Annotated in this window: 84 protein-coding genes, 5 tRNA genes and 2 pseudogenes (1 of these 91 cut by a window edge); 60 read left to right on the top strand and 31 right to left on the bottom strand. The window is 26.2% G+C overall.

The features are described 5' to 3' along the window. The first annotated feature begins 627 nt into the window (after nucleotides 1–627). The 11 genes from HL033_RS03820 to HL033_RS03870 all read left to right on the top strand — a co-directional run bounded on the left by HL033_RS03820 (nucleotide 628) and on the right by HL033_RS03870 (nucleotide 20,900). Nucleotides 628–1,938, top strand: a complete 1,311-nt coding sequence (locus HL033_RS03820; RefSeq protein WP_218193968.1) for a hypothetical protein — start codon at nucleotides 628–630, stop codon at nucleotides 1,936–1,938. Nucleotides 1,939–2,535: 597 nt separating this feature from the next. Then, nucleotides 2,536–3,420, top strand: a complete 885-nt coding sequence (lipA, locus tag HL033_RS03825) for a lipoyl synthase (RefSeq protein ID WP_218193969.1) — start codon at nucleotides 2,536–2,538, stop codon at nucleotides 3,418–3,420. 5 nt (nucleotides 3,421–3,425) lie between these two features. Then, a tRNA-Arg gene (locus HL033_RS03830) sits at nucleotides 3,426–3,499 on the top strand. A gap of 1,310 nt (nucleotides 3,500–4,809) precedes the next feature. Next, entirely contained in the window at nucleotides 4,810–5,424 is a 615-nt protein-coding gene (locus tag HL033_RS03835) for a superoxide dismutase (RefSeq protein ID WP_218193970.1), read from the top strand. A gap of 112 nt (nucleotides 5,425–5,536) precedes the next feature. Next, entirely contained in the window at nucleotides 5,537–5,830 is a 294-nt protein-coding gene (locus HL033_RS03840; protein WP_218193971.1) for a type IV secretion system protein VirB3, read from the top strand. Next, on the top strand, nucleotides 5,830–8,235 hold the full coding sequence (locus tag HL033_RS03845) for a VirB4 family type IV secretion/conjugal transfer ATPase (protein ID WP_218193972.1): 2,406 nt from the start codon (nucleotides 5,830–5,832) through the stop codon (nucleotides 8,233–8,235). The genes HL033_RS03840 and HL033_RS03845 overlap by 1 nt, the downstream gene beginning before the upstream one ends. Nucleotides 8,236–8,355: 120 nt before the next feature. Further along, nucleotides 8,356–10,806 (top strand): TrbL/VirB6 family protein, encoded by a 2,451-nt coding sequence (locus HL033_RS03850; RefSeq protein WP_218193973.1) that lies wholly within the window; start codon nucleotides 8,356–8,358, stop codon nucleotides 10,804–10,806. Between the two features lie 168 nt (nucleotides 10,807–10,974). Continuing rightward, nucleotides 10,975–13,653 carry a TrbL/VirB6 family protein gene (locus tag HL033_RS03855; protein ID WP_218193974.1) on the top strand — a complete coding sequence of 893 codons (2,679 nt, stop codon included), beginning with the start codon at nucleotides 10,975–10,977 and terminating at the stop codon, nucleotides 13,651–13,653. Between the two features lie 14 nt (nucleotides 13,654–13,667). Continuing rightward, nucleotides 13,668–17,039 (top strand): TrbL/VirB6 family protein, encoded by a 3,372-nt coding sequence (locus HL033_RS03860; RefSeq protein WP_218193975.1) that lies wholly within the window; start codon nucleotides 13,668–13,670, stop codon nucleotides 17,037–17,039. A gap of 22 nt (nucleotides 17,040–17,061) precedes the next feature. Further along, complete coding sequence (locus HL033_RS03865; protein ID WP_218193976.1) at nucleotides 17,062–20,433, top strand: TrbL/VirB6 family protein; 3,372 nt, start codon at nucleotides 17,062–17,064, stop codon at nucleotides 20,431–20,433. After that, entirely contained in the window at nucleotides 20,400–20,900 is a 501-nt protein-coding gene (locus HL033_RS03870) for a hypothetical protein (RefSeq protein WP_218193977.1), read from the top strand. Before HL033_RS03865 ends, HL033_RS03870 begins: the two co-directional genes overlap by 34 nt. 17 nt (nucleotides 20,901–20,917) lie before the next feature. On the opposite strand, the gene HL033_RS03875 is transcribed toward HL033_RS03870, so the two are convergent. After that, a complete protein-coding gene (locus HL033_RS03875) occupies nucleotides 20,918–21,517 on the bottom strand; it encodes a DUF2460 domain-containing protein (protein ID WP_218193978.1) in 600 nt (199 codons plus the stop codon). Between the two features lie 297 nt (nucleotides 21,518–21,814). Here HL033_RS03875 and HL033_RS03880 point away from each other — a divergent pair, with 297 nt between their 5' ends. Next, entirely contained in the window at nucleotides 21,815–23,239 is a 1,425-nt protein-coding gene (locus HL033_RS03880) for a UDP-N-acetylmuramoyl-tripeptide--D-alanyl-D-alanine ligase (RefSeq protein WP_218193979.1), read from the top strand. Nucleotides 23,240–23,892: 653 nt separating this feature from the next. On the opposite strand, the gene dut is transcribed toward HL033_RS03880, so the two are convergent. The 3 genes from dut to carA form a co-directional block, all read right to left on the bottom strand. Then, complete coding sequence (gene dut, locus HL033_RS03885; RefSeq protein ID WP_246575366.1) at nucleotides 23,893–24,345, bottom strand: dUTP diphosphatase; 453 nt, start codon at nucleotides 24,343–24,345, stop codon at nucleotides 23,893–23,895. A 773-nt stretch (nucleotides 24,346–25,118) separates the two neighbouring features. Then, entirely contained in the window at nucleotides 25,119–26,030 is a 912-nt protein-coding gene (gene ispH / locus HL033_RS03890) for a 4-hydroxy-3-methylbut-2-enyl diphosphate reductase (RefSeq protein ID WP_218193980.1), read from the bottom strand. 821 nt (nucleotides 26,031–26,851) lie between these two features. Further along, nucleotides 26,852–27,982, bottom strand: coding sequence for a glutamine-hydrolyzing carbamoyl-phosphate synthase small subunit (gene carA, locus HL033_RS03895; RefSeq protein ID WP_410522097.1), 1,131 nt, complete (start codon nucleotides 27,980–27,982; stop codon nucleotides 26,852–26,854). A gap of 536 nt (nucleotides 27,983–28,518) precedes the next feature. Here carA and der point away from each other — a divergent pair. Beyond that, entirely contained in the window at nucleotides 28,519–29,835 is a 1,317-nt protein-coding gene (gene der, locus HL033_RS03900) for a ribosome biogenesis GTPase Der (protein ID WP_218193981.1), read from the top strand. 526 nt (nucleotides 29,836–30,361) lie between these two features. After that, nucleotides 30,362–30,724 (top strand): annotated as a pseudogene (locus HL033_RS03905) (carbamoyl-phosphate synthase domain-containing protein); the annotation flags it as partial. Nucleotides 30,725–30,763: 39 nt separating this feature from the next. Here the strand turns inward: HL033_RS03905 and gpmI are convergent. Next, nucleotides 30,764–32,269 carry a 2,3-bisphosphoglycerate-independent phosphoglycerate mutase gene (gene gpmI, locus HL033_RS03910; RefSeq protein WP_218193982.1) on the bottom strand — a complete coding sequence of 502 codons (1,506 nt, stop codon included), beginning with the start codon at nucleotides 32,267–32,269 and terminating at the stop codon, nucleotides 30,764–30,766. A 397-nt stretch (nucleotides 32,270–32,666) separates the two neighbouring features. Further along, nucleotides 32,667–32,798: a metallopeptidase TldD-related protein gene (locus HL033_RS04575; RefSeq protein WP_410522112.1), complete on the bottom strand. Its 132-nt coding sequence runs from the start codon at nucleotides 32,796–32,798 to the stop codon at nucleotides 32,667–32,669. A 106-nt stretch (nucleotides 32,799–32,904) separates the two neighbouring features. Between HL033_RS04575 and HL033_RS03915 the strand changes: the two genes are divergently transcribed. The 19 genes from HL033_RS03915 to HL033_RS04005 all read left to right on the top strand — a co-directional run bounded on the left by HL033_RS03915 (nucleotide 32,905) and on the right by HL033_RS04005 (nucleotide 57,214). Further along, on the top strand, nucleotides 32,905–34,071 hold the full coding sequence (locus HL033_RS03915; RefSeq protein ID WP_218193983.1) for a PQQ-binding-like beta-propeller repeat protein: 1,167 nt from the start codon (nucleotides 32,905–32,907) through the stop codon (nucleotides 34,069–34,071). Between the two features lie 13 nt (nucleotides 34,072–34,084). Next, nucleotides 34,085–35,494 carry a dihydrolipoyl dehydrogenase gene (lpdA, locus tag HL033_RS03920; RefSeq protein WP_218193984.1) on the top strand — a complete coding sequence of 470 codons (1,410 nt, stop codon included), beginning with the start codon at nucleotides 34,085–34,087 and terminating at the stop codon, nucleotides 35,492–35,494. Nucleotides 35,495–36,116: 622 nt separating this feature from the next. Further along, entirely contained in the window at nucleotides 36,117–37,136 is a 1,020-nt protein-coding gene (locus HL033_RS03925; protein ID WP_218193985.1) for an efflux RND transporter periplasmic adaptor subunit, read from the top strand. Between the two features lie 214 nt (nucleotides 37,137–37,350). Continuing rightward, complete coding sequence (infA, locus tag HL033_RS03930; protein WP_218193986.1) at nucleotides 37,351–37,596, top strand: translation initiation factor IF-1; 246 nt, start codon at nucleotides 37,351–37,353, stop codon at nucleotides 37,594–37,596. Between the two features lie 9 nt (nucleotides 37,597–37,605). Then, on the top strand, nucleotides 37,606–38,196 hold the full coding sequence (locus HL033_RS03935; protein WP_218193987.1) for a Maf family nucleotide pyrophosphatase: 591 nt from the start codon (nucleotides 37,606–37,608) through the stop codon (nucleotides 38,194–38,196). A gap of 289 nt (nucleotides 38,197–38,485) precedes the next feature. After that, nucleotides 38,486–39,343, top strand: coding sequence for a 30S ribosomal protein S2 (rpsB, locus tag HL033_RS03940; RefSeq protein WP_218193988.1), 858 nt, complete (start codon nucleotides 38,486–38,488; stop codon nucleotides 39,341–39,343). A gap of 8 nt (nucleotides 39,344–39,351) precedes the next feature. Next, nucleotides 39,352–40,218: a translation elongation factor Ts gene (gene tsf / locus HL033_RS03945; RefSeq protein ID WP_218193989.1), complete on the top strand. Its 867-nt coding sequence runs from the start codon at nucleotides 39,352–39,354 to the stop codon at nucleotides 40,216–40,218. A 38-nt stretch (nucleotides 40,219–40,256) separates the two neighbouring features. Next, a complete protein-coding gene (locus tag HL033_RS03950) occupies nucleotides 40,257–40,619 on the top strand; it encodes an Mth938-like domain-containing protein (protein ID WP_218193990.1) in 363 nt (120 codons plus the stop codon). 6 nt (nucleotides 40,620–40,625) lie between these two features. Then, a complete protein-coding gene (locus HL033_RS03955) occupies nucleotides 40,626–41,426 on the top strand; it encodes a metal ABC transporter permease (RefSeq protein WP_218193991.1) in 801 nt (266 codons plus the stop codon). Nucleotides 41,427–41,781: 355 nt separating this feature from the next. After that, complete coding sequence (locus tag HL033_RS03960; RefSeq protein WP_218193992.1) at nucleotides 41,782–42,543, top strand: hypothetical protein; 762 nt, start codon at nucleotides 41,782–41,784, stop codon at nucleotides 42,541–42,543. A 351-nt stretch (nucleotides 42,544–42,894) separates the two neighbouring features. Beyond that, on the top strand, nucleotides 42,895–44,070 hold the full coding sequence (locus HL033_RS03965; RefSeq protein ID WP_218193993.1) for a S41 family peptidase: 1,176 nt from the start codon (nucleotides 42,895–42,897) through the stop codon (nucleotides 44,068–44,070). Nucleotides 44,071–44,262: 192 nt separating this feature from the next. Next, a complete protein-coding gene (petA, locus tag HL033_RS03970) occupies nucleotides 44,263–44,823 on the top strand; it encodes a ubiquinol-cytochrome c reductase iron-sulfur subunit (RefSeq protein ID WP_218193994.1) in 561 nt (186 codons plus the stop codon). 14 nt (nucleotides 44,824–44,837) lie between these two features. Further along, entirely contained in the window at nucleotides 44,838–46,067 is a 1,230-nt protein-coding gene (locus tag HL033_RS03975; RefSeq protein WP_218193995.1) for a cytochrome b, read from the top strand. Continuing rightward, nucleotides 46,067–46,819 (top strand): cytochrome c1, encoded by a 753-nt coding sequence (locus HL033_RS03980; protein WP_218193996.1) that lies wholly within the window; start codon nucleotides 46,067–46,069, stop codon nucleotides 46,817–46,819. Before HL033_RS03975 ends, HL033_RS03980 begins: the two co-directional genes overlap by 1 nt. Before the next feature lie 344 nt (nucleotides 46,820–47,163). After that, nucleotides 47,164–48,654, top strand: coding sequence for a hypothetical protein (locus tag HL033_RS03985; RefSeq protein ID WP_218193997.1), 1,491 nt, complete (start codon nucleotides 47,164–47,166; stop codon nucleotides 48,652–48,654). Nucleotides 48,655–48,752: 98 nt separating this feature from the next. Next, entirely contained in the window at nucleotides 48,753–50,282 is a 1,530-nt protein-coding gene (locus HL033_RS03990; protein WP_218193998.1) for a hypothetical protein, read from the top strand. Between the two features lie 498 nt (nucleotides 50,283–50,780). Beyond that, a complete protein-coding gene (locus HL033_RS03995) occupies nucleotides 50,781–52,358 on the top strand; it encodes a porin (RefSeq protein WP_218193999.1) in 1,578 nt (525 codons plus the stop codon). A gap of 616 nt (nucleotides 52,359–52,974) precedes the next feature. Next, entirely contained in the window at nucleotides 52,975–54,558 is a 1,584-nt protein-coding gene (locus HL033_RS04000; RefSeq protein WP_218194000.1) for a hypothetical protein, read from the top strand. A 931-nt stretch (nucleotides 54,559–55,489) separates the two neighbouring features. Further along, nucleotides 55,490–57,214 carry a porin gene (locus HL033_RS04005; protein ID WP_218194001.1) on the top strand — a complete coding sequence of 575 codons (1,725 nt, stop codon included), beginning with the start codon at nucleotides 55,490–55,492 and terminating at the stop codon, nucleotides 57,212–57,214. Here HL033_RS04005 and HL033_RS04580 read toward each other — a convergent pair. The 4 genes from HL033_RS04580 to HL033_RS04025 form a co-directional block, all read right to left on the bottom strand. Beyond that, nucleotides 57,211–57,537, bottom strand: coding sequence for an NAD-glutamate dehydrogenase domain-containing protein (locus HL033_RS04580; protein ID WP_218194528.1), 327 nt, complete (start codon nucleotides 57,535–57,537; stop codon nucleotides 57,211–57,213). The genes HL033_RS04005 and HL033_RS04580 overlap by 4 nt on opposite strands. Before the next feature lie 704 nt (nucleotides 57,538–58,241). Further along, nucleotides 58,242–59,270 (bottom strand): hypothetical protein, encoded by a 1,029-nt coding sequence (locus HL033_RS04015; protein WP_218194002.1) that lies wholly within the window; start codon nucleotides 59,268–59,270, stop codon nucleotides 58,242–58,244. A 1,249-nt stretch (nucleotides 59,271–60,519) separates the two neighbouring features. Continuing rightward, nucleotides 60,520–61,917: a glutamate--tRNA ligase gene (gene gltX, locus HL033_RS04020; RefSeq protein WP_218194003.1), complete on the bottom strand. Its 1,398-nt coding sequence runs from the start codon at nucleotides 61,915–61,917 to the stop codon at nucleotides 60,520–60,522. Between the two features lie 561 nt (nucleotides 61,918–62,478). After that, nucleotides 62,479–62,549: transfer RNA gene (locus tag HL033_RS04025), tRNA-Thr, on the bottom strand. A gap of 132 nt (nucleotides 62,550–62,681) precedes the next feature. On the opposite strand from HL033_RS04025, the gene mutM reads away from it, so the two are divergent. Continuing rightward, the gene (mutM, locus tag HL033_RS04030) at nucleotides 62,682–63,488 is read left to right on the top strand and encodes a bifunctional DNA-formamidopyrimidine glycosylase/DNA-(apurinic or apyrimidinic site) lyase (protein WP_218194004.1); all 807 of its coding nucleotides are present in this window, start codon (nucleotides 62,682–62,684) and stop codon (nucleotides 63,486–63,488) included. A gap of 588 nt (nucleotides 63,489–64,076) precedes the next feature. Next, entirely contained in the window at nucleotides 64,077–65,609 is a 1,533-nt protein-coding gene (locus HL033_RS04035; protein ID WP_218194005.1) for an acyl-CoA carboxylase subunit beta, read from the top strand. 593 nt (nucleotides 65,610–66,202) lie between these two features. On the opposite strand, the gene prfA is transcribed toward HL033_RS04035, so the two are convergent. Then, nucleotides 66,203–67,288, bottom strand: coding sequence for a peptide chain release factor 1 (gene prfA, locus HL033_RS04040; protein WP_218194006.1), 1,086 nt, complete (start codon nucleotides 67,286–67,288; stop codon nucleotides 66,203–66,205). Nucleotides 67,289–67,425: 137 nt separating this feature from the next. On the opposite strand from prfA, the gene yihA reads away from it, so the two are divergent. The 4 genes from yihA (at nucleotide 67,426) to murB (ending at nucleotide 71,644) form a co-directional block, all read left to right on the top strand. After that, nucleotides 67,426–68,004 (top strand): ribosome biogenesis GTP-binding protein YihA/YsxC, encoded by a 579-nt coding sequence (yihA, locus tag HL033_RS04045; RefSeq protein ID WP_218194529.1) that lies wholly within the window; start codon nucleotides 67,426–67,428, stop codon nucleotides 68,002–68,004. Nucleotides 68,005–68,062: 58 nt separating this feature from the next. Further along, the gene (gene argB / locus HL033_RS04050; RefSeq protein WP_218194007.1) at nucleotides 68,063–69,034 is read left to right on the top strand and encodes an acetylglutamate kinase; all 972 of its coding nucleotides are present in this window, start codon (nucleotides 68,063–68,065) and stop codon (nucleotides 69,032–69,034) included. Nucleotides 69,035–69,569: 535 nt separating this feature from the next. After that, nucleotides 69,570–70,457, top strand: coding sequence for a hydroxymethylbilane synthase (hemC, locus tag HL033_RS04055; RefSeq protein WP_218194008.1), 888 nt, complete (start codon nucleotides 69,570–69,572; stop codon nucleotides 70,455–70,457). Nucleotides 70,458–70,765: 308 nt separating this feature from the next. Then, nucleotides 70,766–71,644 carry a UDP-N-acetylmuramate dehydrogenase gene (gene murB, locus HL033_RS04060; RefSeq protein ID WP_218194009.1) on the top strand — a complete coding sequence of 293 codons (879 nt, stop codon included), beginning with the start codon at nucleotides 70,766–70,768 and terminating at the stop codon, nucleotides 71,642–71,644. Between the two features lie 853 nt (nucleotides 71,645–72,497). Here the strand turns inward: murB and mgtE are convergent. Further along, on the bottom strand, nucleotides 72,498–73,844 hold the full coding sequence (gene mgtE / locus HL033_RS04065) for a magnesium transporter (RefSeq protein WP_218194010.1): 1,347 nt from the start codon (nucleotides 73,842–73,844) through the stop codon (nucleotides 72,498–72,500). Between the two features lie 540 nt (nucleotides 73,845–74,384). Here mgtE and HL033_RS04070 point away from each other — a divergent pair. The 8 genes from HL033_RS04070 (at nucleotide 74,385) to HL033_RS04105 (ending at nucleotide 79,901) form a co-directional block, all read left to right on the top strand. Further along, nucleotides 74,385–74,470: transfer RNA gene (locus tag HL033_RS04070), tRNA-Leu, on the top strand. 110 nt (nucleotides 74,471–74,580) lie between these two features. Beyond that, nucleotides 74,581–76,044, top strand: coding sequence for a F0F1 ATP synthase subunit beta (atpD, locus tag HL033_RS04075; protein ID WP_218194011.1), 1,464 nt, complete (start codon nucleotides 74,581–74,583; stop codon nucleotides 76,042–76,044). Nucleotides 76,045–76,057: 13 nt separating this feature from the next. Continuing rightward, on the top strand, nucleotides 76,058–76,465 hold the full coding sequence (locus HL033_RS04080) for a hypothetical protein (RefSeq protein WP_218194012.1): 408 nt from the start codon (nucleotides 76,058–76,060) through the stop codon (nucleotides 76,463–76,465). Then, the gene (gene fsa, locus HL033_RS04085; protein ID WP_218194013.1) at nucleotides 76,449–77,114 is read left to right on the top strand and encodes a fructose-6-phosphate aldolase; all 666 of its coding nucleotides are present in this window, start codon (nucleotides 76,449–76,451) and stop codon (nucleotides 77,112–77,114) included. Before HL033_RS04080 ends, fsa begins: the two co-directional genes overlap by 17 nt. A gap of 487 nt (nucleotides 77,115–77,601) precedes the next feature. Next, nucleotides 77,602–77,877 (top strand): DUF2312 domain-containing protein, encoded by a 276-nt coding sequence (locus tag HL033_RS04090; protein WP_218194014.1) that lies wholly within the window; start codon nucleotides 77,602–77,604, stop codon nucleotides 77,875–77,877. Then, nucleotides 77,870–78,436, top strand: a complete 567-nt coding sequence (locus tag HL033_RS04095) for a UbiX family flavin prenyltransferase (RefSeq protein WP_218194015.1) — start codon at nucleotides 77,870–77,872, stop codon at nucleotides 78,434–78,436. Before HL033_RS04090 ends, HL033_RS04095 begins: the two co-directional genes overlap by 8 nt. Before the next feature lie 129 nt (nucleotides 78,437–78,565). After that, nucleotides 78,566–78,639, top strand: a tRNA-Met gene (locus tag HL033_RS04100). Nucleotides 78,640–79,730: 1,091 nt separating this feature from the next. Further along, nucleotides 79,731–79,901, top strand: a complete 171-nt coding sequence (locus HL033_RS04105) for a hypothetical protein (RefSeq protein ID WP_218194016.1) — start codon at nucleotides 79,731–79,733, stop codon at nucleotides 79,899–79,901. A 280-nt stretch (nucleotides 79,902–80,181) separates the two neighbouring features. Here the strand turns inward: HL033_RS04105 and HL033_RS04110 are convergent, their stop codons facing one another. From HL033_RS04110 to HL033_RS04150, 9 genes are all read right to left on the bottom strand, one after another. Continuing rightward, nucleotides 80,182–80,589 (bottom strand): cytochrome c-type biogenesis protein, encoded by a 408-nt coding sequence (locus HL033_RS04110; protein ID WP_218194017.1) that lies wholly within the window; start codon nucleotides 80,587–80,589, stop codon nucleotides 80,182–80,184. Nucleotides 80,590–81,065: 476 nt separating this feature from the next. Beyond that, nucleotides 81,066–82,118 (bottom strand): hypothetical protein, encoded by a 1,053-nt coding sequence (locus HL033_RS04115; RefSeq protein WP_218194018.1) that lies wholly within the window; start codon nucleotides 82,116–82,118, stop codon nucleotides 81,066–81,068. A gap of 759 nt (nucleotides 82,119–82,877) precedes the next feature. Next, entirely contained in the window at nucleotides 82,878–83,231 is a 354-nt protein-coding gene (locus HL033_RS04120; protein WP_218194019.1) for a ferredoxin family 2Fe-2S iron-sulfur cluster binding protein, read from the bottom strand. Nucleotides 83,232–83,248: 17 nt separating this feature from the next. Next, nucleotides 83,249–85,078, bottom strand: a complete 1,830-nt coding sequence (gene hscA / locus HL033_RS04125; protein ID WP_218194020.1) for a Fe-S protein assembly chaperone HscA — start codon at nucleotides 85,076–85,078, stop codon at nucleotides 83,249–83,251. Beyond that, on the bottom strand, nucleotides 85,065–85,532 hold the full coding sequence (hscB, locus tag HL033_RS04130; RefSeq protein ID WP_246575239.1) for a Fe-S protein assembly co-chaperone HscB: 468 nt from the start codon (nucleotides 85,530–85,532) through the stop codon (nucleotides 85,065–85,067). Before hscB ends, hscA begins: the two co-directional genes overlap by 14 nt. Continuing rightward, the gene (locus HL033_RS04135) at nucleotides 85,489–85,884 is read right to left on the bottom strand and encodes a HesB/IscA family protein (protein ID WP_218194021.1); all 396 of its coding nucleotides are present in this window, start codon (nucleotides 85,882–85,884) and stop codon (nucleotides 85,489–85,491) included. Before HL033_RS04135 ends, hscB begins: the two co-directional genes overlap by 44 nt. Nucleotides 85,885–85,892: 8 nt before the next feature. Further along, a complete protein-coding gene (gene iscU / locus HL033_RS04140; RefSeq protein WP_218194022.1) occupies nucleotides 85,893–86,315 on the bottom strand; it encodes a Fe-S cluster assembly scaffold IscU in 423 nt (140 codons plus the stop codon). Nucleotides 86,316–86,382: 67 nt separating this feature from the next. Beyond that, entirely contained in the window at nucleotides 86,383–87,621 is a 1,239-nt protein-coding gene (locus HL033_RS04145; protein ID WP_410522113.1) for an IscS subfamily cysteine desulfurase, read from the bottom strand. A gap of 38 nt (nucleotides 87,622–87,659) precedes the next feature. Beyond that, nucleotides 87,660–89,207, bottom strand: a complete 1,548-nt coding sequence (locus HL033_RS04150) for an aminotransferase class V-fold PLP-dependent enzyme (RefSeq protein WP_218194024.1) — start codon at nucleotides 89,205–89,207, stop codon at nucleotides 87,660–87,662. 159 nt (nucleotides 89,208–89,366) lie between these two features. Between HL033_RS04150 and HL033_RS04155 the strand changes: the two genes are divergently transcribed. From HL033_RS04155 to HL033_RS04165, 3 genes are all read left to right on the top strand, one after another. After that, on the top strand, nucleotides 89,367–90,083 hold the full coding sequence (locus tag HL033_RS04155; RefSeq protein ID WP_218194025.1) for an alpha/beta hydrolase: 717 nt from the start codon (nucleotides 89,367–89,369) through the stop codon (nucleotides 90,081–90,083). Between the two features lie 200 nt (nucleotides 90,084–90,283). Continuing rightward, a complete protein-coding gene (locus HL033_RS04160; protein ID WP_218194026.1) occupies nucleotides 90,284–91,828 on the top strand; it encodes a lysine--tRNA ligase in 1,545 nt (514 codons plus the stop codon). An 82-nt stretch (nucleotides 91,829–91,910) separates the two neighbouring features. Then, complete coding sequence (locus HL033_RS04165) at nucleotides 91,911–92,288, top strand: outer membrane protein assembly factor BamE (RefSeq protein ID WP_218194027.1); 378 nt, start codon at nucleotides 91,911–91,913, stop codon at nucleotides 92,286–92,288. A gap of 948 nt (nucleotides 92,289–93,236) precedes the next feature. On the opposite strand, the gene truA is transcribed toward HL033_RS04165, so the two are convergent. Further along, nucleotides 93,237–93,974 carry a tRNA pseudouridine(38-40) synthase TruA gene (gene truA / locus HL033_RS04170; protein ID WP_218194028.1) on the bottom strand — a complete coding sequence of 246 codons (738 nt, stop codon included), beginning with the start codon at nucleotides 93,972–93,974 and terminating at the stop codon, nucleotides 93,237–93,239. A gap of 1 nt (nucleotide 93,975) precedes the next feature. Further along, the gene (locus tag HL033_RS04175; protein ID WP_218194029.1) at nucleotides 93,976–94,872 is read right to left on the bottom strand and encodes an aspartate carbamoyltransferase catalytic subunit; all 897 of its coding nucleotides are present in this window, start codon (nucleotides 94,870–94,872) and stop codon (nucleotides 93,976–93,978) included. A 1,186-nt stretch (nucleotides 94,873–96,058) separates the two neighbouring features. Between HL033_RS04175 and gyrB the strand changes: the two genes are divergently transcribed. From gyrB to dnaQ, 7 genes and pseudogenes are all read left to right on the top strand, one after another. Next, nucleotides 96,059–98,467 carry a DNA topoisomerase (ATP-hydrolyzing) subunit B gene (gyrB, locus tag HL033_RS04180; RefSeq protein ID WP_218194030.1) on the top strand — a complete coding sequence of 803 codons (2,409 nt, stop codon included), beginning with the start codon at nucleotides 96,059–96,061 and terminating at the stop codon, nucleotides 98,465–98,467. Between the two features lie 227 nt (nucleotides 98,468–98,694). Further along, a complete protein-coding gene (locus HL033_RS04185; RefSeq protein WP_218194031.1) occupies nucleotides 98,695–98,910 on the top strand; it encodes a hypothetical protein in 216 nt (71 codons plus the stop codon). Between the two features lie 12 nt (nucleotides 98,911–98,922). After that, on the top strand, nucleotides 98,923–100,974 hold the full coding sequence (gene nuoG, locus HL033_RS04190; RefSeq protein ID WP_218194032.1) for an NADH-quinone oxidoreductase subunit NuoG: 2,052 nt from the start codon (nucleotides 98,923–98,925) through the stop codon (nucleotides 100,972–100,974). 6 nt (nucleotides 100,975–100,980) lie between these two features. Continuing rightward, nucleotides 100,981–102,051, top strand: a complete 1,071-nt coding sequence (gene nuoH / locus HL033_RS04195; protein ID WP_218194033.1) for an NADH-quinone oxidoreductase subunit NuoH — start codon at nucleotides 100,981–100,983, stop codon at nucleotides 102,049–102,051. Between the two features lie 68 nt (nucleotides 102,052–102,119). After that, nucleotides 102,120–102,623: pseudogene (locus HL033_RS04200) on the top strand (NADH-quinone oxidoreductase subunit D-related protein); the annotation flags it as partial. Further along, the gene (gene nuoE / locus HL033_RS04205; protein WP_218194531.1) at nucleotides 102,623–103,141 is read left to right on the top strand and encodes an NADH-quinone oxidoreductase subunit NuoE; all 519 of its coding nucleotides are present in this window, start codon (nucleotides 102,623–102,625) and stop codon (nucleotides 103,139–103,141) included. The pseudogene HL033_RS04200 and the gene nuoE, both read left to right, overlap by 1 nt. After that, on the top strand, nucleotides 103,131–103,814 hold the full coding sequence (gene dnaQ / locus HL033_RS04210; protein ID WP_218194034.1) for a DNA polymerase III subunit epsilon: 684 nt from the start codon (nucleotides 103,131–103,133) through the stop codon (nucleotides 103,812–103,814). Before nuoE ends, dnaQ begins: the two co-directional genes overlap by 11 nt. Before the next feature lie 390 nt (nucleotides 103,815–104,204). Here the strand turns inward: dnaQ and thiL are convergent, their stop codons facing one another. Next, entirely contained in the window at nucleotides 104,205–105,164 is a 960-nt protein-coding gene (gene thiL / locus HL033_RS04215) for a thiamine-phosphate kinase (RefSeq protein WP_218194035.1), read from the bottom strand. A gap of 59 nt (nucleotides 105,165–105,223) precedes the next feature. Here thiL and HL033_RS04220 point away from each other — a divergent pair, with 59 nt between their 5' ends. Further along, complete coding sequence (locus HL033_RS04220; protein ID WP_218194036.1) at nucleotides 105,224–106,042, top strand: YihY/virulence factor BrkB family protein; 819 nt, start codon at nucleotides 105,224–105,226, stop codon at nucleotides 106,040–106,042. 1,134 nt (nucleotides 106,043–107,176) lie between these two features. Here the strand turns inward: HL033_RS04220 and HL033_RS04225 are convergent. From HL033_RS04225 to HL033_RS04240, 4 genes are all read right to left on the bottom strand, one after another. Beyond that, nucleotides 107,177–107,530 (bottom strand): ferredoxin family 2Fe-2S iron-sulfur cluster binding protein, encoded by a 354-nt coding sequence (locus HL033_RS04225; protein ID WP_218194019.1) that lies wholly within the window; start codon nucleotides 107,528–107,530, stop codon nucleotides 107,177–107,179. A 17-nt stretch (nucleotides 107,531–107,547) separates the two neighbouring features. Continuing rightward, complete coding sequence (locus tag HL033_RS04230; RefSeq protein WP_246575258.1) at nucleotides 107,548–108,465, bottom strand: Hsp70 family protein; 918 nt, start codon at nucleotides 108,463–108,465, stop codon at nucleotides 107,548–107,550. A 106-nt stretch (nucleotides 108,466–108,571) separates the two neighbouring features. Next, the gene (locus tag HL033_RS04235; protein ID WP_218194037.1) at nucleotides 108,572–110,071 is read right to left on the bottom strand and encodes a YifB family Mg chelatase-like AAA ATPase; all 1,500 of its coding nucleotides are present in this window, start codon (nucleotides 110,069–110,071) and stop codon (nucleotides 108,572–108,574) included. Between the two features lie 870 nt (nucleotides 110,072–110,941). Next, nucleotides 110,942–111,529, bottom strand: a complete 588-nt coding sequence (locus tag HL033_RS04240; protein WP_218194533.1) for an RlmE family RNA methyltransferase — start codon at nucleotides 111,527–111,529, stop codon at nucleotides 110,942–110,944. A gap of 211 nt (nucleotides 111,530–111,740) precedes the next feature. Here HL033_RS04240 and HL033_RS04245 point away from each other — a divergent pair. Next, a tRNA-Pro gene (locus HL033_RS04245) sits at nucleotides 111,741–111,817 on the top strand. Nucleotides 111,818–112,479: 662 nt separating this feature from the next. Here HL033_RS04245 and HL033_RS04250 read toward each other — a convergent pair. From HL033_RS04250 to HL033_RS04260, 3 genes are all read right to left on the bottom strand, one after another. Further along, the gene (locus HL033_RS04250; RefSeq protein ID WP_218194038.1) at nucleotides 112,480–113,037 is read right to left on the bottom strand and encodes a hypothetical protein; all 558 of its coding nucleotides are present in this window, start codon (nucleotides 113,035–113,037) and stop codon (nucleotides 112,480–112,482) included. Nucleotides 113,038–113,130: 93 nt separating this feature from the next. Next, nucleotides 113,131–113,847: a DNA repair protein RecO gene (gene recO, locus HL033_RS04255; RefSeq protein WP_218194039.1), complete on the bottom strand. Its 717-nt coding sequence runs from the start codon at nucleotides 113,845–113,847 to the stop codon at nucleotides 113,131–113,133. A 40-nt stretch (nucleotides 113,848–113,887) separates the two neighbouring features. Then, nucleotides 113,888–114,313 (bottom strand): hypothetical protein, encoded by a 426-nt coding sequence (locus HL033_RS04260; RefSeq protein ID WP_218194040.1) that lies wholly within the window; start codon nucleotides 114,311–114,313, stop codon nucleotides 113,888–113,890. A gap of 72 nt (nucleotides 114,314–114,385) precedes the next feature. Between HL033_RS04260 and argS the strand changes: the two genes are divergently transcribed. Then, nucleotides 114,386–115,343: the 5' portion of an arginine--tRNA ligase gene (argS, locus tag HL033_RS04265; RefSeq protein WP_218194041.1), read on the top strand. Its footprint extends 773 nt past the window's final position; the window shows 958 of its 1,731 coding nt (coding positions 1–958); its start codon is at nucleotides 114,386–114,388; its stop codon lies off the right edge, out of view.

Consider the following 115,343-nt stretch of genomic DNA (forward strand, 5'->3'; position numbering starts at 1 on the left):
ATAAAATACATAATTTATATTTAATATGAATTTGATTAAAAAAATTTTGTGATATATTAGTTGTTATCTGATACAGAAATATTCTCATATATTTCAATGTTAATGACTATTTATTATAGGTGTTCAATTAGTAATTTATACAAGAAGCTTGTATTATTTTAGTATTATGTACAATTTTTATTGTAAAAAGTATTAATGTAATAAATTTAAAAATTATTTATATAAAAATTCTATAATTTGCTTTGCTATAAAAGTAAACTTAAGCTATATCTTATAGAGTTAATATAAGAAATTTTTAACCTATTTAATATTAGTATTTAAATGTTTATAAAAAGAGAATCTTGTAAGTTCTTATAAGTTAATATGAATTAGTAAAACATTTTTTTTACTATTAATAAGTATTACAAGTTATATCGATATATGATAAATAACAATTTTTTAATAAAATTATAATTTATAGTTAATTATGCATTCTATTATTAGCTTACCATAATTAATATAGGGATATGGGATACATTTAATATAAAGTTTATGTATTAAATTTTTTAATATAACATAACTTTTAATTTACTATATTTATAAATTTATTGTCTTTATTATAACTAGTTAATTATTGAGTATAAGCTAATGATTAAGAATATAGAAATCAATAGTAACACTAAAGAGAGTGATTTTAAATTTTTAGATGAAATGATGTTAAAGAATTTACAACCTAATAACGATGAAAATAATGATAGTTATAAAGCATTAGGTAAAATTAGATTAGAAGATTTACAACTGCAAGAATGTATTTCAGAACTTGAAAAGAAAATTAAAGAACTTGCACAAGAAAAAAATAAGTTTGTATTTCAAGAACATGAAAATGATGTAAAACCAGAAGATAAGTATCAAAATGACCAGAATTTAAAATTAGAAGAGCTTATTGTAGATCAAGAGCAGCAAGTTAAAAAATCTATAATACAAAAAATATTGGATTTTTTAGAGGAATTTTATCTTGAGATTGATAATGTAAATGTAAATAACATAGAATTTTTTAGATTTAAAAAAAAACAAAGCTTTATAGAATCCATGATTTCTTTTTTGAAAAAGTGTTTGCTCCAAGGGAATGCAATTAATATCAAACAATTATTGGAACAGCAAATTAGAGAATTAGAATTAGAATTAGATAAAGAATTAAATCCTGCATTACATAAGTTAATACAAGAAAGATTATTATTATTACGTCAAATTCATATGATAGGATTAAAATCTGGACTAAATGCAGATACTTTTTTAAAATTTTTATTAATTTCTAGTATTTCTAATCTTGCTATTGATGTACAAAAACAACTAATATACGATAAAGAAGATAAAAATTTTTCTCAAGATCATATTTCAAGAAATGAAAAAAGTAATGTTCATAATCGTGAAAAAGTAAGTCATGCAAGTGATAACCATTATGAATATAGTATATCAAATATTTCTATTATTAACAATGATATACCAGGAGTTTATATAGGAAAGATTAATGTAATATCTTATAAAAAAAATGATTATTTTTTAAATCATTCTTTACATAGTGAAAATGTGTTGCAATTTCAAGAAATTACTGTGCAAAAATTTATAAAACAAGTATTGGATTTTTTTGCAATAAAATTACAAACAATAGCTGACATGCTTTACTTGAATCATCCTTTAGGTGATGTAAAAATAGCAAAGGCATCACACAATATTTATGATAATAAGGTATCGTGTAATATTTTGCATAGTGATTATATTGTGCATAATAATTATCTTTATGATATGAATAAATATCATGTAAATTATAATAATAATAAGGATGTAAATCATACTAGCAGCGCACATATGCATGGTTGTACATGCTGTAGTTTATTAGAGGAAGTAAGAATTGATTGTGTACAAATACAAGCGAATCAAAAAAATGTAGTTGTGATGTGATATTAAAAAATTTAATTTTTTCTTTATAAATTAATTTTAATGTATAATGCAAATATTTGCATTATTATCTTTCTTTAGAAAGAAGTAATAATAGCTATAGATAGATGTCTATAAATAAGTTGTTAATAAATTTTTCCTATGGTTTATAGGTCATTGGTTGATTATACAATATTTGGATACATTAGTAATTTAGCTGCAGTGCTATCTATTTGCGTATTGTACATATTAGCTTAATATTGTTTACTTTATGTTATTACATATCTGTTTATATTTTTACTGTTAATAATTGGCACTATTAATGTTTTTTGATTATGTTAAGCTAGGTACATTACATTCAAGTTAATCGAATGTATAAATTAAATTTACACTAACCGATAAAACCATATATTTAATTAATAAGTTGATCAACTGTAACGTAAATCTTTGTAAGATATTATATATTTGTTTGAAAAAACTTTAATGTATATAACTTTTGACTAAAAAAAATTGTTCATTATACAAATTATGATGCTTTGAGTAATGATGGGGATAAGGTATTATAATTGACAAATATTGTTATATTAGCTAATTTGTTATTACGATGTAACAGTTAAATACATGAAAAGTAAACCTGATTGGTTAAAGGTAAAAATGCCTCAAGGTGAGGTTTTTTATAGAACTAGTAATTTAATGAAACTTTATAAACTTAATACAGTATGTGAGGAAGCTGCTTGTCCAAATATTGGTGAATGTTGGAATAAACGTCATGCTACAGTTATGATTTTAGGATCCGTATGTACTAGAGCATGTGCATTCTGTAATGTTACAACAGGCATTCCTGATAAGTTAGATATTCATGAACCTGAAAGATTGGCTGCTGCTATTAGTGTGCTTAATCTTAAACATATTGTTATTACATCTGTTGACAGAGATGATCTTCCTGATGGAGGTGCTGAACATTTTGTTAAGTGTATAGATGAAATAAGGAAAAGAGATAGTAATATTACAATAGAAATTTTAACTCCGGATTTTTTAAATAAACCACATGCAATAAATATTATTGCTTCATCTTTGCCTGACGTATACAATCATAATATAGAGACAGTGCCCAGGTTATATGCTAAAGTTAGGCCTAGGGCTAGATATTTTCACTCTTTACATTTGCTCAAAATGATAAAAGAAAAAAATCCTACGATATTTACCAAATCTGGATTAATGGTAGGATTAGGAGAGTTAAAAGAAGAGGTATATCAAGTAATGGATGATCTCAGAGCAGCTAATGTTGATTTTATTACTATTGGTCAGTATTTACAACCCACGGAAAAGCATATAAAGGTAGATCGTTATGTTACACCTCAAGAATTTGATCATTATAAGTATATGGCTTATGCTAAGGGATTCTCAATGGTTGCTTCAAGCCCATTAACTAGGTCATCTTATCATGCTGAGGAAGATTTTGAACAATTAAGAAAGAATAGAATGAGAATAGATAGTAGTATATAACATTTGCACTTATAGCTCAGGTGGATAGAGCATTACTTTCCGGAAGTAAAAGTCGCAGGTTCAAGTCCTGCTAAGTGCACTTTCAGTATAAGCGTGTTTTTATTAGTATTTTTTTTATATAATGAGATTCTGTAAATAGAATGAATTTATACAAGTCTCAATAAAAAGTTACATTTAACTATAATCATTATAATAAGTCTATACACTTTAGAAAAAAATATGTTAAACACTTTTTACTTAAAAAAGCTTAATTATTAAAAATATAAATATGACAATCTTCGGTAAATTTTTTTAATCAAATTCATATTAAATATAAATTATGTATTTTATTACATTACTTTTGAATAAAAAACACAATATTCTAACGTATATGTTTATGTAAATATCATTAAAAGAGATCTTTAAAAATTTAATTTTTATAATTTATTTAGCATTAATAATATAATATTATGTTGTATTAACAATGCCTTATAGTAATGAATATATTACTCTTTACAAGTTCAGGAATATAATTAAAAAGTAATAATAAGAAATATAATAGTCAATCTATTATAATAAGCTTCAAGGAACTCCTTAATGATGTCAAATTAGAAGATAAATATCAAAATGATTAGAATTTAAAATTTAAAAAAATAAATACTTAGTCTAATTGCTACGCAATAGATCTCTTGATCTGTCTCTTAATCTGTAATTATTTAACACATATAACTTTAAAAACCTCTAATAACATATAATTGGACTTCTAAATATATTGCTTTAAATGACATGATTGAGTACTTAATATATGTGTGTATGTGCGTTATTTTACAGTATTATATAAAATTACTTTAAGAGATAGTATTTATACTATTAATATTGATTTATTACTAATAAAATACTATATCGTAAAAGTAATTCTGTAAATTATATAATGGTTAATGGAGGCATGTAGTAATATAATATGTTTTATGTAATGTTATTATATACAATTATAGCTAATATGTTTATAACGTTGTTATTTTATAGTTAATTAAGTATATTTGTATTACCTAATAATGAATAATAAAGTAGCAATGTAATATTGGGTTGACTAATTGAGTATAGTGATCTTTATTGTTGTGTTTGCTGGTTTAATTAGTAAATACTTTTGTTAATGTGTTTAAGAGAACAATATAAATTAGTGGTAAGAGTATGACTTACTCTGTAATGTATTAACATTTTTGTCCATTGTTTAAGTATTATATGATATGTTACTTATATGTTCATATTTTGTTATTGTGTGAATAACATTGATATTTAATTTAGGATATATAGTTAAAATTGTAGTCTATATAGTAAAATTACTAGTAATGATTACATGTACTTAATTTTTATGTATTATTCACATAATGTTTTTTAGGAGGATTTTCAATGTTTAACTTAATGCCATTGCCTTATGATAATTTAGAGCCATATATTAGCGCTAAAATTTTAGATTATCACTATAATAAGCATCATAAAGGATATGTAAATAACTTGAATAAGTTAGTGCAAGGTACAGAATTTCAAGATTTATCAAACGTAGATTTAGAAAATATTATAAAGCGCTCTTATAATAATGGTGCTAAAGCAATATTTAATAATGCCGGCCAGGTATGGAACCATGATTTTTACTGGCAATCTATGAAAAAAAATGGTGGAGGAAATCCAGAAGGACAATTGGCAGATAAAATTAGTGCTGATTTTGGTAGTATTGAAGAATTTATAAATATTTTTTCTGCAAGTGGACAAAGTCAGTTTGGTAGTGGTTGGACATGGCTAATATATGATATAAGTGATGATAAATTAAAGGTTATAAGTACTTCTAATGCTGATTCTCCATTATTATATGATAATCAATATCCGCTCATTACTATGGATGTGTGGGAACATGCTTATTACTTAGATTATTTTAATGTTCGTGCAAATTATATAGAAGTATTTTTAAAAAATCTTGTTAATTGGGAGTTTGCTTTGCAAAGGTTACAAAATTATCCAAGTAAATAATATATGTAATATTTTAATTATTGCATATAGTATTGTCTAAAAAATTAATGTTTTGATAATTTTTTTTTGTTAGGGTAGAAGAATTGTAGATGCTATAAGTTAGGGTATGTTTATGTCTGGTGGTGTGAAAGCTGATCAATTGTTTAAAGGATTAACTAGACCAACAATGCTTTTCGGGGTAAGTTATACATTTGCTATATTAAATTTTATGATTTGTATCATGATATTTATGTATAGTAATGATTTTAGAGTTCTTTTAATATTAGGTCCTGGTATACATGGTATAGGATATTTAGCCTCAGCAAAAGATCCTTTATTTCTGGATTTATTTATAATAAAAATGCAGAAATGTAGTAAGTGTCTTAATCGTTTTTATCATAATGCAAATTCTTATGATGTAATGTAATGTTGAAGTTGGGTGCAGTAACAACAAGAAAAAAAAAAGTTATATCAAGAGAGTATCACGCATCTAATTTTATTCCTTACTTAGAGTATTGGAATGATACTACCTTAATGATGAAAGATGGATCAATGTTGAAAGTGATCAAATTGTCAGGTTATGCTTTTGAAACTGCTGATGATGAAGATTTATCAATTCAAAATTCGATTCGTAATCAAATGCTAAGGAGTATATCATCATCATCTTTTGGGTTGTATTTTCATATAATTAGAAGAAGAAAAAGTGCGTTTATAGAAGAATTTGCAAAAAGTAAATTTTCTAATAGTTTTGCCAATTATGTTAATGTAAAATGGAAAGAAAAGCACTCTACTAGACAATCTTTTACTAATGATTTGTATATTACAATAATTAGAGAAGTTGGAAAGAAGGGGACAGAATTTATATCCAATTTATTACAAAAATTTGGTAAAGTAGGTGGGTCACAAGAAAATTGGGAGCATGATTTACGTGCTATTTATGAGGATTTGGATGAAGTTACAAATAGAATTGTAACTAGTTTGCGTAATTATTTACCCAAGGTATTAGGCATAAGAGAAAATTCTATGGGTGCATTTTCAGAAATAGCAGAATTTCTATTGCAGATTATAAATTGTGGTACTATAAACAATGTTTCTGCTGTAGCAACTGATATTTCAAGATATTTGCCTATGCATAGGTTATATTTTGGGCATAAAATAATACAAATTGTTACGCATAATGAATCAAAATATGCAGGGTTGATTAGCTTAAAAGAATATGGTCAAACTACTTCAGCTGGTATGTTAGATGCATTTTTACAATTACCTTACGAATTTATTATAACGCAATCTTTTCAGTTTACAAATAGACAAAGCGCAATTACTAAAATGCAGATTCAACAAAATCGTATGATACAAGCTGCAGATAAGGCGGTGTCTCAAGTTATGGAAATCACTCAGGCTTTAGATGATGCAATGAGTGGAAGAATAGCTTTTGGATTACATCATTTAACAGTTTTATGTATAGAGAGAAATGTAAAAAATCTTGAAAATGCGCTTTCGTTAGTAGAATCTGAATTATTAAATTGTGGTGTCTATCCTGTTAGGGAAAAAGTAAATTTAGAACCAGCATTTTGGGCGCAGTTGCCTGGTAATTTTGGATATGTAGTTCGTAAGGCAGTTATTAGTACGTTAAATATGGCTGGGTTTGCATCTCAACATAATTATCCTACTGGTCAAAAGTTTAATAATCATTGGGGAGAAGCAGTTACTGTATTTGATACAACTTCTGGAACTCCATTTTTCTTTAATTTTCATATTCGTGATGTTGGCCATACTGCGATTATTGGTCCTACTGGTGGTGGTAAAACAGTATTAATGAATTTTTTATGTACTCAAGCAATGAAATTTTCTCCGAGGATTTTCTTTTTTGATAAAGATCGCGGTGCTGAAATTTTTATTAGAGCATTAAATGGAGTATATTCAGTAATAGAACCAAGGAGTCATACAGGATTTAATCCTTTACAAATGGATGATACACCAGATAATAGAACTTTCTTAATGGAATGGATAAAATCTTTAGTTTCTATATTTATTGATAAATTTACTTCTGAAGATATGGAACGCATTAATGATGCTATTGAAGGAAATTTTAGATTAAAAAAAGAAGATAGAATATTAAGGAATTTGATTCCTTTTTTGGGATTAGAAGGTCCTGACACTTTATCAGGATGTATATCAATGTGGCATACAGATGGTTCTCATGCAGCAATTTTTGATAATTCTGAAGATTTAGTAGATTTTACTAAATCGAGAGTTTTTGGATTTGAAATGGGTAATTTATTGAAGGATCCGGTTGCCCTTGCTCCAGTGCTTTTGTATTTATTTCATAGAATTAGTATTTCTTTAGATGGTACTCCATCTATGATAATTTTAGATGAAGCATGGGCTTTAATTGACAATGATGTATTTGCTCCTAAGATTAAAGATTGGTTGAAGGTATTAAGAAAATTAAATACCTTTGTTATATTTGCTACTCAGAGTGTAGAGGATGCAAGCAAAAGTTCAATCAGTGATACTTTAGTTCAGCAGACAGCAACTCAGATTTTTTTACCGAATTTGAAAGCTACAAGTGCTTATAGAGATGTTTTTATGCTAACTGAAAGAGAATATACATTAATAAAACATACAGATCCTAGTACAAGATTTTTTTTAGTAAAGCAAGGGATTAGTGCAGTTGTTGCAAGAATAAATTTAAAAGGATATGAAGATATAGTTAGTGTTTTATCTGGAAGAGCAGAAACTGTATTAATTTTGCATGATATTATACGAGAAGTTGGTGATGATCCTAATGTTTGGTTACCTATTTTTTATGAGAAGGTTAAAAATGTTTAAGATCATAGAAGATAATATGTTGGGTTTGAGTGTGAATAACATTAGTAGCATATATAATAAATCACGAAATAATGCATGCATTATTAAAAAATTCATCTATTTTGTATAAGAAGGTTAATAATGTTTAAAATTTTGCAATTAACTGGATTATATATAATGATGATAATCATTATAAGTCAATATGCTGTTGCTAATGTGACAGATAGTAAAGAAGTAATATATAGAGATACATTGGCAAGCAATCCATATTGTGGAGGTAGTCACGCTATTTCAAAATATTCTGGATATGCTACTGGAGCTTCTATTCTTAGTGGTGTTCTTGGTGGCGTTATTGTTGGTAAAATGTTATCAATTACAGGTGCATCAATAATGGCTACAGGAATTGGAGCTGCTATTGGTGCGAAAATGCTTTCTGCAGGAAAGCTATTAATTGGAGTTAGTACTATAACTATGGTTACTGCATTAGCATCTCAAACGTCCTATTTTGTTTGTAATTGGAGTTTTGTACGTCATCCGGTACTAAGATTTGAAGAAGGAGATGCTGACGGGAGCCCTGGAAAATATAAGGAATGTGCTGATCCTGTAGTTGATGGACATCCAGTATCATATAATACTAATTGTGACAAAGAATTCCGTACTAGAGACGAATACTTACAATGTATTGCTCCAGGAAAGAGTATAGAAGAGGGATTAAGACAAGAACCAATGTGTCCAAGTAGGAAGTTTAAACAAATAGATAAATATTATTGGCCAAAAAATCGGGTATCCAGTTCTCCTTATATAGAAGTTTGTTATCGATTGCCAATTGGTAGATTGGGAGTAGGATATTTCAATTCAAGTGATGTTATTAATGATTTAAAAGTACTTAATAATCATGCTTATTTAAGAGAATTAGATTATGGTAGTTATGAAGTACAAAAAGCAAAACTTATTATGGGGTCTAGTATCGAATGTGCAACATTAAAATCAGGTGAAGAAGCAGTATTAAATACTATTACTTTTAGAGCTATGGATAAAGATGATAAAATTTGTGTTTATGGTGTAAAAGCTTCAGGTATGCCGTTGATACCACAGGTGGAAATTGGTTGTCATATGCGTCCTAATTCTCCTCCAGCACCAATGTGTGAGTTTTCAAAACCTAAATTTAATGCTGATAAAAAGATTATAGGGTATGATAATTCAGGATGCTATAGTTGTTATATGGCAGATGTTTGTCGTGGTAGGGCTAGTATTATATCTAAGTCTCCATTTCCTGTAACATCTGTAATTGTGAATTGTATTAAAGAATCATTGGATAATATCTTATTAGGAAGATGTGCTACCACTATGGCATCTAGTAATGCTGTTGTATCTAATAATAGTACTAAAGTTGGATTTTTAAAAGTTGCTCAGAATAAGTTAAAAAAAGCAGTAATGGCAGCATTGGTATTAGCATTAATTTTATTTGCAATAAAGGCATCTTTAGGTGGATTACAAAGTCCTGCTGAATTGTATATGTTATGTATTAAATTTGCGCTTGTAATTTATTTTACTCAAAGCGATGCTATGTCGCATTATTATAATGAATTAGTGAAGCTTTCTATTGGATTATCAGATATTGTATTACAAGCTGGAGGTAATCCTACAATATGTAATTATGATCAATCAGAGTATCCTAATGACTTTAAGTATCTTGTTCCATGGGATAGATTAGATTGTAGAATGATGTTTTATTTTGGCAGTCAACTTAATGGTGGTTCAGGTACTGGTCTTGTTTTAACGTTATTATTATCTGCAGGAATGTTAATTGTAGCAGCATTAATAAATGCAAAAATAATTATATCTGTGATGGCATTTTTTGCAATTATGATGATAATATTTATTGTAATATGGGCAATATATATATTTTTATTGTCATTGATAGCGTTAACAATCTTAATACTAATTTCTCCTTTAATGATTCCAATGACTTTATTTCAAGTAACAAAGGGATTTTTTGATGGATGGGCAAGGCAATTAATGGTGTATACACTATATCCTGTGATATTATTTGCATTTTTATCATTAGTATTTACTGTTTTTGATAACTTATATTTTGAAGACCTAAAATTTACAAGATATAATGTTAAGGTTCAAGATTTATATAAAATTAATTTCAAATTACAAGATCCTGATGCTTGTAGCGAAGAAAAAAATGACACTAATTTATCGTGTATATTATCTGGTATGAAATTTACTACACGTCCTTTGGTTTTTGGTATGGATGTTAATGCTCCGGATATTCTTGGTAGTACAAAAATGATATGGACTAAAATAGGAATGTTTGTGCTTGTAGGATTTTTATTTTACCATTTCTTATCATCTATATCTTATATTGCGGCAGAACTTGCAGGAGATCCAAGAGCAGGAATTGTTGGTGCTTCTGCAAGTCCAAAAGAGATGTTAAGTAAAGCTGCTGCTCCAATTAAAGCTATCAGTAACATGGCATCTAATGCTCAGATGAATGCTTTTAATAAAATTGGCAATGCTATAAAGCAAAGAGCGAAAGGTGTGCCGTCAGAAGGTGAGGATAAGGTGTCAGGTGGTAAGTAAGATATGTATTATTTATGGTGTTAATTAATATTATTAAATTAGTAGTTAAATGTATTTATTAAATTATTTATTTAAAATCTAATAGTTTAGTATTGTGATTAGTAATTTGTTATATCATAGAGGTATAATAATTATTATTATGTATATAAGGCATTAAGAGCTGGTGTTATGCTAAAAATTGCTGTATTGATATTTATTTTTTTACTTTCAGGATGCGGGTATCATGGTTGTGTATCGCAAAATGATGTGTTTTTTGATATTGTCAAAACTATCATTCCTACGAAGTTAAGACAAGATGATAGTAAGCAGTCAATTTTATGGGTAAAATCAGATGCTGTTCTTACTAAAGGATCTAATATTGAATTAAGGATTAGTCATGTTGGATTAGATTTTTGTAAAGATAATTCTATTGATGTAAAGGTTGTGCCTGATTATAAAAGTAATAATAGTGAAATTGTTATACCTATAGATTTTCCATATAATGTAATGCGAGGGGAAAAAATTAATTTTTACTTAAAACCTAGTATTGCTGGAGATATTACAAAAGAAATATGTGAAAGTGGTTGCGATGACAAAATATGTGTTATCGATGAAGAATTATGTAAAGAGAAAAGAATTGATACAAAATATTCTGTAAATGTTAATGCAGAAAATGGGGTATTTTCTAATATGTTATATCCTGTTAATGATCAAGGAGTTGCTTTGCCATATTGGATAGATAATTATCCAGTATATACTATATTTGATGGTATGAGTGATAATATTAAAATAGGTAGTGATAATTCACGCAATGATAGTTTATTAAAAGATGATTTATGGTATATATGTGCTTCTAAAGAAAATATATCTAAAGAAATAGAAAGATTAAATAATTTATCCAATGGAATTGGTAATAAAGTAGTGAGAGATGCTAAAAGTTTTGTAGAAGAACACTATAAATTGATATTTAATAAATACAGAAAAATATATACTGCATATTCTGTTAATGAGATGTGTGGAAATATATATTCTTTATTTTCTGATATAGTAAATAAGTACTACTTTATTACTTTAATGTCTAATACAGTACAAGATAATATTAGTAGATTTGATGTTTTGCCACTTGTAAAATTAAAGGTAAATGGTAAAGTTATTCATAATAATAAGCATTTTGACTCTAAAATTGTTACAAAATTTCCGAATATTAAAGAGTATTTACTAATTAATTATAGCTACGAATTTGTAGATGATATCATTTTTTATGATGTCAATTACGATATGTTAACACCAAAATTGAAAAGCTTGAATACAATTTCTTTGGTAGTAGATAATCAGTATCAATTTAATGGAGAGAATAAAAAATTGGGGGGATCATATGATCTTAAAATTGTCAAAGATTGCAGTGCTCATATAGAAAATAGTTTATATTATGTTATCTCTAAAGATATACCTAATATTTATCCTGGAGATCAGGGTAGTACAAAATTAGATTTTCTGCATAGTAATATTATTAATATTCCTATAGATCGACCAGGAGATTTATATTATGCGGTAAGGGATAATGGTGATGGATACCATAATAATACTGGATATTTTGAAATTAAAGCTGTTATTCCTAAGACAATTCCAAAAATTATTTCGTATGTTATTAATTGGGTAAAAGATCAGGTTTATATGGCATTATATTCTACTGATAAACATAATGCTAATAGTACAATACGAATTATATATGATAATATTACTAGTAATGGCTCATTTATAAAGACAGTAAACGCATTACTAACATTATATTTATTAATAAGTGTTCTGTTTTTCTTTATAGGATTTTCTAGGCTTTCATTATTTGATATTGTAGTTTCAGTAATAAAAATAAGTATAGTAATTTATGTACTTCGTCCTGAGAGTTGGGTCTTCTTTAAAGATCATTTATTTGACTTATTTATTAATGCCCCTATCGAATTAATTAGAATTTTTACAGGAAATGCAGGTGGAGATTTTGAATTTTTAGATAGTTTATTATATAGGTTTGCATTTAGTCAAACGTGGATGCAAATATTTTCATTGTTATTTGCAGGTCCAGTGGGATGGTTATCGGTGTTTTTAATCTTATGGGGATTAATTACGTTAATGTGGTGTATATTGATATCAGTTATTACGTACTTAATTTCTATTTTAAGCATAGGTTTATTATTATGTATAGCACCTTTTTTTATTATTTGTATTTTGTTTAGACGTACTAAAGCAATTTTTGATGCTTGGATTAAAGCATTATTACAAACTTCTGTGCAGCCTATTATAATATTTGCTTCTCTAGCATTATTAGTACAGGCAATACATAGTATTGTATATAACATGCTCAATTTTCAGGTTTGTGATGCATGTGTATTTAATGTTACGTTGACTCATGGAGTAACTTTTTGTTTGCTTGAGTTTTTATTACCAATTGGATTTTCTCCAGTATCTAGTTTTAGTGAAAATATTAGAGATGCTGTAAATAATGATAGTGTATTGTTTATAGGAATACCATCTGCATTAAATAATATTATAATGTTTGTAATATTTTCACATGCAATGAAGAGTTTTATTAGTATTGCTGGTGAAATGTGTACTTCTATTTTTGGATCATTTGCAAATTTATCGTCAGTGGCTGATGTAGCAACGGAAAGCTTTTTAAGTTCTTTCGGTGGAGGTAGGACATACGGTATGAATATAGATAGATATAAAATGAGTCGTGAAATGTATAATAGAGGAAATGATGGTAATCGTGATGATGGTGCTTTTTCACAATTATCTCCAGTTTCTAGAAATATTAAAAGACCAAATTCAGCTATACAGATACCTGAAAAGCCTCCATCCAGCTTTAATTAATAGGTAAAATTATTATGCAAAAAATAATATTATTATTATTAATTTTATTATTAACTGGTTGCGGAGTAAATTGTATAGAGAAAGGCCAAGGATTTAGTAGTAGCTCTATTGAAGTAAAAGTTTATGTTCCACCTAAGGGTGCAGACAGACATAACGCTGCTACTTATTGGGTGAATACAGGTAAAAAGGTATCTGCTTCAGATAAAATTGTACTTAATGTTATGAATACAATAAATTTGTGTCCTTATGATACACATGAAGCAAAAAAAGTTGATTTTTCGGTATACAAAACAGCACAACCGAATGCAATAACTAGTATTAATACTTCTGAAGGTGATTATTTAAGATTTTCTTTAGGAAGCACAGATATAGAAATTAAAGAATGTAGCAAGGAATGGCTAGATAGTAGAAAAATAATATATTACTCTGACGATGAATTTTTTCAAGATCAAGAATGTAAAACCCCCATTCTAGCTAAAGATATATGCAATAATGGAATATCAAAACCTTATTTTATAAAAGTTGAAGGCGAGTGTCAAGTTATTAATACTACTATACCACGCTTAAAGGGTACAACAATAAAAATATATTCAGACAATAGAATATTAAACGCAAGTAATAGTAATAAATATGCTAATTTTTATATTGACAATGGATCTGGTAATAAATTAAGCCCTACCATAAATGGTGACAATATGAAGATAAAGCGATATCCAAATTGGATAATCAGTAAATATGCATATGATGCACGTTCCTTTTCTACTAAAAAACCGCCATTAAGTGAATTAAAAAAAAGCTGTAATCTTTTAAAAGGGAAATATCATGAATTTATGATGAAAAATTATAATACATATGAAAGTGTGTTTTCCCAGAGTTCATCCAAAGACAAATCATCAATGGGAATAGTTGATGATTATGATTACGTAAAAAAATATGATCAAGCGATTAACAAAATTACTACTAATAATGGATTGATGAAATTATCTTCTGAGCGTACTGGTAATTCTGTTATTGATGATACTGATTATCAAACAATTATAAATATTATGAATAATTATACAGGTTATGATATTAATTGTAATTGTGACATGATATGTAAGTTATCAGATTCGTTGGCAGATGATTGTGTTAAGTCTTTTGTAAAGATAGTTAAAGATAAAGTTATATGTCCTACTACTGAGGAAGATATTATAAGTAATTTTGATGAAAATAGTGCTACAGGTCATTTTGATATAAATGATAGCTATGAAATTCTTGAAGGATTAAAGGTAAGAGTTACAGGAGATGCACAACCTTTATCATTGTTTCAAGATACTAAAATAAGAGATGCTAGCTTAAAATTAAATACTAATATTAAAGTAGATACCATTCTACCTTACTATCTTCATGCTAATATGTGGGTTTCTCGTAACTCATTAGCTGATATGGCAATAGGTAATTATACAGTATTTTGGAATAGAATATGTACTGTTGAGTCTGGCAAAAAATTATTTATGTATATAGGAGATACTCCTCCTAAATACTTTCCTGGATTATCTTATGGTAATGAAAAACATTTTGAGTTAGATACGAACAAAACAATTACTCAGGGTATATATGAGATTAACGTTGATAATCCGCCAGAATCAGGAACTGTTTATTTAGGTGTACAAATTGATGATTTTTATGATGATCAATTTCGCGAGCCAAAATATCTTGAAGATAATTATTATTCAGTAAGACTATTTTTTTCTACATGGGAACCACATTTATCAAATTTATTTTCTAAAATCAAAGGAGCACTTTTATACATATTATATGGTGTGGATGGTAATAATATTGATGATATACCTTTAGCAATACAAAATGCTAAAAAACTGAATAAATTTGGAGCGATTCAGCATATTTATAGTCACCATACACAATCTGGATCTTTATGGGGAGCAGTTCAGGCGTTAATTACATTATATATAATGTTTTCAGTTTTTGGTTATCTTATAGGTGTAATAAGAATTACTAAATATGATTTAGTTATTAGAATAACAAAAATGGTTGTGATTCTAGCATTATTTTCTCAGAATAGTTGGGAATTTTTTAGTGAGCATTTTTTTACATTATTTATTACAGGTGTTGTAGATATTATAGGAGCATTTAATGGTTATTTAGATGGAGATAGCTCATTTAAATTTCTTGATTCAACGATGGGGGTGTTATTAACAGGTGAAACTTGGTTGAGATTTTTATCATTAATTGTTGCTGGTCCTGTAGGATGGATGATATTCATTTGTATTGTATGGGCGTGTGTTTCATTTTTTATATGCATCATCGAAGCAATGATAATGTATTTATTTTCTATTGTTGCTATTGCATTTTTAATTACATTAGCTCCGTTGTTTTTTACTTTTCTCTTATTTCAGTTTACTAAGACTCTTTTTGATGCTTGGATAAAAATGTTAGTTAACTTTTCTTTGCAACCTATAATTTTATTTGCTGCTTTAGCGTTTTTAAATCAAGTATTGTTAACAAGTTTATATAAAATTACTGATTTTTCTGCATGTAATAAGTGTTTTTATGGCATTAAATTTACTGTAGAAGATGATCAAGCTCCTACAGATTTATGTTTATTGTCTTTTATGTTGCCTGTTGGTTATTCTAATGACTTATCTATTAATGAAAGAATAAGAGAAGATCAATCTAAAAGCAATATAGGATTTATGGGACTTCCATTTGAGCTTGTTTCAGTGTTAATTTTTGTGATTATTGGAAACGCTATGAGAACTTTTGGAAGATTATCAGAAGCTATGGCACATTCAATCTCTGGTAGTATTTCTGGAATTAGTACTAGTGCTCATTGGGCTGCTCAGTCTTTATTGTCTATAGTAGGGTTAGATCAAGAAACGCAAAATGTTATTCGATCAGCTCGTTCTATGGTTAATAGTAATGTTGGTGCAAATTTTGATATAAGAAGTAAAAGTGGTGATAAATCTTCGTCACCAGATGATGATAATAAATCTACAAGTGATTCAAAGAATAAAGATTCTACATCTGATGAGGATGTATTAACTAGTGGTACAAGGAGAGATTCTGTAGGATCTGATGAGGATGTATTAACTAGTGGTACAAGGAGAGATTCTGTAGAGTCTGATGATGATACATTAACTAGTGGTACAAGGAGAGATTCTGTAGGAAGTGAAAATACAGGATCTATTGATGATAACGGAGATGTTATAACGCGTGATTCGATAAATAACAATGATGAATGCAGTATTAAGAAAGAATTATTCAAAGAAGATAATAATAATTTAAGTGAATTAATTAATGATTATGAAGTTGAATTAAAGAGTTTATCACGAAGTGATGATGTTAATGGGATTATAGCCGATACTGATAAAGATGATAAGGCTTAACACTGAAAGGGTTGATTATTTTATGATAAGTACTTTGAATATTAATTTTAAATTTATTGTTTTAAATTTAATATTATTATGCTTAATATTGCCATCATGTTCAACTAATGAAGCAACTGCACGTCGATGTGTTGCTGCTGATAATTTTTCTGATCAATCTCTTACAGTTTCTGCTTATTATTCTCCTAACGATGATATAAATTTTAAAGCTAATAATGGTTATTCAAGTAAAAAAATATCTAGAGCAAATAGGGAGCAAGTAGTTAGATGGCAAGATACAGGATTTGTTACAGATGGTAAAACGATTGTATTAAAGACATCAGGTATGTGGACTGCATGGGAAAAAGATAATAAAAAATTTACTCCTATACAAAATACAGCAATAGGTATGTCAGAGATTAATAAAGATGATCCAATATATAATACGATTACTCCTATTGATAGAATATGCGGCCCATATTATTCTATCGAAAAGAAACTTTTTGGTGGTAGTTGTACAATAACGTGTGAAACATTTGATATTAAGAAAACAGATAAGTTATCAGCAACATATGGGGCTCCTTGCTGGTTTAAGGATGGATATGGAGCATTTTTACTTTTAAAGAGGGATTATGATCCAGATCCTAATGAAAATCTTGCTATTATGCAGTATCCCATATCTCCAATAATTCATATAGGATATCAGGCATCAGATGTTGGAGGTGTAGGAAGTTACTCATCTGATGATAAAGGTATATTAGATAGTCAATGTAATAAAATAAAATTAGAGAAGGGATGGAAAATATATGCCAAAATAATGGATACTTACTATCATGACAATGCAGGTGGATATGAGATAAATTTTATTAGTGGTGTTAAAAAAGCAAAAGTTTGGTCAATATTTGAAGGTATACGTAAAAATGTAAGATTACAATTAGATAAAGCAGGAGAACAAATATTTAAGAGGATAATCAATAATAAGGTTTTTAAAAACTTAGTTTTTAGTGTGTTAACATTATTTTTGGTGTTTTCAGCTTTAGCTTATATTTTTGGGATGGTACAAAGCCCTTTTCCTGATTTAATTGTAAGAATATTAAAAGTATCATTAGTAATATTATTAATTTCTCCTAATAGTTGGGATTTTTTTTATAATCATTTACTGGCTTTTTTCCTAAAAGGTGTAGATGAAATTATTGCGATTATTAATAGCTATTCAGTAAGTTATAGAGAAGATGCACCATTTGCATTTATTGATGAAATGATTAGAGATAAGATTTTTTCTGAAGTTGTCTGGACAGTGAAGGTTAGAGCATTAATTCTAGCAAATTTTGTCTCTATATTTTTTGTAATAATTATCATAATCTCTGTAATTTTTTATATTTTTTTATGTATGTATGCCTTTGTTATTTACATGACAGCATTTGTTGGCATTACATTTTTGGTGGGGTTAATGCCAATTTTATTTATAGGAATTCTTTTTTCTCAATTAAAAAGTCTTTTTGATGGATGGTTGACTCAATGTATAAGCTTTGCATTACAATCAATATTAATGTTTACCTTAATTGCGATGTTTGGTGCATTGATTATGAATTATTATTATCGCATTTTTGGATTTACAGCTTGTTATAATGAATGGTTAGTTTTTAGAATATGCTTTGGCAAGGAAGGAAAATGTATATTTGATAATCACTACTTTACTTGGACTCCTGGTCAAAAATATGATAAATATATAATAGGATTTCCGCGTTCTTCTGAAAGTTCGCAAACTAGTGTTAGTAAAGATGAGGAACAACATTATAATTTTAGTAGTGGCTCACGATATATATTTACAGGTGGTGGATCAGTTATTAGGGTACCTCCTGATTATAAAACAACAGATTTTCGATATATAGATTATCCTTTTTTTAATCCTGATACTGAGAGCAAAGGTGTTGCTGGTGGGGTTATAGTTGGTGAAAATAGTATTTTTGCAGGATTATCACAGCTTATTAATTCGTTAGTTGTTGCAACAAGTAATTACTCAATAGCTAGGTTATTAGCTTCTATAGAGAATGAACTTACTAACTTAGTAAGTAAAAAAGCAATTAGTAGTGATAGTAAAGATAAATTTTCAGCAATGTTGATTTCACAGAAAAATAGCGGGAAAATTGATAAGAATATTCTAATAGATTATTTAATTTCTAATATTATAGGAAGTAATGCTATTGCACCTACACCTCAGGAAGAACTCGATAAGCAATATGATTATAATATTATAAAAAACATACAAAGTGGCTATTTATTGGTATGGTCTGAGATATTTGGTCTTCTGATAGTATCGTTTTTAATATGGCAAATGCGTGCTTTTGTTCAAAGCTTGGCTGTTTCTTTGTCAGGTGGTAGCATGATGTCTCAGACAATAGCTGGAATGTATGATGGTGGTTTTGTAAAGATTTTTTCAGGTATTCCAGTTATTGGGACAGTAATTGGTAAAATTGACCAAGGTATTGATCAATTTAGAATTATGGCAAGGATGAAAATAACTGGCCAAATTAGTGAAACATTTAGCAAAATACCATTTATGATAAAGTATGGGTTACGTGGAACGATTAATAGAATACCTATTATGGAGAAACTTGGAGTTGGTGATGCAGCATCGAATGCTATTGATTTGGTTGGTAAAGCAGTTAAAACTACAAAAAATGTAGGTGAATTTTTGACTTCTGAATCACGTTTAAAATTTGAACCTTCAAGGATCAATTATATGCGTGCATTTATTGGTGCTCATATTGGACTTTCGCCGTTACAGGCAATGAGATATTTAGGCGTGCATACTGTAGAGAAATTGGTTGGATATAGAGAAGGTAGCTTAAAATATAATATTATTGAAGATCGTAAAGCATTTTTAGATAATTTAAAAACCATCACAATGGGAGCACCAAGATATCAGCCTAGTCCTTATATTCCAGAAAAAAAACCAGACAATGAAGAATCTTCACTAGACAATGAAAAATCTTCACCAGACAATGAAAAATCTTCTTCTAAACGAGAAAGAGATGAAGGAGTTAATAACTTTGTTGATGAACACGGTAATATATCGCTTAATGATAGTAATGTGAAAGATGCTTGTAAAGGATTGTCTGAGTTAAAAAAAATGTTGAATAGTGCTACAGATCTTGATGCTAGAAATCGTATACAGAGTGATATAGATAAATTAGAAGCAGCATTACGTGATAAATTAGGAGATGATTTTGATCAAGTAATTCGTGAATATGAAAGTGATAATGACAATGGTGATATTAATTATCATGATATTAGAGATGAGATTCAACAGGTAGTAGAGCGAGATGAAGTAGGTGGTAGATTACATGGTGAAGAAGATGTTGTTAGTGGAATAATACATTGCATCAGGAAGAAGATGTTGTTCATGGTGTAACTAGTGCTGCTGTACAGGAGTCAAATTTAATAAGAGATGATGAAGGGTCAAGAGGTCAGAAGGATATTAGTACTAAAGAAACATTAGGAGATAAAAACAATCTTACTTTTATGAAAAATAATGATAAAATATACAATATTTCAGAAAAACAAAATAATTTACAACTTGATGAAAAATTAAATATGCTTAATAATGAAATATACAATATTTCAGAAAAACAAAATAATTTACAACTTGATGAAAAATTAAATATGCTTCAAGATGTAAATATTAATAAAAATAAGAAAAATCGGGAAAAGAGTAATAAAGATTACATACAAGATCAGATTATGATGATTAATAAAAAGATAGAGCGCTTAAAGCAGAATAAAGAAAGTATTGTAGACCGTAATAAGTTAAATCTTATAGAAGAAGAAATAAATAAGCTATTGCAAGAAATACATTTATTATTAAATGGTGATTTATAAGATTGATTTACTAAAAATTATAATTTAACTTCTATTAACGGTATGTTATTACAGCTATAACTTTGATGATTATCAACAGAGCATGGTAAGTAATCAGTGTCAAATCTTACAGGTACATCGAATTCGTACTCAGCGTAAATATGGGATTTGTCGTTTGGTGGAATTAAGAATTTTACTTGACCATTATAGTAATTTATTGTGTATTGATCTTTTTGTAAAATATTATTAACAGTGATTTTTATTGTATTAATAATAGGTTTACTGATAATACGTGTGTATGAATTGGTTTCTATTGTATAAGTTTTTATTAGCTGAAAATTTGTTTGTATACCATTGCCTATACCTATATATTGGTTAATACCTTGATAATCTGCCCAGTCTTTAAATCTAAATGCTATAGCTTTACCTTTATGGGCATAAAAAAATTCAATCAAATTTAATAATTGCGAATTTGATTTTACACCATATACAATATTATATTTGTTTCGTGGATAAGATCTGTTTATTTTTCTTTGTTCGTATCCGTTGTAATATTCTATTATGCTTGTTGAAAATTCTGGTCCTCCAATAGAGCCATAAGATATATCGTCTGGAAATCTTGCTTCGTTAAATAACATTTTGAATATGAATTATAAATTATATAATGATTTTATATGATTTTTAGTGTGAATGTAATCAATAAAAATATGTTATATATGACTGTTATAAGACAATTCAAGTTGATAAAATAGTGATAGTAAGGAAGATTTTTTAATTTGTAGTGAATTTATTAATATTTTTTTTATAACACTAATAGTTATACTCTATACTACTAAGTTTTTAAAAAGTTTATATATTTTATTATACGTGTATTAGAGATATAAAAAATATATACTATTATATATTAAACTTTGTTTTAATAGGTTAGCATATTTATGTTTTATTGGGATTCTCAGAATATTGTAAATATAATTGGTGGAAAAGCCATAGGTAATAAGTGGATTTGTTATGGGAAAATTTCTATTGATACGAGAACGTTAAATTCTGGAGATATTTTTGTTGCTATAAAAGGTAAAAATTTTGATGGTCATGACTTTATTGATGAAGCTTTTCGCAAAGGTGCTGTTGCAGCAATTGTAGACTATAGGTATACAATATATACTAATTACTCATTAATAGTAGTACATAATGTATTAAATGCCTTACAAAGTATGGCATCTTTTTATTTAAAATATTTAAATGCTAAGGTCATAGCAATTACTGGAAGTATTGGTAAGACTACAATGAAGTGTATGTTGCAACAAGTATTATCACATTATGGTAATGTTTATAGTGATAAAGGTAATTTTAATAACCATATAGGCATGCCGTTATGTGCATTAAATGCTCCTTATAATAGTAAATTTGTTATTTTAGAAATGGGCATGAGTAATTTTGGAGAAATTGCTTTACTATCTAAAATTGCAAGTCCTGATGTTTCAATTATTACACATATTACACCTGCACATTTAGCGTCTTTTTCTTCTTTAGAAGATATTGCAGTTGCAAAATCTGAAATATTTTATCATATGAAAGACAATGGTATTGTTATTTTAAATTATGATAATAGTTATTATAATAAATTGTTTAATACGGCAATACAGTGTTGTAAAAATTTTAATATAATAAGTTTTGGTAAAAACAAAAACGCAAATATTTTTTTATATACAATTGAAGATTATAGTAATGGACTGAAAGAAGTTATTGTTAATTGCAAAGGTAATATAATTAAGTGCCTTATACAGGAGTCTATGTTGCGTTTTATATATTTAATATTAGCAGTAGTTGCAGTAATTGATGGTTTAAAATTAAATTTTGATGGAATATATAGTGCACTGAAAAATTTTCTTCCTATAAATGGAAGAGGAAAAATAAATTATCTTAATTTGCAAGGTAAAAGCTTTATTTTAATAGATGATTCGTATAATGCAAGTCCTGTATCTATGATTACGGCATTACAAGATTTGCATAGGTTATACCATGATGGTATTACTGGCAAAATTGCAATTTTAGGTGATATGCTGGAACTAGGTGATCATAGCATAATGTATCATAAGAAGTTAATAGATTTTATTGTTCAAGGTAAAATTAGTATTGTTTATACGGTTGGTATACATATGAAAAGTTTATACGATATTTTACCTGCAAATATTAAAGGTGAACACTTTCAAGATTATAAAGCACTTATGAGTAAAATATTACTTATTATTGATGAAGGTTATGTTGTGTTAATTAAAGGATCTGCAGCAACAAAATTGTCTATAGTTGTTCAGTATTTACTTAAAATTTCAAGTGTATTTAATTATACTAAAAGTTTATAATAATAGCTTATGGTTATTATTTTAGAGTAAGGTTAGCTAATTATATATATTTTTAATAACTCTGATGTGAATTTAGGCAATATTGTTTATATTAAGTTTAAAAAAGTTGCTAGCATGTGTCATTTTTAAATAAGGTGTATAGGCTAATATGTTTTTTAATTTTAATGTATCTTTATAAGTTTTATTTATAGAACATTATTTTTTTATACAATATAATCTAATAATTTTTTAAATTACAGTTTATCTACATTATTTGTGTATACGATATATAATATTTTTATTATGCAGTTATAATATATATTGTATATTAATGTTATTTATTTGAACAATTACAAGGAATTTATTTTTAATAATAATCTTGCTGGTAACTTATTAAATAATTTTTTCATTTTACAATAGTTTAATTGTAATAGTAAATTTAATGATTGTGATTAGCATAATTTTTAATTGGATGTTGCAAATTATTTTTTAAACAATATTTTTGAAAAAATATATAGTTATGTTTATAACACTATATTCCTATAATATAAAATTATTAATTTTACGTGTTAATTCCCTTAAAGATAGTTAAATAAGATATTACTATGTAGTAATGTATGATTAAATTAGCTACCTTACAATTAAAGTATTTTATAGTTTTATATCTATAAAAGTTATATGCCTGTGGAGCCAAATCCGTTACTGCCACGAGTAGTATTGCTGTTAAAGCTATCAACTTGTTCCCAAGTGACATGCATAACAGGGGATATTACCATTTGTGCAATCTTATCACCATAATTTATTGTATATGATGAATCACCGAGATTAATTAAAAGAACCATTATTTCACCGCGATAGTCTGCATCTATTGTACCTGGTGAATTTAAAACAGTGATGCCAAATTTTAATGATAGTCCTGATCTTGGTCTAATTTGTGCCTCGTATCCACTAGGTATTTCTATCACTATTCCCGTACTTATGCATGCTCTTTGCCCTGGGATAAGTGTTACAGGATGATTAATTGCTGCATATAAATCAACACCAGCACTATAACTTGTTGCATATGAAGGAAGAGGTAAAGTACAGTTACTATTTAGCTTTATAATATTTATTTTGATATTATTAATAAGGATACCATTATTAAGTTAATATATTACTACATATAAAATGTTTAGCATATTTAGTCAATAAAGTTTATTACTATAAAAAATATTAGTTAATAATATATGTTATTTATAAAGTACTATTTACTTATATAGCATGTTCAATAACTAGGGGTGGTTAGTTTATATTTAATAAATAATTATTTTGAAGAGGGTGATGAATTTGATAGTAGTGATTATAAATAATGTTGCAATATAAATATAGGGGGTGGTACTAGTTTTTTTAATGAAAAAATATTTTTTAGAAATATTTATCATGAATATATTTGTAATGATAAGATAATAGTAGACATATAAGTACATGACTTGAAGTTATTTTTAGTAGTATGGTCATATAAGTGGTAAATGTTTTTTATTTGTAGTTCAGATAATTGTTTTTATAAAATAATAAAAAGTTAGGGTTAGTATTTTTTTTGTATTACTCATACATAAGGATTCTTAATTATATGAGGATAGATATTGTTTCGGAATGTTATATATTAATTAATATGTATGCTTAAAGTATGAATGTACTAAATATGATAATTTGTGAGTAGATAATTTATCCAAATCTCTTATTGATTGAAATGTGCTTAATTATAGTTAATATTAGCAATAATTATTATTTATATATTAGAAGTTATTCAATTACTTGATTTTAAAAATTATGATACAGTTTTGAAATGTGGCTAAATTAAGTATTATGAAGTGAGGTATATATTCTCTTAGATAAAATTTGATATAAATCAATTATTAAATTAAGAATAAGCTGTAAAATGTATATTTTTTGGTAATTTAAAATTTAACTTAAGGTAATTAATCACTTGTTTAATAAGAATATCTGGCGCAGAAGCTCCAGCAGTAATGCCAACTTTATTGACTTGTTGAAACCAATTTATATTTATATTATTATATGAGTCTATTAAAAATGATTTTACGTTGTAGGATTTTGCTAAATCTAATAGACGATTTGAATTTGAGCTATTGTTACTGCCTATTATTAACATAAGATCAACATTGCAAGATAAATACTTTACAGAGTTTTGTCTATTTTGGGTAGCATAGCATATATCCTTTAAGTCTTGTCCTTTAATGTCTGGAAATTTCTGCTTTAGTGTCTCAATTATATGTTTAGTATCATCTATACTGAGAGTTGTTTGTGTTACATATGCAATTTTATCGTTATTTTTTATCTGTATATTATGTACATCCTGAACATTTTGTACTATTGTTACAGGATTATTTATTTGTCCTCTAGTACCTTCAACTTCACGATGACCTTTATGTCCTATTAATATGATTTTATAGCCTTCTTTATCATATTTTTGTACTTCTAAGTGTACTTTTGTTACTAAAGGGCAAGTTGCATCGATAACATGAATTTTTCTTTTTTGAGTTTCCTCTGTTATTTGTTTAGAAACTCCGTGAGCACTGAAAATTAATATAGAATCTGGACTAGCTTGCTCTACTTTATTAATGAATATTACACCTTGTTGTTTGAAATTACTTACTATAAAAGAATTGTGTACAATTTCATGTAAGACATAAATTTTTTTTTTGTTTTTGTAATGATGGATAATTAACTCAACTATTTCAATAGCTCTCCTTACACCAGCACAAAATCCCATAGGTTGAGCTAATATTATCTCCAAGTTCTTTTTATTATTCATGATATTTAAAACCCACTGATAACACTTGAGTATTAATAATAATGTACTTTAAAAAGAATTTAATGATGTTATAATAATTGAAAATAATATTCAAGTTATTTGTACTAAAAGCTATGATAACGAAGAATTATCTGATGATTTTAAAAGGATAATCCTAATCAAATCTATTTCTGCTAATATGTAATATTATTAGTAGTTGCTTTTGTGTAAATAAATATCTGGTATAGTTATTTTATAATAAATGGATAATTATTTTGTAATAAATGTATTAAGCAATAACTTTTCTAAGTTAGTAGTTATTCTCTATTAATGCAATTTCTTTTGATCAATTAATATATGTTACCATTTTATTAGTGTTTAACTATAGTATACTAGTTAATTTATTTATTAATTACTGTAAAACTAAGTATATAATTGCTATTACTAAATTTGTTAGTATTATATATTTTTTACATTGGGAGATATAGGTAAGTTTTTACTTTATGCTATTATTTTAATTATAAAAATAACAAATTAACTTTTATAGAACTTCGATAGAAAAGGAATAGGTTGTTTTATAGACATATAGTTTAATATTTAAAAGTATATCTTCAATAAGTAGACCATATAGCTTATAATAAATAAGCAAAGATAATTTGAAGTTTAGTATATATTGACAGCATGGGAGCTGGTACTACATTCATTATGTAGTTATGTTGTAATGTACCGTAGGTAATTGAGGTATTTAATAGACATTTTAATGTGTATTGAAATAGTTAATGATAAATAATAATAGAATACTTATAGATTTGTTAATTCTTATGTGAGAGCAGTTGAGTTAACTATGTGTTTATGGTTCTAAGTTTGCTTGTATGATTATTTTTTAACAAGTTTATAAATTTATTAAAAATATAATATGAATCATGTGGACCTGGTGCACCTTCAGGATGGTATTGTACTGAGAAAATGGGATGATCAGTAAATTTGATTCCTGCTATTGTTTGATCAAATAATGAAACGTGTGTAATTTGTATATTTTTTGGAAGGGTTGTTTTATCAATAGTAAATCCATGATTTTGACTTGTAATTTCAATACGATCATCTTCTATGTTATAAATTGGATGATTACTTCCTCTATGTCCATATAGCATTTTTATTGTTTTTGCTCCTGCAGTTATAGCAAGTAATTGATGTCCTAGACATATTCCTAGAATTGGTATATTAGACTTTATTAAAATATTAATTTGCTTGATAATATCTTGTGGAATATCAGCGGGATCTCCTGGACCATTAGATATGACAATACCTTGAGGAGATGATAATAATACTTTATTGACGAAATTTCCTATTGCAGGTATTACTTGTAATTTACAATTTAATTCTTCTAAGTGTGATAATATCTTGTTTTTTATGCCAAAATCTACTAACGATACATTATATAAATTCTGTTCACTTGTTGATTTATTATAATTACTGTAAACGGAAGATTCCGCTATAGGATTAGCAATATAATTTTGTGCAGTTTGTTGTAATTTTGTTATATTTAGGGATTTTATATCATCAAAGTGGTGTATTATTCCATTTTGTGATCCGTGTTTTCGTATGTGTATAGTTAAGGCTCTAGTATCTACACCAGATATACCGGTAAAATTATTAATTTGCATCCATGAGTTTAAATTCATATAAGATAACACATGAGAATGTTCTGATATTTCTCTTACAATAATTCCTTTTGCTAATATTGTATTATGTTCATTATCTATATGATTGATACCTACGTTACCAATATGTGGGAATGTAAATATAATAATTTGATTTGCAAATGATGGATCAGTGATTGTATGTTGATAACCAGTCATACCAGTAGTGAAGCATATTTCTCCAATAGCATCATTTTTTGATCCTATTGATTGTCCACAAAAATATTTGCCATCAGATAATACTAAAATGGCATTACAGTGATTTTGCATCATATACACATAATTTACATTTTGATATAAGAATTATAATAATATGAAAGCTATTATATTTCTATAGATTAGTAAAGGATAGTAACAATAATATTTCATATTCAATAAATTTATTCTGACTTATAATGCACTAATTTATCAATCACCTAAATGAAAATATATAAAAAATAAATATAATATATCTTTTGATCTTATATATGAGAACAAAGTAAGTAATATTAGCTTGAATTAACAAAATAATTTGTGAATTAAAAATAATGTATTGTGTTATACATTGCTTATTATAAGCTATAGTTAAAAAAATTAATCTATAATAGTAATGAACAGGTTTACATATATTATTATTTCATATAAACTTTAAATTTAAATATCGTTAGTTCAATAATATATATTTAGTACTTAATTAATTAAAGAAATTATGAAAGCTAATGTGTATATAATTATTACTTCCTAAGCTATATTTGTCATAAAAGAATGAGTTTATGTAACTTAAAGTAATATTTTAATATAATCATATTTATTAATATATGTAATCATTGATGTTAGAAGTAGCAATTATTGGGTTACCAAATGCCGGTAAGTCAACTTTATTTAATAGATTAATTGGTAAAAGGCTTGCTATAGTTAGTGATATTCCAAATGTAACAAGGGATAGAAGAGAAAGCTATGTTAATTTATGTGGGTTAAAATTTAAAATTATTGATACAGGAGGTATTGATAATAGTGTTAAATTGTCGTATTTAATTATTGAACAAGTTAAATTAGCAATAAAGTCTGCTAATGTTATATTTTTTGTTGTTGATGCTAAGGAAAATTGTAATAACAAAGTTACAAATTTGGCGAAGTGGTTGCGAAAATTAACAAATAAACCAATAATACTTATTGCTAATAAATGTGAAAGTGATAAAAAGTGTTATCCGGTAGATTACTTAGAATATTTTAATTTTATTGGTCCAGTATACATATCAGCTGAACATAATTTAGGTATGGCAGATTTATATGATGCCTTAACATCAGTATGCAAAGAAAGTGATTTTGAAAAAGAAAGAGTTCAAGCTATAAAAGTTTCTATAGTTGGCCAACCAAATGTTGGTAAATCAACTTTAATAAATACTCTTCTAAATGATAACAGACTGATTACAGATAGTGAAGCAGGAACTACTCGTGATGCTATAGATGTAACTTATTATTATAAAGGAAAAAAATTTATATTAGTTGATACAGCTGGTATGCGTAAAAAATCAAAAGTAGTCGAAAGTATAGAAACTTTTTCTAATAGATCATCTATATCATCAATTGTGAAATCAGATATTATTATTCTAATAGTTGATTTTATTCTAGGAATTAGTCAACAAGATTTAGCTATTGCAGAAATTGCTATACAAAAAGGCAAACCACTTATTATAGCATTAAATAAATTGGATTTAATTGATGTGCCAATTGAAAAAGAGAAATTAAGGGATATTATTCAGCAAAATAATAAAATTGATTTTAAAGTTCCAATTATAGAAATTTCTGCTCTTAAAAATGTTAATTGTAATAAAGTACTTGATAAATGTTTAGAAATTTATGATGTTATTAATAAACGTGTTAGTACTTCAGAACTTAATAGATGGTTATCTTTAACAGTAAGTCATCATTCTCCACCTTTACACAATGGGAAAAAAGTTAAATTAAAATATATTACACAAATTAGTGTTATGCCATTAGTATTTATAATATTGACAAATGTAGAAGAAGTTGATGCAACTTATCAAAAATATTTAAAAAATAGCTTGACGAAGTCTTTTTTTTATGAGGTACCTATAAAAATTTTTTTAAAAAAAAATCATAATCCATATATTAATAATAAATAATCCAACAAATGTATATCAACATTTTTATTTATTGATACTGTGAGTATGTATAAAAAATCAAAAGTAGTTAAAAATATAGAAACTTTTTCTAATAAATCAATTGTAAAATCATAATCTTTCAATTGTATTATAAAATGAATAAATGCATATTATCCATTAGTTTATTATATAAAAATATATTATTTATAAATCATAAATAAGCATATTAATATATTTTTTGCAGTAGGGGATAAAATTATAGCTTATAATAAGCAATGTATAACACAATACATTATTTTTAATTCACAAATTATTTTGTTAATTCAAGCTAATATTACTTACTTTGTTCTCATATATAAGATCAAAAGATATATTATATTTATTTTTTATATATTTTCATTTAGGTGATTGATAAATTAGTGCATTATAAGTCAGAATAAATTTATTGAATATGAAATATTATTGTTACTATCCTTTACTAATCTATAGAAATATAATAGCTTTCATATTATTATAATTCTTATATCAAAATGTAAATTATGTGTATATGATGCAAAATCACTGTAATGCCATTTTAGTATTATCTGATGGCAAATATTTTTGTGGACAATCAATAGGATCAAAAAATGATGCTATTGGAGAAATATGCTTCACTACTGGTATGACTGGTTATCAACATACAATCACTGATCCATCATTTGCAAATCAAATTATTATATTTACATTCCCACATATTGGTAACGTAGGTATCAATCATATAGATAATGAACATAATACAATATTAGCAAAAGGAATTATTGTAAGAGAAATATCAGAACATTCTCATGTGTTATCTTATATGAATTTAAACTCATGGATGCAAATTAATAATTTTACCGGTATATCTGGTGTAGATACTAGAGCCTTAACTATATAACTTTATTAATTTTATTATATTGATGTATTAAATTTACATTTTCTGTATTAATGATTCTCCTGTCATTTCTATTGGTTGTTTAATTTGTAATAATTCTAATATTGTAGGAGATACATCACACAATCTGCCATTTTTTAAGGTAATTTTTTTATTGTAATTACATATTATGAATGGAACACTATTAGTAGTATGTGCTGTATATGGCATTTTGTTTGCAGAATCAAACATCTCTTCTGCATTTCCATGATCAGCAGTAATGACTAATATGTAGTTATTTTTTTTAATAGATTTTAGTATTTTACCTAAACATATATCAATAGTAGCAATTGCTTTTCTTGTTGCTTCAATATTTCCTGTATGTCCTACCATATCTGCATTTGCATAATTTACTATAATAAGAGAATATTTTTTTAGGTTAATACTACTTATTAAATGATCTGTTACTTCATATGCTGACATTTCAGGTTTTAGGTCATAAGTTAATACTTTTGGTGATGGAATAATAATTCTTTCTTCATTTTTAAAAAGCTCTTCTCTACCACCATTGAAAAAGAAAGTAACATGTGCAAATTTTTCAGTTTCAGCGAGCCTTAGCTGAAATAAGTTATGATTTGATATTATTTCTCCTAGGGTATTTTGTATATTGTGTTTAGGGAATAAGCAAGGAATGTTGATATTTTTTGAGTACTGTATCATGCCTAAAATATTGCTTATGTGAATATGCTTAGAAGGCTTGATATGGTTTGTGATCATATTGATTATTTGTATGATTCTGTCGCTACGAAAATTTGTTATTAATATACCATCATCGGGATTAAGACCACAGTAGTTACTGATTATAGATGGTGGTATAAATTCATCAGTGATTCCGGATGCATAGTAACTATTTATTGCTAATATTGCATCATTATATTTCTCCCCTTGTGAGAAAGCTATAGCATTATAAGCCTTTTCAGTTCTATCTAGGCGATTATCTCTGTCCATTGCATAATAACGACCACTAATAGTTGCAATGTATACATTATTATATTGGCGAATATGCTCATTTAATATATTAATGTACTTCTTTGCTGAAGATGGAAGTGTATCTCTACCATCGAGAAATGCATGTATAAATACTTTTATGTGTGATGTTGCAAGTACTGTTATAAGGGTTAGCATATGACTTTGTAAAGAGTGTACTCCACCATCGGATAGTAATCCAATAATATGGCAAGCGCTTTTTTTACTTTTAATTTTATTTATAAATGACAATAAGTTGCTATTTTGCTGAATATTATGTATTTCAGTATTAATTCTGTGTAAATCTTGTAAAATAATTCTACCACTTCCTAAATTAATATGTCCAACTTCTGAATTTCCAATTTGACCTTCTGGCAAGCCTACATCTACACCGCTTGTTATTAAATTACTTCTTGGATATTGTGAAATAATATTATTCCAAAAAGGCTTATAAGTAGTACCAATAGCATCGTATTTGTTATTATTTCCATTACCCCAGCCATCTAATATACATAAAACTACACTATTACTTACCATACACTTAATTTGAGTATATCTTTGTTTATTACTTATATCATGTAGGATTGTAGAGTAAATAATTTTTATTATTTACTATGTTATTACTTAAGTGTGCTACTTTATATTGATAAATTAATTCAATATAATACTATTATATTAGGTGTGTTTTATGTGCTAAAAGAAATTATTAGTATCTAATAGCTTATGAATAATTTTTAGCATATAGCAACAATATATTGATAATTTATAATGACATTTTACTAAGTAACCATTTTATTATTTCATATAAATAATTATAAAATTCAATGCATATAGATTATAAGGATATTTTATATATAACATAAGTTTTTAAGCTAGGTTTGTTTAGATTTATTTAAAGTGTTGTATATTACAATATATGCCATATTAAAGTGTGTTACTTAAATTTTTCAGCAATAGTAATCTCATGTACTGGATATATAATTTTGCCATTTTTTATTATAAATCCAAAAGTATCTAGGTGATAAGTTCTTGTTGTTAAATTAATAGCAAAGCTTTTTTGTTTAATTAATTAGTTGATTTATTCAAATAAGTTAGTTAATTATTATGAGTTGAGTTTTGTTGTAGTAAAGATGCGGTTTGTAGTAATATTTTTTATTTTTTTATGTTTTCTGTTGAATGATGTACTTTGTGCTGACATTAATAAAGCGGATTTATTATTGCAGCCTAAAAAAGATGTTTTGATAAATAAGCATGCTGAATATTTAAATTCTGGAGTAGATTTTAGTAAAATAAAAACATTTTTATTAGATGGTAAACAAGTTGCCTCTAGTATTATCATTGATAATGGAATTATTATTTTAAATGATTCAGGTGAGTTATATTATATAAATGATCAAAATCCAAAGGATATCCTCTGGCATTTAAGTTTAACAAATGCTCCTAAAATATATAGCGGTGGGCTAGCATATTCCTTTAATAAGTTATTATATACCAAGGGTGTTATATTATGCATAGTAGATAATGTTTTATATGGCATAGATGTAAGCCATTCAAATATAATATGGAAGCAAGTTTTGAGAAATATTGTTGATGGTAATCCTGTAATAATTAATGATGGCAAGAATGTTGCTGTGCTGACTGCAGATAATTATTTATTTGTTTTTAATATTAATGATGGGAAGTTGTTATGGTCTTATCAAGGTGTGTCATCGGATATTAAAAAGATGAGTTCATTATCTCCAGCTTTTAATGTTAAAAATAATATTTTAACATTATTGCTGCCGAATGGTAATGTAGTAGCTTTAAATTCTTATAATGGAAGTAAAATATGGGATTTGGTGTTAAGTAAAAATAATTTGAGTATTGTTGATAGTATCTCAATTACACCAGTGACTAGCGAAGATGAGCTTTTAATTGTAAATCATGATCAAGATTTAGTGGATATCAATGTACTTTCTGGACAAATTAATTGGGTAGAAAAACTTAATGTTAAGGTTGTTTCTCCAATAATTAATGAGAATGTTTTTATTATCACTAATGATGATGTATTGATTGCATTTAATATTAAGAATAAAGCTATTATGTGGAAATGCAATTTATTAAATAAAATACAAAAGAATATTGGTATTACAAAAAGAAATAAATGGTTTCCGCCTATTTTAGCAAGCGATAGTATATGGGTATTAAATGATAATGGATTTTTGTTGAAAATTAATTCTATATCAGGAGTTATAGAAAAAATTAATAATGTTCCGAGATCATCTTATCATATGCCAATGATTGACAATTTATCAATGTATTTTATAACAAAAGAGCAAAAATTAGCTGTTATTTCTTAGTAGTGGTATAACAATGGAAAAATATGATGTTATTATAGTAGGTGGTGGACCAGGTGGTTATAAATGTGCAATTCGTGCATCGCAATTAGGATTAAAAGTTGCATGCATAGATAAAAATCATTTACTAGGAGGTACGTGCTTAAGAGTTGGATGTATACCATCAAAAGCATTACTAGATTTCTCTTATAAATATTATAGTGCTAAACATCATTTATCAGAATTTGGGGTAGTTGTTGATAATGTAAAATTTGATTTACATAAAGCAGTTGAAATTAAAGATCGAGCAATTCAAGATTTAAGTAGAGGGATTGAGTTTTTATTTTCTCATAATAAAATTAAGAGATTTTATGGTACTGCTAAGATAGTACCGACATCATCAGGTAATTTTACTATAAAAATAATTAATGAAGAAGGTGGTTTAGAAGAAGTTTTATCCAAGAATGTAGTAATTGCTACAGGGTCTTATCCTTCTACTTTGCCTAATATTAATATTGATGAAGAAAATATTATATCTTCTAATTCTGCATTAAGTATAAATAAGTTACCGAAAAGATTGGCAGTTATAGGAGGGGGAGTTATAGGTATTGAGATGTCATCAGTATGGAATAGATTAGGTACTGAGGTAACGGTTATTGAATATACAAATCAAATTATTGCTAGTATGGATAGTGATATTAGTAAGGGTTTAATGAATAGCTTAAAGAAGTCAGGAATAAATTTTTGTATGTCATCTAAGGTAATATCTGTAAATTATAAGAATAATTGTCTTATTGTAGAGTATGAATCTTTAACAGATAATAAAGTGAATATTTTAGAAGTTGATAAGGTACTTGTTGCTGTTGGAAGACAGCCCTATACTGAAAATTTAATAGATGAGGGTATTATAGCAAAAAATGATAAAGGGTTTATTATAGTCAATGATAGGTTTGAAACTAATATTGAAGGAATATTCGCTATAGGAGATGTGATTGGTGGGTTAATGCTTGCTCATAAAGCAGAAAAAGAGGGACATGTTGTTGCAGAGTTAATAGCAGGACATCATTCTTATGTAGATTATGATGTTATACCTAATGTAGTATATACGCATCCTGCTGCTGCATCTTTAGGTAAAACAGAAGATTATCTCAAGAGTATAAATTATGATTATAATGTTGGAAAGAGTAATTTTTCAGCTAATGGAAGAGCAAGGATTACTGGTGAGGATGAGGGATTTGTTAAGGTTTTAACTTGTAAAAAAACAGATACTATTATAGGTGTACATATTTTGGGAACGTATGCTGATACTATGATTAATGAAGCAGTTGTTGCTATGACTTATAAAGCATCATCTGAGGATATTTATCATATTTGTCATTCTCATCCAGATGTTAATGAAGTATTTAAAGATGCTTGTGAGGTAGCATTTTTAAAGTATAAAAAGTAAAAGTATTCTACTTTTAGAATTTTGCATATAAGTGAATATATGTATTTTAAATAACTAATCTTGATATGTAATAAAAGTAAAAAGTTATAAGTTAAAAATAACATGTCCTAATTATAATAATATTTTATATTAAGATTTAGTAGTTACGGTTATGTGTGATTAGTATTTTAAAAAATAATGATGTATAACTACTGATTTTAACGTTAAATTCTAATGTAATATATAAAAAATGATGTGATATTTAAATATTAAAGTTATATTTTTAATGTATTGATAAAATATTTGTATTTAAATTTTTATACTACTAATTTTAGAAAATATATTTTAAATGTTATATGAGTATTTTTGATGTTATACATGTGAGCTATAATTTATATCTTTAATATAAATTAATATTACTAATTTTTTTATAAAAGCTTTTTTTAAAGTGTGCTTATATAATATGTATAAATGTTTAAATCATTTTTTAAAATTGCAATTTACTATGTATTAGTAATATTTAATTGAATTTGTAATAAATTGTTAATATTCTCATATGGAAAATAAGCTTTAAATATAATTATATGAAACAGGTATGAGTATCTTCAGGTATGTATTAAAATTAAAATTGCAATATAAGATTGTGTTATTACTGCTAGTATCAAGCTTTTGTTGGATTTGTAGTGGGTTGTTATTTCATAAAAAACCTGAAATAATGGATATTGACAATAGTACTCCTTCTGTACGTGTACAAAAAAATTATTCCCAAAATAAAATAGTATATCGTTCTGTTGTTGGTGAAGTTGATGCATTGCAATTTGCGGAAATTGTTTCAGAAGTTAGTGGAAAAGTAACAGATCTTTTTATTAATAATGGAGATGTGGTTAATAAGGATACAGTAATATTAAAAATAGAAGAAAATGATAAAGCAGAGCAGCTAAAACAAGCGCAAGCTATCTTAAAGCAGAGACAACTTGAATATGAAGCTATAAAATCATTATATAAAAAAGGCTATAAATCAGAAATGCAGAGTAGTGCATCTTTTAGTGCTCTTCAATCAGCTTATGCAGATGTAAAAAAAGCATATATTAATTTTGATAATACGAGAATAAAAGCCCCTTTTGCAGGCTATGTAGATAAGATTAATATTAAAGTTGGAAATTTTGTTAAATTAGGACAGGTAATTGCAAAGGTAGTTAATTTTCATCAATTTAAAATCATAATCAATGTTTCTATTAGGGATGTAGAAAGGGTGCAGCTTAATTCACAATCTAATGTGATATTAAGTAATGGGAAAGTATTAAAAGGAATAGTTAGTTTTATTAGTAGAATTGCAAATCCACAAACTAAAACTTATACTATTGAAGTAACAGTGAAGAATGATAAAAATTATTTTGTTACACAAGGAATGATATCTAATGTTGAGTTGCCTGTAGGACAATTTAAAGCTCATAAGGTTTCATCATCTTTATTAAGTTTGAACGATATAGGAGAAATAGGATTAAAAGTTGTTAATGATGATGGAAGAGTTGAATTTATTGCAGTTGAGATTATTGATGATGATTCAAATGGTAATGTATGGGTTACAAATCTTCCTGAAGTAATAAATCTAATTACTTTAGGGCATGAATATTTAAAAGTTGGTACAAAGTGTATATTATAGTACGGTGCTGTTATTAATAATTTAAAGGTTTTTTTATTTACTAACTTTAGGATACAAGTATGCGTTATCAATTTCTATTGGGAAGTGGATTTGTTAGGATTTACAAAAGATAATTTAGTATTGCATATTTATAAGTGTAAAACAAAATTATAAACTATATTGCAGTTTTATAAATTATGTTATACAATAAAGTATTAACTTTTTTGATAAAATAGTGGCGGTAAAAGAAGGGATTATAGAAGTTGAAGGTATAGTGGTTAAATTATTGCGTGATGCAACTTTTATAGTAAAATTAAGTGATGGAAATGAGATTATAGCCCATGCTTCTGGTAAGATACGTAAAAGTAAAATACGTATTTTAATGCATGATAAGGTATTAATGGAAGTAAGTTCATACGGTATTGATAAAAGTGGTGTAGGTAAGGGTCGGATTACTAGAAGGCTTAAGGTTATAGATTAAGCATTGCAAATGATAAAAATTAAAGATTTAATATTAGCATCTTCATCACGTCAGCGTATAGATTTATTAGAGCAAATAGGTGTATTGCCTGAAGAGGTTGTATTTTCAGAAATTGATGAATCTTATAATGATAAAGAGCTTCCTAAGGATTATTCTATTCGTATTGTAAAAAGTAAGGTTGAAAAAGTTAAATTCATGCATCCAAATAAATTTATATTAGGTGCAGATACTGTAGTTTGTTGTGGTAGAAGGATATTATTAAAAGCAAAAAATCAAGAACAAGCAATTCAATATATGAAGCTATTGTCTGGTCGTAGACATCGTGTATATACTGCAATTTGTCTATATACACCTGAGAATAAATTTCATGTAAAAAGTGTAATGACAGTTGTAAAATTTAAACGTTTGTCTGAAAAAGAAATAGATTATTATATTAATCTTAAACAATGGTATGAAAAAGCTGGGGGATATAGTATACAAGGTTATGCAAGTGCTTTTATTGTATGGATTAAAGGTTCTTATTCTTCAGTTGTAGGTCTTCCTTTACATGAAACTTACTGTCTTTTAAGTAGCTACTTTGATTTTAAATGTAATTCTTAATTACTATGATATAAGTAAGTGACATTATGTATAAAGCATGAAGTGCTTTGATTGTAAGTGAATTCTTTGCTGTTAAATTAATAATTTTATATAACACTACTTGATTGTTTATGTAATAGTTATTTTTTATTTAAAATGTTGATAACAAAAATATTCCTTGCTAGTATATATTAGCATTTATAGTTCTATATTTTATAGCTGTAATGCTAATTCGCACATAGCTGTAATAATAGTCTTGTTTAAAGTGTAGCTATGGGGGTTTAACTATTATTAAAAGGGAGAGTACTAAATGGCTGATTTACCAGATTTTACTATACAAGATTTGATAAATGCTGGGGTTCATTTTGGACATAAAACGGGGCGTTGGAATCCAAATATGGCACCTTATATATATGGTGTACATAAATATAAAGATATTCATATAATTGATTTGCAAAAGACTATGGTGCTGTTTAAGAAAGCACTTGAAGTATTATATGATGTTGTGTTAAAAAGAGGGAGAGTGTTATTTGTTGGTACGAAAGTTCAAGCTTCAAATATTCTTGCTGAAGAGGCTGTGCGTTGTGGGCAGTATTATGTTAATAATAGGTGGTTAGGTGGTATGCTAACTAATTGGGAAACTGTGTCTTCATCAATTAAGAAAATAGTTAATTATGATCAATTGCTTAGTAATCAGGATAATAAATTTACAAAAAAAGAAATTTTGCTTTTTGAAAAAGAGAAGGCTAAATTACTTAGATCTTTAGGTGGAATTCGTGAAATGGGTGGTCTACCCCATATTTTATTTATTATTGATACTAATAAAGAGCATATAGCAATTAAAGAAGCAAATAAGTTAAATATTCCTATAGTGGCAGTTTTAGATACGAATTCTGATCCTAGAAATATAGATTATCCAGTTCCTGGTAATGATGATGCTGTACGATCTATAGATTTTTTCTGTAGGATTGTTTCTGATACAATATTAAGGGCTATACATTCTGATTTGATTAATTCAGGAGTAAATGTTGATGATGTAAGGGATTTTTCTGTAGAAAAAAGAGATACTTTGTTAAAGGGCAGACTTAAATCTAATAGAAGTTCTAATATCAACAAAAGCAGTGAAAATTTAGAATTAGAAGATACAAAAAATGATGTAAAAGAATAGGTGAAGTTATGAAGATAAGTATTGATATTATTAAAAAATTACGTAGCATTACAGATGCAGGGTTGGGAGATTGTAAGGAAGCTTTAACTGCTTGTTCAGGTGATATAGAAAAAGCTAAAAATTACTTAAGAGAAAAAGGAGTACTAAAAGCGTATAAAAAATCTCAAAGAGATGTTAATGATGGGTTAGTTGCAATTAATATCAATGATAAGCAAGCTTCTATAATACAATTGAATTCAGAAACAGATTTTGTTGCACGTAATAAAAAATTTCAAGATTTAGCATTAAAACTTGTTGAGCTAGTAAGTCACTATGGAGTAGAAGAAGTAGAGGAATTTCTGAGTTATAATTATGATAGTAATATTAGTATTAAATCAGAAATTATGAATAATATATCTGTTATTGGTGAAAATATTAACTTAAGTAAAATAGGTTATTTAAATGTAGAAAAAGGAGTTATAGGTAGTTATGTTCATAATTGTGTAATGGATAATATTGGTAAAGCTGCAGCAATTGTAGCTTTAAGTTCAGATGCAGATGAGCTACAACTTAAGGATCTTGCTAAAAATATAGCTATGCATATTGTTGCAGCAAAGCCAGATGCTCTATCTATTGAGCTGTTAGATAAAGAAGTTATTGATCAGGAATATGATATAATTACTAAACAAGTAAATGTACTTGGTAAATCGGAGAATGTGGTAAAAAAGATAATTGAAGGTAGAATGCAAAAGTTTTTTGAAGAAATAGTGTTATTAGAGCAGGTATTTATAATGGATGGAAAAACTAAAATTTCTGATCTTATAAGGAACAAGGAGTTAGAGTTAAAATGTAGTATTAATATATTAGGATATAGGTTCTTTTCTATTGTTAAATAAATTTAACGTTGGTGTAATTGAAAAAAAAGGTTATATATATGGATATTACGCCTGTTATTCCTTTAAATATTAATTTAATTAATAGTTTTTCTCAGGGTAAATTTGTAATTGCTGGTAAAGTTTATTATGGTTCTTGTGTTGTTTTTCAAAATGAAGTTGTTCTCATGCAAGAATTAAATTTTGCTAATATAGGAAGGGTAATAAGCAGTTTAGATAATAGTTTTCAAGTGATATTAGTTGGGACAGGGAAAGAATGTATTTTTTTACCTAAAGAATTACACGATCATTTTTGTAGTCTTGGGCTAAATGTTGAATATATGTCTACGCCAGCTGCATGTCGTACATATAATGTTTTATTATATGATGATAGAAAAGTTTGCACGGTATTAATGGCGTTATAAATTATTATGCTAGAGACTATATCTGAAAGATTCTTTATTAATGCACTTGTAGCAATGTTTATTATTAGCATTGTTACTGGGCCTTTAGGATCTTGTATGATTTGGCATAGATTTTCTTATTTAGGTGATAGTATTGCTCATTCATCTTTTTTAGGAATAGCTTTAGCAACTATATTTCAAATAAATATGTTAGTGAGTATTTTAGTTATAGCAGTAGTGTTAGCTATTTTAATATCTCTTAATTTTGAAAAAATATATTCTACTGACACAATGCTAAATATTATTACAAATGTCATAATGTCAATAGGTATAGTATTGTTATCATTTGTATCTTTTGTGAATAGTGATATTATTCACTCATTATTTGGTGATATATTAATGGTTAGTAATAATGATCTTATTAAGATGCTTATTACTGCTATTGTAGTGATATTTGTAGTGATATATAGGTGGAAAAATTGGCTTTTTGTATCTGTTAGTCAAGATTTATCGATGTCTAGTGGAATAAATGTAAATGCTGTTAGATTAGAATTTTTAATAATATTATCAGTATTTATTGCATTTTATACTCAATTAGTTGGAATATTACTCATTACTGCATTTTTAGTTATTCCAGCTGCTGGGGCAAGATTAATCACATCAACGCCTATGCAAATGATGGTAGCTGCTACAGTAATTTCTGTTATATCAGGAACAGGAGGGTTGTTATTATCTGTAATATTTGATATTTTTCCTGGACCTTTAATTATTATACTATCTTTTTTATTATTGCTAATAATGTATTTTATTAGAAGAAAGATAAAATAACTTAAAAATGAGTATTAAGTGATGTAGTATTCATTAAGAAAGGCAGCTTGTTTTAATCAATGCATGAAACTAGTAGTTAATTTTTTATGATTATATAAACAATTTTGTAGTGCAGTGAACGAATTTATTTTAAATTTTTTGTTATTTATTAAATATTTCAATTAGATAAAATTATTAATACAAAAATATAAATGTCTAGTCTAATGTTATTTTATATATAAAAGTTATGTAGTATAAAATACGAATTTTCAATTATGTTGAAGTGCTAGTAGAAAATTTGCCAATTTTAATATAAAGCTTGCATTAGTGTTTTGTCAGTATAGTATGAGATACATTTAAATTTTATATCAGATATATGAAAAATTTTTTGTGTAATCAATTTACAAGGTTATTTTTTTATATAATGACAGGGATATTGTTGTATTTTTTTTATAATGTGAAATATTATGAAATTACTATAATAGGTATATTGTTAGGTATAGTAATTATTATTTTAGGATGTTATGCAAGGTGGCGTTACAATGTAATACAAAAAAATAAGAATAAATGTCAAAATGTTCTTTCTGAAATTAGGAGTATGGAGTTAAAGATTTACTTAGTAAAATCTCGAATAAAAGATTATTTCACATTTTTTTCTTATTTGTATAACAATATTAATATCAATGATATATTGCATGTTAAACAAAAGTATACATTATATAAGAATAAAAAATTTAAACCATGCAAACAAATGATTACTATAATAATTATATTATTAATAGTAATATTTAAGTATTTCATAGATAATAATATATTAAAAAGCTATACAAGAGAGTTATCTATCATTTATAGTATTTTGTTTATAATGTATTTCATTGTAGGATTAAATGAACTAATTTTTATTGTAAATAATATTTCACTAGATAATTCAAAAGAAAATAAAAAATATTCTCATCAATATAAATTACTACATAAACAATTATTGACATTAGAAAAAGAGTATCAAATATTAATATATAATATAGAATGCTATAATCAGGATTTTAATATTTATAAAGATCAAATAATATATAAGTCAGATAGTGAAAAGGATCAAATAAAACAAAAGTATTTTTTAGAAAAGAGAAGTGATAGATAATAACTTTATATTTATTATATGATAAATTTTGAATAATGTTTTTATTTTAATAAATTAAAGATTTATATATCTTATACTGATTATGTGAATAATATGAAAAATATGGTTAATAAAAGTTATATGTTATAACAATAAAAGAATTGACTTAACTAATTGTGACTTGGATAGTTAATATGTTGGAATTGCTAAAATAATAAATTTACAAATAAAAATAGTGTATTTATATATGTGATATGGTTTAGAAGTTAGCGATGTTTCTTAATAATAGAGAATTAATTATTATCTAATGGTTACACTGAAGTATTTTTATTTTTAGTAATGTACTGTGGATTATAGAGGTAAAATATTACTATGATAAAAAAGGCTTTTATTATTTTTATAATATGTTATGTTGCTTGGCAACCTTTAAATGCTATTTCAATAGATTTAGATAATAATGATTTTGATTGTGTATTAATTGATGAAATAGCTTCAAAAATTAAAGAAAAATCAATTAAAAATGTCAATAATAAGGTTTTACTTGAATATGCTATTAATGGTATGTTATCTAATTTAGATCCATATTCTAAGTATTTAAATGCCGAAGAATTTTCTGAAATGCAAATATATACCAGGGGTGAATTTGGAGGTATAGGAATTGAAATAGCTAAAGATGATAATGGAATAAAAGTAGTTTCTGTTCAAGATAATACTCCAGCTTCTTATTTTAATATTAATATTGATGATAATATCATATTGGTTAATGGTGAAGATACTAATCAAATGTCATTACAGGAAGTGATGAAAAAAATTAGAGGACGTATTGGCACTTATGTTAATTTAAGAATTAAAAAAAAACATCATAAAGTAGTTAATGTATCTATTAAAAGGACGTTAATTAAAATACGTTCTGTGACTACAAGTGTTATTAATAATATAGCTTATATAAAAATTTCTTGTTTTGATGAAAATGTTGCAGATACTGTAATACGGTATTGGAATTCTATAGATAAGAATAATATAAAAGGTATACTATTAGATTTACGTAATAATCCTGGTGGACTTTTAAGTCAAGCAATAATAATATGTGATTATTTTTTAAATCAAGGAAAAATTGTGTCAGTTCGCGGACGTGAAGATACTAATGGAAGATGTTATTATGCTCATAGAGGTGGTATTTTTGAAAAATTTCCTGCAGTTGTGTTAATAAATGAAAATTCAGCTTCTGCTTCAGAAATTATTGCTGGAGCTCTACAGGATCATAAAAAAGCAATTATTGTTGGAAAAAGATCATTTGGCAAAGGTTCCGTGCAAACAGTTATTCCTATTAAAGGTGGTGGTGCAATTTGTATAACAAATGCATTATATTACACACCTCTTAATCATGCAATTCAAGGTCATGGTATTATTCCTGATATATATATTAATGATGTGATTAAAAAAAATGTAAGCGTAGTTGATCAAGTTAATGATAGTACAGATTATCAATTAATGCGTGCAATTAACATATTACAGAAAATAATTCTACAAAAAAGGTTTAATAATTAAAGTAATTTTATTACTAATGTTATGTTATGTTATTTTATAAATAAGCTTTAGTAGTTGGTGAATGTTATAGGATTGTGTTTTATTAATAGGTTCATAAAATGTATTTATTTTAAGTAAATTATCTTTTATAATATTTTTTTGAATGTAGGTTGTAGTACATTATAAAGTTAGTAGTTAAAAGGGTTATTGCTGATGAATATAAAGGAATTAAATAATGTTAATAATAAAGAATTAAAAAGAAGAGATTTTTTAGGGTTAACTGCTATTTTTATGTCAATAATGGGGGTGTTTTCATTTATTTATCCTTTTATCAAGTCTTTAGGTCCATCTGCAGAGGTTGTAGCTCAATCTACAATTGAAGTAGATTTATTAGAAATAAAAGAAGGTAAGACAAAAGTTGTTAAATGGCAAGGTAAACCTGTTTTTATACGAAAGCGTAGTAAAGAAGAAATTAAAAAAGCGCAATTAACTAATATTAAAGATTTACGAGATCCGCAAACAGATCAGCAGCGTACTCATGTAGGAAAAGAAGAGTGGTTAATTTTAGTGGGTATTTGTACGCATCTTGGTTGTGTCCCTGTTGAAGTAGAAAGTGAGGAAAAGGGATGGTTTTGTCCTTGTCATGGATCAAAATATGATATATCTGGTAGAATTATTAGTGGCCCTGCTCCTCTTAATTTACCTGTTCCTGATTATTATTTTTCTAGTAATAATACTATTGTTATTGGTAAGAAGAATAATGATGTAGTATAAGAAGGAGTGGCTTGATGTCTAATAACATAAATAGAGATGATGTTAAAGAAGGGAAAGGAATATTAGCATGGATAGAATATAGATTACCAATTATGTCTTTTTTGAAAGGGCTTGCGGAGTATCAAGTCCCTAAAAATCTTAATTATGCATGGAATTTTGGTTCTTTAGCAGGTATAGCATTAATTTTACAGATTATTACAGGAATATTTCTGGCTATGCATTATACACCTCATGTTGATCATGCTTTTGATAGTGTTGAACGTATAATGCGAGATGTGAATTATGGTTGGTTAATACGATATACTCATGCTGTAGGTGCTTCTTTCTTTTTTATAGTTGTATATGTTCATATATTGCGTGGATTATATTATGGATCATACAAAAAGCCTAGAGAATTGGTATGGTTTATAGGTATTTTTATATTTTTTTCAATGATGGCAACTGCATTTATGGGATATGTTTTACCATGGGGGCAGATGGGTTTTTGGGGTGCTACAGTAATTACGAACTTATTTTCTGCAATTCCTTTTATAGGTGAAAAAATAGTTCAGTGGCTTTGGGGTGGTTTTTCTGTGGATAATCCTACGTTGAATAGGTTTTTTGCGTTACATTATTTAATGCCTTTTGTGATTGTAGCTCTTGCAGGGCTTCATGTTATTGCATTGCATAGATTTGGTTCGGGGAATCCTTCTGGTGTTGAGGTAAGATCTAAAAAAGATACAATACCTATTTACCCGTACTTTATTGTAAAGGATGGCATAACTTTTGGAATATTTTTAGTATTGTTATATATATTTATATTTTATGCTCCTAATTATTTAGGTCATCCAGATAATTATATTGAAGCGAATCCTATGGTTACTCCGGCTCACATAGTGCCAGAATGGTATTTTTTACCTTTTTATGCAATGTTACGCTCTATTCCAAATAAGCTTATTGGTGTTATTACAATGTTTAGTTCTATTATAGTATGGTTTTTACTTCCTATATTGGATACCTTTAAGGTAAAAAGTGGTAGTTATCGTCCTGTCTTTAAGGTTTGTTATTGGATATTTGTAGTGAATTTTTGTTTTTTAGCGTGGTTAGGTGGGCAAGAAGTGAAGGAACCATTTATTACATTAAGTAGGTGTTCAACTTTATATTATTTTTCTTATTTTTTTGTTATACTTCCTATATTATCTAAATATGAAAAACATAAAAAATTGCCTGAAACATTAAGTGAATCTGTTCCGGAGATGAAATAATGTTTATAAGGTTATTAGTATTATTTATTGTAGTATTATTGTGTTGGAATACTTATTCCGAAGAGTTTCATGCTGAACGTCCTATTTCACAGACTTGGAAGTTTAATGGTATATTAGGGTCATTTGATAAGCGTTCAATACAACGTGGGTATAAAGTATATAAAGAAGTTTGTGCAGCTTGTCATTCAATGAAAAGAATAGCATTTCGCAATTTGCGAGAAATAGGGTTTTCAGAGGAAGAAATAAAATCGATTGCCAGTTCATATCAGATTAAGGATGGACCAAATGATGCGGGGGAAATGTTTGAAAGACCTGGTGTTCCATCAGATTATTTTCCTTCTCCATTCTCAAATAAAGAAGCTGCAATGGCATCTAATAATGGTGCATACCCTCCAGATTTATCTTTAATTATAAAAGCAAAACATGATGGAGCAAATTATGTATATTCTTTGTTAAATGGGTATAAAAGTACTAATCCTGATATTAATGGATTATATGAAAATATATATTTTGCAACAGGTAAGATATTAATGCCTCCTCCGCTTTTTGATAATGCAGTAAAGTATACTGATGGTACTGAGTCTACAGTTAGTAATATGGCTTATGATGTAGTAAATTTTTTACATTGGGCAGCAGAACCTGAAATGGAAATTAGAAAAAGATTGGGGTTAAAAGTTGTTATATGTTTAATGATTGTAACAGTATTTATAGTATTAATTAATAGGAAGTTATGGAGTAAGCTTTATAAATAGTGTCATGTAGGGCTTTGATTTGCATTATTAATGTAATTTTAAATTATAATGTATTACTTCATTATATGTTGCTCAGCAAATAACGTGTTAATTTTATAAAAGATAGATGTGCATTGTATGGGAGTATTATATGATTTATAATTCTTTATACAATATTTTAACTTTGATGACTAAAAAGTTGTATCATTATTTAAAGTACTATCTTTCAATTAAGTAACTTATTAGCATCACAAAATGTGATAAATAGATTATTTTTTTGTGTAGGTTATTTTGAAGAATTCATAATTGACAATTATCAATTTACAGTATAATACAGCACTAGGAATGTTTACTGCCGGGTGTGTATGAAATTATTTATGTTAGTTTTGATATTATGTAGTGCTTTTTTTGGTAAAGTTTTTGCAGGTTATAATTCATCTAATAAATTAAAAAGTGCTAGGATATTAGATAAAAATTATGGCTATATGAATAATAGTAACTTTTTAATTAGTGGTCAGGTATTACTTTATAATTGGGTTACAAAAGTACACTATGATATTAGTGATGATATTGTTAAAAATTTTAAAACATATTGTGATGTTATCACTAATTTAAAGGTTGAGCAAAGTAGCTCTTCTGGCATTTTATATGGTGCTAATTTTCAAGTATTTATTCCCACAGATAAAAATAGCATTTATGGCAAAGATAAAGCACTAATAAATCAAGGTGGTAATATTTTTTTTATTACACCTTATGGAAAATTTTCTATGGGATATCAACAAGGAGTAGAGTCCTTGATTAATAGAAATAAGTTTTTTGGTGATCATAGTCAAGGTGAGGATGCTACTTTCATGAAGTATAAATCAAGTGACTTTGTTGATATGATGGGTATAGATAGGGCAATTTTTTATCCTATGTTGTATAGTGAAGGCCTTTTTTATATAAATCGTGCTAGGCATGATATGTACGGTAACAATATGGTCCTTAATAATATTAAGGATTTTATTAGTGGATTACCTTTTAGGTTATCTTATTATTCTCCAAATTTGATGGGATTTAAATTCGGACTTAGTTACTCTCCTACAGGATATAATAAAAAAATTTTTCAAGATAAGAAGTTTAATATGGAAAAAGTGAAAGAAGTACAAGGTAATTCCAATATTAAAGCAGATATAAAAGGCTCACATGCTAGCTTTTCATTGAGTGATGATGGTACTGTAGAAGGTTCAATGATCTTTAATGTAAATAATAATGCTAGTATGGTAATAAAAGATGCAAAAGATAAAGTAATTATATCGGAACGTAATGGTGTAACATCATATAAATTTGGTGCTTATTATGATAATATTATAAGTGGCATTGCATCATATAGTTTTATTTTTCAGGATTTGCAATGCGAGTTTATTATTTCAGGTGAATATGCTAAAGGTAGACAATTACAAACATTATTATTTGGTGATTTGTTAGGTATAAGTGTTGCTAATAGTATTAAATTTTTTAATAAATTAAAGTTATATGGGTCATATGGGTATTTAGGTAATTCTGGTCAAGTATATTCTCAGGGACTGTTGTCAAGGAATAAAATTTCTCCTAGTTATTATTGGGTAATAGGATTAGGCTATCAGTATGATTATTTGTATATTAGTGGCTCTTATTTTAAAAGTAGAAAAAATAGTCCAAGTGGTTCCATAATTGATATTATTGATTTTAATTTGGGGGTAGATTATAGATTGAATCAGAATGATAGTAAGGTAAGTTATAGTATATTTAGTTATTATCATCTTATGGTTTATAATAATTTTTCTAGAGATATTAGTAATAATGTTATTTTATCAGGTATAAGATTAACTTTTTAATTATGTTTTAGTGTGAAATTGGTATTGATCATTGTTTTTTATTTTACAGCTATGCATTTTTAATGTGTATTGGGTTGCATATTTTGGTGAGGTTATTTATGAAAGGTATTTTAGTAGCTTTTTTTTTAATACTTTATTATAGTGCTACTTTTGCTGAATATATTGATTGTAATTATAAATTAAAGAATATAAGCAATGGTCAGTATGTTAATTTTTCACAAATGAGAAAAAATATTAAAAGTGATAGGGGCTACCTTAATGTACGTGGTTGGGTATTGTCTTATGCTTTAATAGGTGATTTTAATATTGCAGAAACATATAAGCAACATCTGAATGATTATTGGATGATAAATTATGATACTGTATTAAACTTGGATCTTGTGTCAAGAAAAACTAGTTTTGGTGTTCTAGGTGCAAATTTACAGTTATTAATGCCTATGTATCAAGGTAGAACAGGAAGTGCAGCTTTTATTTATAATAATTATGGAAAATTATCAGTAGGGTATCAAGAAGGTATAGAATCTAATATAAAGGTGGATGCGTTAAGTGTGGCTGTAGGTGATACAAGTAATGTAGTGCAATGTATAAAAAATTTTTTTATCAATGATAAGATTAATATTCCGAATTTGTATTCTGGGTTATATAGTGCAACATTATCTTCTCATAATGAGAGTGGTATTGCTAGGTTTTTAAATACTACTAAGGAGTTTATGTATAATTTACCATTTAGGGTGTCATATAGTTCATTAGCCAATTCTAACTTAGTGTTTGGGTTAAGTTATATGCCATTAGGTTATCAGCATATGCAAAATAATTCTGGATATGGCAATGATATTATGATGAATAATAGCAGCTTCAAATTATCAGGTATAAAAGGTATTAAATTTGACAAGCAGAATGGAAAAGATAGTACACAAAGTAATTATGAGTATATAAAATCACAATCAGTAGCATCAGTCAATATTGCTGAGAAAGTTCCTAAAGGTGATGATGTAAATGTTGTGCAAGTTTCTTCATATTATGACAATATGAATCCTTATACTTTAGTTAATAAATATGTTATCAGTCCTTATAAGCATGTTATTAGTGGTGCTGCATCATATATGTATAATATTGCTAATACTAAAATTGTTACTTCCATTATTGGTGAATATGCAAAATCTGGTAGAATTGATAATAATTTAAAAGATAAGAATGTTATATTAGAGTATTATGATTTGATAGGAGTAGCAGTAGGAGTTAATGTTTTTTATCAAAAGTTTAAGTTAGGTTGTGCTTATGGACATTTAGGAAAATCAGGGATTATAAAGAGTATGGATTTTTTTGAAGACAGAGCTAACAGCTTTTATTGGAATTTTGGTGGTAGCTATAAATATAATGATTTATCTTTAAGTTTTACCTATATATATTCTAATATGTACTCTAACGCATCTGATAGTATCCTTACTGCATATCTTTTGAAAGATTTTACTGTAGGAGTAGAGTATCTTTTATGTAAGAATAATAAAATGGATTGTAAGTTATTTAATAATTATCATATTTTTACTGTATTACAAGATGACATGAGAAGTAATACAATGAATTATAATGGTATTATTATTTTATTAGGAATGAAGCTTGAGTTTTAGGATTGCGTATCTGTTTAGTGTATTAATATTAAATTTTACTATTGAAATGTAGTAATGATTTATTTTTTATATATAGAATGAATTGTGGCTTGTTTTTGCTGTAAAATGTGGTATTTGCAAAATTTTTTTGTTATCTGAATGCCATTATTAAATCTATAGTTTGTATTTAAAAAAAAGTCTTTACTTTTTGTAGTTTTGTTAGTGTAAGCAGATTATCATTAATCAATACAGTGTGTAAAAAAATAAATAAGGATATTTTTTATTATATTAAAGAATCATTATAAATATGGCATATTTTATTATAATGAAAGATGTAAAAATCTTCTTGATTTATATAATATACATTACTAATAACTTTAAAGTTTAGTGATAGATTATTTTATAACTTTATAGTTGTATATTAAATGCTTATAATTTATTATCTACGTAATTATTTTGTAAATGTATGATGAAATATTTAATGAAAAGTCTATTGTTAGTTAGCTGATGAGTTTGATTATGAGAATTTTTATTGTTATTTGTATATTTATTATATTTTTATTTAAAGAAAGTGTTTTTGCAAGACAAAGTAATTACGATGATGCAGTAATAAAGAATAATACTTATATTAATTATCAGAAATTACGTAAGGTACATAAAGGTAGCAAAATTAGCATCTATGGTAGTACTTTATCGTATGTTTGGATTACAGATAAATTATTGCGTGATAAATACGAAGATAATGATGTTTATGAGCTGTACAATTATAATTCAGATGCTAATTCAGATAATTGGGGGGTAAATAATGATGCTTTATTAAGTGTTAATATTATGTCACAAGAAAGTAATGGGTTTTTATATGGAGCAAGGTTTCAATTATTGATGCCTGCGATTCAAGGTAGAATTTCTCTTAAGAAGATATCTAATAGGGGAGTTATAGGATTTATAAATTTTCCTTATGGTAATTTGTCATTAGGATATCAAGAAGGTGTGGAATCTGAAATGAAAGCAGATGCATTTAGTATAGCTGCAGGAGATCAAGGAATAGAATGGTCAAGGTATGTAAGTGATTTTTTTGTTAAGAAAGATAATACTGGTGTTCCTGTATTAAATAATATTCCTTGTTATTGGTCTTCTGGATTATATAGTGAAAATTTATATCGTAGTAATGGTAATTTTGTTATAAGAGATAATATGCTTGATAATAAGGATTTTATTAATAATTTACCATTTAGGATTTCTTATAAATCTGCAGATATTTTTGGGATTAATGTTGGTATTAGTTATTCGCCGTTAGGGTATAAAGATAGCCTTTTATCAAATGATAGTTTACAGATTATTCAAATTTATGATAATCTTAATGTTCGGGTTGGTGAGCTTAAGGGCATTCCTGTAACTATTGTTGTTAAAAATGATAGTTATAATGACAATACTGCTGAAAAAAAGCTTACATTTACTAATGCTATGGTAAATATAAAAGATATACCCATTAGTTATAATACACGAAATGTTATTCACAAAATAATTAGTGAATCAATGAATTCTTATAAAAATATTATTAGCGGTGCTGTTACTTATAATTATAAGGTTAATGATATCAAGTTTATTGGTTCATTAGTTGGTGAATATGCTAAATCTGATAATTCAAAAAAAATAATTCTTAATGATTTAATAGGAGTGGCATTAGGGACGAATATTGAGTATAATAGGTTAAAATTTGGTGCTGCTTATGGCTATTTAGGTAAATCTGGTAGTATTAGTTATGTTGACAATGATGAAGGTAGGAGGTTTTATAATTCTTCTTCTTCTTACTATTGGGATATAGGTGTAAATTATAGATATAATGGCTTATCAATAAGTTTGATATATTTTGATTCATCATATGGATGTTATGCTGATGATGTTGATGGTAAAAAAAATAGAAATTTTTTAAAAGATTTTAGCATAGGGCTTGATTATGATCTATATAGCAATAATACAACACGTTGTAAATTATTTGCTAATTATCATTATTTTACTATAAGTCAAGAGCTTTCTAAATTAAAGTCTGCCGTTCATGGTGGTGTTTTACTATCAGGTATGAGAGTTGAATTTTAATATGAGATGAATTATGCTTAATTGGTTTCTGTGTGGCTAGTGTATCATTATATTATTGTTAGGTATATTTCTTTATTTTATATCTTTTTTAGATTAATGTTCTTATAAGGAGATAATTGTTTTTAATGTTACTTCTTAATATTTAGTTAGTTCTTTGAATTTACGATAATATTTTTAATGTGATTATTTTGTAAAAAGTTTGGTTGTAGAATAGGTTATTCTTACATACAAAATTTTGGTGGGTCAATTTTTGTATTAAAGGAGGCCATATTATTCATATATGTTATGTCTAGCAAGATTCATATAGGAAAGGCTTTGTTATAAACATAGGGTGAAAAAAAATGCCTTATCTATACTTATCATAATATATATCATTAAAATAACTTGATTGATACTTAATAAATTAGATATTTTTATATTTTTTCTTAATAAAAGGATTATTTTTTTGAATATACACTTTTAGTTGTATGTTTGAGATTAAAATACGCTTTTTACTTTATATCAGATTTTTTTTCTATATTTACAAAATTTATTATTTACATAGATTGTTATATCCGTATATTATACTTATAATATACTTTTAAAGTATATTTTTGTGTGGTATCTTAGGTATGTTATGAAAAATCTTTTAAAAGTTTCTGCGTGTGTGTATACATTTTTTTTAATGTATGAATGTGCTCTTGCTAAATATAATGAAAATATTATAGATCATAATGATAATAGCAATGAATATATCAAGTATAAAACATTAAAGAATATTTCTCATGATAATATAGGGTATATTATTAATGGAAAATTGACGTCTTATAATTGGTTTATAAAAGATAAATTTAATAATATTTTATATGAATATAATTTTGACAGTAATTTAGGCAATGGAGGATTAGATACTCATGGGATATTTGAACTAAATTTAAAAAATAATGATTCTAATGCTATTTATGGCATAAAGTTTCAGATGTTAGTGCCTATGATTAAAGGTAGGATTGTGGCTTTTGCTAATACTCCTTATGGTAATATATCATTGGGATATCAAGAAGGTGTAGAGTCTGAAATGAAGATAGATGCTTTTAGTGTTGCGGCAGGAGATACAAGTAGTGAATGGACAAAGTATATAAGGAGTTTTTTGCCTATTCATGATGAAGTTAATAATATTCCTTTTTATCGATCATCAGGATTATATAGCGAACATCTATTTCGTAATCATAATAACCATTTTTCAATTAATTTAACATTAAGAGATAATAATTTTATTGATAATTTACCATTTAGGATTTCTTATAAATCTTTAAATTTTAATGGATTTGCATTTGGAGTAAGCTATTCTCCAGAAGGTAATAAAAAGAGTATAATGCAGAATAGTAATATAAATGTTATTAATATTGTAAGGTTAGACTATGATATGAATCAGTTTGTAGATAGTGCTTTATCTCCTATATATAGGGACATTGTGAGTCCTTATACTAATATTATTAGTGGAGCTATGTCTTATAATGGTCAAATAAATGACTTGCAATTTAATGCTTCAATAGTCGGTGAATATGCAAAGCCTATGACTATTGATAATTTAAAATCTGTATCTAATGAATATATAAATAGTCTAGTTAACGGATATATGAATCTACACTTACATAGCTATGATTATTATCTTAACTATGACCGTCTTTATAAACATTTGACCGAGTATGTTGATATACATATGGATATGAAATATCATACGTTGCATAATTTAGCAGGAGTAGCTCTAGGAGCAAGTGCTCAATATAAAAATCTAAAATTAGGGGGTGCTTATGGTTATTTGGGTCAATCTGGTGTAATAAATTATGAGAATATTGATTTAAAAGAGTATTTTGATGGAGATATTTCTTTCCCGAAACAGCATTCTTATTATTGGAATATAGGTGCAAGTTATAAATATAATAACTTATTATTAAGTGTTACTTATTTTAAATCTTTTGTTTATAGTTATTATATAAAAAATATGAACGCTATATTAAGTAGTGAAAGTTCCTTAAATGATCTTGGTATAGGCATTGATTATACTTTTTATAATATGGATAGAGTAAATTATAAAATCTTTGCTAATTATCATTATTTTAATACAATGCAATATTATGTTATAAATACTAATAATATTGATAACGGGATAAAAGATAATCAAGGTAGTATTGTATTATCAGGTATTAAAATTGAGTTTTAAATTAGATACATTTTAGATATAAAGTATATTGAGTAATAAAGGTAGCACATGGATAATTATATTACTTGGGAATATAACTTTTTGTGATTAGTTTATATTAAATGATGGAATTGTAAATAATACTAGTTTGTTAGGATATAAATGGGATTTATTTCACTAAAAGTGGAGTTAATTATATGTATAGGTTAGTAATACATAGTTACTAAATTTATTAAGGTAAGTAAAAAAGATTAGTATTTAATGACAGTGTTATAATGTAAGTATGAATGTTTTATATTTATAATGGCTTAAGAGTATATGATTATTTTTAGGTGAATGGTGTCCATTTTATAAAACAGAGAATTTAATTTGTTAGTTAATGGGGATTGTATTAGTATTTCTTTATACTGTTGTAAGTATTAATGGATGCAAATATATGTTTATTATATATATAAAGTACATAATAATGTTTATTTACAATAAAGATACTTACTTCTTAAGAAGTCTACATATATTGCGTAGTACATTTTTAATGTATACACATGTAATGCATATATTATTCATTGAAAAAATGATATTAAATTCATTGTATCTGTTTGTGAGTAAAAAGTATTTTTAACTATTAATGTAGCTAATTACATATAACCTTAAGTACATTGAATAGCTAAATTATGTTCTTTTTGTTAATAATGCTATGTTAAGTGTTGATAATAAGTAACATTTGTATGTATTGCTAACAAATATGATCATTTCTTATGAATCACATATTAAAATATGTATGTTATAAGAGTTTATTTTTATTAAATATATCGGTATTTTACTAAAATATAACATATATCCATATTTTTTCCATTATTTCCTCCAAAATAATTATTTCATACATTGACATATCATATTATTTATGATTAAACATAGATGTTAATTTTAGTATATACAATTCTTAGGTAAATGCATGAAAAAACTTTCTTTATCTACTGCTTTAGTATCTTTATTAATGATATTTAATACTAAAGAGGTGTTTGCTTATTCTTGTAAACAAGAATATAAGAAAGGTTTAGTGTGTAACAAAAAAATAAACAATAATAGGCATCCATTATTTAAAATAGGAGGGGATCTGTTATCTTATGGATGGGCTACTCAGAAAGAAGGTAATATAAAATTACCTTTATTAAATTATTCTCGTGGATATGGTATTGCATTGGATGGTATATTTAGTATAACAGCAGAAGATCAAAATGATAATTTAGGAATTTCTTATGGTGTTAATATAGAATTTGAGACTCCTTACATTAAAAAAAGTGATTTTACTGCTTCAACTTCAGTAAATAACAGAGGAACAAAATTATTTATAAATACTGCTTATGGTAATTTTACCTTTGGATATCAAAAAGGTGTTGACTCTATTATGAAAATAGATGCTTTTAGCATTAGTGCAGGAGATAATAGCAATTCTTGGATGAAATATGTTAATTTAAGGAATGAATTTATTGCGGGTTATAATTTTAGCAATACGAATATTGGTAATTATATGAATAATGCTTTTTATTTACCTACAGGATTATATACAGAAGGGTTATTTGATGGTGTGAACAGGTTTTCACATAACTATCATAAATATAGAATTTATGATACATTAATAAATTCTTTACCATTAAGATTATCATATGTATCTCCAAATGTTTTTGGAATGAATTTTGGAATAAGTTATTCACCTCTTGGATATGATGATTCTTCTATTATAAAAGCTAATCTTAATAATGAGAATGTATTCCGACGTAACAAACTATTTAATGCTATAAATAAAATTAAAGATAGTAGTATTGATCAAATAATATCAAATGCTATACATTGGGAAGATATGATATCAACAAATTTTCAACTCTCTAATATAATACAAGAGATGGAAAACGCTTATGATTATAAGTACAGTGAGAGTAAATACATTGATGTAAGTACAATTTTAGAAGTTTTAAGAAAATTATATGCACGAAAAAAAGAATTCCTAGAAAAAAATGGTGATTACACAGAAGATGATATAACTTTACAAAAATTAATAGTAGATATTATAGATAACATTGAATACTTTAATAAAGATCATCGCGGTATTATTATTCCAGTATATGATAATATTATTAATTTAGGATTAACTTATCAATTTAATGTAGGTGATGTAAATATAAAAGCATCTATCACAAGTGAATATGCACATTTTAAAAATATACCAGAAAAAGATATTGAATTCGTAAAAATGAACAATATAAAAAATATTGCTATTGGTGCAATTGCTAGTTATCAAACAGCTAAAATTGCTGCTTCTTATGGTTATTTAGGAGATATTGATAGTATTATTGGTCAGTATACATATGACGAACTATTACAAAAATTTTTATATACTAATGATAGTATTGATTTAGGTTATTCATATTTTTGGACTATAGGAGCTAGTTATGATTATGAAAATATTAGTGTAAGTGCATCTTATCACAATAGCATTTATGGTGGAAAAAATAGACTACATGATATTGGTACTGGAATTGAATATAATTTTTCTTCAAATTTATCAAAATTTAAATATAAAATTTTTGCAAATTATCATCGTTTTATGACATATCAGACGTTACAAGATGACCATAAAAAGGGATCAATTTTATTAATAGGGATTAAGTGTCAGTTTTAGTAATGCAGGAAAGAATATCTATGTTTAGTTACAAGATATTCTTTCAATTTTTCCCGTATTATAGCTTCATGTTCTTTGCGTAATGTATTTAAATTTGGATCAAATCTTATTTCAAATAATCTAATAAATAGATATATTATATCTGGATATTTTATAAGAATTTTGCGTATATATGATTGACTATAACTAAATGAAATTTGTTTTAAATATTTACTTAATAACCTTATAAGTAGTACTTCTTTCCAATTTAAATTTGCTGAAATTACTAAGTTGTTAAAGAGGTCATTTTCTATCTCTTTAGAAAAAATCTTTTTCAGTGTAATTTAAAGATGAATAATTATAAGTTGTGAATATTGTATACAAGATATTGCTAATAGCATTAAATAATTTTTCTTATTAAAGGAAATTTTTTTAGCTACTTTTATTTATGAAAACATAATTTGCTATATTTATAATGTATGATTTTATAGCTGAATTTAAGTGTTATTTGATTTTAATAATCTTTTAAGCTATAACTAATTGTAATAATGTGTGCATATTATTACTTTTGTAGAGTAAAAGGAAACATAAGAGTCATATAAATAGTTAGCCATAATAATTACGGGTACACGGTTTATAAAATTAGTGATTGATGAATATAAGCATTATAACAATTTAGAAACAAATTTTAATAGTATGTGTGTATCAGAATCTGAATGGTTATAATAAAAACATAGTGCAATCTTTAATAAATTAACTAGATATAGATTATTTAGGTATTGCTAATAAAAAAGAGGATACTGAAGCTATAATATTATAAACCTATTGCTGTAATATTAATCTGGAACATCTTTTTGCTTATATACTTTAACTTTCTAAAGATTTTTTTTAAGATTATTGTATCTTGTGTAAAGAGATAAGGAAGGTTTATGATTTATTTATGTAATTATAAGTAAATAAAATTGTTTATTTTATGTTTACATAAAAATTTAAACATATTGTAAATTGTATAATATATAGCAATGCTAGATTTGTATTTTCAGGATGCTTATTTGGGGATTATTTGCGATTTTGTGTTTACATGAAGATTTAAATGTGTTGTGAATTTTTTCACATTATTACTTCTTTCTGTAATATAGATATAGTCTTTATTATTAAGTTCAGTAATCCATGTAAAATCTCTTGTTATAGTAAAAGCACCATGTGCACAAAGTTTCTGTGTAATTACTTCATTGTTATTTTTATCTTTGTATATAGATTCTATACTTTTTCTATTCTCTTTTGTTTTAAGAATATTTATAATTTTATTACATAAGCTTTCATTAGATTCTTGTAGTTGTGCTATTACTTGATTGCAATGTTGTAATTTGTTACATGTGAACACAGGTATTGATATGAAAGCTGTCCACACTAATGATACTGCCATGTTTATTTCTGTGAATGTTTGATAATTGGGAAGCTTTTGTATTACGTGATAGTAAATATGATTTACAGCATTATATGCTGCTAAAATGTTAGGATTATTTTTTACTGTAGATGCAATAACAGAAATGTCAAGCCATTCATCATTGTAATAACCAGGATCATATCTACCTAATACAAATCCAATATCGTTATTTACAATGATATTTCCAATTTTTTCGCTTTTAGGCAAGATATCAAAATCAAAGTAAAGTGCTGGACTATCTTCCATTAGCATAATTAGGCGTGATATATCTGTTTTCCATGTCAAAATAATTTCCTTATTGTAAAGGTAAGTTATATCATATTTGTGCGAAAATTTTTTAATAAAATCTATAACTTCTATATTATCTTTGCCACCTTTATTAGGATCAGAAAGATCATGCAAAAGTGATATTTGTTCTGCACTTAATCCTATTGATATGTAATAAAATTTGATTTTTCTTTGTGGTTCTTTTGTTGCCCAATTTAATAATCTTTGTTTATAGGGGTAATTTTTATTATTTGGTAATGGCAATTGATTAGCGTATAATTTTGATGGGTTTTTTACCATCCAAAACATCAATATAGGGGCACATTCCGATAAAAGATTTTCTGTGTTATTAGATAATGGCATATACACTTTATATTAATGAATTTACTTAAATTATATAGAATAATAATTAATTTTTTATATATTAAATGGTATGTTATATCATAGAATAAATATAAGAATATACGATGAAATAACTTTATGATTTTTTATTGTAAAGATTTGCTTAAATTACACAAAATCTCCTTAAGTAATACTATAGCAAATTAGGTACACAGGTATAGTTTTAAACAATATAAAGGAATGTAATTAAATTCGTAAAAAATTCTAATGACTATCTAGTACAAATTTTAAAGTGTATTTAATGTACAGAATAAAAAAAACAACAACGTTTTATAAATAAAAAATTTTTAAATGTTTATAGAATAACTTAGAGAAATAAAATTGATTATAGTGTTAATATTTTTTAAACACTAAAACATAAATACATGCTAACATGTTTTTTATCTATTTTTATAGTCATTTTATTTAGTACATATGAAGTATATATATATATTACCTATATCAACAGCAATCTTATTATTCATTAATAAATGATTTGATACTACACTTAGTTACGTTATTTAATAAATAACTTTATTAAATCCTCTAATTAATGGTTATAAACTAAATTTTTTACAAAAACCTTTGCACTATAAATAATTACTACTAATCCAAATTATAATTAATATGATATTACTATAATACAATTGTGTGTTTTATAAATTATTTCTGTAATAAATTATATATTACGTAACATTTCCTTATATAAAATTTTTGTTCTATTATGTCAATGTTCACAAATTTGTAGAGATTATAATCTTAATGTTTGAAGCATAACTAAATGATGTATAAGATTTTAATATTGTATTGATATTAAGTATGTAAAATCAATAATTAGCATTATTGTGTAAGTATATAATTAATTGCAAAACACTGTAATATGAAACATTATGTCATTTTTGTGTGAGTTGATACGTTAAATATTTATGTATATTTTTTTTAACCAATCAGTACTGTATATTATATAACAAAAATAATTAAAAAGTAAATAATTATAAGTTTTATATCAGTCAATATCTTTTTATATTGTTTTATCGCTAATAATTAACGCTATCATTTATAAATATAATAAATGTATTAAGTTATTTATAGTAGGTTATTGCTTTTATAAATTGTATTAAACCTATATGTGATATAGCATCTACTTTTTATATTGAGATAATTTAGTTTTTTTAAATAAGGTGTTCTTATGGTTTTATGTAGAAAGTAAGATTAAAGAAAGTGTTTTTTATTATGGCAATATAAAGTATTTTATTCTTTTTATGCATTCATTTTTTTGAAGAATTATCATTATATCAATAATACTAGGGGCGCTCATTTTACCAGTGATTGTTGCGCGTAATATGTGATAAATATCTTTTAACGCAATATTTTCTGTTTGTGATAATTCTTTCATTGTTATTAGTAAATAATCTTTTTGCCAATTATTAATTTTTAATAAATACTGGGTTAATAAGGGTAGAATTTTTATATTTGAATGAATAATGATTTGTGCTTCTTGATTTATGGTAATAGGTAAATCCTCTATATAAAAGAGCGAGTCTTCAACTAAGCTTATTAGGTCTTTTGCTCTTTTTTTAAGCTCAGTTAATCCTTGCAGTAAGTAATTTTGCTTTTCTAAGGATAGAGTTAATTTAAATTTACTTTCTATAATTGGAATAAGTATTTTTAATATTTTTTCATTATGTGTAATGCTGATATAATGATTATTGAGGAATAGTAATTTTTTACTATCTAGTCGTGATGGAGATAATCCTATATTTTGTATAGAAAACCATTTGATTGCTTGTTCAATACTAATAATTTCATCATTGCCATGACTCCATCCCATTTTTAAAAGATAATTGCATATTGCTTCTGGTAATATTCCTAATTTTTTATATTCATTAATACCTAATGATTGTTTTCTTTTTGAAAGCTTATTACCATTTTCATCATGTATGAGTGGAATGTGGGAAAATTGAGGAATATCCCATTTCAATGCGTTATATATCAATAGTTGTCTTGATGTATTAGTAATATGGTCAGCTCCTCTTATAACGTTAGTAATTTTCATATCATGATCATCTACTACTGCTGCTAGAAGGTAAGTTGGAGTATTGTTAGATCTTAGAATAATCATATCATCCATTTGTTCATTATTAACTGTTATAGATCCATATACTCCATCAATAAAATTTGTTGTTCCATGAATGGGGCTTTTTAAGCGAATCACTTTTTTTATTTTTTGGTTATGTGTTGTATTTTCTCTCCAAGGACAATTATGTTTATAATGTAGGCCTTGCTGTATATATTGTGTTTTCTGTTGCATTATTTCATCTTCTGAACAGTAACAATAATATGCTTGATTTAATGATATTAAATGATGTGCTACATCAATATATCTACTTATATTTTGTGATTGGAATATAATATTTCCATCATGCCGGATATTAAGCCATAGTAAGTCATCTAATATTGATTGTACTATAGATTGTGATGATCTTTTAGTATCTGTATCTTCAATTCTCAATAAGAAACTTCCATTATAATGCTTAGCGAATAACCAATTAAAAAGAGCAGTACGTGCTCCTCCTAAATGTAAATATCCAGTAGGGGAGGGAGCAAATCTGGTAATCACTGTATTCATGGTGTTTTGTGGTTAAGATATATAATAGGTATTATAACATTGAAGTGCCTAATTTTAAGCTTATTTTTATAAGCTAACTTAACAGTTGATATTATTTGGTAATAAAGAAGATATAATGTTATATTAAAAAATTTACAATATTAAAGTTGATTGGTATAACAAAAATCTTCTGGTTTAATAGCAGCTTTATTTTTTGTAAATTATTATAGTAACAAGATATTTAGATATAATTATCCTCTATCATCACTTAGCTTATTCTCTTCCTTCCTTGCATCCCTATCTATCTCTCCTTCACTATATATAAGATCCCTTAATCCTTTGTATTAGTAAAAGGATTATATTATATAGTAATAATAATTAATTTATAAATATAAGATGTTCTTCGCTTTAAACGAATATTAAAATTATAATATAAAGGATTTTTTATGTAATTAGATTTGTTATTGTATATAATAACATTACAAAACTAAAAGGTTACATAGTTAAAAAAATGTAAACTATCAGAATGTTATATTAATTAAACTTGATTTTGTATAAATATATTATATATATTATATTTCATGCCGTTACCAAGAATTGAACTTGGGTCGTGTCATTACCAATGACATGTTCTACCTCTGAACTATAACGGCAGCGTTTATAATTGTAGTTTTTTGCTATGAGTAAGTCAAAAAAAATAAAAACAAATGATAAAAAGAAAATTTTATCAGCTGCATTAAAATCAAATATTTTGCGTCGTAAAAATCAAAAGCGTAATATGAAGAATGCCTGAATTACCTGAAATTGAGGTTATAACTCAATTTTTTTGTGGTAAAATTTTGGGTAAAAGTGTGTTTGATGTTATTATTAATAGAACGGATTTGCGTTTACCTATAGAAAAAAATTTTAGAGATTTAGTTATTAATCAGAAAATTTTGAATGTTTACAGAAAGGCTAAATATATAATTATTTTGTTAAGTAATAATTTGCGAATAATAATTCATTTAGGTATGAGTGGAAAATTATTATACGCTGAAAATTATAAATTTACTCAACATGATCATGTTATATTTGTTCTTAATGATAAATCTTATGTTATTTTTAATGATGCACGTAGATTTGGATTAGTAGTAATTTTTGATAATATACAATATAAACGCTTTTGTAAAAAATTTGGTTTAGAACCATTAATTAGAGAATTTAATACAAGCTATTTAATAAATAACTTAACTAAATGTAGTATTAAATCTTTATTAATGAATAATAAGATTGTTGTTGGTATAGGTAATATATATGCTTCGGAAATTCTATTTAAAGCACATGTTTTACCTTATAGGGTTGCAAATACTCTTTCTTTTAATGAATGTGTTCACATTGTACAAAATATTAAGATTGTGCTAGATTATGCTATAAAAGCTGGAGGTTCAACAATTAAAGACTATACTTCACCTTTAGGGTTAATAGGACATTTTCAAAAGAAATTTATGGTTTATGGAAGAGAAGGAAAATTGTGTTATTTATGTAAGTCCTCTATCTTAAAAATAAATCAGAATGGTAGAAGTACTTTTTTTTGCTCAAAATGTCAATCTTAGATTATTATATAATAGTATAGTTATTCTATAATGTTACAAATTTGTAATTTATAAAGCAATAGACTATATTTGTATTTAATATAAAAAATATTAAATTATGATATATAAATGTATTCAATTATAAATTGAGTATATTTGTTTATAAGACAACACCTTAAGATTATTTTTGATGTTTTATATGGTGACTACATTACTACATTAGTTTATGGTTTATAAACTAATTTATAGTTGAATACAGTATTGTAGTGAGATTTACTCATTATACTTGTTTTTATTTGTATAAACGAGTTAAAGATCCAGTAATTTATTAGAAACTTGTAATTATATAAATAGTTGATATGTTTAGTATTATTTTGATATTAAATCATTAATAGAAATATTTCCATTTTGAATATAAAACATTCCTGTGGCATTGTAGCATTGCTACTTTGAATAGTACTTCCTGTATGATATAAGTTGCTATCTTGTATAATAGTACTTATTTAAGTTAAAGTGATAGTTAAATTTATTAAATAATAGTTTATTTACTGTATTAAAATATGTTAATATGAATTTTAATTATAATATAATTAAAATTTAAAATTACTAATGAATATTACATTATTACAAGAATTAGAAAATAAAAAGCGAAGCCTTGATAATGGTGGCGGGGAATCTAAGATTGCAAAGCAACATAGTAAAGGTAAATTAACTGCAAGAGAAAGATTAGAAATATTACTAGATAAAGATTCATTTCAGGAATATGGGGTTTTTGTTGAGCATAGATCTATTAATTTTGGAATGAATAGCACTAAAACTTTTGGAGATGGAGTAGTTGTAGGTTGTGGTAAAATATATGGTAGAACAGTATGCGTTTATGCTCAAGATTTTACTGTATTTGGAGGTTCATTAAGTGAAGCAAATGCCAAAAAGATTTGCTATATAATGGATATTGCAGCAAGGATAAAAGTACCGGTTATTGGAATTAATGATTCAGGTGGTGCACGTATACAGGAGGGTGTTGATTCCTTATCAGGGTATGGGGAAATTTTTCAACGTAATGTTAATATGTCTGGGGTAGTGCCTCAGATATCATTAGTTATGGGACCATGTGCAGGAGGAGCAGTATATTCTCCAGCATTAACAGATTTTGTATTTATGATACAAAATAGTTCTTATATGTTTGTTACTGGTCCTGATGTTATAAAAAAAGTAATGTATGAAGAAATAACACAAGAAGATTTGGGAGGAGCAGAAGTTCATACTTGTAAAACTGGTGTTGCAGATTTTGCTTTTGAAAATGAAATTGATGCACTATTACAAATAAGAAAATTTATATCATTTATACCTTCACATAATAAAGATGTTCCAAAATTTATTTCAACTACTGATTCTGTGTTTAGAGAAGATAACTCTTTGAATTCTTTAATTCCTAAAGAAAGCAATGTTTCATATGATATGTATGAATTAGTAAACAAAATATGTGATGAAGGTGTATTTTTTGAAATAAAACCTGATTTTGCAAAAAATATTATTGTAGGATTTGGTAGAATAGGTGGAAATGTTATTGGTATCGTTGCAAATCAACCTAAGCATCTTGCAGGGTGTTTAGATATTAATTCCTCAAGAAAAGCTGCAAGATTTATACGTTTTTGTGATGCTTTTAATATACCAATAGTTACATTTATTGATGTTCCTGGATTTATGCCAGGATCTCATCAAGAGTATTCTGGAATTATTGTACATGGTGCAAAATTATTGTATGCATATGCAGAAGCTACGGTACCAAAAATTAGTGTAGTAGTACGTAAGGCATATGGAGGAGCATATATAGTTATGAGTTCAAGGCATTTATGTGGTGATGTAAATTATTCTTGGCCTAGTGCTGAAATTGCAGTTATGGGTTCTGAAGGGGCTGTTGAGATAATATTTCGCTCTGAAAATGATAAAGATAAAATTAATAAGTTAGTAGAAGAATATCGTGATAAAGTTGTTAATCCTTATGTTGCAGCTTCTCGAGGGTTTATAGATGATATTATTATGCCATCAAAAACAAGAAGATATTTATATAATGCATTAGAGTTGTTAAAAAATAAAAAAGTTGATAAAGTTTTTCGCAAGCATGATAATTTACCATTATGATTATTTTAATCATATTTGTATAAATGAGCGATAAAGATTACTTATTTTGTTGACAAGTAGGGTTTATTAGTAAAGGGATTTCTTGTATTGATGTTGGTAATAAAAATATTTTTGATAAATTGTATTATATTTTGTATTTAAAAAGAGAACAATTTTTATAATAATAAGTATTATATGGTTTTTACTATAAATAGTAGTTTACAAGCATTTTTCTTGGCATATATTATGTAATTGTATTAATTTGTCTAGTATTGATCGTAGAGCTTAAATTTATAATACGTCATTCTCAAGATAGAGTGGTGTTTTCAAAATTAGGGTGATAATAAGCAAAATATGTACATAATCTCAATTGACTTTTAATATGTGATTTTAATCATGTGAGATATTTTTTTAAAAACGTGTACTGCAAATTATTACTAAGTGATAATACGTCATTTTCAAGATAAAGTGTATTTGAAAATAATATAAGTTGCTTTACTATGTGTATTTGCATTCATTTTTATGAAATTGATATCACTGTATATTTAATTTTATGGTAATAAAGAAGATTTTTTTATTACATGAATTTAGTTTATGATTACTATATAAAAGTATTAATTAGAATTATAGCATTCTTTCAATCTTCGAGCCTCATCTTCAGTAATTAAAGCATCAATAAATTCATCAAGATCTCCTTCTTTGATTATATAATCAAGTTTATATAAAGTTAAATTTATTCTATGATCTGTTACTCTAGATTGAGGAAAATTATATGTTCTAATACGCTCAGATCTGTCTCCAGAACCTATTTGATTTTTACGCATTTCTGATACTTCATTGGTTATTTTTTGTTTTTCAATATCGTATAATCTTGCTCTTAAAACCTTTAAAGCCTTGCTTTTATTTTTATGTTGGGATTTTTCATCTTGTTGAATTACAACAATTCCTGTAGGTATATGAGTAATTCTTACAGCGCTATCTGTTGTATTAACTGATTGACCTCCAGGTCCGCTAGATCTATATACATCAATTCTTAAATCTTTTTCGTCAATTTTTAAATCAATATCCTCAACTTCTGGTAATACTGCAACTGTGGCTGCTGAAGTATGTAATCTTCCTGAAGATTCAGTTTCCGGAACTCTTTGTACTCTATGAACTCCTGATTCAAATTTTAATCTAGCAAATACATTATTACCACTAATGCATAAGGATACTTCCTTGTATCCTCCTATTCCAGTGGTTGATATGTTCATATGTTCAATTTTCCAATTTTTTTTTTCTGCATATTTTGTATACATACGGTATAAATTACAAACAAATAATGCAGCTTCTTCTCCACCTGTGCCTGCTCTAATCTCTAATATTGCATTACGAGAATCATCTTTATCTTTTGGTAATAATGACAATGTTAATTTATGCTTTAATTTAGGTAACTGTTTCTGTTTATTTTGAGACTCTTCTTTTGCAAGAACACGAAGCTCATAATCATTATCTGGATTATTTATTAATTCTTCTAGTTCTGAAATTTCTTTCTTTAAAGCATTATATTGATCTAAAACTTCAATTATAGATAATAAATCTGAATATTCTTTTGATGCATTAACAAATTCTTGAACATTCAAGTTGCTAGGATTAGCTAATTTATCTTTTAGCATATGGAACTTTTTTGATAATTCTTCTAGGTTATGTTCAAAATTCATAGCTTTATAGATTGAAAATAGTTATTATGTTACTAAATAGTATAATACTAATGCCTTATCTTAGCACTGATAAAGTTAATTGTAAAATTTTATTGTGTAATAGTTATTGTTTTTGGTTAAATAAAGTAAAATTTGTAATGTTGGATTGTAAATTCGTTATTGGCGCTATTAATAAAAGTTCCTTTCCTAATTCTTTGGTTCCTGAAACTGCGATTGTTGGAAGATCAAATGTTGGAAAGTCTAGTTTAATTAATGCAATAACTAAAAATAAAAAAAATGCAAAAGTATCTTCATTGCCAGGATGTACAAAACAAATTAATTTTTATTTAATTAATCAGGGATCTATGATGCTTGTTGATTTACCAGGATATGGTTATTCAAAAGCAGGTAAAAATTTGATTATTAATTATATTAATCTTATGGAATATTATTTATTACATAGAGAGAATTTACAAAAATTAATTTTGCTTATAGATTCTAGAATAGGATTAAAAGAAATAGATTTAGATTTCATTAATTGGTTAGAAATTCATCAAATATTTTATTATGTAGTTTTAACAAAAATTGATAAAGTATCATGTGAAAAATTATCTGACATTTTATGTATTGTAAAAAAAAAATTACTAGGGTTAGATTTTTTACTTGATCCTATAATGACTGTTAGTAGTAAAGATAGAAAAGGAATAAAAGAATTAGTGTATTACATAATAAAATAATCAATTTAAATGTTAGGAATGTTATAAAATTTAAAGGTTAATAAATGGGAGTCGGTTTATGAAATTACACAATATTCCAAATAATAAGTATGAAAAAATGGAATTCAATGTTGACCAATTTAATAAAAATGATGAATGGTTAAATAAAGCAAAAATTTTATCAGAATCTCTTCCGTACATACAGCAGTTTTCAGGTGAAACATTTGTAATAAAATATGGTGGTGCTGCTATGATAGATAAAAATTTAGCTGAAAGCTTTGCTCATGATATAGTATTGCTAAAACAGTTAGGTATCAATCCAATAGTAGTACATGGAGGAGGTAATAAGGTTAATGAAGTTTTGAAAAAATTTGGTAAAGAAAGTACATTTATTAATGGTTTGAGAGTTACAGATGCTGATACATTAGAAATTGTAGAGATGGTATTATGTGGTTTAATAAATAAAAATATTACACAATTGATAAGTAAATCAGGAGGTTATGCTATTGGATTAAGTGGAAAAGATGCAAATTTAGTAGAGGCCAAGAAGATTTGCTGTACTTTTAAAGATGATCAATCGAATAATGTAGAAAAAATTTTGGATATAGGTTTTGTAGGTGAACCTAGTGAAGTAAATACAGATCTACTATTTTTTATGGAAGAATCTGACTTTATACCAGTAATAGCGCCTGTGTGTGGTGGTGAAAATGGAGCAACTTATAATGTAAATGCTGACTTAGTTGCAGGGGCAATTGCTAATGCATTATCTGCAGCTAAATTAATTATTTTAACAGATGTTAATGGTGTTAGTGATGGTGATGGGAATTTACTTTCTGAAATTTCAATTAATGAAGCTGAAAATTTGATATACAAAGGAATTGCTAATGAAGGTATGATTCCAAAATTGCAAACGTGTATAAAATTTGTTAAGGAAACTTGCGGGTTGGCTCATATTATTAATGGTAGAATACCTCATGTATTATTATTAGAGTTATTTACTGTACATGGGACTGGGTCTATGATATTAGAATGTGATTCATATAGTGAATAATTTTAGTTCTAAGTTTAAGTGTTTATTATTTTAATATAATAAAAAATTTATTTTACTAAGAAAGGTGATGTGTTATTTTAATAATAAGATAAAATATAATTTTGTTACGTAATTGATGTATAAAATTAAAGAATAATTTAGCTTTAGTTATAGGGCGCATGGTTTTTACTTACTATTAGTAGTGTTATTAAAATATTTGAAATATTGTATCTTTTTTTTTATTTGAGAAATGCTATTAATATAGAAGCTACTAAAATGTTAGGATATATAATATAAGATAAATGCTATATACTAACATTATAACAATGCATTTATATAACGATAAAGATAATTTTAATGAGAATTATTTGTTATAGTAATAACATACAATTTTTTTTCATAATGTGGAAAAAAAACATCTCAATTCTTTATGATGTAGATCTATTGTATTATAATATTATTTAGAGTGAATTTATCTGTAATAGGTATAATATAAAGTTGTACAGGTTTTATGAGTTTTATAATATGTTAATATAAGACACCAATGTAATAAGAAATGGAGATAAAAATAGGAACAAGAGGAAGTTTACTTGCAATGAGGCAAGTATATGAGGTGGAATTATTATTAAAAAAAAATCCTGAGCTTATTATACAAATTATAAAAATCAAAACTTCAGGCGATAATGCTGTTGATGTACCTTTATATGAAATAGGAGGAAAGGCTCTATTTTTACAAGAAATAGAAGAGTCATTATTAAGAAATGAAATTGATATTGCTGTACACTCAGTTAAAGATGTTCCTGCTTTTTTTTCTGATAACTTAGTAATTCCATGTATTCTTAAAAGAAATTCACCATATGATGTTTTAATTTCATCAAAATATAGTAGTATAGAATCACTTCCTTTTAATGCTACTATTGGGACATCTTCAATTAGAAGAAAGGTTCAGCTTCTTGCCTTAAGACCTGATTTACGTATTGTTCCTTTAAGAGGTAATATTGATACAAGAATTGAAAAATCTAAAAATCTTGATGCTATTATACTTGCTGAAGCTGGATTGAATAGAATAGGGAAGCAGGAAGTTATTAGTGAAGTTATTGATTCAGGTATAATGTTAAGTGCAGTAGGGCAAGGTGCAATATGTATTCAATGTAGAGCAAATGATGATAAGATTTTATCTATAGTACAGCGTTTAAATGATTATAAATCTTATATGAGTATTATGGCAGAGAGGGCTTTTATGAAGGCAGTTGATGGTTCTTGTAATACACCATTAGCTGCTTTTGCTAAATATATTGATGATGATATCCTACGTATGAGATGTATGCTTTCTGATAGTAATAGCATATTATTTTTAGAACGTGAATTTTTAGAGAGTGAGGCAAAAAAAGTAGGATTTGAAATGGGTGTAGAATTAAAAAATAAGCTACTTAATTTTAAGTAAATGAATCTTTATGTACATATTAGTGTATAAAATATTTTTAATTAATAAAACACATTGTAATGAAAAAAAATTATTTTAAATACTTATATTATTATATGACACAATTGATAAATCTTGATAATTATTAATTTTATTATTAGGATGATATATAAATAACATTTTAGATAATGATGTGAGTGCTATTATTTATTTTTTATATAAATAGCATTGAGTATATATCAGGTATGTATTTTAATACATATTAAAATATGTTATTTAAAAGTAGAACAGGTATGATGTTGTTGAAGAATGTATTATTTGTATAGTTGATGATATGTAAAGAGTTACCTCCTGTATTAGGGCAATACCGTAAAGGAGTTCAAATGAAAAATATGACTTGGTTTAATGTTGGTGGTATTGCTGAGGTTTTATTTAAACCAGCAAATATTGATGATCTATCTTATTTTATTAAAAGTGTAGACTTTCAAGTTAATGTAATAGGAGTGGCCTCGAATCTTATTATAAGAGATGGATTGATTAAAGGGGCAATAGTAAAATTAGGGAAAGGATTTACAAATATATTTTGTAATGCTACTACTATTACTGTTGGTTGTGCTGTGTTGCTTGCTAATCTTGCGGTTTTTGCAAAAAACAATGGTATTTCTGGATTTGAATTTATGGTGGGAATACCTGGTACAGTAGGAGGAGCAATTGCTATGAATGCTGGAGCGTATGGGTATGATATATCTTCAGTATTACAATCTGTTAAGGCAATTGATGAAAATGGGAATATTCATGTTTTATCAAAAAATGATATAGGATATTATTATCGTGGAAATTCATTAAATAATAACTGGATATTTATAGAAGCAACGTTTATTGGTAAAAAATTGCAAAAAGATGTTATTGCAAGCACGATGGATAAATTGATATGTAAAAGAAATCATGATCAACCTATTAGAGTCAAAACAGGAGGGTCAACTTTTAAGAATCCTACAGGATATAAAGCGTGGGAATTAATAGATGCTGCTAGTTGTAGAGGAATGAAAATGGGTGGAGCTATGGTGTCTGATAAGCACTGTAATTTTTTAGTAAATTATAATAATGCTACTGCTGGAGATTTAGAAAATCTTGGAAATAAGGTTAGAGATAAAGTTAAAAATAAATTTAATATAGATCTTGAATGGGAAATAAAATTTTTAGGATAAGTGATCTGAGTAATATAAGTAATCGTATGAAAATAAAAAATATTAGCGTAATTAGGTTTTTATATAAAAAATAAGGTTATTATAAACTTAGCGTATACTAAATAATTAAGTAAAAACTTAATTTTGATTGCAGTAGATAATTTTTATTTAATGGACTGTATAAAATTAGTGAATATATAAAAAAATCATTTAATCTTTTACTATTTTTAGATATTAATTTTTTATAAAAAATTAAGACAACTTATACTATTATTAATATTTCTAATTTGTGTTTGTTTGAGTATCAAGTTATATTTTATACATTAACTTTTTGTATATTTTTTTATGTTTTTATAAAATATCTTTATACCTAGTAAACAATAGAAAGAAAATAAAATAGAAGTAATAAAAGTCATAAAAACAGGACAACAAAGTCATAAGTTAATTGCTTACTTCTTATATGTGTACTATGTAAGTAATTTAAATGAGTTTTTTAGTTATTTCTTTTAACCTGAATAAATTTTTCTGAATGAGTCTTGCTATAATATAATTATCAAAAATAACTAATGCTGCATAAAATTTAATATGTATTTATTATGTTTATTTTAAATTTACTAGTTTTTTTAAAAGTATTTTGATTTATTTACATATTTCGGTATAACTTGCTTTTATTAATAAATGATGATAATATGCTTAATTAGATATTAAAGTGATAAGTATGTAATAACGTTATGGCATTCTAAGTATTTTATTTTTTATGTTGTAAACATATATTTATCTATACACACTATAAGATTTTAGTATTTTAAAAATATATTATATGTAGTATTATGTAATAATAAGCTACAACTTTCATTAAATTATATATTATAAATTACATAAGAAATATAGTTGATAATCCTAAAAATATTAAAAAAGATATAGTATCACTAGCAGCACATATTATTATAGATGATGATACTGTTGGATCAGACTTAAAAAAATTAAGAATTATAGGAATTGATGCTCCTAAAAATGTAGCAATAGAAAATGTAATTATCATTGAAATGCTAAATAATATTTCCATTGTTATATTATGAAATCTTATGATTATTATCATTGATGCTATTGATGCGAGCACTAATCCATTAAAAAATCCTACACATAATTCTTTCATTAATAATCTATGAGAATTTCTATAATTTATTTGTTTTGTTGCTAAAGCTCTTATTGTAACTGTTAATGCTTGTAACCCAGCATTACCGCTCATTGATGCAATTATTGGCATAATGACAGATAATACTACAAATTGCTTAATTGTATTACTAAAAAGATTAATGACCATTGAACTTATAGTAGAAGTAAGTAAATTTATAGCTAACCATGGAAGCCTTTTAATAACAGTCTTAAACAAGGAAGAATTGATGTCATTATTTGAGACCATACCAAGATGTAATACGTCTTGCTCTGCTTCTTGCTGTATGACGTTAATAATATCATGTATTAGTATTGAGCCAATAATATGACCTTTTTTATTAACTACTGGAGCAGATAATAATGAATATTTCCGAAATATTTCTGATACTTCTTCTTGTGTTATACCTGGTTTTATAATTTTTATGTCGGTATTCATAAGCTGACGTATAAGCTGATATTTATTTGCGCGTATAATAACATCAAGGCTTATCATCCCTATGGGTTGTAATTTAGAATTAATGACGAAAATTTCATAAAATTTATTGTTTGATTTTCCACTATTACATAGATAATCTATTAATTGGCTAATATTCCAGTGCTCTGGTACTATTGCGATATCCTTATGTATTAATCTTCCGGCGCTTTGCTCAGGATAAGATAATAATTCTTTGATAAATATAGCTTTGTCATTAGGTAATAAATTAAGGATTTTAGTTTGCTCTTCTTGATATAATCCTTCAATGATTGTAACAATGTCTTCTGTATCAAGATCTGAAATTAAAAAAGCAAATTTTTCTATTTTTACAATATTTATAATTTCTTGATGTAATTCAGGAACAAGATGTACTAACGTTTCAGATAATAATTTATCATTAATATTAAGCAATAGTTCCTTGCGGTATTGATATGTAGAGGTAATTAGAAAATAAGCAATTTGAACATTATCAACTTTATTGATGATATTTTTTATAGCAAGGGAGTCCTTGTCTTCAAGTGCTTTTATTAGCAAATTACTAATTTCTTCATTTAATAAATAACTAGACATAACTCCTGAATACTTATTTAAACTTTATTTATAATAGCAAGCTATCATGTTTATACTTAACTGAATATTATTTCAATAAAATTAGTAAATAATGTTATTACTAGTATTTATTGATTAATTTTTTTAACACTTCAAAAATTATCAATAAGTATATTTACTATATAAAGGTTCTATAATAAATGCAAGTGCTGGTAAATATATTACTTGTACTGATATAAATAGATCCTTTACATGTCAAATATCTTATATTGATAAGCATTTCAGAAGATAATATTTGTAATATAGAGGAGATTATTACTATATGACTAATATTTTGATCAAGATTAGATAAATATTTGATAAATCTAATAATCTTGACTTTTATTATTTCTAAAAAATTCGGCTATTATTAGAGAATTTAAAGTAACTGTAATAGTAGGTATTTGTAGTTTTTATTTTAATAAATCTATATGTTGTATAATATTTGGTGTTATGATATTGAATTTGAATTGACTTTATAAAAATTGTTTGTAGTATTGTTACTCTTTTACTTAATAAGCAGCCCTTGTGGCGGAATGGTAGACGCGGTAGACTCAAAATCTATTATCTGCAAGGATGTGCTGGTTCAAGTCCGGCCAGGGGCACCATTTAAATAATGAGGTCCTTTATGGGATTATAATTAATTTTAAGTACAATTTTTTTGAGATTTTAGTATTATGTATTAGTGTTTATACTAATGTAGGGTAGTGAGGAGTTGATGAGTGAGGAAAAAAAAATACAAAAACAAAGTATAACTAATGCTATTGGAGAAGTAGTGAAAGTTATGCCTGCAATTGTAGATGTAAAATTTAAAAATGATCAAGTTCCAGCAGTGCTAAATGCTTTGAAAAGTAAGTTGGATTATAATGGGAAAAAAATTACATTAGAAGTTGCGCAACATATTAGTGGTGGTGTGGTAAGATGTATAGCAATTGAAAGTACTGATGGGCTGTCTAGAGGTGACGAGTTTGTTGATACAGGCTATCCTATATCTGTACCTGTTGGGAGGCAAGTTTTAGGTAGAATTTTTGATGTATTAGGTAATACAATAGATGGATGTGGTGATCTTCCTTTAATACAGAATTCCTCTGTTCGTCCTATATATTCTTCTCCCCCGTTATTAGTAGATCAAAAAGTTGCAACAGAAGTACTAACAACAGGGATTAAAGTTATAGATTTATTGGCACCTTATTTAAAAGGTGGAAAAGTTGGGTTATTTGGTGGAGCTGGGGTTGGAAAAACAGTTTTAATTATGGAACTTATACATAATATTGCAAAAGCTCATGAGGGATTTTCTGTTTTTGCTGGTGTTGGGGAACGTACCCGTGAAGGTAATGATCTTTATCGTGAAATGATAGAATCAGGAGTAATAAATATTAATTGTCCTGAAAAATCTCAAGCAGTTTTAGTATATGGACAAATGAATGAGCCACCTGGTGCTAGAATGAGGGTTGCTTTAACAGCTTTAACAATGGCTGAATATTTTAGGGATACTGAGGGCCGAGATGTATTGTTTTTTATTGATAATATATTTAGATTTACTCAATCTGGTTCTGAAGTATCAGCCCTGTTAGGAAGGATTCCTTCTGCTGTCGGTTATCAGCCAACTTTAGCTTCTGAAATGGGTGCAATGCAAGAGAGAATTACTTCTACATGTAAAGGATCTATTACATCAGTGCAGGCAATATATGTCCCAGCAGATGATTTAACAGATCCTGCTCCTTCAACTTCTTTTTCTCATCTTGATTCAACAACTGTTCTTTCAAGGCAAATTTCTGAACTTGGTATATATCCTGCTGTTGATCCGTTAGATTCTACGTCTCAAGCTCTTTCTATAGAAGTTGTAGGAGAAGAGCATTATAAAGTGGCAAAAGATGTACAATTTATATTGCAGACTTATAAATCTTTGCAGGATATAATAGCTATTCTTGGAATGGATGAGCTTTCAGAAGATGATAAACTATTAGTTGCAAGAGCAAGAAAAATACAGAAATTTTTATCACAGCCTTTTCATGTTGCTGAAGTATTTACTAATTCTCCTGGTAAGCTTGTATCTTTAGAAGATACAGTTAAAGGTTTTAGAGGTTTAGTAGAAGGGGAATATGATGATTTACCTGAATCAGCATTTTATATGGTAGGTAATATAAATGATGCAATAAAAAAGGCAGAATCAATAAAATAGGATGGTATGAATTGTGCAAAGTATTACTGTAAAATTTACAACACCAGATTGTGAAATAATATTTGATAACATTTACTCATTATCTACATCTACTAATAATGGTAAGCTTGTTATTATGCCTAATCATGAAAAATTTATTATGAACTTATGCCCAGGATTTGTGATACTTAATGATATATTTAATGTTACTACTAATGTAATAGCTGCAAGTGCTATTTTAAGTGTATATGATAATATGTGTAATATTGTTGCTGATATAGCATTTGTTTATAATAAAAGTAATATTAAGAGATTAAAAGAAATAAAAAATCTTTTTGAAGATAATATACCTAATGTTATTGATAATAAGTTATTATTTAATATTCTAAGTCAAGATTTGAAGTTTATTAATAAGGTACTAAATTGTGAAAATATTTCTTGATACTGCTGATATAGATTGTATTGAAAAATGTAATTCCACTGGGTTAATAGATGGCATTACAACAAATCCAATACTTTTATCTAAATCGAGTAGTAATAAAGTATGTAATGATTTAATATCAAAAATATGTAGTATAGTGAAAGGGCCTGTTAGTGTTGAAGTAATATCAACATGTTGTGATGATATGATAAAGGAAGGATTAAAATTAGCAGATATTTCTTGTAATATAGTAGTAAAATTACCGATGACATATGATGGTATTTGTGCTTGTAAAGTGTTATCTTATGAATATAATATTAAAGTAAATGTTACATTATGTTTTTCTGTAGCGCAGGCAATATTAGCTGCAAAAGCTGGAGCTTATTTTATTTCGCCATTTATAGGTAGATTAGATGATTTAAGTTATGATGGATTAATGGTAGTTAAAGATATATGTCATGTCTATTCACAATATAATAACTTTACTACGCAAGTGTTAGCAGCATCTATAAGAAATCCTTTACATGTTGTTAATGCTGCAAAAATAGGTGTTGATATAGTTACAATTTCTCCTACAATATTTAAGCAACTTTTTACTCATCCACTGACGGATATTGGATTAGAAAGCTTTTTACAAAATTGGCAAGAATCTGGCAAGAAGATAATATAATTATATCTGATGTAAGATGAATACTAATATTTTATATTACACAATATTGATTATTAATGTTACGTTACGTAAAGTAATATATAATTGCTAATTTTAGTGTTAAAAAGTTGCTTATAAGAATGTTAAATATACTATAAATAAAAGTTAACTTGATTTAACATATTTTAATATGTGATATTTGTTTAAAATTTGTATTACATATAAATTTATAAAATGGTTAACACTAATTTTATTAAGATTTAATGTAAAAAGTTATGCTTGCATTTTTATAATATAAGTATGTTAAGAGATAATCAATAAGATAGAATAATCTATATTGTATACAAACATAATTTTAGATTATAAATTACTAAATAAAATAATGTATTTGTGTATAATAATGCTTCATAGTGATTTTTTAAATAATGTCATCATAAAAATAGTTGGTGTTGATTTAGATAAGATTGCTGATATACTTATTTAAAATAGGTGATGGTAGGGGTTTTTCATGGAAGTTGGTATATTGCCAGATGGTGATGTAATAATAGATCAAAGTTTAAAGCAGTACATTGAAAGAATTGAAAGATTAGAATTGGAAAGAGCAGAGATAGGTGAATCTATTCGTAATGTATATAGTGAGGCAGAAAATGAAGGTTTTCATCCTAAAGTAATGAGGCAAATAGTAAAATTAAGAAAAATGGATAATAGTGATTTTACAGAACATGAAATGCTACTACTAACTTATAAAAAAGCTTTAGGTATGCTTGTTAACTTAGATGAATAAACGTATTATTGTTGGTATTACTGGTGCGTCTGGTTCTATTTATGCAGTGCGCTTATTGCGTATACTAACTGAGACATGTTATGAAGTACATCTTGTTATTACTGATTCTGCAAAGATAACTTTAGGGCATGAGCAAGGACAGGATGCTATTGATAATTTAAGGCAATTGTGTTCATTTTATCATGATGTTCATAATGTTGGTGCAGTTATAGCTAGTGGCTCTTTTGAAGTAGAAGGTATGATAATTGTACCTTGTTCAATTAATACTATGTCTGAAATTGCTTGCAGTCTTGCATCTAATTTATTAACAAGGTCTGCTGATGTTATGCTGAAGGAAAAAAGAAAACTTATTTTAATGATTAGAGAAACTCCTTTACATTTAGGACATTTAAGAAATATGAGTACTTTAAGTGAAATTGGTGCTGTTATTGCACCTCCTATACCATCATTTTATAATTTACCAACCACAATAGATGATTTAGTTGATCATTCTATAAGAAAAGTATTAAATTTGTTTGATATTAAAGGTAGTAAAGATATTTCTTGGAAAGGTATTTGATAGTTTTGTATATATAGAATTTGTACAAAATTGTGCAAATCGTGCTATGTAGTAATAATTTTTATAAAAAGTACTTGCTACAATATATATTTTAATATACGCTTAAGGCTATACTTTTTTAGTATTTTTCGCGGGGTGGAGCAGTCTGGTAGCTCGACAGGCTCATAACCTGTAGGTCATTGGTTCAAATCCAGTCCCCGCAACTTTTTTCTAATAGCTTCTAATTATAAAAATTAGCAAGGCTTGTTATTATTATGTATTTGTCAATTATATTATTTTTTTTACTGTTATGTGATCCCATTCTTTTTTAAGATTATCATCTTTTTTATTGATTGTGCTTAATAAGACATATTGAATATAAGCAGGATATTTGCAATATTGGATATATGAAAAACCTTTATAGGTATTAATTTTTTGATCTTATATTATAAGAGTTAGTAATACAAATATTCTAATATTATTTGTTTTTAATCTGATTTTTTAATAAAGTTCATTAAAGTATAACAGATAAACAACAAATTTATTTGAATAATAAATAGATAAATACTTGCATTTAGATAACAAAACATCTTTATTAAATAGTTTTATTGATTAAGTTAGTAATTCTTTTAATAATCAGAAGAGTTATAGTGCAACAAAAAAGAATATGCCTTGTTATTTTTAACTGGATTCATTGTAGCATAGGTAGGCTTTTTCTTCTTTCTATTATTGTTTTCTTTATATTTTTAAATTAGAAATTGAAACTACTGGATTAATTTTAATTTTCAATGATTTTAGTAATATTATGTTAAATATGATTTTTAATAATTATTTAATAAATTAGTTTTACTATAATAATAAGATTATTTTTTAATTTAATGACTGTAAAGAGTAATATTAAATTCAACTTAAAGTTGTGTGTTATATAAATCATAATAAGATTAAGATTTTTGTTAAGTATCATTATTATAGATAGGTAATAAAATGGTTTACTTAAGTAAGAAATTTTCAAGTTATTTATAATTATAGGTATTAAAGTTTAATTTAAAGCAAGTTAGAATACTTATAAAATTAAAACAATTAGTACCATGATATGTATATAAAAATTATATATCAGTATAGTTTTAAAATATTTTAACAAAAATAATCATTAATTAAGTGCAGCAAGTAAATTAGCAATTAAGATTTTTAATTTTATGATGTTATTACTTGTCATTATATTATGGCAAAAATTACAATTTTAACGATAAAAAATCATCTTAAGTAAAAGTATTACTAGAAGTCTAATTTAATACAAATTAATGTAGGTATGTTTATGACAACACATTTTAACAATTATAAGAAAAATGTTACTAGTAAGAGTGACACATTTGCTACTACAAAGTCAGTTAAAAACAACAGAGTATTTAATAACGTAAAAGCATCAATTCAGAAGGAAGAAGAACCTATTTATGATACGGTAAAAGCACCAATTTTAATATATTAGAAGGTGATAGATTAAGCTCTAATGTACAAAAATATCTTAGTATTTAATGAATTTATTATAATAAAATAATTGTCTTTTTTGAAGAAACTGTTATTAAATTTATATACTTAATATAAGAGATCATTATATATAACTTATTATCTTTTATGTAAAGATAAGTAAGTTGCCTTTATAGTTTCTTGATTTTAAGGAAAATTTTTTTTGGTTATTTAAGAATTTATACAAAGATTTTAAAATCCAGTAAGTATTGGTATATGTATTATAAATAATTGTTATGTTTTTAACTATTAAGCAATTTTATTTTCATTACCACTATAACGATAAGGAAAGAAATTATAAGTATTGGTGATATCCATAATAGATAAGTCTTACTATTATAAGGTGGTATATTGGAAATTTTATTACCATATAATTTTCTAAGTTCAATTATAATTTGTTTATCTGTATACCCATTAGTGATATAATTTCTTATTGTTGTACGCATATTATGAGCAAATTGTGATTGAGATTCATAAATTGACTCACCTGAACATACAAGACATTGAATTGTTTGGAACAATTTTATAGCACGTAATTCCATATTATTATTAGTTAATGTATTATCCAATGAAAAAGAAAAAGCAAAATATGATGGAGTAATACATACTAAAAATAGTAATATTATTATTTTTTGTACTATGCTATTCATATTAATTAGTATAATATTATTTAATCGTATTAAAACCCAATTTATTCTTTATAAAAGTAAAAATATAATTAAATATTATATGATTTTTTATATAATATGCTTATGCATTTTTAGCAACTATTTATAAATATTTTATTGTCTTTATAAAAAATCTTGATCTAATTTGTCTATGCAGATGAGTGTTTCTTAGTAATTTAAAGAATTATTTTGTTAATGTTATAAAATGTTTATAGAATTAGAAACGTATTTTTTCTTTCTTGTACAAGGTATTGCATTTTATTTGCTACTCAAGAGTTTATCGAATATGTAGATGATAAAACTTTTTATTATTTTGTTGCATGATTTTATTACACAAAAATTTTAAAGTACACTATGATGAGCACACTAAATCACTTATTATAATATTACAGTAGTGCTTTTTGTGGTTCTAATGTTTTTGTTAAGCTATTGAGTGAATATCTATGTATGAATATATTTTATTCTTTTTTATGTGTAGATGTATTAACTAATATTTTTGCTAAAAATTCTTCATAAGATAGTGATCCAATTAGTAACGTATTATTGCTAGTATTTCCTTTTAGTGTAATAGCGATATTATTATTATCTTTGACATTAGCAGCTTCGTATAATGTTTTATATATATTTTCTAAATAATGTGATGGAAGTGACAAATCTATGTTAGGTATAGTAATATTATTAAACTGCTCAAATAAAAATTTTAGTGCGTTTTTATAGTTGTTGATTTTAAAAGTTATTAACCCATCATATATGAAAAATTTATTATTTATTAATGCGTTAAAGATAGGAAATAATACATTACCATTAACTAATATATTAAAATATTTATTATTTAATGTGATATTAGGAATATTAATTTTTACATTATAGTAATTCTTAATATTATTTATATTGATACTTAAGTCTTTCACTATAAAACTTTGGTTCTGGTTATCATTAATATCAATATTTATTTTATAATTAGTATTGGATTTTTGCTTATTTAGAATTGTTGAAATGTGCAAGTAATTTTTTTTCATAACTACAATATTGTTGCAAGTTATACCGTTATCTTGATATATAAAGTCAGCAAGGTAGGTATGTGGTGTTTTGATTAATCCAAAAAAACTATTAAATTTTAAGATCTTAAGTAATAAATTATTAGAGGGTTTGATATAGTATTGTGCATTCACTTTACATATAGCAGCATTATTTTTAGAATCTTGTATTGCTAGAAATTTATCCGGGATTTCTATATTGATTGAATTATTAAATATATTATATGTTAATAAAATAGATAAGATTATATCCAATGATTGAATGCTAATTTTTATATTCTGAATATAGACCTTTTGTTTAGGAAATCCTTTAAATGATATACTATCATAGGAGAATGATGCATAAGGATTTATATGTGATTTCAAATGATTTAATTGTTGCTGAATTTGTGATTTTATAAAAAAACATGCTAATAAATATATTGAAAATAATGCTAATATTAAAGCAGTTATATTTAGTATTTTTTTAGCCATGCATATCTCATTGTTAAATTTTTTTAGTTAATTATGTATTTTATGATTTTACCTTTTTTAATATATCATTGTTTATAGATTATTTACAATAATTTTAGTTATGTATATATTTTTTATTATAAATAAAAAATTGAATATTTTGTGTATATTGTAAGTTTTATGAGATCTTATTTTAAGTACTTATGTTTTTATAAAATGATGCTATAGTACCATTTTATTAACTAGTATTTTTTATAATGTACATTATAGTATTTATATAATTTTTGAATATAATATAACTAATACAAGAATGATATTCTGATAGGTTTTTATTTATAAAATTAATAACGAATTTCTTATAAGTTATTAATTAGCAAGAAATTACTAGCTGATGTAAATAAGTATAATATTCAATATGATATACAAGTTTTTTTTTATGTATTACTACCAAATTATTAACATTACACTACTATAAGTAAATATTATAAAATTGATAAAATTTTTAATAGACATATTTTGTGTAATGTTTATTAATAATTTAAAAATTGATAAATAAAGGAAAGATTATTTATAAAAATGATTATATTTTATAATATTAACAAAGCTATAACCTGATTTTTAGTTATATCTTTGCAGAAAATTAATAAAAAATCTTAGGTAAACATAAGTGAAAATTAAAAAGAGGTAATTATATATCAAAGCTCCAGATGTAAAATGTACTAATGCTTAATGTATGCAAATGATAATTTTCATGTACATTTTTGATATATTGATTTTTGTTTAATTTTCATTATTATTGAAAGAAATATTTCTGGTTTCACTTGGCAATGTTACACATAGTCCGTCAAGTTCTTTAGTAATCATAATTTGACACCCAAGTCTTGAAGTTTCTGTTAACCCAAATGCAAGATCAAGCATGTCATTTTCTTCATCTGATAACTCATTATATTTTTCCACTACACTGTACCATGATGGATCAATGATTAGATGGCAGGTAGAACATGCTAAAGATCCTTCACAAGCACCTTCTAAATTGACGTTATTTCTATGTGCTAATGTTAGTAGAGTTTCTCCCTCATAAGCTTGGAAAGTATGTTTGCTTCCATCTGGAAAAGTAAAAGTAACGAATGGCATAAAATATCTCCGTGTATTTAATTATTAATAGATTTTTTTAAATCCAGAATCATTTGTTGCATAAAATTTGAAGATTTTAATACGAGACTATTAATAGCATTTTCTATATTATTTATGTTGTTACTTAATAGAGTATGTTGCAATTTTTGAATCGCATTGTTAATTGCTTTTCTTTCGGATTTTTCTATTGAATCTTTATTTTTTACTAAATTATCTTTTATTATTTTTATCATATTTTGTCCTTTAATTTTTATTTCAGATAAGTATCTTAATTGCATATCTTGATCAAAGTTTTCTAGAGATTCTGATATATGTTGTTCTATCTCTTGATTTGTTAGGTTGTATGTTGATTGAATTTCAACATACTTTTTGATCCCTGTAGAGTCTTCTTGTGCTGAGACAGTTAATAAACCGTCAGCATCGACAGAAAATTCTACTTTAATTCTTGCTTGTCCTGCAGGTAGTGGTGGTATATTTTTTAAATCAAACTTTGCTAAAGATTTATTATGAAATATCATTTCACGCTCGCCTTGACATATATGTATTTGTATAGAAGTTTGACCATCTACATATGTAGTAAATTCTTGAATGGCAGATGTGGGAATTGGTGTATTACGTGGTATTATTTTTTCAACAATCCCTCCTATTGTTTCAAGTCCTAAAGATAAAGGTAGTACATCGATTAATATGCTCTTATTATTTATATGTGGATTTGAAAGATAGTATGCTTGAAGTGCAGCACCAGTGACAACAACCTCTTCTGGATTAATGTTATCAAATATTTTATTTGGAAAAAGATTATTTAACATGTTCTTTATCATTGGAGTCTTTGTTGAACCTCCAACCAAAAGTACCTTAGATATATGATGATAATTTATATTAACACTTGCAAGAGTATCTGTAACTATTTGTAAAGTTTTGTTTATTAACGGCATGATGATGTTATTGAGATCTTGTTTCGTGATTGTACATTCAAATAACTTGTTTTGTATATTAAATGCAAAATGTCCATAATCGTTATTGGTCAAGAATATTTTTATTTTTTGTGCTTCTAATACTAGATTATTAAATAATTTTTTATCTAAGATAATATTTGTTGAAAAAATATTTTGATATTTTTGTAAAATAAATTCAGCCAAACTGTAATCGATATCATCACCCCCCAAGTTTGTATCTCCACCTGTAGCTAATACCTGAAAAACTCCTTTGTGTAATTTAAGTACTGAAATATCAAAAGTTCCTCCACCTAAATCATATACTACATAGATACCTTGAGTATCAACTTGCTCAATACCATACGCAAGTGCTGAGGCTGTAGGTTCACTTAATAATCTTAAAACTTCTATTCCTGCAAGTTTAGCTGCGTCTTTTGTTGCTTTTCTTGCTATGTCATTAAAATACGCAGGAACAGTAATTACTGCTTTTTGTACTGTAACTCCAATGTTATCTTTTACAATGTTACATAATTTTTTTAAAATTTCTGAAGATACTTCTATAGGAGTTACTGAATGATTGCAAACTATTAAATTAATATCATTACCATTATTGTTACTTACTATGTTAAATGGTAAATTTAAATTTTGAATATCAGTGATATTTTTTCCCATGAGACGTTTTATTGAGTATAATGTTGATTCATGATTTTTGTCAGCATCATAACCAACTTTAATGCAATTATTTCCATAATTAACGACTGAAGGGATAAGTGATTGATTGTTTTTATCTTTAAAAATTACTACTTGTCCATCATTATCAGTCATTGCAATAAGAGAATTTGTAGTACCTAAATCAATGCCAAACGCCATAGAATTGTTATTTTTGGAATCTATAATGTTAATTAGCTGCATAAGTGTTACCTTTACTGAGGTACTTTAATTTTCTTGTTTGTTTTGCAGCTTCATAAAGATCGTTGTTTGAAAAAGAAAATTCTATGTTTTGAATGCATGTAAGTATTTCATTATTAAGATTTTGACTTGATTCTTGAATATGAAAGACTTCTTTTATAATACATTGATCATCATCATTATTTAATTTTATGTTTTTAAGTTGTAATATATATTCTGCTCTACTTAATGGAGATTTTAGAATTTGATAAGCTTTATTTATTTTTGAAATATATTTTAATGCTAATTGCTTGTCACTTTGTAAACTAAAACAATCAGGATGGTAAGTGCTTTGTGCTGCTATATAATTTTGTTCAAGAAGCTTTGAATCTATAAAAAAAGATGCTTGAAGTTGCAACAGTGCAAAATAATCCTTACACATAAAAGCTTTCTCCACATCCACATCGTCCTTTTTCATTAGGATTTTTAAAAGTAAATCCTGATGATAACATATCTTCATAATAATCGATAGTTGTTCCAGAAATAAACATCATTGCTTTTGGTTCAATTAGTATAACAAAACTAACGTTACCGTATACTTTATCAATTTTTACTTCAAAAGGTCTGATTTCGTAAGCATATTCGATACTGTATTTAAATCCAAAACATCCTTTTTGTTTTACTATAATTCTAATACCAATACAATTATCTTGTTTTGTTGTGATAAGGTTTTTAATTCTATTTAGAGCTTTCTCTGTAACTATAATAGGGGGGTGAATATGAGTTACAGCAGTATTTTCTATATTTTCTACAGAAATATTTTTTTTCATGAAAAACCTTAGTCAATGTTAGTATTTTTATGATTAGTATTTGATACTTTATTTACTTGCTTATGTTTATAATCATTAATTGCAGCTTTAACAGCATCTTCTGCAAGTAAAGAACAGTGTATTTTGACTGGAGGTAGAGACAATTCTTTTGCTAAAACGGTATTTTTTAATTGAATTGCTTCATCAATATTTTTACCCTTTATTAATTCTGTTGCTAATGAGCTAGCAGCAATTGCAGCTCCACAACCAAAGGTTTTGAATTTAGCATCAGTAATTGTACCATTATTATCAACTTTAATTTGTAATTTCATTACATCTCCACAACTTGGAGCTCCTACTAATCCTGTTCCGACGTCGCTGTCTTCTTTTGAAAGTGTTCCAACATTTTTAGGATTATTGTAATGCTCTAATACATTATTACTATAACTCATAACATTTTACTCCTTTAATTTTTTTAAATTACTAACAATTTTAATATTCTTGTAAATCATTTTATTACTAATGTGTATCCCATTTTATAGTTTTTAAATCTATACCTTCTTGTACCATCTCCCATAGAGGACTGATCTCACGTAATTTTTGTATGCTTTTGATAATAAGATCTGCAGCATACATTATTTCTTCTTCAGTAGTGAATCTTCCTATTCCAAATCTGATAGATGAATGTTCTAAATCCTGTTCTATATTTAATGCACGCAATACATATGATGCTTCTAAAGATGATGATGTACAGGCTGATCCTGAACTTACTGCTAAATCATTAATTGCCATTATTATAGATTCTCCTTCAACATATGGAAAACTTAGATTAAGATTCCCAGGTATCCTTTGATCATAGTCTCCATTAAGCACAACATAAGGTATATTTTCTATAATTTTATTATATAACATATCTCTTAATTTTTTAAGTCTAATTCCTTCCTCCTTCATTTCTTTTTGAGCAATTTTTGCTGCTTCACCTAACCCTACGGCAAGCGGTGTAGGTACTGTGCCTGACCTCATTCCACGTTCTTGTCCTCCTCCACTAATAATAGGCACTATACGCACTCTTGGTTGACGTTTTCGAATGTAAAGAGCTCCTATGCCCATAGGACCGTATATTTTATGTCCTGATATACTTAATAAATCTATATTCATGTCATTAACATCTATTGGTATTTTACCAAAAGCTTGTGCTGCATCAGTGTGAAAAAATATACCATTTTGGCGACATATTGCACCTATTTCTTTAATAGGTTGAATAACGCCTATTTCATTATTGACCATCATTATTGATACTAAAATGGTTTTATCATTAATAGCATTTTTTAATGTATTTAAATCTAAAATTCCATTTTTTTGCACATCCAAGTATGTTACTTGGAATCCTTCTGTTTCTAAATGACGACAAGAATCTAATACACACTTATGTTCTGTTCTAGCAGTAATTATATGATTACCTTTATTTTTATAAAAGTGAGCTATTCCTTTAATTGCTAAATTATTAGATTCAGTTGCTCCAGATGTAAATATTATTTCTTTAGCTTCAGCGTTAATAAGGTCAGAAATTTGCATTCTAGCATTTTCTACTGCCGCTTCAGCTTTCCATCCAAAACAGTGGCTTCGCGAATGAGGATTAGAAAACTGTTTAAAATATGGAAGCATTGCATCTATAACTCTGTTATCCGTTTTAGTAGTAGATTGATAGTCAAAAAATATTGGAAGATTAAGATTTTTATCTTTTAATTCTGTGTACATAATTTTTTCCTTTTCCATTAATCCTACTACAATGACTATTAATGTATTTTTTGAGATTGCTGATAAATTTCATACCAACAATCTACAATTTTTTTTACATGCTGTTCTTCAGTATCAACTCCTAAGCTAATTCTTATAGTGTTTCTTAGAAATTGTTCACTAACATTCATTGCAGATAATACATGTGAGATATTGGCCTTACCAGAAGAACAAGCTGATCCTATTCCTATGGCAATATTATTCTGATCAAATTTTATCAACTGCACTTCATTACTAACACCTGGCATTGCAATACAAGTAGTATTAGGCAATCTATCAGCATTTTTTCCAAATATCTTACATGATGGTACAAGATGCATTATATCATGTTCTAGCTGATTACGTAAATTTTTAATATAGTTCATCTTTTGTATATAATTATCAAGATTATTTAATGATAATAATAGAGAATAAATAGCTGCTACATTTTCAGTGCCTGCACGCAACCCTTTTTCTTGAGACCCACCTAATATTGTAGGCTGAATATTAATTACTGAATTATTAAATAATAATGCTCCTGCTCCTGATAATCCTCCAATTTTATGTGATGAAATAGTGAGAACATCAACTCCTAAATCTGATACATCTATATGTATTTTTCCGCATGCTTGTACAGCATCTGTGTGAACAACCGCTCCAAATTTATGAGATATTTCAGTAATTTCCTTAATTGGTTGAATTACTCCAGTTTCATTATTTGCAAGCATGACTGATACTAATATTTTTTCATTTTTTAAGCTTTGCAAAACATTAACCAGCTCATTTAAAGATATTATACCATCTTGATCTACAGGGATAATTATAGGAGCAATGGCACTATTTATTACTGATAAATGCTCCGTTGCGGAAATTATATGATGGTAATCTTTTGTACTGCTAAATACTAAGTTATTTGCTTCAGTACCAGATGATGTAAAAATTATATCATGCTTCTTAGTATTTAATTTTTTAGATATTATTTCTCTCGTGTCTTCAATAATTTTTCTTGTTTTCTGTCCTAATTTATGCATAGATGAAGGATTGTATATATTATCAAACAATAACATGTTACTTAACTGTTGTTTAATTGTTGGATTTATGGAGGAAGTTGCATTATAATCAGCATAAATATAATTGTTATTGGTATCGAATCTGAACTTATTAGAAAGTATATCTTTTATGGAAATATGACTTAAATAATTTCTTATATAGCATTCCATATTACTCCAAAAATTATGGGTATTGCATTTTTGTGAATGATCTACTAAGCAACTTTTTGATGATTCACCTCCCTCACATCTTGTAATTTTAACCCTTTCTCCTATAGCATCTAATATTAAATTAAGTGTAATTAAATTTGGTGCAATATTTAAGCTATATTTCCCCCCAGGACCCTTAGTTGCACGTATTAATCCTGTTTTTTTAAGCTTTGTTATTACTTGTTCAAGATAACCCTTAGATAAAGATAAATCTTGTATAATGTTTAATGTTTTATGTTTTTTCTGATCAGTATGTGCTAAATTTGATATAAACATTACAGCATAACGAAATCTAGTTGTAATTAACATGCTAACCTTATAAGAATGTATACAAACTTAGATAAATTTTTAAGTTAATATATTTAAAAAAATATCTTTATTAAGTTAAGTTTTTTAATTACCCTATGTATATATTATAATATACCTTATGTAAAGTAGGTTTTTAACTAATTATTGGAGCGTTGATTAATGCGTGAAGTTTTTTTAAATGGGTCAGCAGGTAAGATTGAAGGGAAATATTATCACAATAAAGATGTGAATGCCCCTCTTGCACTTATTCTTCATCCACATCCACAATATGGAGGAAGTATGGATAATAAGATTGTCTATAATTTGTACAATATTTTTATAAATAATGGTTTTTCTGTATTGAGAATTAATTTTCGTGGTGTAGGTAAATCTACAGGAAGCTTTGATAAAGGAGTTGGGGAATTAAATGATGGTGCGACGGCAGCAGACTGGTTACAAAATAATAATCCTTCAATAGCTCCTTTTTGGGTAGCAGGGTTTTCATTTGGTGCTTGGATTGCAATGCAGTTAGTAATGCGTAGACCGGAAATTGAGGGATTTATTGCAGTATCTCCTCCAGCAAATAAATATGATTTTTCATTTTTATCTCCTTGTCCTATACCAGGGTTAATAGTCCAAGGTGATAATGATAGTATATCAGATGAATGTGTGGTATCTCAATTAGCTTCTAAGTTAAAAAATTCTATTAAAAGTGAATATATGCAATATTGCGTAATAGAAAAAGCAGATCACTTTTTTCGTGATCACATAGATACCTTTTATCAGGTTGTGGATTCATACATCAAATCCAGGCTTTTATTTGCTAGTAATCAACCTAGTAACATTGTACATAGAAAAATGAAACATCGCGTAATAATGCAGGATGAGCCTGTTTAATAATGTAATCATAAATTGATTTTATATAGTAACATAGCTTTATTGTAAATATAAATAGTTAATAAAGTATTATTTTGTTATATAAAGTTTTTTATTAATTGGAGGAGGACTAGCTTTTTTGTTAATTAAAAATATATCTACTCAATAAAAAAAATTTATGTTATATTTAAATTGCACTTAAGTTAGATTAGTTAAAGTTTATGCAATATAACTCATGGCCATTTCAAGAAGCAGAAAAAATTTTGCAAAAATTTGACAATAAAAAGGAGATAGTTTTTGAAACTGGTTATGGTCCATCGGGATTGCCTCATATTGGTACTTTTAGCGAAGTACTAAGAACAACGTTTATTATGAATGCATTGCGTGAAATATCGCCAAATATTAATACAAAATTAATAGTTGTTTCGGATGACATGGATGGATTGCGCAAAATTCCTGATAATATTGTAAACAAAGAAATATTAGTTGAGCATTTAGGTAAGCCGCTTACTGTTGTTCCAGATCCATTTGGATTGCATGAAAGTTATGGGCATTATATGAATGCATTATTACGTAAATTTCTTGATTTTTTTAATTTCGAGTATGATTTTAGAAGTGCAACTGAGTTTTATAAATCTGGATTTTATGATGAAAAATTATTATTGTTATTGAAGTGTTATGATCAGGTAATGGATGTAATGCTTCCTACTTTAGGAGAAATACGACAAAAGACATATAGTCCTTTTTTGCCTATATGTCCTAAAACATCAAAAGTACTACAGGTGCCAGTAGTAAAAATTGATACTGAGTTAGGAAGTATTTTTTATAAAGATCCAGAAGATGGAATAATAGAGATTCCTGTTACAGGGGGAAATTGTAAATTACAATGGAAACCAGATTGGGGTATGCGTTGGGCTGCGTTTAATGTTAATTATGAGACTCACGGTAAGGATCTTACACCTTCTGCAGAATTATCTAGTGAAATATGTAAGATATTAGGTAGTAATCCTCCTATACTATTTTGTTATGAGTTATTTCTTGATAAAGATGGCAAAAAAATTTCAAAATCAAAGGGAAATGGGATATCAATTGAAGATTGGCTATTATATGCTCCTAGTGAAAGCTTAGCATTATATCTCTTTCAACATCCAAAGAGAGCGAAACGTTTATATTTTGATGTTATTCCAAAGTCTGTAGATAATTATTTAGAGTTAGCACGAGAATATAATCAAATTCAAAATTATGATAATCCTGTATGGCATATACATAATGGTAAAATTCCCAGTTTAGATATGTATGAATTAAATTTTTCTTTATTATTGAATTTAGCTTCTGCATGTAATGCTGAAAATAGTGATATACTTTGGGGATTTATTAAAAATTATAATAATGATATAGATCCAGGAAAAAGTGAGTTTCTAAATAAACTTGTAGTGTATGCTGTTAGGTATTATCACAATTTTATAAAACCTAATAAAGTATACAGAATTCCTACTAATGATGAAAAAGAAATGCTTAATGATCTAGTAAGTGTATTATTGCTATTACAGGATGATGAGTCCTCTAGTAATATACAAAATCAAATTTTTGTTCTAGGTAAAAAATATTATACTAGTGATTTGAAACAGTGGTTTACAATGTTGTATGAAGTTTTACTTGGACAAAGTCAAGGACCAAAATTAGGATCTTTTATTAAATTATATGGAATAAAGAATACTATAACGTTAATTAAAAAATTATTAGATAACCGAAGTAGTAATAATTGACATATTTATAGGGTATGTTATTGTTTATTAAGTGAGCATGGTAGGTTATATGTTGTTTAGAAATCTTATCATATTATTTATTATGGTATTAAGTGGATGTAAATCATATGTATTTTATCATGGGTATCCATCATCTAATGTTGTATTATGGAAAAATATTAAAATTGGTGATCCTTCGAGTGAAGTTGTGCGGGTTCTTGGACAGCCAATCCTTAAAGAAGGAGATGTATGGTTTTACATTTCTTATAAAATATATACTAGAGGTGCTTTTGCAAAGAAACAATATAGTTCTGATTTGTTAAAATTAACTTTTAATAATGATAAGGTTTTTAAATTAGAAGAAATGAAAGTAGATAAAAGAGAGTTATATGAGATATATAAGAAAAGCAGTTTAGTGAGTGGAATTAATGATAATTTTTTAAGAAGTATAAAAGTGAAATTACAAAGTAATGATCTGTAATATATTCTTTCTTTATTTCAGTTAGGATTTATTTTATATAGATTATAGTTATTGATAGTACAAGCTAGCATAAATTTTTTTATGAATTAAACATTAAAAAATGTTTTTAATCATAAGGTTGTCTTTAGTTATGCATAATTTCTTTGAATTTTGTTTGAAGGTTATTCATTTATTCAATGAAAAAAATTACATAATACAAATATCTATATCTGAAAGGTAAGTTTTGATGTTAATAAACACTAAATGATTTTAGTATAGGGAATAAGAAAGTAATTTTGGATTATTTGCTGAATTACTAATTATCTATAAACAGATATATTTATACTACTAACAATTCATATAATCTACATTCAGCGCTTACAGTTCAAAATACTCAGAATTTTGCTATCAAATTTTTAACATGAATTACATATAAATCAAAAAATACAATTTTAAGAACTTTTTTAATAACTTAACAAGCTTATTAATTCCAAAATGGAGAATACCTAAACTAATATTTCATTAAAATATAATAGCAATTTCTAAAGTAAAATAACTTTTTGTTAATTAGCAAAAAAATTTCTTAATTTATAGTATTAATAATAACACTGATACTTTAAAAAATAATTGTAGAATAAAAAAGACAAAATATAAGCATTTACTATACTTGATATAGATTATTTATTGTTTTTTATTTTATAATTTTTTAAAAGATTTTAGCATAAATATTAATGTATTGCATTGTTATACTTATATTATTAATTAAAGTACATGTTAATTTCTTTATTAAAAAAAAAAGACTGTCTATGTTTAATAAAAAATGTTTCAAAATATAATTTGTATCTTTTTTTTTGTTGGATGAACATATTTTTTAAAATTTAATATAGATATTACTATATGTTATTTTGTTATTTATTATAACAATTGGTAAATATATAAATAAGCAAATGGTATTGTGAATTTAATAAGCTAGTAATCTATTTTTATTAAATATAATCCATATGGTGGAGCAGTTTCTCCTGCCGCTGCTCTATTTTTTTGTTTTAATATATCTAACATATGTATTGGTAAAAATAGTTCTTTTCCACATTGAACTAATGTACCAGTGATAATACGTACTTGTTTATATAAAAAAGATAATGCAGATATATATATATATATATATTGATTTTTTTTAGTGATAGTAATGTTATCTATGGTTTTAATTGGTGATTTAGATTGACAAGTTTTTGATCTAAAACTAGATAAATTATTTTTTCCTATTATATAAGAAGCAGCTTGTATCATATTGTTAATGTTTAATGGGGTAGGTATATGCCATGTTCTATTATAATCTATTGCAATAGGGGCATACCTGTTAGTTATTTTATATAAATAATGTCTTTTTTTTGCACAAAATCTTGCATGAAATTCATTATTTACTTTTTCTACAGATAGTATAGATATCGCATTAGGACGTAAGTGATAATTAATAGCATTTCTAATTACATAATCGTCTAAATGTGTTATTAAATCAAAATGTGCTACTTGTTCTAATGCATGCACTCCAGCATCTGTTCTTCCTCCTGCATAAACGGTAGTATGTTGCTGAGAAAAATTAAAAATTGCATTCTCAATTACTTCTTGTATTGATTTATTAGTATGTTTTTGGCGTTGCCATCCAGAAAAACCTGACCCGTCATATTCTATAGTGATTTTATATCTCATGTTAATAGTTTAGCAAATAATGTAAAATAGCTTTTCTTACTGCTACTCCCATTTTCACTTGCAATAAAATAACTGAGTGCTTGTCTGCAACATTATTAGAGATTTCAACTCCTTTGTTTGCTGGGCCTGGGTGCATTATAATAACGTTTGGTTTTGTGTATGCAAGCTTTTCTTTGTTTAATAAATATAAGTGAGAATAGTCTTTAAGTGATGGAACTATGTTATCTATCATACGTTCTTTTTGTATTCTTAATAGCATGATTATATCTGCATCTTGAATACCTTCTATTAAATTATGTGTGATGCGTGAAACCCCTTGTAATTTACATGTGATATTTGGAGGTCCAATTAATGTAATATTAGTATTAAATTGGGATAATAATTTTACATTTGATCTTGCAACCCTGCTGTGTAGTATATCTCCACATATTGATATATTTAAATTTTGTAAACTGCCTTTCAGATAGCGTATTGTACAATAATCTATTAAAGCTTGTGTGGGGTGTTCGTGATTCCCATCTCCAGCATTTATTATACAGCAGTTGTTTATTATTTTTGCAAGTGTATGTATAAAAGTGCTATATTGAGATCGTATAATCATTAAATTAGGATTCATTGCTTGTAAAGTTGATATGGTATCAATTATACTTTCACCTTTATTAATAGAAGAAGTTGCTATATTTACTGTAATTGTAGTAGCTCCTAATGATTTTTCTGCAATTTCAAAAGATGACAATGTTCTAGTAGAATATTCAAAAAATAAGTTAATAATAATTTTATTTTTTAATATATCACTGAAATTGGTATTATGTAGGTAATGCATGGATAAATTAAATATTGCTTCAATGTCAGTGAGAGTTAAGTCGGATATTTGCAATAAATGTGATTTTTTTTTCATCTAAAAAAAATATTGATAATTTGCTTATAATATAGTTTATTTTCTGCAAGTTATCATTTATTTTTTCAATAAAAGTTTAAAATTTTTTTGATAATTTATACCTTAGTAGACATTATGATATAACTTATTAATAATAAATTTATGAAATAAAAATTAATAATTATTAATGATCTAAAAGTTGTTTTTTATTATTTTAAAGTTTTTTAATAAGTGATGTTTTTGCTATTTCATGAAGTAATAGCTTTATATCATAAAGATTATAAGATGATTGAGAATTATATTTAAATAATTGTAAAATATAGTTATATATTTAAACTTCTGTAATTATTTTTTTGTGTATATAGACATGCTATTAATTTTTTTAGTAAAGTGCACTGTTATTTATTAGGTGGTATACTAATATTATGTTAAGTGTATACAAAATTTTTACATTAATGAAATATCATGATTTCACTATAATATTTTTATATATGATTACTTAATTGATAAGGATAATTAAGTATTTTATAGAAATAAAAATTAACTAACTAAGGATGATAGTTTTAAGGGTTATATCGTATCTAAGGTAATTGGTAAATTATGCAAAAATATTTTTCAAGCTATTATAATGTTATTACTGAGGAGTATTTTGAGTAACTTGTATTATTACGGAGTAGCACCTTAAGATGTTTTATAGATGGTTATGAAATAAATAGCTAAAAAATATTAAAGATTTTAATCACTATACATTAATTTGTTTTGTAGCTTATGCTTATTTATATGAATGCTTATATAAGTTTGTATTTATAAAGCATTTTTATTCTTAATTACATCTTTTTTTTTGTAGCTTCTCTTCTTTTAGTAGATCTAATGATGTTTTTTTATCTAATTACCATATTGATGTTTTTTTTGATTATACTAACAATCTAATTTTTAGTTATATTTATATAAAAATATAAGCTGTATTATGAGGTACTTCTTAGATAAGTATTGATGTAATAAGTACAGTATTTATATTTAAAAAAAAATAAGTGCAATATTTTATTAGAAATATTACTATATAATAAAGGTATTAACTTTTAATGCTATGGAATAATTGTATATAAGCAGAAAATAAATTCTAAGTAAAATAAAAGATTTTTTTGATTTATATCAATTTTTCTGTATAAATAATTCCTGAATATGAAAATTTATAAGAAGATGTTTTATGGGTGATTATAATGCTAACTCAATTACTATATTAAAGGGTCTTGATGCGGTAAAAAAACGTCCAGGTATGTACATTGGAGATACTGATGATGGGTCTGGGTTGCATCATATGGTATATGAAGTTATTGATAATTCAATTGATGAAGCACTTGCTGGATTTTGTAATAAAATAGATATTATTTTAAATGTTGATGAATCAGTATCTATCATTGATAATGGTAGAGGTATTCCTGTAGATCTTCATGAAGAAGGTGTTTCTGCTGCAGAGGTTATAATGACCCAATTGCATGCTGGGGGTAAGTTTGACCATAATAGCTATAAAGTATCGGGTGGACTTCATGGTGTAGGTGTGTCAGTAGTTAATGCTTTATCACATTGGTTAGAACTTACTATATGGAGAAATAATAAAGAGTATTTTATAAGATTTGAGGATGGTAAAGTAGTATCTTCACTGCAAGTTGTGAATGAAAATGTAGCAAAAAAAGGTACAAAAATTACTTTTATGCCTTCAAGTGAAATTTTTTCTTTTGTAAAGTTTAATTATGCAATATTAGAAAATCGTATTAGGGAATTATCTTTTCTTAATTCTAATGTTAATATTAATTTAAAAGATTTGCGTGAAAAACCAATTCTACAATCTTGTTTTGGATTAAAAAATAGTTCTGTACAAGAGGATGAAGATAGTAGTGGGACATCAGGATTTGTAAAGTATCTTGATCGTAATAAAACAGCGGTAACAAAGATTATTAATATTAATGGAATTGCTGATGATACTGGTATTGCTGTAGAACTTTCAATGCATTGGAATGATTCTTATTATGAGAATATGTTATGTTTTACTAATAATATTAGACAAAGAGATGGAGGAACCCATCTTGCAGGATTTCGCTCTGCTTTAACTAGATGTATAAATAACTATGCAACAAATGAAGGGTTTTTGAAAAAAGCTAAAGTTGCTCTTGTTGGTGAAGATATGAGAGAAGGATTGACATGTGTATTATCAATAAAAATACCTGATCCAAAATTTTCTTCACAAACTAAGGATAAACTTGTAAGTGCGGAGGCAAGGACAGTTGTAGAAAGTATAGTTTTTGAAAAACTTACATCTCTTTTTGAAGTTAATCCTAAATTAGCAGCTACTGTTATTGAAAGAGTAATTAGGTCTGCTAAAGGAAGAGAAGCTGCAAGAAAAGCTAGAGATGTAATTAAGAATAAAAATGCTTTGGAATTTATATCCCTACCTGGAAAATTAGCGGATTGTCAAGAAAAATCTCCTGAGTTATCAGAATTATTTGTAGTTGAAGGTAATTCTGCAGGTGGATCTGCTAAACAAGGAAGAGATAGAAGACATCAAGCAGTTTTATCATTAAAAGGAAAGATATTAAATGTGGAAAGAGTAGGATTAGATCGTATTTTATCGTCTGCAGAAATATCATCTTTAATTGCTGCTATAGGAAGTAATATAGGCAACGATAATTTTAATGTTGAAAAGGTTAGGTATCATAAGATTATTATTATGACAGATGCAGATGTTGATGGTTCTCATATTAGAACTTTATTACTTACCTTTTTTTTTCGATATATGAGGGAGATTATTAATCATGGTTATTTATATATAGCTCAGCCCCCATTATATAAAGTAACAAAACATAAAAAAGAAATTTACATTAAGAATGATGACATGTTGCATAATTATATTATAGATTATGCAATTAAAGATTTAACCTTAAATAGTAATAAGATTTATTGTAATGATGATTTGCGTATTATTTTAGAAAAATGTATGAAAATCAGTAATTTAACAAAATGTTATAAAAAAATTATTCCTCAAGATGTTTTAGAGTCATTGTTATTATCTTATAATGATCATAAATTTAGTTTTACTGATAAAATATCTTATTATTTAAATAAATTATTTAATGAATATAAATGGAATGTTGAAGTTGATAAAAATAATGAATTAGTAATTTGTAAATTATCACAAGGTATGCTTGATAAATACTGTATCAGTAATGATCTAATTCAATCGCAAGATATTCAAAAAGCTATTAATATAATTAATGATTCTAGTAATGCTGATATAAATAATATTTTTGATAATGTGTCAATTTTATCGTCAAAGGATAGTAATGTAAAAATTCACTCTCCAACATCGTTAGTAAATAATATTATTGAATTTGGAAAAAAGGATATGATTTTACAAAGATTTAAAGGATTAGGAGAGATGAATGCTGATCAGCTATGGGACACTACGTTAAATCCTGAAACAAGAACTTTATTAAGAGTGAGAATTTCTGATTGTGAAGCTGCAGATTCAATTTTTTCAGTATTAATGGGGGATTTTGTGGAACCAAGACGTGATTTTATTAATAATAATGCTCTTAATGTGCAGAATATAGATGCATAAATTATTTTTGATTTTTTCATACTATTGTAATATTATGTAATAATATATACTGCAGCTAATTAACAAAAATGACTGCTTAGCTTTTTTATGTACGTAAATATTTTAAAAGTAATACTTTTATGTAAGAAATACAATATTGCTAATGTTTTTGATTATTTTGAATGTTGACGTTATATGTTAAAATGATACAATAAAATAAGTTTTTTTAAAGATTCGTAGGGGTTATTATGGCTAAAGGAGGAAAAGTTGCGAAAACAGCAAGCAAAAATAATCCAATGCAACGTAATAAAAATGCTGTACAGAAAACTTACAATGGTAAGCCTGTCAAACCTATAAAATATATAAATAGAGAACTTGGTCAAGTGTTTATGGCAGGACAATTTGAAAATGGTACTCTTGTAGAAGATAATAATAAGTATCCGATAAAATGGTCTAATATATAATTAGGGTAATATGTGGTTAAGTTAATTATTAACTCACAGGAAGTAGAAGTTGATGCTGGGATGACAGTGCTCCAGGCATGTGAAATTGCAGGGATTGAAATACCAAGATTTTGCTATCATGAACGCCTTGCTATTGCAGGAAATTGTCGAATGTGTTTAGTGGAAATTGCAAATGGTCCTCCAAAACCTGCAGCTTCATGCGCAATGCCTGTTGCTGATGGTATGGTAGTCAATACTAACACTGATAAAATTAAAAAAGCAAGAGAAGGTGTGCTTGAATTTTTATTGATAAACCATCCTTTAGATTGTCCAATTTGTGATCAAGGTGGGGAGTGTGATCTCCAAGATCAAGTTATGGCATATGGGTGTAGTGTTAGTAGATATTGTGAGGAAAAAAGGGCTGTATCTAAAAAAAATTTTGGTCCATTAATTGAAAATATGATGACTAGATGCATACATTGTACTAGATGTATAAGATTTTTATCAGATGTTGCTGGAACTTATGATTTGGGAACTATAGGTAGAGGGGAATTAATGGAAATAGATACCTATATTGCTAAAGGTATCACTTCGGAAATTTCTGGTAATATAATAGATCTTTGTCCTGTTGGTGCTTTAACATCAAAACCTTATTCTTTCAAAGCTAGATCTTGGGAATTATCTCATTGCGAAACAATAGATGTTTTAGATGCTGTAGGTAGTAATATTCGTGTTGATTGTAGAGGTCTTGAGGTAATGCGAATTTTGCCTAGGGTTAATGAAGAAATCAATGAAGAATGGATATCAGATAAAACAAGGTTTTCATATGATGGGCTAAAGGTTCAGAGGCTTGATAAGCCATATATGAGACGTAACGGAAAATTAGTAGCTTCAACTTGGGAAGAAGCTTTTTTTGTTATTGCTGAAAAATTGAAAAATATACCGGGGGATAGAATAGCTGCAATTGCAGGAGATTTAGTAGATTGTGAATCAATGCTTTTGTTAAAAGAGTTAATGCATAAATTAGGTAGTGATAATATTGACTGTAGGCAAGATGGCGCTAAAATTTTGACAATTAATAGAGCTTTATATTTATTTAATACTAGTATTTCTAAGATAGAGGAAGCAGATTTATGTATATTAATTAATACTAACATAAGATTTGATGCTCCTATGATTAATACTAGAATACGTAAGCGTTATCTTCAAGGAGAATTTGTAATTGCTAGTATAGGTCCTAAGTTTAATTATAATTATCAAGTAGAATATTTAGGTGATGATTGTGCAATATTACAAGATATTTTTAATAATCAGCATAGTTTTTGTGAAGTATTGAATAAGGCAAAAAAACCTATGCTTATTATAGGTCAAGATGGATTAATTGGTGATAATGCTAACGCTATTTTAGTATTAGCAAGTAAAATTGCAGAAAAATTTAATATGATACAAGAACAATGGAACGGATTCAATGTATTACATAAGGCGGCTGCTAGAGTTGGAGGATTAGATGTAGGATTTATTCCGAAAAATTTTTCTAATATCGATGTTTTAAAGATACTGAAAAAGGCAGAATGTGGTGATATAGATGTTTTATATCTTTTAGGAGCTGATGAAATTAATCTCTCAAGTAGTAAGTTATCCTTTGTTATATATCAAGGACATCATTGTGATAATGGTGCACAAAATGCAGATATTGTATTACCTGGTGCAGCATATACAGAAAAAATAGCAACTTATGTAAATACAGAAGGTAGAGCTCAGAGAACAACTATAGCTATTTATCCTCCTGGCATAGCTAAAGAAGATTGGTTGATTATTAAGGAATTATCTCAATATTTAGGTAAGGAATTGCCTTATAATAGTGTATTTGATGTACAGAGGCAGCTTTCTACTTTAGGTGAACAGTTTAAGGAAGAGAATATTGGTAAATTAATTGCAAATAAATGGTTATCTGTTGATGAAGAAGTGAACTTTAATATTCATGGTAAATTAACTACAAAGGAGTGCAATTTTTATATGACTAATTCTATTAGTAGATCATCAAGTATTATGGCAAATTGTGCTAAATATTTTATTCAAGATTAGGATAGTATGAAATTTATACTGATGTTGTATAATTGGATTAGTGGTTATGGTGGGTTGTTATTATTAAAAATTATCTTTACCATTTTGATAGTAATGCTTTCTGTAGCGTATTTAGTCTATATGGAACGAAAGATTCTTGCATCTATACAATTAAGACAAGGCCCTAATATTGTAGGCCCTTTTGGAATACTGCAACCATTTGCAGATGCAATAAAACTTATAACAAAAGAATATGTTATTCCTTTTAGATCTAATAAATTAGCTTTTTTTATTGCTCCTATTATTACTTTTACTATTGCTTTATTAGGGTGGGCAGTCATTCCATTTGGTGTAGATATTATAATAAGTGATGGACAAGAATTGGTTATTCCTCATGTAATTTCTAATATTAATGTAGGTGTTTTATATATTTTAGCAATTTCTTCGTTAGGTATTTATGGTATTTTAATAGCTGGATGGTCAAGTAATTCAAATTATGCCTTTTTAGGGGCTATTAGATCAGCATCTCAAATGATATCATATGAGGTATCTATAGGACTTGTAGTTAATACAGTCTTGATAGCAACTGGGTCATTAAAATTAGGGGAAATTGTTGTATTTCGACATAATATGCCGTATTGGATTGATTTATTATTATTTCCTATGGCTGTAGTGTTTTTTATTTCTGCTTTAGCTGAGACTAATCGTCATCCTTTTGATCTTCCAGAAGCAGAATCAGAATTAGTATCTGGTTATAATGTGGAATATTCGTCTATGCCATTTGCACTATTTTTTTTAGGTGAATATGCTAATATGATATTAATTAGTGCAATGATGGTAATTTTCTTTTTTGGTGGTTGGTATCCACCACTTAATATTGGGTTTTTATATAAAATTCCTGGGTTAGTATGGTTAATGTTAAAAGTTGTATTTATATTATTTTGTTTTATATGGATTAGAGGTACGATTCCTAGATATAGATATGATCAGCTTATGCGTTTAGGATGGAAGGTACTTCTCCCGATATCATTGATATGGGTTATAATAGTGTCAGGAGTTTTATTATATACAGATTCATTGCCGCATTTGAAACAGTAAATTATAGTTATTAATGAGTAGAAGAATTTTATATCAAGCCTATGACTTTAAATTTTGGGCCACAGCATGGATTTGCTTGGGATTTGAGAAAAAGTAATCCGTATGAAATATATGACAGATTAAGTTTTAAAGTTCCTGTAGGTACAAATGGTGATTGCTATGATCGATATTTAGTAAGAATGGCAGAAATACGAGAATCAGTAAATTTAGTTAAGCAGTGTATTAATAGTATACCAGTAGGGGATGTTAAAACTGATGATAGAAAAATTGCTCCTCCTAAAAGAGAGGATATGAAAAAATCAATGGAAGCTTTAATTCATCATTTTAAGTTGTATTCTGAAGGTTATAAGGTATCAGAAGGCGAAGCATATGCAGCGGTTGAATCTCCTAAAGGAGAATTTGGAGTATACATAGTTGCAGATGGTACAAATAAGCCTTATAGATGTCGTATAAGAGCTCCAGGATTTGCCCATTTACAAGCTATAAATGCTATGGCAAGGGGTCATATGCTAGCAGATCTTACAGCTATTATAGGGTCATTAGATATAGTTTTTGGAGAAATAGATAGATGATGAATAATATAGAACTTGATAAAGATGAAGGATTTCAATTTACTAGCAGTAATTTACAAGAAGCAAAAAAGCTAATTAATAATTATCCAAAAGGTAGGGAATCAAGTGCAGTAATGTCATTATTATATATAGCTCAAAAGCAATGTGCAGGATATATTTCATTGGCTGCAATGGATTATATTGCTAAGATGTTAAATATGCGTCCAATTCATGTATATGAAGTAGCAAAATTTTACTCTATGTACAATTTATCTCCTGTAGGGAAATACTTAATACAAGTTTGTAGGACAACTCCTTGTTGGTTATGTGGAAGTAATGATATAGTGAATACCTGTAAAAAAATTTTAAATATAAATTTTGGAGAAACCACAAAAGATAATCTTTTTACTTTAAGAGAGACAGAGTGTTTAGGTGCTTGTGTTGATGCTCCTGTTGTGCAAATTAATAATGATTATTATGAAAGGTTAACTACTAAAACAATGGAAAAAATCATTTACGATTTAAAAAATGAGAGTTAGAGAAATAGTATTAGATACAGAAACAACAGGACTTGATGCTAATGGTGGTGATAGAATTGTTGAAATAGGATGTGTAGAATTAGTAGATTACATATTCACTGGAAACGTATTTCATCATTATATAAATCCTGAACGTGATATACCATACTATTCAACTAAAATTCATGGTATTACTGTTGATATGGTAAAAGATAAACCTAAATTTGCAGATATTGCAGATAAATTTTTGGATTTTATTTCTGATGGAATATTAGTTATACATAATGCAAAATTTGATATTTCATTTATAGAAATGGAGTTAAGTAAAATTAATAAAGAACATCGTCTTAATAATAGCTTTGTTGATACATTGATATTAGCACGAAAAAAATTTCCTGGTATGCCTGTTACACTTGATGCTTTATGCAAAAGGTTTAATATTTCATTACAAGATAGGAAATTTCATGGAGCATTGTTAGATGCAACTTTATTATCTAAAGTATATATTGAGCTAAAAGGAGGATTACAAAGATCATTAAATTTTAGCGATATGGATAAGAATAATATTGAACAAAGATTTACTGGATCTCATAATTTATGTATGCGTCATTTTAAAATAAATCAATATGATTATGAAAAGCATAAAGAATTGTTAAAAAAAATTAAAAATTCTATATGGAACAAGTTGAAATAATATTATTTGTAAAATAAAAGTCCTTCATTATTTAATATATTATAATTTTGTATGCATATGTGGTTTTATGCTGTTAATTGCATATTTTCATAATAATCTTGTTGTATAATATACTTTATGTAAAAATTGCTTAATAAAATCTTATAATATATAAATTATAACTATAGAAATATATAATATTTATATTAAAGCTATAATAATAATTAATTTTATAATTACTGTTATCCTAGTAATATACTAGTATATTAACTAATTAGTGTTAATTGATAAAGTAGATCTCAAATTTGTAAAATATGTTGTTTATTATAATATTTAAGTGATGTATAAGTTATAATTATTGATATAATAAGGAATATGAATTAATAAATCTTTAATCTATGAATGTAGCTCTTAATTAGAAAAGTGCTGAAATCCCTTTTTTTTAAGTGTTATTTTTTGATTATTATGATCGTATATGTTTATATTACATCCATTAGATAAATATCCTATTTGTGTGATTTTAATTCCTATTTTAGAAGATAAGTCTTTTATTTTAATATCATTTTTAGGATGTGAAGTAAATGCAAGCTCGTAATCATCACCTCCTGTTAAAATTGTGTCAAGAAGTTGTGGATTATTATTTAATATAATTTTTGCTTCTTTTGATAATGGTATTTTATTTATATATATGTTAGCTTCTACATGAGATGATTGGCAAATATGTTCTATATCTTGTATTAGTCCATCAGATATATCTATACATGATGAAGCTATATTGTTATTATTTATGTATAATCCTAGATCAAGTCTTGGATTTGGTAAGTCATATTTATTTTTAAAGTAATGACAATTTTGACTTTTTATAATATTATGATAAGTTAGTAATCCTAGTGCAGCATCTCCAATATTACCACTGATATATATATAATCACCTGCGGTTGCTTTTGATCTTTCTAATGATGAATGATTAGTAAATCCTAAAATAGTTATACTAATGATAATACTATTGTTATTATTTTGTGTTGTATCTCCGCCTATGAGTTTGATATTAAATTGTTGATTATCTTCTTTTAATCCGCTAGTAAATTTTTTCCACCATTGTTCAGTGATATTACTAGGTAAAATTAATCCCAAAAGATAGCCATATGGTTTTACTCCCATAGATGCTATGTCAGAAAGATTGACCCGTAAAGATTTTTTTGCAAGTAATTTTGGGTTGTGATTACTGAAAAAATGTACTTTTTCAACTAAAATATCTTTAGTTATTATTAATTTGTCTTGTAAATTTGTTATTTGTGCAGCATCATTGCCTATTAATGAATTGTAATCTAAAGGATATATATATTTTTTTATATAATTGAATTCATTCATAGTATTTATTATGTAATGAGTTGTAAGTTTGTGTATTATATATTAGTAGTAGGTATAATATGATACATAAAAAAATAAAATTTTTTATAAAATGTATTTATTTAGCGCTAAATGACTTTATAGATCATGATGGTATAGAACATGCTGGATATTTATCGTTTATTATATTGTTGTCTATATTTCCTTTTTTAGTATTTTTAACTGCAGTAGTATCAAATTTTGCTGTCATTTTAGATCAATATAATTTTACTGAAAAGTTTTTTATGTTAATTATTGATAATGTTCCGCAAAATTTAATAGCAGGATTAATACCAAGAATTAATGAAATAGTTTTAGGCCCTCCACATAGTTTGTTAACCTTAGCAGCTGTAGGTACTGTTTGGACTGCTTCTTCAGCTGTGGAAGGAGTGAGAACAATACTTAATAAGGCATTAAGAGTTTCAACTCCTCCTCCATATATTCTACGAAGATTATTAAGTATATTGCAGTTTTTAATTATCACTTTTATAATTACTATTACAATGATGTGTATTATTTTAGTGCCAATGATTTTTGATTTACTTAATCAACATTGGGGATATGTTAAATATACAGTAAGTGGGTTAGTACTATTAATTTCTATTACATGTTTATATTCTATTATACCTAATACTAGGCAAAATATTATTAATGTTATACCTGGTGCTATTGTAGTGACTTTATTATGGACGATATCTTCATTTCTCTTTGCTTGGTATATAAAAAATTTTCATTCATTAAGTATAATATATGGAAGTTTAGCAGGTATTATTGTTTCTTTATTATTTTTTTATATATTGAGTATATTTTTTATTTATGGAGCAGAATTAAATTATAGATTAAATCAATATAAAAAATAGTATCTTGTTAATAATGTGTATGTGATATTACATTTATTTAGTGTTATTATTACTATAGTGTTAAAGTACATAAAATACTTATGTAAGTTCCATTAAAATACGATGCTACTCAAAATTTTTATAGATAGTACTACAATTAATGCACACAAAATTATTGTTTGTATGGCTTACAATTATATTTTTTATTAATCTCTTTTTATAAAATATATGTTATAAATAAACGTTTATGGTATTTATAAATCTATCTATTCTTATGAAAGAATGCTAAGTTACTATTTTAATGTTTTAATTATAAAGTACAGCCATGTAATTATTATAAAATGAAGAAAATAATGCTAATATTAAAGCAGTTATATTTAGTATTTTTTTAGCCATGCATATCTCATTGTTAAATTTTTTTAGTTAATTATGTATTTTATGATTTTACCTTTTTTAATATATCATTGTTTATAGATTATTTACAATAATTTTAGTTATGTATATATTTTTTATTATAAATAAAAAATTGAATATTTTGTGTATATTGTAAGTTTTATGAGATCTTATTTTAAGTACTTATGTTTTTATAAAATGATGCTATAGTACCATTTTATTAACTAGTATTTTTTATAATGTACATTATAGTATTTATATAATTTTTGAATATAATATAACTAATACAAGAATGATATTCTGATAGGTTTTTATTTATAAAATTAATAACGAATTTCTTATAAGTTATTAATTAGCAAGAAATTACTAGCTGATGTAAATAAGTATAATATTCAATATGATATACAAGTTTTTTTTTATGTATTACTACCAAATTATTAACATTACACTACTATAAGTAAATATTATAAAATTGATAAAATTTTTAATAGACATATTTTGTGTAATGTTTATTAATAATTTAAAAATTGATAAATAAAGGAAAGATTATTTATAAAAATGATTATATTTTATAATATTAACAAAGCTATAACCTGATTTTTAGTTATATCTTTGCAGAAAATTAATAAAAAATCTTAGGTAAACATAAGTGAAAATTAAAAAGAGGTAATTATATATCAAAGCTCCAGATGTAAAATGTACTAATGCTTAATGTATGCAAATGATAATTTTCATGTACATTTTTGATATATTGATTTTTGTTTAATTTTCATTATTATTGAAAGAAATATTTCTGGTTTCACTTGGCAATGTTACACATAGTCCGTCAAGTTCTTTAGTAATCATAATTTGACACCCAAGTCTTGAAGTTTCTGTTAACCCAAATGCAAGATCAAGCATGTCATTTTCTTCATCTGATAACTCATTATATTTTTCCACTACACTGTACCATGATGGATCAATGATTAGATGGCAGGTAGAACATGCTAAAGATCCTTCACAAGCACCTTCTAAATTGACGTTATTTCTATGTGCTAATGTTAGTAGAGTTTCTCCCTCATAAGCTTGGAAAGTATGTTTGCTTCCATCTGGAAAAGTAAAAGTAACGAATGGCATAAAATATCTCCGTGTATTTAATTATTAATAGATTTTTTTAAATCCAGAATCATTTGTTGCATAAAATTTGAAGATTTTAATACGAGACTATTAATAGCATTTTCTATATTATTTATGTTGTTACTTAATAGAGTATGTTGCAATTTTTGAATCGCATTGTTAATTGCTTTTCTTTCGGATTTTTCTATTGAATCTTTATTTTTTACTAAATTATCTTTTATTATTTTTATCATATTTTGTCCTTTAATTTTTATTTCAGATAAGTATCTTAATTGCATATCTTGATCAAAGTTTTCTAGAGATTCTGATATATGTTGTTCTATCTCTTGATTTGTTAGGTTGTATGTTGATTGAATTTCAACATACTTTTTGATCCCTGTAGAGTCTTCTTGTGCTGAGACAGTTAATAAACCGTCAGCATCGACAGAAAATTCTACTTTAATTCTTGCTTGTCCTGCAGGTAGTGGTGGTATATTTTTTAAATCAAACTTTGCTAAAGATTTATTATGAAATATCATTTCACGCTCGCCTTGACATATATGTATTTGTATAGAAGTTTGACCATCTACATATGTAGTAAATTCTTGAATGGCAGATGTGGGAATTGGTGTATTACGTGGTATTATTTTTTCAACAATCCCTCCTATTGTTTCAAGTCCTAAAGATAAAGGTAGTACATCGATTAATATGCTCTTATTATTTATATGTGGATTTGAAAGATAGTATGCTTGAAGTGCAGCACCAGTGACAACAACCTCTTCTGGATTAATGTTATCAAATATTTTATTTGGAAAAAGATTATTTAACATGTTCTTTATCATTGGAGTCTTTGTTGAACCTCCAACCAAAAGTACCTTAGATATATGATGATAATTTATATTAACACTTGCAAGAGTATCTGTAACTATTTGTAAAGTTTTGTTTATTAACGGCATGATGATGTTATTGAGATCTTGTTTCGTGATTGTACATTCAAATAACTTGTTTTGTATATTAAATATGTCTAATTATTGTGATGCACTTAATAGTCAATTTTAATAATTAATTGTAAATATTTTTATTTAAATAAGTTAGTGCTTCTGCTACATCATCTTCTTCTATTATCTCTTTTAAAGCTAAATCAGCTATTGTACGAGCTACTTTTAGTATTTTTGTATAATCTCTTATTGATAAATAGCAATTTTGTGTTGCATTTTTTAAAATTTTAATAGCATTTTTATTTAATATAAGAAATTTTTCTATATCACTTTCTGATAAAAGTGCATTACACTTTGATTTAATGCTAACATAGCGGTCTTCCTGTATTTTCCGGACCTTTATTACCCTGCTTTTTATTGATTTTGAATCTTCTGAATAACATTCTTGTGAAAATATGTTAATATTTGGTACAGCAACATGTATATCTATTCTGCTCATTATAGGACCAGAAATTTTATTTTGATATTCAATAGCACATTTTGGTGCGCGGTTACAAGAGTGGTTGGTATTATCAAAATATCCACATCTACATGGATTCATAGCAGCTATTAACTGAAAATTTGCAGGATAAGTTATATGAGATTTTAATCTTGGTATAAGAATATTTTTATTTTCTAGAGGTTGCCGTAAAGCATCTAAGACATGTCGTGAAAATTCTGGTAATTCATCTAAAAATAATACACCATTATGAGCTAAGGTTACTTCTCCAGGATACGCATTACGTCCACCTCCAATCATTGCAGCAAGAGATGATGAGCTATGAGGTTCGCGAAAAGGTCTAGATTTAAGTAATGTGCTACATTTTTGATAAATACTTGCAATTATGCTGATATCAATGGTTTCATCATGACTTAAATCTGGTAATATGCTCAATAACCTTTTTGCCAACATTGATTTACCAGTTCCTGGAGATCCTATCATTAATAAATTATGTCCTCCTGCAGCGGCAATTTCAATAGCTCTTTTTGTAATTAATTGACCTTTTACGTCTTTCATATCTACTGAAATTGTATTATTAATAATGTTTTGTTTTTTAGGAGGAGGAATTTTATTATTATTATTAAAATGATTAATAAGTGATGCTAAATGTTTTACTGGCAATATTGTAATATTATTAATTAGTGCTGCTTCTGAGCCGTTATCATAAGGGCATATAATGCTTTTTTTTTCTTTATATGCACTAATAGCACTAGGTAATACTCCAGGTACAGAAATAATACTTCCATCAAGTGAAAGCTCTCCTAATATAATATAAGATGATAAATCGTTGATTTTAGGAATAATATTCATGATTGCTAATAAGCCGGTAACTATAGGCAAATCATAATGGCTTCCTTCTTTAAATAAATTTGCTGGAGATAAATTTACTGTAATTCTTTGTGTAGGTAAAGTCATATTTATGGAAGTAAGAGATGCCCTTATTCTTTCTCTAGATTCAGCAATAGTTTTATCTGGTAATCCAACTATGTTAAATGCAGGGATTCCCCTTGCAACATGTATTTGGACAACTACATTTAAGGTTTGAATTCCATGAAATGCTACAGTATGAATATTAATTGTCATAATATTTATATTATTTTTTTTAATATAAATAAATTATTTAGGAAATTCTAGTAATATTTTAATATTTATTAATTTCTTTATTAAATTTACTTGTGTATTATTTAATACTTAATTTTATGTAGTAGTGTTGTTTATTATAAAATTAAAGATTTATTTATAAAAGAGATGAATGTTAGATTACATTTAGAATCTAATCTTTTTATGTTAAATTAACATATAGTAAAGGTAAGGGGGATTATTTCATTAATGAAAAGTGTAGATATCATTGACTGTAACTAAAAAATATTCTAGTTAAAAAATGGTTTTTAATAAGTTGGATCCATGACTGATTTACAAAGTTTAGTACTTCATGGTATTTTAAATATATTTGTAATATAGAGCTACTATTTATATTAATATGTAGTGTGTAATTATTTTCAGATAAAAGAATTTCAAATATTATTGTTATATAGCTATATTATATAAGGATTATATAGAGAATATTATAACAACTTGTAAAATATAAAGATAATTTTAAAAGGAAATGTAATACTAAATTTAAGGTTTATGTAGTTATAAGTAATAAATTATTGTTATAATTTATTGAGTATATAATACTGTAATATTAGTACATACATAATACATGATGTCTAAAGAGAAATATCTATATAATAAGAAATATAAAAAATGGTATTTTATCTTACTTTTATCTAATTACTTGTTTTTTTTATAATTAAATGTTCATATTAAAGAATAAAAAATTATCTTATACATGTATATTAGTACATAAATAGATACATGATACTTAAGGTAAATATTCATAAAATTTGATCAGTTAGATATAATATAAGAAGCTAAGAAGTGAAGGTATTTTTAAGTTAATATTTGTGTTTATAAACATTTATGTAAATATCCAAGTCCTATTAGATACATTTCAGGAGAATTTTTTCTACTTGCATTAGGTTTAAAGTATTTTACTTTTTTAAAAGAATGTTTCATTTTTTGATAAAATTCTTTTTCATATTCTCCTTGTAAGATTTTAGTTACAAATATTCCTTCAGCGAGTAAAAAGTTATTTGCTATGTTTAATGCAATTTCACATAAATTCATAATATTAGCATGATCTATATATTTATGACCGCAAGATTTAGGTGCTAAATCAGATAATACTATATTAAATTTCATATCTTGTAATGCATCATATACTAATCTAGTATTATTAATGATGTCACAATTGATAAATTTTGTATTAGGGATTGGATCCATGTGATTAATATCTACAGCTATTACATAAGACTTATCATCACTTGCCACCTTATGTGCTGCTACTTGCGTCCATCCTCCAGGAGATGATCCAAGATCTAATACATAATATCCTTTTTTAAAAATTTTAAATTTGTTATCTATTTCTATAAGTTTATATGCTGACCTAGATTTATAACCTTGTTTTTTTGCTAATAAAACATAAGGATCATTGATTTGTCTTAGGAGCCATCTTGTTGATGACGTACTTCTACCTTTTGCGGTTTTTAGAACGATAGCTATGATATGCCTCATTGATTAGTATTATTAGCTTAATAATAAGGATTAAAAATAAAAAAAAAAGAATTATTTCTAATGGATAAAGTATGCTTATTGACAGCCGGTGTTATATCTTGTAATGTACATTATTGTGTATTATGCATATCAACGGGGTGTAGCGCAGCTTGGTAGCGCACTTGGTTTGGGACCAAGGGGTCGGGAGTTCAAATCTCTCCACCCCGACCACTTATTTTAAGAATTAATAGTATAATGGATAGATATTGATTGAGCATTATGTAAGATTATATTTTTTAAATTTTATAATGTAAAAAAGTAGCTAATAAATGATAATTATTAGTATATCTTACATTTGGATATGAGGAAGCAAAATAGATATTAAAATATTGATATATATACAATTTAAAGTTCACTTAGAATTAATTTTTTTTGTAAAAGATCAGTACATTATTTATTGCGTGATAAAAGATAAGCTTTTTGAGAAAGTAAGATTTCAATGAAATAAATTTGTATATATTTAATTATATGATGATTATTAATAGAACATAAAGGTGAAGCAAATTTTGTAGTGCAGTTTTTTGTTCTTACTTAAAAAATATCAAAGGTAAATAGCTTTAATGTACTATATAATTTATTAAATACTATAATTTCATCCAGTCTATTTAAAAATTCTGGCCGAAAATTTAAACGTAGTATTTTTAAAACTTCTTGATTATTTATATCATTTGTATTGTCTTAATGGTAAAATAAATACTAGTTAGTTTATCCTGATTTTAATTTATTACTGTATAAGATTAGTAGCAAACTGTATAAGATTAGTAGCAAAATATGTTATTTCCTATTATTTAAATTAAAAGATGTAATGTTGTTTTATAGATTATCAGAATAGATCATATACTGTGAGTATTATCATGACTATGTTGTACTACTGGAGAATGCGAAGGGGATATATGATTATCATGTTCTATTGGACTATGCTGCATTTCTTGTATTCCATGTGATGCTTCCATAATATCTTTATCAGCATGTGGGTATTCATTAAAATGATGAGGATCGTAAAGTTCAGGATTATCATGTGGGTTTAAATATTGCTCATTATAGTCACTTGCGTCACCACCAGATTCATCAGCAGCATTGTTATTGCGTATGTGATCAAATAATGCTTTTAATCCAAATAAGTTTTTATCTGATGTACTCATTATTTTTAATGATATTTCTAGTCCTGCAAATGAGGAATATACGGAACATGCTTGTATTAAATTTGCAGTAAGACTATCAGTAGGATTGCCTTTTAAGGATTGTTCGATATGATGTAATATCATTCCAGAAATTGATGCAAAAATAGTTGCATCATCACCTTCTGCATGATCGCCTGACTGCTGCTCATGATAATGAAGAGCAGATTGCATTGCGGCAATGTTTATTCCTTTTGATTCTTCACTAGACATAATCTTTATGTGAATAATAATTATTATTATAATAATTTATTATACATATAATATTAACAGAATATGAAAATTTTTTAAAAATGTAAATCATAATTACAATTGGTTGATTAATTCATTCCTGTATATTGATAAAGTTGTATTATTAATAGAAAGGTTTTTTTGTAAAAAATATCCTAAAATTTTTAAACTTAATTTAAATTCTTCAGTAGAACATTGATATGTATCATTGTTATTGTATATATCTTGTAAAATTTTAGGTAATGGAAATAGCTTTTTTTTATATTGTAGTCCTATTTCTTGTGATATAGCTTTACCTGTTTTAGGAGATATAAATTTTAAATTATAATTTGAATTATTAACTGCACACTTTGATAAATCTAATGCAAATCCTAAGTGTGATAATATATTTAATTCTAATTTTAAATATTTATTATACCAATTAGTGTTGTTTTTTATGGCCTGAATTAAATTAATTAGAGATTGATATATCACTGGTTGTACTTCATTTTCTGGTAAAATTTTACCTATTATTGATGTAATTGATGCAATACACATTAATTTTATTTTATCATGAAAATAGTGTAATGTTGATGTAATTAATTCACATTTAAAATATCCTAAATTACTTATTGATTTTGCAGCCCATATGACATTAATATAATCACCAATTTGTAAAATAGGTACTTTTCTAATGGTATTCCTTGTTAAGCCTTTTGATAGACCATGTTGTTTGGTTAATAAAGAAATTATTAAATGTTGGTCACCATATTTACATATTCCAACTATTATTCCTTTATCTTGCCATCTCATATTTTAATGCTTGTATAAATAATATATTTTTTTAATTATATCATTTTTTTTGTGTACCTATGTAATAATGTTTTGGGATACCTAATTTTTTTAATTCATTTTTATGAGCATTGTGGAGTTTTTTTGTATTACTGCAATATTGAATAAATCCAACATTTGAATCTGGTGTAGGAATTTTTTTTGCATATACTAAATACTCGTTACCTATATTGAAATTTATATTGCATTTTTGACTATATGTAGAAAAGATAATGATGTTGTTTGTATTTACATTTTGCCATGCATCATATACTAAAAACTTTGCTATATATTCTACAGGCGTAATATATATAATATCCTCTACTCTACCACTAAAAATAATATCATCTTTATTTTTAGTAGTAACGCTATGATTACAGTTACAAATACTTGCGAATGAATTTTGTGCAAATATTAATAACAGTGTTAATAATATAACCTTCTTCATTTTTTATGCTTTCTATGTTAGTAATAAATTTATATAATTAGGTATACATCAAATTAAATTAAAACTACATTAATGAACTTATTTAATTACATTAAAAACCTGATATTACAAAAAATTTATCATTTATCGGAAAAGAAATTAATAAAATTTGATGATAGTTTAATTAGCAAGTTGATAATAGGACCTCCTATAAATAACAAGCATGGTGATATATATACTAATGCTGCGTTAATTATTGGTAAATTTGAAAAAAAGAATCCACTAGAAATATCTAAAATATTAATTGAAGAGTTTTATTTAATAGAAGAAATATCAACTATAGAAGTAGTAGCACCTGGCTTTATTAACTTTAAATTGAAAGTTGAATTTTGGTACAAAGTATTATTTAGCATTAATATACTAAAAAATGAATATGGTAAAGTCAATTTAGGAAATAATGAAAAAATTAATATTGAATTTGTGTCTGCAAATCCTACTGGGCCGTTACATATAGGACATGCTCGTGGTGCAATTTTTGGTGATGTTTTATCAAATTTATTAGAATGGGTAGGATATAAAGTTACTAGAGAATATTATATTAATGATGCAGGTAATCAAATAACTATATTAGCTCAGTCTGTGTATATGAGATATAAAGAAATTTTAGGAGAAAATATTATTATAGAAGAGGGATTATATCCAGGTGAATATTTAAAAGATGTAGCGCAGGAATTATTTTGCTTATATCAAGATAGCTTATTAAATATGAGCAATATTGAAAAGATGGACATAATTCAAAACTATACTTTAGATTATATTATGAATCTTATTAAAGATGATATGCATTCCTTAGGAATTTATCATAATATTTTTACGTCAGAAAAACAGTTACATAATAGTTTTACTATTGATAAGTGTATAGCAGTATTGCAAGAAAAAGGATTAATATATTATGGTGTTCCTGAAAAACCAAAAAGTAAAGAATATTCTGATTGGTCTCCAAGAAGACAAATGTTATTTCAATCAACAAAATTTGGAGATGATGTTGATA

This window comes from Neoehrlichia mikurensis (genome assembly GCF_019186785.1).
GTDB classification, from domain to species: Bacteria; Pseudomonadota; Alphaproteobacteria; order Rickettsiales; family Anaplasmataceae; genus Neoehrlichia; species Neoehrlichia mikurensis.

What these genes read in the sequence shown, in the direction of transcription:
- HL033_RS03820 (WP_218193968.1), top strand. Translation starts at nt 628, where the DNA reads ATGATTAAGAATATAGAAATCAATAGTAACACTAAAGAGAGTGATTTT.
- lipA (WP_218193969.1), top strand. Translation starts at nt 2,536, where the DNA reads ATGAAAAGTAAACCTGATTGGTTAAAGGTAAAAATGCCTCAAGGTGAG.
- HL033_RS03835 (WP_218193970.1), top strand. Translation starts at nt 4,810, where the DNA reads ATGTTTAACTTAATGCCATTGCCTTATGATAATTTAGAGCCATATATT.
- HL033_RS03840 (WP_218193971.1), top strand. Translation starts at nt 5,537, where the DNA reads ATGTCTGGTGGTGTGAAAGCTGATCAATTGTTTAAAGGATTAACTAGA.
- HL033_RS03845 (WP_218193972.1), top strand. Translation starts at nt 5,830, where the DNA reads ATGTTGAAGTTGGGTGCAGTAACAACAAGAAAAAAAAAAGTTATATCA.
- HL033_RS03850 (WP_218193973.1), top strand. Translation starts at nt 8,356, where the DNA reads ATGTTTAAAATTTTGCAATTAACTGGATTATATATAATGATGATAATC.
- HL033_RS03855 (WP_218193974.1), top strand. Translation starts at nt 10,975, where the DNA reads ATGCTAAAAATTGCTGTATTGATATTTATTTTTTTACTTTCAGGATGC.
- HL033_RS03860 (WP_218193975.1), top strand. Translation starts at nt 13,668, where the DNA reads ATGCAAAAAATAATATTATTATTATTAATTTTATTATTAACTGGTTGC.
- HL033_RS03865 (WP_218193976.1), top strand. Translation starts at nt 17,062, where the DNA reads ATGATAAGTACTTTGAATATTAATTTTAAATTTATTGTTTTAAATTTA.
- HL033_RS03875 (WP_218193978.1), bottom strand. Translation starts at nt 21,517, where the DNA reads ATGTTATTTAACGAAGCAAGATTTCCAGACGATATATCTTATGGCTCT.
- HL033_RS03880 (WP_218193979.1), top strand. Translation starts at nt 21,815, where the DNA reads ATGTTTTATTGGGATTCTCAGAATATTGTAAATATAATTGGTGGAAAA.
- ispH (WP_218193980.1), bottom strand. Translation starts at nt 26,030, where the DNA reads ATGAATAATAAAAAGAACTTGGAGATAATATTAGCTCAACCTATGGGA.
- carA (WP_410522097.1), bottom strand. Translation starts at nt 27,982, where the DNA reads ATGATGCAAAATCACTGTAATGCCATTTTAGTATTATCTGATGGCAAA.
- der (WP_218193981.1), top strand. Translation starts at nt 28,519, where the DNA reads ATGTTAGAAGTAGCAATTATTGGGTTACCAAATGCCGGTAAGTCAACT.
- gpmI (WP_218193982.1), bottom strand. Translation starts at nt 32,269, where the DNA reads ATGGTAAGTAATAGTGTAGTTTTATGTATATTAGATGGCTGGGGTAAT.
- lpdA (WP_218193984.1), top strand. Translation starts at nt 34,085, where the DNA reads ATGGAAAAATATGATGTTATTATAGTAGGTGGTGGACCAGGTGGTTAT.
- HL033_RS03935 (WP_218193987.1), top strand. Translation starts at nt 37,606, where the DNA reads ATGATAAAAATTAAAGATTTAATATTAGCATCTTCATCACGTCAGCGT.
- rpsB (WP_218193988.1), top strand. Translation starts at nt 38,486, where the DNA reads ATGGCTGATTTACCAGATTTTACTATACAAGATTTGATAAATGCTGGG.
- tsf (WP_218193989.1), top strand. Translation starts at nt 39,352, where the DNA reads ATGAAGATAAGTATTGATATTATTAAAAAATTACGTAGCATTACAGAT.
- HL033_RS03950 (WP_218193990.1), top strand. Translation starts at nt 40,257, where the DNA reads ATGGATATTACGCCTGTTATTCCTTTAAATATTAATTTAATTAATAGT.
- HL033_RS03955 (WP_218193991.1), top strand. Translation starts at nt 40,626, where the DNA reads ATGCTAGAGACTATATCTGAAAGATTCTTTATTAATGCACTTGTAGCA.
- HL033_RS03960 (WP_218193992.1), top strand. Translation starts at nt 41,782, where the DNA reads ATGAAAAATTTTTTGTGTAATCAATTTACAAGGTTATTTTTTTATATA.
- HL033_RS03965 (WP_218193993.1), top strand. Translation starts at nt 42,895, where the DNA reads ATGATAAAAAAGGCTTTTATTATTTTTATAATATGTTATGTTGCTTGG.
- petA (WP_218193994.1), top strand. Translation starts at nt 44,263, where the DNA reads ATGAATATAAAGGAATTAAATAATGTTAATAATAAAGAATTAAAAAGA.
- HL033_RS03975 (WP_218193995.1), top strand. Translation starts at nt 44,838, where the DNA reads ATGTCTAATAACATAAATAGAGATGATGTTAAAGAAGGGAAAGGAATA.
- HL033_RS03980 (WP_218193996.1), top strand. Translation starts at nt 46,067, where the DNA reads ATGTTTATAAGGTTATTAGTATTATTTATTGTAGTATTATTGTGTTGG.
- HL033_RS03985 (WP_218193997.1), top strand. Translation starts at nt 47,164, where the DNA reads ATGAAATTATTTATGTTAGTTTTGATATTATGTAGTGCTTTTTTTGGT.
- HL033_RS03990 (WP_218193998.1), top strand. Translation starts at nt 48,753, where the DNA reads ATGAAAGGTATTTTAGTAGCTTTTTTTTTAATACTTTATTATAGTGCT.
- HL033_RS03995 (WP_218193999.1), top strand. Translation starts at nt 50,781, where the DNA reads ATGAGAATTTTTATTGTTATTTGTATATTTATTATATTTTTATTTAAA.
- HL033_RS04000 (WP_218194000.1), top strand. Translation starts at nt 52,975, where the DNA reads ATGAAAAATCTTTTAAAAGTTTCTGCGTGTGTGTATACATTTTTTTTA.
- HL033_RS04005 (WP_218194001.1), top strand. Translation starts at nt 55,490, where the DNA reads ATGAAAAAACTTTCTTTATCTACTGCTTTAGTATCTTTATTAATGATA.
- HL033_RS04015 (WP_218194002.1), bottom strand. Translation starts at nt 59,270, where the DNA reads ATGCCATTATCTAATAACACAGAAAATCTTTTATCGGAATGTGCCCCT.
- gltX (WP_218194003.1), bottom strand. Translation starts at nt 61,917, where the DNA reads ATGAATACAGTGATTACCAGATTTGCTCCCTCCCCTACTGGATATTTA.
- mutM (WP_218194004.1), top strand. Translation starts at nt 62,682, where the DNA reads ATGCCTGAATTACCTGAAATTGAGGTTATAACTCAATTTTTTTGTGGT.
- HL033_RS04035 (WP_218194005.1), top strand. Translation starts at nt 64,077, where the DNA reads ATGAATATTACATTATTACAAGAATTAGAAAATAAAAAGCGAAGCCTT.
- prfA (WP_218194006.1), bottom strand. Translation starts at nt 67,288, where the DNA reads ATGAATTTTGAACATAACCTAGAAGAATTATCAAAAAAGTTCCATATG.
- yihA (WP_218194529.1), top strand. Translation starts at nt 67,426, where the DNA reads ATGTTGGATTGTAAATTCGTTATTGGCGCTATTAATAAAAGTTCCTTT.
- argB (WP_218194007.1), top strand. Translation starts at nt 68,063, where the DNA reads ATGAAATTACACAATATTCCAAATAATAAGTATGAAAAAATGGAATTC.
- hemC (WP_218194008.1), top strand. Translation starts at nt 69,570, where the DNA reads ATGGAGATAAAAATAGGAACAAGAGGAAGTTTACTTGCAATGAGGCAA.
- murB (WP_218194009.1), top strand. Translation starts at nt 70,766, where the DNA reads ATGATATGTAAAGAGTTACCTCCTGTATTAGGGCAATACCGTAAAGGA.
- mgtE (WP_218194010.1), bottom strand. Translation starts at nt 73,844, where the DNA reads ATGTCTAGTTATTTATTAAATGAAGAAATTAGTAATTTGCTAATAAAA.
- atpD (WP_218194011.1), top strand. Translation starts at nt 74,581, where the DNA reads ATGAGTGAGGAAAAAAAAATACAAAAACAAAGTATAACTAATGCTATT.
- HL033_RS04090 (WP_218194014.1), top strand. Translation starts at nt 77,602, where the DNA reads ATGGAAGTTGGTATATTGCCAGATGGTGATGTAATAATAGATCAAAGT.
- HL033_RS04095 (WP_218194015.1), top strand. Translation starts at nt 77,870, where the DNA reads ATGAATAAACGTATTATTGTTGGTATTACTGGTGCGTCTGGTTCTATT.
- HL033_RS04105 (WP_218194016.1), top strand. Translation starts at nt 79,731, where the DNA reads ATGACAACACATTTTAACAATTATAAGAAAAATGTTACTAGTAAGAGT.
- HL033_RS04110 (WP_218194017.1), bottom strand. Translation starts at nt 80,589, where the DNA reads ATGAATAGCATAGTACAAAAAATAATAATATTACTATTTTTAGTATGT.
- HL033_RS04115 (WP_218194018.1), bottom strand. Translation starts at nt 82,118, where the DNA reads ATGGCTAAAAAAATACTAAATATAACTGCTTTAATATTAGCATTATTT.
- HL033_RS04120 (WP_218194019.1), bottom strand. Translation starts at nt 83,231, where the DNA reads ATGCCATTCGTTACTTTTACTTTTCCAGATGGAAGCAAACATACTTTC.
- hscA (WP_218194020.1), bottom strand. Translation starts at nt 85,078, where the DNA reads ATGCAGCTAATTAACATTATAGATTCCAAAAATAACAATTCTATGGCG.
- hscB (WP_246575239.1), bottom strand. Translation starts at nt 85,532, where the DNA reads ATGAAAAAGGACGATGTGGATGTGGAGAAAGCTTTTATGTGTAAGGAT.
- HL033_RS04135 (WP_218194021.1), bottom strand. Translation starts at nt 85,884, where the DNA reads ATGAAAAAAAATATTTCTGTAGAAAATATAGAAAATACTGCTGTAACT.
- iscU (WP_218194022.1), bottom strand. Translation starts at nt 86,315, where the DNA reads ATGAGTTATAGTAATAATGTATTAGAGCATTACAATAATCCTAAAAAT.
- HL033_RS04145 (WP_410522113.1), bottom strand. Translation starts at nt 87,621, where the DNA reads ATGTACACAGAATTAAAAGATAAAAATCTTAATCTTCCAATATTTTTT.
- HL033_RS04150 (WP_218194024.1), bottom strand. Translation starts at nt 89,207, where the DNA reads ATGTTAATTACAACTAGATTTCGTTATGCTGTAATGTTTATATCAAAT.
- HL033_RS04155 (WP_218194025.1), top strand. Translation starts at nt 89,367, where the DNA reads ATGCGTGAAGTTTTTTTAAATGGGTCAGCAGGTAAGATTGAAGGGAAA.
- HL033_RS04160 (WP_218194026.1), top strand. Translation starts at nt 90,284, where the DNA reads ATGCAATATAACTCATGGCCATTTCAAGAAGCAGAAAAAATTTTGCAA.
- HL033_RS04165 (WP_218194027.1), top strand. Translation starts at nt 91,911, where the DNA reads ATGGTATTAAGTGGATGTAAATCATATGTATTTTATCATGGGTATCCA.
- truA (WP_218194028.1), bottom strand. Translation starts at nt 93,974, where the DNA reads ATGAGATATAAAATCACTATAGAATATGACGGGTCAGGTTTTTCTGGA.
- HL033_RS04175 (WP_218194029.1), bottom strand. Translation starts at nt 94,872, where the DNA reads ATGAAAAAAAAATCACATTTATTGCAAATATCCGACTTAACTCTCACT.
- gyrB (WP_218194030.1), top strand. Translation starts at nt 96,059, where the DNA reads ATGGGTGATTATAATGCTAACTCAATTACTATATTAAAGGGTCTTGAT.
- HL033_RS04185 (WP_218194031.1), top strand. Translation starts at nt 98,695, where the DNA reads ATGGCTAAAGGAGGAAAAGTTGCGAAAACAGCAAGCAAAAATAATCCA.
- nuoH (WP_218194033.1), top strand. Translation starts at nt 100,981, where the DNA reads ATGAAATTTATACTGATGTTGTATAATTGGATTAGTGGTTATGGTGGG.
- nuoE (WP_218194531.1), top strand. Translation starts at nt 102,623, where the DNA reads ATGAATAATATAGAACTTGATAAAGATGAAGGATTTCAATTTACTAGC.
- dnaQ (WP_218194034.1), top strand. Translation starts at nt 103,131, where the DNA reads ATGAGAGTTAGAGAAATAGTATTAGATACAGAAACAACAGGACTTGAT.
- thiL (WP_218194035.1), bottom strand. Translation starts at nt 105,164, where the DNA reads ATGAATGAATTCAATTATATAAAAAAATATATATATCCTTTAGATTAC.
- HL033_RS04220 (WP_218194036.1), top strand. Translation starts at nt 105,224, where the DNA reads ATGATACATAAAAAAATAAAATTTTTTATAAAATGTATTTATTTAGCG.
- HL033_RS04225 (WP_218194019.1), bottom strand. Translation starts at nt 107,530, where the DNA reads ATGCCATTCGTTACTTTTACTTTTCCAGATGGAAGCAAACATACTTTC.
- HL033_RS04230 (WP_246575258.1), bottom strand. Translation starts at nt 108,465, where the DNA reads ATGCCGTTAATAAACAAAACTTTACAAATAGTTACAGATACTCTTGCA.
- HL033_RS04235 (WP_218194037.1), bottom strand. Translation starts at nt 110,071, where the DNA reads ATGACAATTAATATTCATACTGTAGCATTTCATGGAATTCAAACCTTA.
- HL033_RS04250 (WP_218194038.1), bottom strand. Translation starts at nt 113,037, where the DNA reads ATGTCTAGTGAAGAATCAAAAGGAATAAACATTGCCGCAATGCAATCT.
- recO (WP_218194039.1), bottom strand. Translation starts at nt 113,847, where the DNA reads ATGAGATGGCAAGATAAAGGAATAATAGTTGGAATATGTAAATATGGT.
- HL033_RS04260 (WP_218194040.1), bottom strand. Translation starts at nt 114,313, where the DNA reads ATGAAGAAGGTTATATTATTAACACTGTTATTAATATTTGCACAAAAT.